The sequence below is a fragment of the Streptomyces sp. NPDC029292 genome, assembly GCF_055569295.1.
This window is the reverse complement of the sequence record NZ_JBVHXR010000004.1, coordinates 383,115-496,564: the sequence shown is the minus strand read 5'-3', so window position 1 is coordinate 496,564 and position 113,450 is coordinate 383,115. Positions and strand designations below refer to the sequence as shown.

The window sequence follows — 113,450 nt, the reverse complement described above, 5'->3', positions numbered from 1 at the left end:
CGGCCTCCGTGAACGCCGGTCACAGCCGCTGGCCGCTGTGAGCGGCGGTCATCGCCGTCGCGCCAGCGTCACCCCGTCCGCCACCGACAGCATCACGCTGTCCACCCGGTCGTCCGCCCTCACGTGATCATTGAAGTCCTTGATCGCCGCGGCGAGACCCGTGGCGGTGGGGTCGGTGACGCCGCCGTGGTAGAAGACGTTGTCGACGACTAGCAGCCCGCCGGGGCGCGTCCGGGGCACCAACTCGTCCCAGTACGCGATGTAGTTGTCCTTGTCCGCGTCGATGAACGCCATGTCGAGGTGCGGCTCGTCCGGCAGCCCGCGCAGCGTGTCCAGCGCGGGCGCGATCCGCAGCTCGATGCGGTCGGCGACGCCCGCCTTTGCCCAGGCCTTCCGCGCGTGCTCCGTCCACTCCTCGGAGATGTCGCAGGTCAGCAGCGTCCCGTCGGGCGGCAGCGCCTGGGCCATGGACAGCGCGGACAGACCGGTGAACGTACCGACCTCGACGATCCGGCGCGCCCCCGTCAGCCGCACGAGGAACGCGAGCAGCGCCCCCTGCTCCTCGGCGACCTGTTTGCCCGCCACCAGCGGGAGTTGGGTGTGGGTGACCTCGACCAGCATCCGCTGCACGGGGTCGAGCGGCGGATTGTGGCCGAGCATGTACGTGTAGAGGTCGTCCGTCAGTCGAGTGCTGTTGCCGTGGGCCACGGGCCTCTCCTCACCTCGGGTCTCCCGCCCACGGTAGCTTTCGGCGTCAGGCCGGCCCCGGGCCGTCGCAGGCGCTCAGGAACTCCCGCAGGATCCGCTCCCCCGCCGCGACACCCCGCTCCGGGAGCGCGGTGATGGCGGGCGCCGTCCAGTCGGCTTCGGCCAGTTCGCCGTGGCCGGGGCGCCAGCCGCGGTCGGCGGCGAGCAGGAGGTCGGCGTCGAGGAGGGAGTCGCCGGCCGCGAGGGTGAGCTCGGCGCCGGTGCGGCGGGCGACCTCGCGCATGGCCGCGCTCTTGGTGAGCGGCTTCGGCACGGCGTAGATCTTGCGGCCCTGCAACGACACCGTCCAGCCGCGGTTCTCCGCCCACACGGCCAGTTCCTTCACCCACTCCTCGGGGAGCAGCTCGCGCTCCACCACCAGATACGCGAACAGGTCCTCGGCGACCCGGTGTTTGCGGACCCAGGCCGGGTCGGCGGTGGCGGCCAGGTGCTCGCGCACCTCGGCCAGCGGAGCGCACTCGGTGGCCAGCCGCGACGTCACGCGCGCGTGCCAGTCGGCGTCGGACACGCCGTCGACGAGCAGGTGCCCGCCGTTGGCGCAGATCGCGTACCTCGGGGCGGGGCCCGGCAGGCTGATGCGCTGGTACTGCTTGCGGGTGCGGGTCGTGGTGGGCACGAAGACCGCCTTGTCGCCGAGTTCGGCGAGGAGGGCGGCGGCCGTCTCGGTCAGGTACGACAGCGGCTTGCTCTCGTGCACCTCGACGCAGAGCAGCCGGGGTGCCCGCGCGTCGGGCATGGTGAGGGCGAGGGCGGCCGAGGAGTAGATGAGCGTGCGGTCAAGGTCGCTGGCGACGAGTACGGGCATCAGACGTTCACCGTCTTGCCGTCGGCGCCCGTGGCGCCCCGCGTGTACTTCGGGTGGATCAACCCCACGCAGGTGTACGGGAGTTCGTCGACCTCCTCGACAGGGACCCCGCGCTGCTGCGCGAGCAGGCGTACGTGGTCGAGGTCGGCGCCCGCTCCGGCGCGGGCGAGGATCTTCCAGGGGACGCGGCGCAGCAGCACGCGGGTGGTCTCGCCGACGCCCGGCTTGACGAGGTTCACGTCGTGGATCTCGTACTCCTCGCTGATCCGCTCGACCGCCGCCCAGCCCTCCCAGGTGGGGGTGCGGTCGGCGGCGAGGAGCTCCTTGGCCTGGGCGCAGGCCGTGTCGGCGAAGTCGGCGAAGTGGGCGGCGACGGCGTCCAGGAAGTCGACGGAGACGTCGGATCCGGCGAGTTCGCGGTAGAACTTCGCGCCGTGGAAGTCGTGCTCGCCGACCAGGTCGGAGCGCAGCACCGTACGCGAAATCAGGCCGGATACCGTCGAGTTGAGGCACGCGGAGGGGATGAGGAAGTCCTCGCGGGTGCCGTACGTCCGTACGCAGGAGCCCGGGTCGGCGAGGACCGCGATCTCCGGGTCGAAGCCGGTGATGCCCTCGGTCTCCTCGAACTCCCGTATCGCCTCGGCCAGTTCGCGGGCGATCGCGCCCTTGCCGGTCCAGCCGTCGACGAACACGACGTCGGCCGGGTCGTGGTGGGCGGCGAGCCAGCGCAGCGCGTTGGCGTCGATGCCCCGGCCGCGGACGATGGAGACGGCGTAGTGCGGCAGGTCGAGGTCGTGGCGGTGCTTGGCCCAGCGGCGCATCAGGACGCCGACGGGCGTGCCCGCGCGGGCCAGGGACACCAGCACCGGGCGCGGTGAGCGCTCGGCGAGGACGAGCTCGGTGACGGCGCCGACGGCCTGGGCGATGCGGGCGGCCGAGGTGCCGAGGGCCGCGTGGAAGAGGTCCTGGTACTGGGCGCTCGGCTGGTACTCGACCGGCAGCGACTCCGCGTAGTGGGCGCCGCCGCTCTGGATCGCCTCCTCGCGCTCCTCGGTGGGCGCCTCCAGCGTCACGTCCGAGAGGTCCTGGAGCAGCCAGCCGACCTCTTCGGGCGCGTACGAGGAGAAGGCGGGGCCACGGAGGGGCTCAGGCAGCATGGAGGGCCTTTCGGTGGACGGCCGTGCGGGGACGTACGAGGGGACGACGGCGAGCAGGACGCTCGGGGTGTGCGCGGCGAGCTGGGCCAACAGGCCGTCGGGGGCGTGCAGTTCGGGGGTGTCGGCGGCGGAGTCGACGACGGCGACGACGGCGTCGAAGCCGGCGCCCGCGACGTTGTAGGCGTAGCGCTCGCCGGGGCCGTCGTCCGGGTCGTCGTGGGCCGGGAAAACGATTCGGCTGCGGATCGCGTAGCCGGGGTCGTCGACGGCGAGGACCGGCGAGCGGGTGGTCGTGGAGTACCGCACCTCGGCGGCCACGACCTGCTCCAGCTCCCGAGCCAGCCGCAGCGGCGCGTACATCAGCTCCTCGAAGCCGAGCACGAGCACGCGCCGGGCGCCGTACGGCAGCGCGTCGGCGACGCGGGCGGCCATGGCGGGCAGGGCACCGTCCAGCCGTATTCGGTGCCCGGGCGCGAAGCCGTGCCGCCCGCCGTCGGGGACACCGCGGGGCCAGCCGAGCTCGACGCGGGTGGCCGCGGGGCGGCACGGGGCGGGCGCGGGGCCCGGGGCAGGCGTACGACCCCGGGCAGGCGCATCGCCCGACGCAGGCGCGGCACCCGACGTGGACGCAGCTCCCGGCACGGGCATGTGGCCCGGCGCAGCCGCGTCGCCCGGCGTGGGCATGGCGCTCGACGTGGGCATGCCGCCCGGCGTGGACATGCCGCCCGGCGTGGACAGCTGGCCCAGCGTGGACAGCTGACCCGGCGTGGACAGGTCGCCCGGCGTGGACGCGGCGGTGCGCCGGGCGGCGGCCTCGTGCTCTGCCACCAGCGCCTGTCCCTTCTCCAGCACCCCCTCGGGAAGCTTCACCGTCCCGGTCGCCGCGGCCACCAGGTCCACCCGCGCGCCGATCTCCGCCGCGAAGTCCTCCAGCCGCCCCATGTCGGCGGCGGACCGCATGTCGACCAGTGCCACGACCACGTACCGCTCGCGCGGGTAGCGGGCGTGCAGGTCGCGGATCGTGTTGAGGACCGTGTTGCCGGTGGAGAACTCGTCGTCGACGAGGACCAGGGGGCCCGAGCCCGCGAGCAGGCCGGGGTTCTCGGGGAGCAGGAGATGGGAGGTGGCGTGCGAGTGGGACTCCTCGAAGCCGCCCGCGCGGGCGACGCCGTCGACCGGGCGCCGGGTGGAGTGGAGGTAGGGCGCGAGGCCCACGCCGTCGGCGACACAGTGGCCGAGCCCGGTGGCCGTCTCGGCGTACCCGAGGACCACGGCCGCGCGGGCGTCGTCCGTGCCCAGCAGCTCCCGCACCCGCCGGCCCAGCGCGAACCCGTACCCGTACACCACGGACGGCGACTGCGGCACATGCTTGCCCAGCACGTTCGACACGAGCAGATGCGCGCGCTTGGGGTTGCGCCGCAGCGCGAGCCCCAGCAGCTCGCTCAGCTTCTCGTCACCGACGAGTTCGACGCCGAGCCGCTGAGCGACCCAGGTCCCGGTCCACACCACGTTGTTCATCAATTCCTTGTTGGTCGGTCGGCCGGTCGGGCCCGTCAGGCCGGAAGTCCGGCGGCGAGCAGGTCCACGAAGCCGATGTCCTCGTGCGCGACACCGAACACCTCGGCGCGCTGGAGGGTGCGCTCGGCCCAGGCGCGGTGCGGCTTCACCTCGTTCATCTTGTTCGTGTACGCCGACCGCAGCACGCCCCCGCCGCAGCGCTCGGGCTTCAGGATGTCCTGCGCGTCGCTGAACTCCTCGTGGCTGACGACGGACAGCGCGTGCACGGCGGGTACGTGCGAGGGGTGGATGCAGGTCTTGCCGAGCAGGCCGTTGGCCCGGTCGAGGGCGATCTCGCGCAGCAGCCCGTCCAGGTCGTGCTCGATCAGCGCGTCGCGCAGGTCCTCGGCCTCCGGGGTGAAGGGGCTGCGGCGCAGCTGCGGCTTGAACATGCGCTCCTGGACCCGGAAGTACTCCCACACGGGCCCCGTCACGGTGAAGCCGGTGCCGTCGGAGCGGCCCAGCATGTTCACCACGTCGGCGATCACGGAGGCGACGATCTGGACGTCGTACGCGGTCATGTCGGGCGCTCTGCGCAGCCCGTACGCCGAGCAGAAGTCGGTGACGCCGAGGCGCAGCGCCAGGACGCGGTCGCGGTACTTGGCGACCGTGCGGGAGATGCCCTCCAGGGTCTCCTTGCGGCTCTCCAGGTACAGCAGTCCGGGCGACTCGAGGACCGGCATGGCGAAAAGCCGCCGTCCGCTCGCGGACTCGGCCGCCGTGAGCGCCTCCAGGAAGGGAACGCCCCGCTCCTCGGTGAATTTCGGCAGGACGAATCCCGACAGCAGCCGCACGGCCGGGCCGAGCCGCTGGACGAGGTCCGGGATCTGCTCGGGCTCGCGGACCCGCACGAAGAGCAGCGGCAGCTCGGTGGTGTCCGGCCGTCCGGCGAGGTCGTTGAATTGCTGGACCAGGTTCTCCTCGGCGCCCACGACCTCCGCGTCGTCGATGGAGTCCTCCAGGCACAGCACCATGGAGACCACACCGCGCCCGGCCTGCTTGATGATGTCGTCGGCCAGCTGCGGCCTGGTCGCCGGGCTGTACAGCGTGGCCCCGAGGGCCGCGGCGAGCACCCGGGCCGGGGAGTCGGCGCTGAAGACGCTCGGCTCCCGGTAGAAGAGCCGTTGCCGCTCTTCAGGGGCGATATGACCAAAATGACGCACGAAACTCCCCCGTGGCGGCTAGGCGGCCCGACGTGATGTGGCCGGTAATAGTACGTATACATCCATGTCAGAGGTTCCCACCGGGCGTGAAGTTCAGGTAACTCGGCCGTGTCCAATACCCACCGGTTCTGGGGAGACCCCGCGTTGTCGTGACCAGGACCGAGAGGGCAGGATGACCGCATGACGCACGCGATGCTGAAGGGGTCGAACGTCCCGCTGGACGCCACAGCGGTGCGCGCGGTGCTGCGCTGGACACCCGGGCAGGGTGTCCCTGATGTCGATGCCTCGGCGCTGCTCCTAGGCCCCGACGGTCGTGTGCGATCCGACGAGGACTTCGTCTTCTACAACCAGCCCCGCCATCCGTCGGGCAAGGTCTGGCGGCTCGGCAAGAAACGCGTAGCCGAGGGCCTGACCGACACGATCCAGACGGATCTGGCGGGTGTCGAGTCCGGTGTCGGACAGATTCTCCTGGTCGCATCGGCGGACGACGTCACCTTCGACCGCGTACGCGCGCTGCGCATCCTGCTGTACGACGCCATGGTCGCAGACGGCGAACCGCTGGCGCATTTCGACATCAAGCCGGAGACCGGCGCGGAGACGGCGCTGATCTGCGGGGAGCTGTACCGGCGCGGTGAGGGCTGGAAGTTCCGGGCGCTCGGCGAGGGCTACTCCAACGGTCTGGAGGGGCTGGCGTCCGACTTCGGGATCACGGTGGACGAGTCGGAGGTCGCGGCGGCCGCCGCCGCGCCCGTGACCGGATCCGTACCCGAAGCGCCGGCCTGGGCGGCTCCTGCCGCCGCTCCCGAGGTCTCGGTGCCGCTGCCGCCCGAGCAGCCCGCCCCGGTGCCTCAGCAGCCCGCGTACGGCTATCCGCAGCCGCAGCCGGCACCCGCCGCGGCCCAGCCGTCCTACGGCTATCCGCAGCCGACCAGCCAGCCCTCCTACGGCTACCCGGGGCCACAGACGGCCCCGGCCGCGCAGCCCGCGTACGGCTTCCCGCAGCCGGTCGGCGCGCTGCCCGACCCGGACTTCAAACTGCCGCCGCAGGGGCCGCAGTTCATCGGCCGCTGAGCGCGGTTCCGGTTCAGCGGTCGACCTTCGACTTGTAGCCGCGGCCCCACTGGAGCCCCCAGCCGTAGAGGCGGTCGAGTTCGGCCTGGAAGCCGTACACGAACTTCACCTCGCGGCGTACCGTCACCTCGCCCTTGTTGCACTCGATCATCACGACCGCGCAGGAGCGGGCCTGCGGATGGCGTTCGTCGAGGCCGATCTCGATGCGCGGGCCGTTGCTCGGGTAGAGCGTGATGATGGCGTGCGTACGGTCGAAGGCGGGCGTCTGGTCGTAGATGTAGACGAAGACCAGGAGCCGCTTGATGTCGTCGCGGTGGTCGAGATTGACGTAGGCCGTCTCGCCCGACGCCGAGCCGAAGCGGTCGTCGCCGCTGAGCTTCACGTACGGCGCGCCGTTGAGTTCGCCGAAGAAGCTGCCGAGTGGCTGAACCACGCCCTTGGAGCCGTCCGCCAGCTCGTACATGACGCCCAGGTCGAGGTCGACGTTGACCATGCTCTGGGTGTGCGCCTGGACCACTTCCGGCTTGAAGGTGCGGAAGGGGTGGCGCAGCAGGCTGCCGCGCTCCGGGCCGCCGATGTCGGAGGTGCGCATCCGCCAGGACAGGTTGATGCGCAGATTGCCGGTGGCCGCGCCCTGTTTGGTGAGCGAGACCGTGTGGTTCCGTTTGGTCAGTTCTATGGAGTTGGTGGCCGCGCTGCCGGAGTCGAAGTCCGCCGAGCGTCCGCGCCACAGATTGTCCCAGAAGCCCATTCCCGCCCCCACGTTCCCTCGATATGCGGCGGGGCGGCCGCGAGGAATCGTCCTCGACGGCCGCCCCGCTCAGAGCGTTCCTCAACGGGAGGGGTGTCACACCCTCGAAACCGGTGGGGTGTCACACGCCGGAACCCGGTGGGGTCTCACCACCGGAACCCGGTGGGGTCTCACACCCCGGACGAGACCTCTGCCTTCTCGTCCGAGGCCTCACCTTTTCCCTCGGCCGCCGCGAGCGCCCTGTTGCGGCGCACGGACGACCAGAAGGACCAGGCGATCAGGATGACGCCGACGAGGCCGGTGATGACCTCGTGGATCTGGTACTGGATGGTGACCATGAGGATCATGGCGAGGGCGCCGATCGCGTAGTGCGCGCCGTGCTCCAGGTAGACGTAGTCGTCGAGGGTGCCCTGGCGGACCAGGTAGACCGTGAGCGACCGGACGTACATGGCGCCGATGCCGAGGCCGAGTGCCATCAGCACGATGTCGTTGGTGATGGCGAAGGCGCCGATGACGCCGTCGAAGGAGAAGGACGCGTCCAGCACTTCCAGGTAGAGGAACATGAAGAACGCGGCCTGGCCGGCGAGGACGACGGCCGGCTTCTTCTTGCCGGTCCGCTCGGCCTCCTCCTCTTCCTCGTGCTCGCGCTCCTCCTCTTCCTCGAGCTTGTCCTCGAAGTAGCCGGAGAGTCCGCCGACGACCATGTACGTGATCAGGCCCGCGATGCCGGCGAGCAGGACCGTCTGCGCCTTGTCGACGTGCGCGCCGCCGTGCTGGTGGGCGTGGGCCGCGAAGGTGAACGAGGTGATCAGCAGGACGATCAGGGCGATGCAGACCGCCAGCATGTCGACCTTGCCGAGCTTGGCCAGCGGCCGCTCGATCCAGCGCAGCCACTGGATGTCCCGGTCCTCGAAGATGAAGTCGAGGAAGATCATCAGCAGGAACATGCCACCGAAGGCGGCGATCGCCGGGTGGGCGTCGGTCACCAGTTCCTGGTAGTGATCCTTGTTGTTCAGCGCAAGGTCGACCGCGTCGATCGGGCCGATCTTGGCGCTGATGGCGACGATCACGACGGGGAAGACCAGTCGCATGCCGAAGACGGCGATCAGGACACCGACCGTGAGGAAGATCTTCTGCCAGAAGGCACTCATCTTCTTCAGGATTCCGGCGTTGACCACCGCGTTGTCGAAGGACAGCGAGATCTCCAGGACGGCCAGGATCGCCACGATGCCAAAGGCGGTCCACCCCCCGTAGAACGCCGCTGCGACCAAGCCGAGCGCGGTGACCGCAAACGACCAGCCGAAGGTTTTCAGAAGCACTGGCTACCCAATCGTGTATGTACGGGTCTCCCCCGCGCCGTACTCGGCTTTACCTAACGTTGACCACGAAGTGTAGAGGGCTGCCCCTTCGGCTGGCGTAGGTGGGCCCTTAAGAGACGTTGACACCGAAGTCGAGGGCGATGCCCCGCAGGCCGGACGCGTACCCCTGGCCGACCGCGCGGAACTTCCATTCCTGGTTGTAGCGGTAGACCTCGCCGAAAATCATCGCCGTTTCCGTGGAGGCGTCCTCGGAGAGGTCGTAGCGGGCGAGCTCCTGGCCGTCGGCCTGGTTGACGACGCGGATGAAGGCGTTGCTGACCTGTCCGAAGGTCTGGCCGCGGTTGTCGGCGTCGTGGATGGAGACCGGGAAGACGATCTTGTCCACGTTGGCCGGGACCTTGGAGAGGTCGATCAGGATCGACTCGTCGTCGCCCTCGCCCTCACCCGTGAGGTTGTCCCCGGTGTGCTCGACCGAGCCGTCCGGGCTCTTGAGCTGGTTGTAGAAGATGAACCACTCGTCCCCGAGCACCCGGCCTCCGTTGCACAGCAGTGCGCTGGCGTCCAGGTCGAAGTCGGCTCCGGTGGTGGAGCGCGCGTCCCAGCCGAGCCCGATCATCACCTGCGTGAGGTTCGGTGCGGCCTTGGAGAGGGAGACATTGCCTCCCTTGGCGAGCGTGACGCCCATGATGCTGGTCCTCCCCGAGGTCAAACTGTTGTGTTGTCGAGCGCTTCCGGCGCCACTGCCCGAGCGCGTCCGGCGCCGCACTTGAAGTGTGCGGCGCCGGACGGTTGAGCCAAAGGCCGCTGACTCAGACGTTCACGCCGAAGTCCTGCGCGATGCCGCGCAGGCCCGAGGCGTAGCCCTGGCCGATGGCGCGGAACTTCCACTCCGCGCCGTTGCGGTAGAGCTCACCGAAGACCATCGCGGTCTCCGTCGAGGCGTCCTCGGAGAGGTCGTAGCGCGCGATCTCCGCCTCGCCCGCCTGGTTCACCACGCGGATGAACGCGTTGCGGACCTGACCGAAGGACTGCTGGCGGTTCTCGGCGTCGTAGATCGAAACCGGGAACACGATCTTCTGTACGTCGGCCGGAACGGCGGCGAGATTGACCTTGATCTGCTCGTCGTCGCCCTCGCCCTCACCGGTGATGTTGTCCCCGGTGTGCTCGACCGAGCCCTCCGGGCTCTTCAGGTTGTTGAAGAACACGAAGTTGGCGTCACTGCTGACCTTGCCGTCCGCGTTCGTCAGGATGGCGCTGGCGTCGAGGTCGAAGTCGACGCCGGTGGTGGTACGGGCGTCCCATCCCAGACCGACGATGACCGCGGTCAGTCCCGGGGCCTCCTTGGTCAGCGATACGTTGCCGCCCTTGCTGAGGCTGACTCCCACGAGTCCTCCATTGGTGTCCAGGGGCGGGGCGCCCCGTCGTGCGTTGGTATCGGATCAACGATTCGATCCTAGTGACGGGTTCCCGCCCCCTGCAGGCCCTGCGACCGAAGAATCACAGGGTGTCGGGCTCACAGGGTGTCGAGCGCCTTCACGTACTCATTCAGGTCACGCGCGTCCGGCAGGGCGTTGACGACAGTCCAGCGGACAACGCCCTCCTTGTCGATGATGAAGGTGCCGCGCACGGCACAACCCTTGTCCTCGTCGAAGACGCCGTACGCGCGCGAAGTGTTGCCGTGCGGCCAGAAGTCGGAGAGCAGCGGGTACTCCAGGCCCTCCTGCTCGGCGAAGACGCGCAGGGTGTGGATGGAGTCGTTGGAGACCGCCAGCAGCTGGGTGTCACGGTCGGTGAACTGCGGCAGGTTGTCGCGCAGGGAGCACAGCTCGCCGGTGCACACGCCCGTGAAAGCGAACGGGTAGAAGAGCAGCACCACGTTCTTCTCACCGCGGAAGTCGGACAGCTTCACGGTGGCGCCGTGGTTGTCCTTGAGCTCGAAGTCCGGGGCCTTGCTGCCGACCTCGATCGCCATAGTCACACGCTTTCCTTCCAAGGGGCTGTTCGGGTGACGACCAGCCTACGCAGTGATCGACGCCCGCCCGGGTGCGACCCGTCCGTGCGGACCCGCGCAAACGCCCACGCGTCGATCGTCCCCACGTCGCTCACGCATGCGCGAGGCCCCCGCCGACGGCTTGTCGACGGGGGCCTCACACTGCCTACGGCAGACGGAACGAAAACTCAGCGCTTCGACTTCGGTGTGGCCAGGCGCGTGCCCGACCACTCCTTACCCACGGTGATGCTCTTCGTCTGGGAGAGGCCGGCGGTCTGCCCGGCCTCGGCGATGTCGCTGGGCTCGACGTAACCGTCCCGGCCTGTCTTCGGGGTCAGCAGCCAGATCATGCCGCCGTCCTCAAGGAGACCGATGGCGTCCACCAGTGCGTCCGTGAGATCGCCGTCCTCGTCCCGGAACCACAGCAGCACGACGTCGGCGACGTCGTCGTAGTCCTCGTCGACCAGATCCTGGCCGATCAGCGATTCGATGCTTTCACGGAGCTCGTGGTCAACGTCGTCGTCGAAGCCGATCTCCTGGACCACCTGTCCGGGCTCGAACCCCAGCCTGGCGGCCGGGTTGGTCCGCTCCTCCGCGTGGTCCGCGGTCGCGCTCACGGCTTGCCTCCTGATTGTGTTGCGGAATTGGGGTCTCCCCGTCCCGGGCGAAGCCGAGAGCTGGGGAAGTCAGCCACGCGCGTGCGCGCAGCGTTGGCCGTAGTCCACACGGGCGGGGCGGATCGCGCAAGTACCCGGCCGTCGAGACCGCCGAAACGGTGACGATCCTGGCGGTCTCGCCGCAACTCCAGGCAGCGAATCGCGGTGCCATGTGACGCACACCACACCCTTCTGCCCCATTTATGAATTTCGGAACCCTTGGAGCGTACGAGACCCGAACGACTTTGCGGAACGCGTCACGTACTGAGCGTATCGTTGCGTTTTGGCCGGGCCCGTCCCAACGGTCTGTGCGAACGTCACGGTTACCTCTCAGTAGAGATGACGTTTACGTTCCCGAGGTACACGATGGGGAACGGCGCAGATACGCAGAAAATCTGCCCCAAACAGCCCTCTGACAGCGAAGGAACAGCGTGGCTTCCGGATCCGATCGCAACCCGATCATCATTGGCGGCCTTCCCAGCCAGGTCCCGGACTTCGACCCTGAGGAGACTCAGGAGTGGCTCGACTCCCTCGACGCCGCCATCGACGAGCGCGGCCGTGAGCGCGCCCGCTACCTGATGCTGCGGCTCATCGAGAGGGCCCGCGAGAAGCGCGTGGCCGTGCCCGAGATGCGCAGCACGGACTACGTCAACACCATCGCGACCAAGGACGAGCCGTTCTTCCCGGGCAACGAGGAGATCGAGCGCAGGGTCCTGAACGCGACCCGCTGGAACGCGGCCGTGATGGTGTCCAGGGCCCAGCGCCCGGGCATCGGGGTCGGCGGCCACATCGCGACCTTCGCCTCCTCCGCCTCGCTCTACGACGTGGGCTTCAACCACTTCTTCCGGGGCAAGGACGAGGGCGACGGCGGCGACCAGATCTTCTTCCAGGGGCACGCGTCCCCCGGTATCTACGCCCGCGCCTTCCTGCTCGACCGGCTGAGCGAGCAGCAGCTCGACGCGTTCCGCCAGGAGAAGTCGAAAGCGCCGTACGGGCTGTCCTCGTACCCGCACCCGCGGCTGATGCCGGACTTCTGGGAGTTCCCGACCGTCTCGATGGGCCTCGGCCCGCTCGGCGCGATCTTCCAGGCGCGGATGAACCGCTACATGGAGGCCCGCGGTATCGCGGACACCTCCAAGTCGCACGTGTGGGCGTTCCTCGGCGACGGCGAGATGGACGAGCCGGAGTCGCTCGGCCAGCTGTCGATCGCGGCGCGCGAGGGCCTGGACAACCTGACCTTCGTCGTCAACTGCAACCTCCAGCGGCTCGACGGCCCGGTACGCGGCAACGGCAAGATCATCCAGGAGCTGGAGTCGCAGTTCCGGGGCGCCGGATGGAACGTCATCAAGCTGGTCTGGGACCGGACTTGGGACCCGCTGCTCGCCCAGGACCGCGACGGCGTGCTCGTCAACAAGCTGAACACCACGCCGGACGGCCAGTTCCAGACGTACGCCACCGAGACCGGCGCGTACATCCGCCAGCACTTCTTCGGTGACGACCACCGGCTGCGCGCGATGGTCGAGAACATGACCGACGACCAGGTCCTGCACCTGGGCCGCGGCGGTCACGACCACAGGAAGGTCTACGCGGCCTTCGCCGCGGCCAAGGCGCACAAGGGCCAGCCGACCGTGGTCCTCGCCCAGACCGTCAAGGGCTGGACGCTCGGCCCCAACTTCGAGGGCCGCAACGCGACGCACCAGATGAAGAAGCTGACGGTCGCCGACCTCAAGGGCTTCCGCGACCGCCTGCACCTGCCGATCACCGACAAGCAGCTCGAGGACGGCCTGCCGCCGTACTACCACCCGGGCCGCGACTCGGAGGAGATCCAGTACATGCACGACCGCCGCAAGGGCCTGGGCGGATACGTCCCGACCCGTGTCGTGCGGTCGAAGCCGCTCCAGCTTCCCGAGGACAAGACCTACGCGAGCGTGCGCAAGGGCTCGGGTCAGCAGTCGATCGCCACGACCATGGCCTTCGTACGACTGCTCAAGGACCTCATGCGGGACAAGGAGATCGGCAGGCGCTTCGTGCTGATCGCGCCCGACGAGTACCGCACCTTCGGCATGGACTCGTTCTTCCCGAGCGCGAAGATCTACAACCCGCTCGGCCAGCAGTACGAGTCGGTCGACCGCGAACTGCTCCTCGCCTACAAGGAGTCGCCGACGGGCCAGATGCTGCACGACGGCATCTCGGAGGCGGGCTGCACGGCCTCCCTGATCGCCGCGGGCTCGGCGTACGCGACGCACGGCGAGCCGCTCATCCCGGTGTACGTCTTCTACTCGATGTTCGGTTTCCAGCGCACCGGCGACCAGTTCTGGCAGATGGCCGACCAGTTGGCGCGCGGTTTCGTCCTGGGCGCGACCGCCGGTCGTACGACGCTGACCGGTGAGGGTCTCCAGCACGCGGACGGCCACTCGCAGCTGCTCGCCTCGACGAACCCGGGCTGTGTCGCCTACGACCCGGCGTTCGGCTTCGAGATCGCGCACATCGTGAAGGACGGTCTGCGCCGGATGTACGGCCCGGACTCGGAGAACGTCTTCTACTACCTCACCGTCTACAACGAGCCGATCCAGCACCCGGCGGAGCCTTCGGACGTCGACGTGGACGGCATCCTGAAGGGTCTCTACCGCTTCGGCGAGGGCACGGCAGGCACCATCCCGGCGCAGATCCTGGCGTCCGGTGTCGCCGTGCCGTGGGCGGTGGAGGCGCAGAAGATCCTCGCCGAGGAGTGGAACGTCAAGGCGGACGTCTGGTCGGCGACCTCCTGGAACGAGCTGCGGCGCGAGGCCGTCGAGGTGGAGCGGCACAACCTTCTCCACCCCGAGGAGGAACAGCGCGTCCCGTATGTGACGCAGAAGCTGTCCGCCGTCCAGGGTCCGTTCGTGGCCGTCTCCGACTGGATGCGATCGGTTCCGGACCAGATCTCGCGGTGGGTGCCGGGCACGTACCAGTCCCTCGGCGCGGACGGCTTCGGCTTCGCGGACACGCGCGGGGCGGCGCGCCGCTTCTTCCACATCGACGCGCAGTCGATCGTGGTCGCGGTGCTGACCGAGCTGGCGCGCGAGGGCAAGGTCGACCGGTCGGTCCTGAAGCAGGCGATCGACCGCTACCAACTGCTCGACGTGGCGGCGGCCGACCCGGGGGCCGCGGGCGGCGACGCGTAAGGGCTGCCGCGTCAATCGCGTGAAGGGCGGCGGGGCCATGGGCTCCGCCGCCCTCCGTCTTTCTTTCCTACGATGCGGGCATGAAGCAGCAATCGGCACAAGCCCGTTGGGAGCAGCGCACGCAGCGGCCCCTGCTGGCGCTCGCGGTGGCGTTCGCCCTCGGGTACGCCGTGCCGATCGTGGACAGCGACGCGAGCCGTTCGCTGACGGTCACCTGCACGGCGGTGGAGTGGGTGGTGTGGGGGTCGTTCGCCACCGACTATCTCGTACGGCTCGTACTGGCCCGGCAGCGACGGGACTTCGTCCGCACCCACTGGCTGGACCTGTGCGCGGTGATCCTGCCGATCCTTCAGCCGCTGCGGCTGCTGCGGCTCGTCGCCACGCTGACGCTGGTGGGGCGGCGGGCGCGGATGGCCTCGCAGATCCAGCTGACGACGTATGTCGGGGGCGCGGTGATCGGGCTGCTGATGTTCGGGTCGCTCGCCGTGCTCTCCGTCGAGCGGGACTCGCCGAACGGGAACATCAAGACGCTGGGCGACGCGGTGTGGTGGTCGTTCACGACGATGACGACGGTGGGATACGGGGATCACGCGCCGACGACCGGCCTGGGCCGCATACTCGCGGTCGGGCTCATGCTCTCCGGGATCGCCCTGCTCGGTGTCGTCACCGCCAACATCGCCGCCTGGTTCATCTCCCGCTTCGAGAAGGACGACGTGGAGGAACGGCGCCAGACCGCCGCCATCCAGTCCCTCACGGAGGAGGTACGCGCGCTACGCGCGGAGGTCGCCGCGCTGTCGGGCGCGCCGGGGGCTGTGCCGCACCCTGTACCGGGGGCGGAGGAGGAGCACATGCGCTAGCGGGAGCGGTACCCGGCGCATCGCCCCGCCGACAGGACGGCAATGCGCCGGGTACCCCCGTTCCTCACCTTCGGACCTGCACGCGCTGCCCCCCTCCGGCAGCGCGCCGCAGCTCCGGTCCGTCCTTCAGGTCGTACGGAGGACTTGACCTACTGTGACCTGGGGCGTGCACCGAGCGGGAGGGATCTTTAGCGGAGTCACCCTGATAGGCGAAACCTGAACAAAAACAGGCCGGTCAGATGTGCCCGGCGCCCGCCCCCGCGGCCTCCGCGTTCTCGCCCCGCTTGGTGAGCAGCGCGACGAAGACCGCCACGACGGCGACCCCGGCGGCGACGAGGCAGGCCAGGCTCATGCCGGAGATGAACGTGTCGTGCGCGACGCCCGTGATCTTCTCGGCGAGCGCGGCCGGGGTGTCCTTGGTGACCGGCGCGGCACCGACCTGGACCGCCTCGGAGGCCTGGTCGAGCTGTACAGAGGTCAGCGGCGGGAGCTTGGCGTCCGCCCAGTTGCCCGCGAGGTCGCCATCGACCTTGGAGGCCATCACGGCGCCGAGAACGGCCGTACCGAGGCTGCCGCCGATCTGCATGGCGGCCTGCTGGAGACCACCGGCGACACCGGACAGCTCCATCGGCGCGTTGCCCACGATGACCTCGGTCGCGCCGACCATGACCGGCGCGAGGCCGAGGCCCAGGCCGGCGAACCAGATCGACATGACGGCGCTGCTGGTGCCCGTGTCCAGCGTGGACATGCCGTACATGGAGATCGCGGTGAGGGCCATGCCGCCCGCCAGCGGGATGCGCGGGCCCGTCTTGGTGATCAGGGCGCCGGCCAGCGGCGAGCCCACGATCATCATTCCGGTGAGGGGCAGCAGGTGCAGGCCCGCGTCGACCGGGCTCATGCCGTGCACGTTCTGCAGATAGAAGGTGACGAAGAACAGGCCGCCGAGGAAGGCGATGGCCATCAGGACCATGAGGACCACGCCCGCCGACAGCGGTACGGAGCGGAAGAGCGCGAGGGGGATCAGCGGTTCCCTGACCCGCTTCTCCCAGAAGGCGAAGAGCGCGAAGCCGAGCACCGAGGCGGCCAGGAAGGTCCACGTCAGGCCCGCCCCCCAGCCCCACGTCGGGGCCTTGATGAGCGCCCAGACCAGGCAGAACATGGCGCCGGACAGCAGCGCGATGCCGAGGATGTCGAAGGAGCGCGGCGCGTTCTCGGCGCGGTGGTCGGTCAGGATCAGCAGGCCCAGGACCAGCGCGATGACACCGACCGGCACATTGATGAAGAACACCGACTGCCAGCTGACGTGCTGCACCAGCAGACCGCCGAGGATCGGGCCCCCCGCGGTGGAGGCGCCGATGACCATGCCCCAGATGCCGATCGCCATGTTCAGCTTCTCGGCCGGGAAGGTGGCCCGCAGCAGGCCGAGCGCGGCCGGCATCAGCAGCGCGCCGAACAGACCCTGGAAGACGCGGAAGGTGACCACGAGGGCGATGCTGTCGGACAGGCCGATGGCTCCGGAGGCCGCGGCGAAGCCCACCACACCGATCAGGAAGGTCTGCCGGTGCCCGAAGCGGTCGCCGAGCTTGCCCGCGGTGATCAGGGTGACCGCGAGCGCGAGGAAGTAACCGTTGGTGATCCACTGGACGTCGGCGAAGCTCGCGCCCAGGTCTTTCTGGATGGCGGGGTTGGCGATGGCCACGATGGTGCCGTCCAGGGCGACCATCATCACGCCGATCGCCACGCTGATGAGCGTCAGCCAGGGGTGGCCGCGCAACCCCTTGGCGGAGGTCGGCCCGGAGGGGGCGACCGGGGCCTTGTCGGCCGGGCCCGTCGCGTCGACGGTGGTCTGACTAGTCATGCTTCCGAGGCTAGTGACAGTCACTGACAGTTGACAAACCGATTCACAAGTCGGTAACTGTCACGTCACTCACAGATAGGCTGATCCGGGCGAACGGCGCGGAGGAGACGGATCATGAACACGGCGCCACGGCTGGGGCTGCGCGAGCGCAAGAAGCAGCGCACCCGGGACGCGTTGCTGCGGGCCGCTCTCGAACTCTTCACCACCAAGGGGTACGAGCAGACGACCGTCGACGAGATCGCCGAGGCCGTCGACGTCTCGCAGCGCACCTTCTTCCGCTACTTCGCGGGCAAGGAGGACGCCGCCCTGTTCGCCCAGGAGATCGCGGAGTCGCACTTCATCGCCGCCGTGCGCGAACGCCCGCTCCACGAAGCCCCGTTGGAGGCGCTGCGCCGGGCCGTCCTGGAGGGCTGGGACACCATCGGCGAGGCGGTCGAGGCCGTCGTCCCGATCGAACTGCACATGCGCACCTATCAGTTGATCGAATCGACGCCCGCACTGCTCGCCGCCCACCTGCGCCGCTCCGCGGAGGTCGAGGAGGAGATCGCGCGCCTGATCGCCGAGCGCGAGGGCCTCGACGTGGACCTGGACCCACGGCCGCGCGTCGCGGTCGCCCTGTTCGGCGGGGTGATGCGGGTCACCGAGCGCCTGTGGGGCGCGGGCGAGGACATCAGCGTCGAGGCGATCCGCGCCCTGACCGCCTCGTATCTCGACCATGTGGGCCCCGCGTTGGCGGAGAAGTGGCGCACGGAGTGACGCACCGGTCACGCACCGGTGCCGTACCGCCGGGGTATCACAGCGCACCACTGACGTACCGATGCGCACCGCCGACGTACCGCCGCACGAGCGGACGAATCACCCGCACGCAGCGTCACATCCCGCACACATGTCGCAGGATTTCGCGCACAGAGTGTCACCATTTAACTCAAACTGAACCCGGTTTGCCCCAATTACCCCATCAGAAACGTGATCCCCCTCACTCGTTTAACGGGAGGCACCTCACTTCTCCTAGGGTGTCCTCTCAGTGACTTCCTTCGACACATCCCCCCAACTCAACGTCTGGCGCGCACTGCTCGCGCTGGCCGTGGTGTTCGTGATGCTGGCCACCAGTGGCTGGACCGCGCTCCACAGCCACCGGGGAGCATCTCCCCTCCAGGCTTCGCGCTCCGCGTGGGAGCACGGCCGTATCGCCGGACACCTGCTGCCGGACCCGGACTCCACGCCGAGCCGGCTGGCCCAGTTCTTCGCCTCGCTCGACTCCCACCAGCGCGCCCGTCTCGCCCACCGCTACCCGCTCGCGGTCGGCAACATGAACGGGGCGCCCGTCAAGCTGCGCTACGAGGCGAACCGCATCGCCATCGACCACCAGCGCAAGGTCGAGCGCAAGCGCATGCACGACAGCCGGCTCTCGTCGCTCGGCCACAACGAGGCGGGGCGCCGTATGCACCGCTACGAGGCGCTGCTGCACAAGGGCCGCAAGATCCTCGCCTTCGACCCCCTGGGCTCGGGGCGGATCGCGGAGGTCTTCGGCAACCTCGACAAGGCCGAGCGCGTCTCGGTCGTGGTGCCCGGCGTCGACACCGATCTGCTCTCCTTCCAGCGCACCTACAAGAAGTACTCGGCACCCGTCGGCATGGCGCGTTCCCTGTACAAGGCGGAGCGCGCGGCGAGTCCCGGCACGCGTACGGCCGTGATCGCGTGGGCCGACTACACGGCGCCCAGCGGGCTCGGCATGGACGCGGCCACCGCCATGCGCGCGCAGGACGGCGCGGTACGGCTGAACGCGCTGCTGCGGGCGCTGCCGGGGAGCACGCCGGTGGCGCTGTACTGCCACAGCTACGGCTCCGTGCTGTGCGGGGTCGCCGCCCATGAACTGCCCCAGCGGGTCTCCGACATAGCGGTGGCGGGCAGCCCCGGGATGCGGGCCGAGAAGGCGGCGAACCTGCACACCTCGGCCCGGGTCTGGGCGATGCGGGACTCCGACGACTGGATCCAGGACGTGCCGTACATGGAAGTCGGCGGGCTCGGACACGGCAACGACCCGGTGTCGAAGGGGTTCGGGGCGCGAGTCCTGTCGGCACAGGGCGCGAAGGGTCACACCGGCTATTTCGAGCCGGGCACGGAGAGTCTCCGCAACTTCGCGGAGATCGGCATTGGTGCGTACCGCGCCGTCCACTGCGCGCACGATGATGACGCGTGCCGGAAGGGTTTGTCCGACACCGTGTCGGCCTGACGCGCGTAGAGGACGAAAAACTGCGGTCTGCCCAGGGAGGCGACGGAGGCTTGCGTGCCGCATACGATGGCCCGCATGGGTGACGTACTGGCCGGATTTCATGCCGCCTGGGAGTTCGAGTCCGACTCCGTGCTCATCCGCTTCGAACGGGGGATCCGTACACCGAAGCTGTTCCAGGCACTCGGCGAACGCCGTATCCCCCTGGAGGCGATCGCGGCGGTGACGCTGACGCCCGGGAAGCGCGGCACGGTCGTTCTGCGTGCCGTGCCCAGAGCGGGCGCCGATCCGCTGATGGAGGCGGCCGCGGGACAGCTCAAGGAAGGGTGCGACCCCTACCGGCTGGTGCTGCCCGCCGAGCGGGAGACCCTCGCCGAGTACTACGCGGACGAGCTGCGCGGGCAGCTCACCGAGGACGAGGAACCGGCCGAGCGCTATCTCGTCGCGCCGCCCGAGTCGCCGCTGCAGTTCAAGGCGTACGACGGGAAGGCGACCTTCGACGGCAAGTCGGTGTCCTTCCGGTGGTTCTGGACGGGGGCCTCGTCGGCGAAGTGGAAGGCCGGCGACCAGACGTTCCCGGTCGCCGACCTGAGTGGGGTCGAGTGGCGCTCCCCCGAGGTCTTCGAGGGCCATCTGCGGCTGCTGCGCCGCGAGCCCGCTCCCGCGCAGCCCGCCCAGGCCGACCAGGATCCGGCGGCGGTCCTCTTCGGGCTCGGTTACGGTCCGGTCCACGAGTCGCTGCCGTTCGCTGCGTCCGTCCTGGCCGCGGTGCGTGCCCCGGGGCCGGGGCCGGCCGCTCTGCCCGCGGCCGCGGCGGCGCGCCGCGACCCCGCCGACATCGCCGAGCGCATCCGTCACCTCGGTGAGCTGTACGAGTCGGGGCTGGTGACGGACGAGGAGTTCACGACGAAGAAGGCGGAGCTGCTGGCTGAGCTGTGAGGGGGCGGGGGCGGCAGGGTTGGTGGGGGTGCACCGAAAACTGGATTCGCCCCCTCCGCCCCTGCCCTCCCCCATCGTCCCTGGGGGCTGCCGCCCCCCAGACCCCCGCTATCGGCCTGGACGGCCTCGTCCTCGAACGCCGGACGGGCTGAAAGATCTCACGCCGAACGGGCCGAAAGATCTCACGCCGAACGGGCTGAAAGATCTCTACTCGCGGCCTGCCGACGTGAACGTCATGTCCGCGTAGCGGTCGCCCGCGACCTTGGAGGCGAGGGGCTCCAGGAGGTCGAGCTCGTTCTCGGTGAGGACGATGCGGGTGGCGGCGGTGTTCTCCTCGACGCGGGTGCGCTTGGTGGTGCCGGGGATCGGGACGACGGTGATCCCGTGCACGGCGGCCCGCTGCTGGGACCAGGCCAGCGCGATCTGGCCGAGTGAGGCGTCATGGGCGTCGGCGACGGCGCGTACCGGCTCCAGGAGCGCGGCGTTGGCGGCCGCGTTGTCGCCGGTGAAGCGGGGCATCGTGCGCCGGAAGTCGTCCGACGTCAGATCGTCGTCGGCGTTCGCGAACGAACCCGTGAGGAAGCCGCGGCCGAGCGGCGAGTACGGCACCAGCGCCACGCCCAGTTCACCCGCGACCGGAACCACGCCCGCCTCGATGTCGCGGCTGAACAGCGACCACTCCGACTGCACGGCGGCGATCGGGTGCACGCCCTGCGCGGCCCGCAGCTCGCCGCCCGTGACCTCGCTCAGCCCGAGGTGCTTGACCTTGCCCGCGCGCACCAGTTCGGCCATGACGCCGACGGTCTCCTCGATGGGGACGTTCACATCGCGGCGGTGCATGTAGTAGAGGTCGATCACGTCGACGTCCAGGCGCTGCAGGCTCGCCTCGACGGCCTGGCGGATGTACGCCGGATCGTTCTTGATGATCCGCTTGAAGGGGTCGTCCGGCGCGCTGGAGAGCGCGAACTTCGTCGCGATGACGACCTCGTCGCGGTGCGCCTTGAAGAACGGCGACAGGAACTTCTCGTTCTCGCCGCGCCCGTACGCGTCAGCGGTGTCGTAGAGCGTGACACCGAGCTCCAGCGCCCGCTCCAGGGCGGCCCGGGACTCATCCGCGTCCGACGGGCCGTACGCCCAGCTCATCCCCATGCAGCCGAGGCCCTGTACGCCGACCTCGGGGCCCCCGGTACCGAGCTCCACCTTCGCGATCTTGCCGTCCGTCATCAGGACCTCTCCGACGCCAGGGCCTGCCCGGCGTCCGCATAGAAATTGATCTTGCGGTCGAGCACCGCGAGGGTGTCCTGGAGCTCGGCGATCCGGGCCTGCACGTCCCGGCGGGTCGCCTCCAGGAGTTCGTAGCGCTCGATGTAGGTGTGGTCGCCCTCGCGCACCATTTCCGCGTACCGCACCATGTCGGCGACCGGCATACCGGTGAGCCGGAGCTTGCCGACCAGGCCCAGCCAGTCCAGGTCGCGGTTGCAGTAGCGGCGCTGACCGGTGTGCGAGCGGTCGATGTGCGGCATCAGGCCGATCCGCTCGTACCAGCGGAGGGTGTGCGCGGTGAGGCCGGTGTAGGCGACGACCTCACTGATCGTGTAGTTGTCCTGCCCGTCCGGTCGCCGGTGCGGCTCGGGCGGCCCCGCGCAGCCCTCGGTCCCGGTACCGGTCTCGGCGGCCTCGGCCATGGTCTCCATCACCGTCATGACCACCACGCTAAAACCTTCGAGTGCACTCCAAGCAAGCGGAATCCGGCGAAATTCCGGAGACGTCGTCCGGTCGCGGTGGTTACCGTGCGGACCATGAGTCTCGTACGCCGTGCCGGACCCCTCGATGCGGCTTCAGCTCTGAGGCGCTTAGGCTCGTACGCATGTCCTTGCAGAGCTTGGCGTTGATCGAGAACTGGCCCGTTCCCACGGCCGCGGCGGCCGTCGTCCGTGCGGACGGGGAGGTACTGGGGACCCATGGTCCCGGCGGGCACCGGTTCGCGCTCGCCTCGGTCACCAAGCCGCTCGCCGCGTACGCCGCCCTCGTCGCGTACGAGGAGGGGGCGATCGAGCTCGACGAGCCGGCCGGGCCGACGGGTTCGACGGTCCGTCATCTCCTCGCACACACCTCGGGGCTCGCCTTCGACGAGCACCGGGCGACCTCCACGCCCGGGGAGCGGCGGCTGTACTCCAACGCCGGGTTCGAGATGCTCGGGGACCACATCGCGAAGGCGACGGACATTCCCTTCGGCGAGTATCTGCGCCAGGCGGTCCTCGAACCGCTGGGCATGACGTCGACCACGCTCGACGGGTCGCCCGCCAAGGACGGCGTCTCCACGGTGGACGACTTGGTGCGGTTCGCCGCCGAGGTGCAGGCGCCGCGGCTGCTCGACCCGCGGACGGTCGCCGAGGCGATGACCGTCCAGTACCCCGGTACGAAGGGCGTCCTGCCGGGATACGGCCACCAGAACCCCAACGACTGGGGACTCGGCTTCGAGATCCGCGACTCCAAGTCGCCGCACTGGACGGGCGGTTCGTCCTCGCCGCGGACCTTCGGGCACTTCGGGCAGTCGGGTACGTTCCTGTGGATCGACCCGGCCGCGGGCGTCGCCTGCGTCGCGCTGACCGACCGCGCGTTCGGCCCGTGGGCCGTCGAGGCCTGGCCGCCCTTGACCGACGCGGTGCTCGCGGAGCTCGCGTCCTGACGCCGGCTTACCGCGGGCGGAGGCCGAGCCGGTCCGCCCAGGCCGCTATCGCCGAGGCGATCAGCAGGGGCTGGTCCTCCGGGGTGTGATGCCCGGCGACGGCGTCGGAGTGTTCGATCTCCAGGCCGGCGATGTTCGCCGCGCACCACGCGATGATGCCCTCGTGCATCATCGCCCCCGGCCCGGGCGCGAACGTGAGCAGCAGCTTGGGCACGTCCGAACTGGCCTTCAGCCAGCGGTCGTACGCCTCGATCCTGGCCACGACATCGGCGGGCTCGCCGCCCAGCGGCATCGAGCGCGGCCACCGCAACAGCGGCATCCTGCTCTCGCGGGTCGGGTACGGCTTGCGGTAGACGTCGAGGTCGCCCGGGGTGAGTGCCGTGGCGGAGGTGCCGGGCAGGCCTTGCTCGATGAAGGCGTTGTCGTCGAGGATCATGGCCTCGCCGACGCCGTCCGTCTTGATAGCCCGGAACAGCTCTCGGCCGCCTTCGGGGAACTCCTCCCAGGCCATCGGCTTGACGATGGCCTCGGTGAACGCGATGCCACGCACCCGGTGCGGATGGCGCGCGGCCCAGTCGAAGGCCAGGGCGCCGCCCCAGTCGTGCCCGACCAGGATGACGTCCTGAAGGTCGAGCGCGTCGAACCAGGCGTCCAGGTAGCGGGCGTGGTCGGCGAAGGCGTAGTCGATGGCGGGCTTGCCCGACTCGCCCATCCCGATGAGGTCGGGGGCCAGCAGCCGTCCCGGCCCGACGGCCGGCATGACCTTCCGCCACAGATACGAGGAGGTCGGATTGCCGTGCAGGAAGACGATCGGCAACCCGGTACCGGACTCCCGGTGGTGCAGGGTCGAGTCGAGGATGTGCTGAACAGGCATGGTCAGGGCTCCTGGCGGAGGTTGAGGTGGGTGATGCGGTCGACCGCGATCTCGATGACCACGCGGCCGGGCGGAGCGGGCGGCGGCGTCGCATAGCGCGCGGTGTAGCGGCGTACGCCTTCGGCCACCCGCCCGGGTGCGTCGTACACGGCGGCGGGTCCTTCGAGCGTCACCCACCGGAACCCCACCGCCTGGCAGAGCGCCGCACGCCCGCCCCGCCCGGTGATGAGGTTCCTGACCTTGCGTGTGGTGCCGACGGTCAGGACCCGGGCAAGGCCCGCCGGACCGTCCCAGGTGAAGCGCACCGCGACCACGTGCGGCGAACCGTCGGGACGCAGGGTCGTCAGGGTGGCCACATGCGGCCCGGCGAGGAAGTCCTCGACCGACGGCGTCACGACGGGCACGGTCACGGTCACCGGAAGGCCGCGGCGTTGCGTTCGGCCCAGGCGGCGAAGCTGCCCGGCGCACGGCCCAGGACGTGGGCGACGTCGGGGCTCACCCGCTGCTCGTCCTCGGTCGGTTCGCCCAGGATGGCCAGGGTGCCCTCGACCACCGGCAGCGGCATGAACCGTGCCATCAGCTCGTGGGCCTCGGCACGGGTCTGTTCGGTGAAGCGCACCGGTTCGCCGACCGCGGCCGCGATCGCCGCCGCACGCTCGCGCGGGGTGGTCGGTGCGGGGCCGGTCAGGGTGTAGGTGGCGCCCAGGTGAGCGTCCTGGCGCAGCGCGGCGGCGGCGACCGCGGCCACGTCGTCGGGGTCGACGAAGGGCAGACCTACGTCGCCGAACGGGGCCGCGGCCTCCCGGCCGGTCCGGATCGACTCGGCCCAGGCGAAGGCGTTGGTGGCCATGCCGCCCGAGCGCAGGACCGTCCAGTCGAGGCCGGACTGCTGTACGGCCGCCTCGAACAGGCCCGGGTGCCGGTACGCCTCCGGGCGGGTGCCCACGCCTTGCGTGGACAGCAGCACCACCTTGCGGATCCCGGCGGTCTTCGCCGCGTCCAGGATGCCGCGCGGGTTCTCGCCCGCCACCAGCAGGAACAGCGCCTCCGCTCCGTCGAACGCGGCCTCGAGCCCGGCCGGCTCGGCGAGATCGGCGGCCACCGCCCGCACGCCCGGCGGCACGTCGGCCTCGGTGATGTGCCGGGCCACGGCCGTCACCGGCAGCTGAGCCTCGGTGAGCATCCGCACCAGCGCCCGCCCGACGTTCCCGGTCGCACCAGTCACCACGAACATGTCGATCTCCTCGACTCGTCAGTGAGTTAGTTGACTGACTAACTCCGTGGAACGGGACGCTAGCACAGGCCGACCGGCGGCTGTCTATAGTTAGTCGGGTGACTGACTCAACGGATTCCCGGAGCCCTCGGGCGAAGGCGGGCGGCAAGCGGCAGCAGCTGACGGCCGCCGCGGCCCGGGTGCTGCACGAGCAGGGCGTGGAGCGCACGACCATCGCCGACATCGCCCGCGCCGCCGACGTCCCGGCGGGCAACGTGTACTACTACTTCAAGACCAAGGACGAGCTGGTCGAGGCCGCCCTCTCCGAGCACGCCACACATCTGGAGTCCCTCACCGGCCGACTCGACCAGCTCCCCGACCCGCGCGAACGCCTCAAGGGACTCATCGGCGCGTGGGTCGGCCAGCGCGACATCGCGGCCCGCTACGGCTGCCCGACGGGCACCCTCGCCGCCGAGCTCGACAAGCGGGCCAACGGCGGACTCGACCTCGCGGCGGGCCGTCTCATCCGGCAGCTGCTGGCGTGGGTGGAACAGCAGTACCGGCAGATCGGCGTGGCCGACCCCGAGGCCAGCGCACTGGCGCTCGTCGGCGCCTACCAGGGCATGTCCCTGCTCTCCAACGCCCTGCGCGACCCGGAGATCATGACTCGCGAGGGAGCCCGCCTCGCCCGCGAGCTCGACAGTCTGGTGTGACGCGGGGCTGATGTGACGCGGGCCGAGCGTGACGCGAGCCCGGCGGGACACGGGCCTGACGGGGCGCAGGCCCGACGGAACACGGACCTGACAGGGCGCAAGCCCGACGGAACACGGACCTGACAGGGCGCAAGCCCGACGGAACACGGACCTGACGGGGCGCAAGCCCGGACGACGTGCCGGTGCCTCAGCCCGTCGCCATCTCCCACAGCAGCAGCTCCGCCGGTGTCCCGGCCACCGCCTCCAAGTCCTTCGCCGCCGTGATGCGGGCCGCGTCGCCCGCGCCCAACTCCTCGCCGTCCAGGCGGACTTCACCCCGGACCACATGGGCGTACAGGAAAGGCGCGTCCGGAACCGCCGTGCGCTCCCCCGCCGCCAGGCGCCGTACATGGAGCATGGCGCCCGCCTCCGGGACCGCGTACGGCGTGGAGTCCGCGATGCCGTGGACGACCTCGTAGGACGGGTCGCCGCCCGGCTCCAGGGGGGCCAGCCACATCTGGACGAAGACCAGGGGGACGTCGGCGTCGTTGCGCTCCACGTGGCGGACGCCGCCCGCCGAGCTCAGGCGCTGGACGTCGCCGGGGCGGACCAGCGACTCGTACCCCGTCGAGTCCCGGTGAGTCAGCTCGCCCTCGACGACCCACGTGACGATCTCGGTGTGGCTGTGCGGATGCTCGTCGAAGCCGGCGCCGGGATCGAGCCGCTCCTCGTTGCAGGCGATCACCGCCCCGAAGCGAAGATTGTCCGGGTCGTAGTGCGGACCGAAGGAGAAGGCGTGGAAGGAGGAGATCCCCGTCGCCGGGTCCCCTCCGCTGTAGCGCTCGTCGGCGCGCCGTACGTCCATCACAGCCACCACCGTAGCCCCGCCCCGACGCCGTCCCCGCCCTTACTTGAGACCCGGCGCCGCACGCCTGAGTCCGGATAAGGCAGTCTTGTCCCGTGCCCGAACCCGAAGCCAGCAACACCGAGCGCCCAACGCACGACATCCACTCGCACTCAGCGACCCTGAAGCGCCTGGAGAAGTCGTCCGGAAGTCTCGCCGCTCAGGCCATCGCACGGATGGACGAGACGCTGCCGTGGTACCGGGCCATGCCCCCGGAGAACCGTTCCTGGATCGGGCTGGTCGCCCAGGCCGGTATCGCCGCTTTCACGGAGTGGTTCCGGCACCCCGACGCTCCGCAGGCCATCTCCACCGATGTGTTCGGGACCGCGCCGCGCGAGCTGACCAGGGCCATCACCCTGCGCCAGACCGTCGAGATGGTGCGCACCACCATCGAGGTCATGGAGAGCGCGATCGACGAGGTCGCCGCCCCCGGCGACGAGTCGGTGCTCCGAGAGGCTCTTCTCGTGTACGCCCGCGAGATCGCCTTCGCCACCGCCCAGGTGTACGCGCAGGCGGCGGAGGCACGGGGCGCCTGGGACGCCCGCCTCGAGTCGCTCGTCGTGAACGCCGTGCTGTCCGGCGAGGCCGACGAGGGCGCCGTCAGCCGGGCCGCCGCCCTCGGATGGAATTCCCCCGAACATGTCTGCGTAGTGCTGGGTACGGCGCCCGACGGTGACAGCGAGCTGACGGTGGAGGCGATCCGGCGGGCCGCGCGCCACGCCAAGCTGCAAGTACTGACCGGTGTGCTCGGAGACCGGCTGGTCGTCATCGCCGGCGGCAGCGACAACCCGCTCGCCGTCGCCAAGTCGTTGATCGGGCCGTATGCGGCGGGGGCCGTCGTCGCCGGGCCGATCGTGCCCGATCTGCTCGCCGCGACCCGCTCCGCGCAGGCCGCCGCCGCCGGACTGAAGGCGTGTTTCGCCTGGCAGGACGCCCCGCGGCCGGTTCTCGCGGACGATCTGCTGCCGGAGCGCGCGATCGCGGGGGACCCGTCCGCCCGCGAGCAACTGGTGGAGGAGATCTACAGACCGCTGGAGGAGGCCGGTTCCGCGCTCCTGGAGACGCTCAGCGTCTATCTGGAACAGGCGAGCAGCCTCGAAGGCGCGGCCCGGATGCTCTTCGTCCATCCCAACACCGTGCGCTACCGGCTCCGACGTGTGACTGACGTCACCGGCTGGTCGCCCTCGGATGTACGCTCCGCGTTCACGCTGCGGATCGCGCTGATCCTGGGGCGTCTGGCTGATGGAGATCCCCAGGCCTAACCCTTTGTCGGGGACCTACAATTCCCCTTCGTGTTCTTCGTCCCTGTCCCCACGGGCGGCCGTGGCCGTCCACAAGAGAGAGTGTGAGAGTGCTCGTACTCGTCGCTCCCGGCCAGGGCGCCCAGACGCCCGGCTTCCTGACTCCTTGGCTCGACCTCCCCGGCGCCACCGACCGCCTCGCCGCGTGGTCGGACGCCATCGGGCTCGACCTTGCCCACTACGGCACCCAGGCCGACGCGGACGCGATCCGCGACACCGCCGTGGCGCAGCCGCTCCTCGTCGCGGCCGGACTGCTGTCCGCCGCCGCGCTGGGCGAGGTGGCCCCGGGTGCCGTCGCGGGCCACAGCGTCGGTGAGATCACGGCCGCCGCGTTCGCCGGAGTGCTCGACGACACGGCCGCGCTGCGCCTCGTACGCAAGCGGGGTCTGGCGATGGCCGAGGCCGCCGCGATCACGCAGACCGGTATGTCCGCGCTGCTCGGCGGGGACCCCGAGACGACCGTGCCGCACCTGGAGAAGCTCGGTCTGACCCCGGCGAACGTGAACGGCGCGGGCCAGATCGTGGCCGCCGGCACGCTGGAGGAGCTGGCCGCCCTGGAGGCGGACAAGCCCGAGGGCGTACGCCGTGTCGTGGCCCTGAAGGTCGCGGGCGCGTTCCACACCCACCACATGACCCCGGCGGTCGACGCGCTGGCCGAGGCCGCCGCGGGCCTGGACCCGGCGGACCCGCGGATCACGTACGTGTCGAACAAGGACGGCCAGGCCGTCACGACCGGATCCGACGTCCTCGCGCGTCTGATCGGTCAGGTCGCCAACCCGGTGCGCTGGGACCTGTGCATGGAGACCTTCAAGGAGCTCGGTGTCACCGCGCTGCTCGAGGTGTGCCCCGGCGGCACCCTCACCGGTCTCGCCAAGCGCGCACTGCCCGGCGTCAAGACGCTGGCGCTGAAGACCCCCGACGACCTCGACGCGGCTCGCGAGCTCATCGCCGAGCACAGCGCGGCGTAAGGAGCCCATGAGCATGTCGAAGATCAAGGCACCCAAGGGCGCTCCCTTTGCACGCATCCTCGGCGTCGGCGGCTACCGCCCGGTCCGGGTCGTCCCGAACGAGGTGATCCTGGAGACGATCGACTCGTCCGACGAATGGATCCGCTCGCGCTCCGGCATCGAGACCCGGCACTGGGCGAACGACGAGGAGACCGTCGCCGCGATGTCGATCGAGGCGTCCGGCAAGGCCATCGCCGACGCCGGGATCAACGCCGACCAGATCGGCGCCGTGGTGGTCTCCACCGTCTCGCACTTCAGCCAGACCCCGGCCGTCGCCACCGAGATCGCCGACAAGCTCGGCACGAACAAGGCCGCCGCCTTCGACATCTCGGCCGGCTGCGCGGGTTTCGGCTACGGGCTGACCCTGGCCAAGGGCATGATCGTGGAAGGGTCCGCCGAGTACGTCCTCGTCATCGGCGTGGAGCGGCTCTCCGACCTCACCGACCTGGAGGACCGCGCGACGGCCTTCCTGTTCGGTGACGGCGCGGGCGCGGTCGTCGTGGGCCCCTCCGACGAGCCGCACATCGGCCCGACCGTCTGGGGTTCCGAGGGCGACAAGGCCGGCACGATCAAGCAGACCGTGCCGTGGGACCGTTTCCTCCCCCACTCTCGACTTCGCTCGAGCGGGGGGACCCCCACCGGCGACGTGTCCGAGCTGCCGCTCGACTCCAAGGGCGAGATCAAGTTCCCTGCGATCACGCAGGAGGGCCAGGCGGTGTTCCGCTGGGCCGTGTTCGAGATGGCGAAGGTCGCCCAGCAGGCGCTGGACGCGGCCGGAATCACCTCGGACGACCTGGATGTCTTCATTCCCCACCAGGCCAACGAGCGGATCATCGACTCGATGGTGAAGACGCTGAAACTGCCGGCGCACGTCACGGTCGCCCGCGATGTACGCACCACCGGCAACACGTCGGCCGCCTCGATTCCGCTCGCGATGGAGCGGCTTCTGGCGACCGGCGAGGCGAAGAGCGGCGACACCGCGCTCGTCATCGGCTTCGGGGCGGGTCTCGTGTACGCCGCGACGGTCGTTACCCTCCCCTAGGCACTCCGTGCCGGATCATCCGGTCCAGTACGGAACACCGCCAACCCTCTGGATACACACCGAAGGAGCGCCTGACATGGCCGCCACGCAGGAAGAGATCGTCGAAGGTCTCGCCGACATCGTGAACGAGATCGCCGGCATCCCGGTCGAGGACGTCCAGCTGGACAAGTCCTTCACCGATGACCTGGACGTCGACTCGCTGTCCATGGTCGAGGTCGTCGTCGCCGCCGAAGAGCGCTTCGACGTCAAGATCCCGGACGACGACGTCAAGAACCTCAAGACCGTCGGTGACGCGACGAGCTACATCCTCAAGCACCAGGCCTGATCTTCCGATCACCTGGGCTGAATGCCCGGGTTCGCCCGGGTCAACCGCCCGGGTTCGCCTGGGCTGATGCCCCGCCACCCGGCGGTGGCGCCGCTGAATCCTCGTATCCGTTGGAGAAAGAATTCCCGTGAGCCCGACCAATCGCACCGTGGTCGTCACCGGTATCGGCGCAACCACACCGCTGGGTGGCGACGCAGCCTCTACCTGGGAGGGCCTGATCGCCGGCAAGTCCGGTGTCCGCCCCCTCGAGCAGGAGTGGGCCGCCGACCAGGCGGTCCGCATCGCCGCGCAGATCGCCGTGGAGCCGGGAGAGGTCATCCCGCGCCCGCAGGCCCGCCGTCTGGACCGCTCGGCGCAGTTCGCGCTGATCGCCGCCAAGGAGGCATGGGCCGACGCGGGCTTCACCGACAAGGCCGGTGAGGACACGACCGTCGACCCCGACCGGCTCGGCGCCGTCATCGCCTCCGGCATCGGCGGCGTGACGACCCTGCTCGACCAGTACGACGTGCTGAAGGAGAAGGGCGTACGCCGTGTCTCCCCGCACACCGTGCCGATGCTGATGCCGAACGGCCCGTCCGCCAACGTGGGCCTCGCCGTGGGCGCCCGTGCCGGTGTGCACACCCCGGTCTCCGCCTGCGCTTCGGGCGCCGAGGCCATCGGCTACGCCATCGAGATGATCCGCACGGGCCGCGCCGACGTCGTCGTCGCCGGTGGCACCGAGGCGGCCATCCACCCGCTGCCCATCGCCGCGTTCGGCAACATGATGGCGATGTCCAAGAACAACGACGACCCGCAGGGTGCCTCGCGCCCCTACGACGTCGCCCGCGACGGCTTCGTCCTCGGTGAGGGCGCCGGCGTCCTCGTCCTGGAGTCGGCCGAGCACGCCGCGGCGCGCGGCGCCCGCGTCTACGCGGAGGCGGTCGGCCAGGGCATCTCGGCCGACGCCCACGACATCGTGCAGCCGGAGCCCGAGGGCCGCGGCATCTCGCAGGCCCTGCGGAACCTGCTCGACAACACCGACCTGAACCCGGCCGAGATCGTGCACGTCAACGCGCACGCCACCTCGACCCCGGCCGGTGACGTGGCCGAGCTGAAGGCGCTGCGCAAGGTCTTCGGCGACGACGCCGACCACATGGCGGTCTCCGCCACCAAGTCGATGACGGGTCACCTCCTCGGTGGCGCGGGCGGCGTGGAGTCGGTCGCGTCGGTCCTCGCCCTGTACCACCGCATCGCCCCGCCGACCATCAACGTCGAGAACCTCGACCCCGAGGCCGAGGCCAACGCCGACATCGTCCGCGGCGAGGCGCGCAAGCTGCCCGTCGAGGGGCGGATCGCCGCGCTGAACGACTCGTTCGGGTTCGGTGGGCACAACGTGGTGCTGGCGTTCCGTACGGTCTGATCCGGCCGTAGTCGTACTGAACGGCGTGTGGCCCGAACTCCGAGAGGGGTTCGGGCCACACGCCGTTTTTTGTTGTCGTTCGGGCCACACGCCGTTCGTTGTCGTCAGACCACCTGGTGGAGCCAGCGGACCGGGGCGCCCTCGCCCGCGTACCTGAAGGGCTCCAACTCGTCGTCCCAGGGCTTGCCCAGGAGCTTGGCGAGCTCGGCCTCCAGGTCGGTCTCGCCGCGCTGGGAGCGGAGCAGGGCGGCGCGCAGCCGGTCCTCGGGGATCAGGATGTCGCCGTGGATTCCGGTGACGGCGTGGTAGATGCCCAGTTCGGGGGTGCAGCTGTAGCGCTCGCCCTCGGCCGTGGGGCACGGCTCCGCGGTGACCTCGAAGCGCAGCATCTGCCAGCCGCGCAGCGCCGACGCCAGCTTGGAGGCGGTGCCCACCTCACCCTTCCAGGAGAACTCGGACCGCCAGGTGCCCGGCGCGGCGGGCTGCCGGATCCAGTCGAGACTGACGCGTGTGCCGAGCACCCCCGCGACCGCCCACTCGACATGCGGGCACAGCGCGCGGGGCGCGGAGTGCACGTAGAGAACTCCACGTGTCGTCACTGGGGCCTCCGGACAGAGCGAGACATCTTGTAACTTAGCGGAACGGCAGTGGCAGGGCGGCCACGGGGCGAGGCTACCGTGCGGCGGCGCAAGGAGTGTGACGTACCGTCGGTCCCAGCGCCGAGAAACACGGAGGTTTCACCCGGCGGGATGCGTTCCGGAGTCCCGGGCCGGGGGTCCGGGGGTTATCCCCCGGGAAAACACAGCCACCCGCAGGGACGCGGCACTGACCGACCGTGTCCGGCGGGATACGTCCGCGACTCCCGGCCGGGGTCCGGGGGTCGCCCCCGGAAAACACAGCCAACGAACGAGGGGACCAGGGGATGCGTAACCGCAGTCACCGTTCACGGGCCGTCCTCGCCATCGCGGCGGCGGCTCTTCTGTGCGTCGCCGGGTGCGACGCCTCCGGTGGCAATTCCCCCGCGCCACAGGGCACCACGGCGAAGGCGGGGCCCTCTCCGAAGCCCACGCCCACCTGGGACCGCAGCCCGGAGTCCGTGGCCGCGGTCGGCGACTCGATCACGCGCGGGTTCGACGCGTGTGCCGTGCTGTCCGACTGCCCCGAGGTGTCCTGGGCGACCGGCAGCGACACGAAGGTCCAAAGTCTCGCGGTACGGCTGCTCGGCAAAGCCGGGGCCGCGCAGCGCAGTTGGAACTACGCGGTGACCGGCGCGCGGATGGCGGACCTGCCCGGCCAGATGGCGCAGGCGGCGACCAAGAAGCCGGAGCTGGTGACGGTGATGGCGGGCGCCAACGACGCCTGCCGCTCCTCGGCGAAGGCGATGACCTCCGTCGACGACTTCCGCACCGAGTTCGAAGACGCGATGGACACGCTGCGCAGCGCCCTGCCCAAGACCCAGGTGTACGTGTCGAGCGTGCCGGACCTGAAGCGGCTCTGGTCCCAGGGGCGCACCAACCCGCTGGGCAAGCAGGTCTGGAAGCTGGGCATCTGCCCCTCGATGCTGGGCAACCCGGACGCCCTGGGCTCGGCGGCGACCCGGCGGCGCGCCAAGGTGCAGGACCGGGTGGAGGCGTACAACACGGTCCTGCAGGACGTGTGCGCCAAGGACCGGCGCTGCCGCTTCGACGGGGGCGCCGTCTTCGACTACCGCTTCGGGACGGATCAGCTGAGCCACTGGGACTGGTTCCACCCGAGCAAGGACGGTCAGGCCCGACTGGCTGAGATCGCGTACCGCACCGTCACGTCGAGCAAGCCCGTGACCTAGGGTTTCACGCATGAGCGAACTTTTCGGCACACTTTCCAACGGCACCCCCGTCCATCGCTGGACGCTGGAGAGAGCCGGAGTGCGGGTGCGTGTGCTCACCTACGGCGGGATCGTGCAGTCGGCCGAGGTCCCGGACCGGGCCGGGCGGGCCGTCGACGTGGTACTGGGGTTCCCGGACCTGGCGGGTTATCTCGCCCATCCGGAGCCGTTCTTCGGTGCGTTGGCCGGGCGGTACGCGAACCGGATCGCGGGCGGCCGCTTCCCGCTCGACGGTCTGACGTACCACCTCGCCCGGAACAACCCGCCCAACACCCTGCACGGCGGCGAGTTCGGCTTCGACAAGCGTGTGTGGGACGCGGAGCCGGTCGAGCACGGGGTGCGGCTCACCCGGGTCAGCCCGCACGGCGAGGAGGGCTTCCCGGGCCGCCTGGAGGTCTCGGCGACGTACACGCTCGACGAGCACGGCGCGCTGCGGATCGGGTACGAGGCGGTCACCGACGCGCCGACCGTGGTGAACCTGACGAACCACACGTACTGGAACCTGAGCGGTTCGGGGAACGCGGGCGGGCACGAACTCCGCCTCGCCGCCTCGCGGTTCACACCGGTGGACGCGGATCTCATCCCGACCGGGGAGTTCGCCCCCGTCGAGGGCACGCGCTTCGACTTCCGGCAGGCGCGGAAGGTCGGCGCCGGGTACGACCAGAACTTCGTGCTCGACAAGGGGCTGACGGCGACCGCGGTCGAGGTGGCCGAGCTGCACGACCCCGCCTCCGGACGCGTGCTGACCGTGGCCACCTCCGAACCCGGGCTCCAGCTCTACACCGCGGACCACCTCGACGCCTCGCTGCCCTTCGCCCCCGGCGACGGCATCGCGCTGGAGACCCAGCACTTCCCCGACTCCCCGAACCGGCCGGAGTTTCCGAGCACGGAGCTGCGGCCGGGCGGGGTGTACAAGTCGGAGACCGTGTACGGGTTCTCCGGCTAGGAGTTCTCGCCGCGCATCCGCTTGGTCGCCTTGCCCAGTACGGACATGGCGCCCAGGCAGATCGCGGTGACGCCGCCGCCGACGGCGATGGGGAGCGGGTCGAAGCCCTTGATCCCGTTGAACAGGATCAGGGCCCCGAGCCCCATGATGATCGAGTACAGACTCTGGCCGACCCTGGCGCCGGCCGGGATGACCTGGAGCAGCTGCGGGATGGTCGTCGCCGCGGCGATCCCCATGCCCAGCGGGATGAACGCGGCGAGCATCAGCCCGCCGAAGCCGAACGAGTTCCCGTACGCGCCCCAGTCGGCGCCCTTGACGAGCAGATAGCCGGCGGCGCCCAGGGACAGCAGGACGAGGACGCCGTTGACGTACGCGGCCTGCGTGGCCGCCTTGCGGGCGCTCGGCAGATGCGCGGCCGGGGAGCGCCAGGCGTCCGGGGTGAGCCGGCGCAGCTGCTCCTTGAGGCCCCTCGCCTTCATCATGGAGAGGACGCCGACGACCAGGCCGACGAGGCCGAGCGCGGTACCGGCGAAGCCGATCGGCTTCTCGGTGATGCCGTAGTGGGCGCCGCCGAAGGTCAGCGGGATACCCAGGACGAAGCCGAACGCATAGACCTTGCTGGCCTGCTGGATCTTCAGCACCAGCTCGCGCTGGCCCGCGCTCAGATTCGGGTCGAGCCTCATCTGGCCTTCGCCGAGGTGCTGTTGGGGGGCCATCGACTGCTGAGGCTGCTGAGGCTGCTGCTGCGGGAACGGCTGGTACGGCTGCTGGGGGTATCCCTGCTGGGGCGGGTACGGAGCCTGTTGTTGAGGCGGGTACGGAGCCTGCTGCTGGGGCGGGTACGGAGCCTGCTGCTGGGGCGGGTAATAGGGCTGCTGCCCCTGATACGGGCCCTGCTGGCCGCCGTACGCGCCCTGCTGCCCCTGGTACGGGCCGCCCTGCGGCGGCGGGTACTGACCTTGCTGCTGACCTGGATACATGCACTCTCCCCCGAACCGGCGTGTGTCGGCCCGCGAGTCTGCCATATGCGGCTGAGGCGGCGAGCCCCGGTCCGGATGTCAGGTTCCGGACCGGGGCTGGTTTTTGGGGTGCCTACCGCTGGCTATGCCTCGATGATCGTGCTCAGTCGGCGGTCCACAAGGGAACGACCTGCCTGAACCTCGTACGAACCCTTCACAAACGCCCACGCGTTCGCGTTCTCGTCCCAGACCTCGAAGGCGCGGCGCGGGAGTTCGACGACGGCCTCGGCACTCTCGCCCGGAGCCGCCTCGACCGCCGCGAAGCCCACGAGCCGGCGGGCGGGCCGCTCGGAGTCGGCCTCCACCGGGGCCAGATACACCTGGACGACCTCGCGCCCGGCGCGCTCACCGGAGTTGCGGACGCGGACCGTGACGGTCGTCCCGTCGGCCTCGATCGCCTCGTATGTCCAGTCGGTGTAGCCGAGGCCGTGCCCGAAGGGGTACGAGGGGGTGGCGCCCGCCCGCTCCCAGGCGCGGTAGCCGATGAACACGCCTTCGGTGTACAGAAGTTCGCCGTCGGCCGGGACCACCCGGGTGACCGGGGCGGCCGTGAAGGAACCCCATGTCGTGGGCAGGCGCCCGCCCGGCTCGTACGCGCCCGTGAGGACGTCGGCGAGGGCGGCGCCGCCCTCCTGGCCGGGGAACCAGCTCAGCAGCACGGCCGCGACCTCGTCGCGCCACGGCAGTTCCACCGGGGAGCCGGAGTTGACGACCACGACGGTGTTCGGGTTGGCGGCGGCGACGGCGTGGACCAACTCGTCCTGGCGGCCGGGGAGTCGGAGGTCCTTGCGGTCGAAGCCCTCGGACTCCACACGGTCGGTGGTGGCGACCACGACGACGGCGGTGTCGGCGGCGCGGGCCGCCTCGACGGCCTCGGCGATCAGCTCGTCGGGGTCGCGCTGCGGGCCTTGGTGGGCGAGCGCGAAGCCGATGACCTTCAGCGGGATGCCCCCGGGGAGGGTGACGACGTGGCTGAGGGAGACGTCCACCGGCTCGCCCACGGCCAGTTCGGCCTCGGCGCGGGACACCGGGGCGCCGAAGAACGTCGCGAAGGGGTCGTCCTTGTCGGTGCGCTGGACGTCGTCGAAGTACGTCGTGCCGTCGATAGTGAGGGTGAACGCGCCGAGGCCCTTGATGCCGAAGGTGTGCGGGCCGCTCTCGCGCGGGGTGAAGGTGCCGGTCAGCTCGACGGTGTGGAGGGTGTCGTGAGTGACCCCCTCGGGGAGGTCGTCGCCCATCCACTGGATCTGCCCGTTGGGCGCCGAGCCGCTGCCGATGACCTCGCCGTTCGCGTCGCGGCACACGGCGCGCAGCTCGAACCCCTTGTCGGCGACGGCGAGTTCCTCGTTCGGGTCGGCGCCGACGGCGTACGTCAGGCTGCCCTCGGGGAGGGCGGCGCCGAGGCCGTCGAGGGGCGAGACGACGCGGGAGGGGAAGACGGTGGCGGAGCCGCCGCCGAGGACGCGGGCGTCGCGGGCGGCGGCGCCGATGAGGGCGACCGTTCCGGGCTTGAGGGGGAGCGCGCCGTTCTCGTTGCGCACGAGGACGAAGGAGCGGCGGGCGATCTCGCGGGCCAGGGCCTCGCCGTCCACCGTCTCCGGCAGCTCGGTCACGACCGGTTCGGCGCCCTCCAGGATGCCGACGCGGGCGGCGAGGCGCAGCACGTTGCGTACGGCCTCGTCGACCGTGGCCTCCGCGACCCTGCCGTCCCGGACGGCTGCCGCGAGCGCCTCGCCGTACACGGTGAGCGGGCCGGGCATGGCGACGTCGAGGCCGCCCTCGATGGCGCCGACGGTCGAGCGGGCGGCCGTCCAGTCGGAGACGTTGAAGCCGTCGAAGCCCCATTCGCCGCGCAGGATCTCGTTCACCAGGTAGCGGTGCTCGGTCATCGTGATGCCGTTGACCGTGTTGTAGGCGGTCATGATGCCCCACGGGTGGGCGTTCTCGACGATGGCTTCGAAGGGCGCCAAGTAGATCTCGCGCAGGGTGCGTTCGGAGACCAGGTTGTTCACCGTGAAGCGGTCGGTCTCGGCGTCGTTGGCGACGAAGTGCTTGACGGTGGTGCCGACGCCGCCGGACTGCACGCCCTGTACATAGCCGGTACCGATCTCGCCGGTCAGGTACGGGTCCTCGCTGTACGCCTCGAAGTGGCGGCCGCCGAGCGGGGAGCGGTGCAGGTTGACGGTGGGCGCGAGCAGCACGTGCACGTTCTTGCGGCGGGCCTCCTGGGCGAGGAGGGCGCCGGCGCGGCGGGCGAGGGCCGGGTCCCAGGTGGCGGCGAGCGCGGTCGGGGACGGGAGCGCGATGGAGGGGTCGTCGGCGGTCCAGTGCACGCCGCGGACGCCGATCGGGCCGTCGGACATGACCAGGGACTTCAGCCCGATCTCGGGGAGCGCCGGCAGCGACCACATGCCCTGGCCCGACAGCAGCCGCGCCTTCGCGTCCAGGCCGAGCTTGCCGAGGGCCGCCTCGACGACCGCCTCGCGGGCAAGGTCGGCCGGGGTGGAATGGGTTCCCGCCATCGCGGTGCCTCCTCATTGAAGTCCGTGGTGTTCCTCCATCCTGCACCTGGTACCTGTAGAGCGGTAGGTTTCGTCATCTTGCCGTGACATTACGAGTGATCGAACGCCCTGCGGCTGTCGTACGGTGACGCCATGAGCACCAGGGCCAGAAGCGAGGAACGGCGCGCCGAGATCGTCCGGGCGGCCCTGGAGGTGATCGCCGAGCGCGGTTACCGGGGCGCGAGCCTGGCCGCGGTCGCGGAGCGGGTCGGACTGACCCAGCAGGGGCTACTGCACTACTTCCCCACCAAGGACGCGCTGCTCGTCGCCGTGCTCAAGGAGCGCGACCAGTGGGACGCGGTGCCGGACAGCCAGTGGCGGCTGGACCTGCTCGGCTCGCTGGTGGAGTACAACGCCATGCGGCCCGGCATCGTGCAGACCTTCTCCGCACTGCTCGGCGAGAGCGTCACCGAGGGGCACCCGGCGCGCGAGTTCTTCACCCAGCGGTACGTCGCCGTGCGCGCGAGCATGGCGCAGGTGCTGCGCGCCGAGTACGGGGAACGACTGCCGAGCGGCCTCACTCCGGAGCGCGCCGCCCCCCTGCTCGTGGCGGTGATGGACGGACTCCAGTACCAGTGGCTGCTGGACCCGGAGTCGGTGGACATGCCCGGGGCGTTCCGGGACTTTCTTACGCTGCTGGGCGAGAACCCACCGCCTGGCGAGGGCTGAGGGTCACTTCCCCGGAACCGCGGCCACGGCCTCGATCTCGACGAGGGCGTCCGGCTTGAAGAGACGCGAGGCCTCGAAGGTCATACTGGTGGGGGCGGTTCCGGTGAGGAACTCCCGGCGTACAGCGCCGTATTCGGCGAGCTTGTCGATGTCCGTCAGGTACGTACGGATGTTGATGATGTCGGCGAGGGTCGCGCCGTGCGCCTTGAGCAGGGCATCGATGGCCTCGAAGACGCCGCGGCTCTGAGCGGCGAGGTCCGCTCCGTCGGCCACCTGGCCGGAGAGGTACAACAGGGCGCCTCCGCCGGGGAGTTCGACGCGGGCGACCTGGGAGTAGTAGGCGTTGGCGGGCTGGGGCGCGGAGGGTGGGTTGTCGAGCGTGATCTGCATGGGGTTCCTTCGGCCGCCTCAGGCCGAGCGGCGGATGTGGTCGACGGCCTTCGCGATGTCCGCGTGCACGACGTCCGGGTCCTCGGCGGCCCGCCTGAAGTGCTCCAACACCGCTTCCATGGCCGGGAGTCGGGCCGCCTTCGTGGCCAGGTCGGCGTCCTTCACGGCGAGCGAGGTGTCGAAGTGCACGCCTTCGGCGAAGGCGCGGCCGACGGCGCCGCCGAGCGGGCCGTTCGCGAGGGTCCTGCGCGCGGTGTCCTCGTCGATGCCGAGCGCGTCGGCCAGCCGCAGCGTCTCGGCGACGAGGGCGACCCCACCGAGTACGGAGGTGTTGACGACGAGCTTGAGGGCGGCGCCCGAGCCCAGTGGCCCGGTGCGGGTGACGGTGCCGAAGTGCGCCAGTACGTGCTCGACACCGGCCACGTCGCCGCCCGCGAGGATGCCGAGCTGACCCGCGGCGGCCCTGTCGGTGCTGCCCGCCACCGGCGCGTCGACGAGGGTCACGCCCTCTCCCAGCCGGGCGGCCAGCTCCTTGACCACGTCGGGGCCGACCGTCGACATCTCCACCCAGTAGGTGCCCGGACGCAGCTCCGGCACGATGGCGTCCGCGACCGCGTCGAGGGCGGCCGGGTCGGCGAGCATCGTGATCACCACGTCAGCGTCCCGCACCGCCTCGGCCGGGGAGGCGGCGAGCGCGGCACCCTCGGCGACGAACGGCTGCGCCTTCGCGGCGGTGCGGTTCCATACGGTCAACGGGTGCTCGGTGCCCAGCAGTTGGCGGGCCATCGCGGCGCCCATGTGACCGAGCCCGAGGAAGGCGACCTTCTCTGTACCAGTCTTTTCGCCGATCTTGTCCATGCCCTCGACGCTAGGCGCGCCTGGCCAATGCGGCAAGCGAATGTCTAGCATGGGAGCCATGCTGAACCCGCATGCCGTAAGCCCGCACGACATACCCGACCTCTCCACCACCTGGCTGCGGGTGTTCCTGGAAGTCGCCCGGCACGGTTCGTTCACCGTGGCCGCGCGGACGCTCGGATGGACGCAGTCCGCGGTGTCGCGGCAGATCGCCTCGCTGGAGTCGGCGCTCGGCGGGGCCCCGCTCTTCGACCGGCTGCCCCGGGGTGTCCGGCTGACGGAGGCCGGGCGGGTCCTGGTGCCACACGCGGAGGCGGTGGTCGAGCGGCTGCACGGCGCCGGGCGCGAACTGGCGGCGCTGGGCGAGGTGGCGGGCGGGCGGCTGCGGGTGGGCGCCTTCGCCACGGCGGACGCGGCACTCGTACCGCGGGCCATCGCGGCGTTCCGCGCCCGCCACCCCGGGGTCCGGCTCAGCCGCGAGGAAGGGCTCACGCCCGCGCTCCTGGACCGGCTGGCCTCCGACCACCTCGATCTGGCGGTCGTCTCGACGACGGGCCGGGCACCGCTGGACACCTGCACCCTGCACCACCTCCTCGACGAGTCCCTGTACGTCGCCGTCCCCGCCGACCACCCGCTCGCCGCCGAGCCGTCGGTACGACTCCCCCAACTCGCCGACGCCGACTGGATATCCGGCGGCGCCCGCCCCGAGGGCACGCTCCTCGACGCGGCCCTGCGGCACGGGTTCCGCCCGCGCGTCGCGCATGTCGTGGCCGAGTGGACCGCCAAGCAGGGGTACGTCGCCGCCGGTCTCGGCGTGACCCTGGTCCCGGCGCTCGCCGCGGAGTCCGTACGTCCCGACATCGCGCTGCTCCCGGTGCGCGACGAGGGAGCGCCGGCCCGGGCGGTGTACGCGGCGACGGCGCTCGGGCGGTCCCTGGCACCGGCGGCCAAGGCGTTCCTGGCGGCGCTGCGGGAGTCGGCGGCGAAGATCCCGGCCTGAGGGGTCCCTCGGGTCACGCGGCATGGCGTACGCCCCATCCGTCACGGGATACTGCCGCCGTCCGGCAGCACCCCACAGCTACGGAAGGCTCGAACTCCCTTGACTCATATACGCGTTCGGATCGGCGTACTCGGACTGGCCCTGGCAGCGGGGCTGGCCACGGCGCCCGCCGCGTCCGCCACCTCGTCGGCCGCCGGGACCCCCACCGTGGAGGAGCAGCGGCTCGACAGGGCCGCACCCCAGGAGATCCTGCGGCGCTCCGGATTCGCCACCGTGGCACCGGAGTTCGCGCGGGCGCTGGACAGAGCGGATTCGTACGCGCAGGCCGAGCGCGTCGTCGTACAGCAGGGTGCGCGGCTGTGGCGGCGGGCCGTGGACCGGGCGCAGGGCCGGGGCCCCGCGGGCGGGGACCTCAGCCGGGACGACGACCGGCCGCTGTACTGGGCCCGGCTCGGGATGACGCGTGAAGTACGCCAGTGGGAGCCCGAGTTCGCCGTCACGGACGCCCAACGCGCCAGGCTGCTCGACTCCTTGGAGCAGAACTCACGCGGCCAGAACGCCATCCGCTACCCGCACGCCAAGGGCGTGAAGCGGATCCTGGTCACCGGGTTCGACCCGTTCACGCTCGACCGTGACATCCGGATCTCCAACCCGTCCGGGGCCACCGCCCTCGCCCTCGACGGCACGACGATCCAGACCGCGGACGGTCCGGCGCGCGTCGAGACCGCCGTGTTTCCGGTCCGCTGGCAGGACTTCACTGGGGGCACCTCCCAGGCATTCGGCTCTGGGGGAGGCATGGTGGAGCGGACGCTGCGGCCGTACCTCCCCCACGTGGACCTGTTCACGACGATCAGCCAGGGGCGCGTCGGCCGCTTCGACGTGGAGCGGACCAACGGGGCCTGGCGGGGCGGCTACCCGGACAACCAGAACCTCTCGGTGACGGAGACCGTCCCGGTCACCGATCCGGCCTCGCAGCCGCAGTGGACGTCGACGACCTTGCCGTACAAGGAGATCGTGGCCGCGAACACGGGCCGCTTCCCCGTGTACGACAACACGTCGGTGACCGAGATTCCGGCGGGAGGCACGGATCCCGTCGTACGCCCCGACGGCCCGACCCCCGGCTCGACGGCCCGTTCCGGGGGCGGCGGCAACTATCTCTCCAACGAGATCGCCTACCGCGCGACGCTCCTGCGCGACCGGCTCGGGCTGCACTCCTCGCTGCCCGGAGGGCATGTCCACACACCGGTGCTCCAGTTCGGCACGGACAACACTGACCCGGCGACCGGGACGGTCACCGACCCCGAGTTCGTGCGGAACCGGCTGGACATCATCGCCCAGGTGCGGGCGATCCTGACGGTGGCGGCCAGTGGCTAATGGCAGCTGATGGCTGATGGCTAATGCGACGGGGCGAACGCCAAGGTGATGCCCAGCCCGCCCAGGACCGAGCCGATGACCTTGTTCAGCACCTTCTGGCCGCGCAGCATCAGCGTGCGCATCCGGTCGTGCGAGAAGAACACGGCGACGACGCCGAACCACAGCAGGTGGGCGAAGGACATGAACAGGCCGTAGCCCACCTGCTGGTAGACCGGGGTGCCTGGGCTGACGACCTGGGCGAAGGTCGAGACGACGAAGAGGGTGGTCTTCGGGTTGAGGACGTTCGTCAGGAAGCCCGTGCGCAGGGCGGCGAACGGCGTCAGGGCCGACTTGTTCTCCAGGTCGACCTCGACCTCGCCGCGGGTGCGGAAGGTGCGTACGCCGATGTAGACGAGGTAGGCCGCGCCGATCAGCTTGATCACGGTGAACAGGGAGGTGGAGGAGGCGATCAGGAGGCCCACGCCGAGCATCGTGTACGTGACGTGGACGAGGACGCCGGCGGCGACGCCGGTGGCGGCGAGCAGGCCGGTCCTGCGGCCGTAGAGATAGCTGTTGCGGACGACCATGGCGAAGTCGGCGCCGGGGGCGATGACGGCCAGGACGGTGATGACGGCGACGGCGAGTATCTCGGTCATGCGTCGGCTTCCTCTTCCTCTCGCCGGTTCTCGTCTTCTTCTCCGGTGTCCTCGCGGGTGTCCTCGCGGGTCTCCTCGCCCAGCAGGTCGCGGGCCATCAGCGTGGCGCCCGCGACCGCGCCGGGCATCAGGAAGACGGCGACGAAGGGGACGAGGTAGGCGAGGCCCAGGGGGGTGCCGAAGCCCCAGACCAGGGTCTTGCGGGAGCGGAGCAGGCTGAGGCGGTCGCGCAGTTGCACGCCACGGCGTTGCAGGGCCACCGCCGTCAGCTCCTCCGTCAGGAAGAAGCCGGTGACGAAGAAGCCGATCACCGGGACGACCGTCTGGCCGACGAACGGGACGAAGCCGAGGGCGAAGAGCAGGATGCCCCAGATCACCGCCCGTACGACGATGCGGAGGCTGTCGCGTGCCGAGATCCACAGCTCCCGCCAGAGGGGGAGGCCGGACTCGGGGGCCGTGCCGTCCGGGGAGACGTCCCGGTCCACCTTCTCCGAAAGGGACTCGTAGAACGGCTGGCCTATGAGGAGGGTGACCGCCGTGAAGGTGAGGACGGCGAGGAGGAGGGCGAGGGCGAAGAGTACGGCGGTGAGGAAGCCGCGGAAGAGGCCCTGCCAGGGGCTGGTCCAGTCGTCCGCGAACGGGGTCGCCCAGCTGACGAAGTCCTCGCCGTAGAGGGCGAGGGCGACGAGCGCTGCCGCGTACAGCACGAGGGCGATCAGGCCCGGTACCAGTCCGAAGCCGTACTGCTTCCCGTGCCGTGCCACCCATCGCTGGCCCTGCACCAGGTAGCTGAAGCCCACCCCAAGATCGCGCATGGGGGAACTTTATCGCCCCGCCGCCCCTGCCCGTCCCGGCCTGGGGCTTCCGCCCCAGACCCCGCTCCTCAAACGCCGGAGGGGCTGATTTCAGCCCCTCCGGCGGGGGCGAACTACACAGGTGTGACCGCAACCACCACCCCCCGCTCCGCCGCGGGCGACACCGCCGCCGAGACACGGACGGCCGCCTCCCGGGCCACACGCCCCGCCCGGGAGGCCGCGGCCAGCAGCACCGGCTGGAGGTGTTCGAGGCCGGAGACCACGAGCTCCTCGCTCGCGATGAGGAGCGGACGGGCCGCCTTCATGGCGGCGGCCGCCGCCTCCGTGAGGTCGGCGAGCGGCGGAAGCCCGGCCCGCACAACACCCGCACCGGCGGTAGCCGCCCGCTCCGCCAGAGCCACCTGGAGCGGCAGAAGAGGAGCGAGCGCCGCCGTCAACGCATCGGCGATACGCCGCAGTTCGGGCGACGAGCTGCGCAGGACTTCCGCGGCGGCCCGCACCACCGGCGTCAGCGCGAGCAGCGCCCCCGCCGCGACCCCCGCCGTCGCGGGCAGCAGCGGCGAGGTCGCCTCGACCAACTCCCCCAGCGCGACCGCCGCCTCCTGCACCGCGGGTTCCACCGCGTCGAGGACGGGCAGCAGGCTGTCGCCGAGCGCGGCGAGCAACGCCTGGGCCGGTTCACTCACGGGATGCACCGCCAATGGCGCCCCACTGGTGCCGAGCCGGGTCAGCGTGTCCACGATCCGGTAGAACGCCTCCTGCGCCTGGGGCGAGGCGCTCGCCTCGGCCAGCTCGGCCGTGGTCTCCCGCAGGACCCGCAGCACCTCCGCCCCCGACCCGTCCCGGGGGTCGAACGTGTTGATGGCGATTCTGGTGATGTTCCCGGCCGTGTCGAGGAGCTGGCCGGTGATGTCGGTCGTGTTGCGCGCCATGCGCACCACGTCCTCCCTGCTGGGGAGCGACGGAATCGGGGACATGGGGGCCTCCTCGCCACGCGCCTTGCCGCCAGGACCTGTCCCGGATCGGGCCGGGGGTCGCTCTCAGCATGCCCGTTCGGACCCGTCGGGGATGCGCCATCCGGGGCATCCATGACGACAGCCGTGACGGCAACGCCCTCTTGTTGCGGGAGAGTCGAACAGGTACACCTCCCCGTACCGACCTGTACCGATCACAGGAACTCCTCAGGAGGTACGACGCGTGCGCCTACCGAGACCTGTCCTGATCGTCGCCGCCACCGCCGCCGGTTCGCTCCTGTTCGCCCCGCCCAGCGCCACCGCGGACCGCAAACCACCGGTCCGCGAAGGTTCCGTCGCGGCCGACAGCGCCGCCGAGAACCCCGCGAGCGCCGCCCGCAGCGCCCTCGCCGCCCCCGTCACCGACCTCTCCGCCGACACGCGCGGATACCCCCGTGAACAGGTCCTCACCCCGGACCCGGAGAACCCCGCGGACAAGTCCATCAAGCTCGGCCTCACCCCGTACCACGCCATCGCCCCGAAGCTGAACGCCCTGCAACAGCTCGGCGACCGCGTCAGCGTGGAGGTCACGGGCAGCTCGGCCGGCGGACACCGTCTCTACCTCGTGACCGTCACCGCACCCGAGTCCGCCCGCCAGACCCTCGCCCAGGAGCGGATGCGCGAGCTCATCGAGAACGCGCCCCGGGCGGCGGCCAAGGATCCGGCGATCAAGACCTCGTACAAGACTCCCGTCTTCTTCAACAGCAACATCCACGGCAACGAGTGGGAGGGCACGGACGCCACCCTCGGGCTCATCGAGCAGCTCGCCACCGCGAAGGACGCCAAGACCACCGACCTCCTCGCCCACAACCGCCTCTACTTCAACATCACCGCGAACCCGGACGGCCGTATCGCGGGTACCCGGACCAACGCCAACGGCTTCGACCTGAACCGGGACTTCATCACCGCCTCGCAGCCCGAGGTGCGCGCGATGCGGCAGATCGCGATCGACAAGCAGCCGGCCGTCATGCTCGACCTGCACGGCTATGCCAACGGCACCCTCATCGAGCCGACGACCCCGCCGCACGGCGAGAACTACGAGTACGACCTCTTCCTCAAGAACACCTACGCCAACGCCCTCGGCATGGAGGCCGCCGTCAACGGCCTCGGCTACACGCCCGCGAAGGACGGTGTCGAGCCCGTCCAGATCCCGTTCCGCGACCAGCAGGAGGGCTGGGACGACTGGCCGCCGATCTTCACACCCCAGTACGCGGCGTTCCACGGCACGGTCGCCGCGCACACCGTCGAGATCCCGATGACGGTGAACAACTCGGCGTACAACACCCTGCCGGTGGACGAGCTCAGACGCCGCTCGGCCATCAACGTCGATGTCGCGGGCGCGGCCATGCGCGCGACCCTCGACTTCGCCCGGTCCCACCGGACTTCGCTCATCGCGGACCAGATCGAGGTCTTCCGGCGCGGCGCGGAAGGAGCCGCCCAGGTACCCGTCTCCGCGGAGACGGTCCCCGGGGTCCCGGGCATCGGCCCCGAGGACGTCTACACGACCGACTTCCCCCGCGCGTACGTCATTCCGGCGGGCGCCACGCAGCGCTCCGCGACCGCCGCCGCCCGCCTCGTCGACCATCTCCTCGCCAATGACGTACGCGTCACCCGCGCGACCCGCGACTTCCGGCTCGCGGGAGGGTCGTACACGAAGGGCTCGTACGTCGTCGACCTGCGTCAGCCCAAACGCGGGCTGGCCAATGTCATGTTGGCGGACGGGCGGGACATCAGCGACAAGGTGTCGACGATGTACGACATCTCGGGCTGGAGCCTGGGCCGCCTGTGGGGCGCGACGGTCGAGCGTGTGGAGAGCGGGGGTCTTTCCGCCGTTCCGCTGCGCGCGGTCGACGCCGCCACGCAGGTCGGATACGTCGCTCCGCGCGGCGACCTCCGCCTCCGGCTCGACGCTCCGCAGGAGATCGCGGCACTCAACTCCCTTCTCCAGCAGGGTGTTTCGGTACGTCAGGACACCGACGGCAGCGCGCTGGTGCCGTCCTCGGCCCGTACGGAGGCGGTCGCGCTCGCCCGCGAGTACGACGTCGCCTTCGACGCGACGAAGGCCTCACAAGGGACCGCCCTGCATCGCGTACGCGTCGCCGCCGCCGTCACCCCCGGCGAGCTCTTCGCGCTGCGCGAGATGAACTTCGACGTGGTCCCGGTGTCGACGGCGATCCTCAACGCGGGCTTCGACTGGTCCACGGCGGACGTCCTGTTCGTGTCGTCGGGGCTGGACCACTCGGCCCTCACCCCGGCCGCGCGGACGGCCCTCGACGCCTTCCTGGCAACCCACGGCCTGGTCGGACGAGGAGCCACGGGTGCCGCGCTCAACGCCGCCGCCGGACTGCTCGCGGTGAAGCCGGTGGAGGGCAACGGGGACGCCAACGGCGTGGTGCGGGTGGTGAATTCGGGGACCGACACCACCGGCGCCCCGGACCACAGCTTCGTGTACGCGCCCGTCTGGTTCACCGATCTCGGGCCCGGGGTCCGCGTCGAGCAGTCGTACGCGACCGGCAATCCGCTCGTCTCCGGGCACTGGCGGCCGCTGGGCGACGGCACCGGTGGGCCCACGGCGGCAGCCGGTCAGGCGGCGGTCGTCAGCGGCCAGCACGCGGTGCTGTTCGGCACGGAACCGCTCTTCCGCGACCATCCGAAGGGGGAGTTCCCGCAGGTGGGGAGGGCACTGCTGACGGTGTCCCGATCCTGAGCAAGGCTCCGTACGACGGAGGCCGCACCCCACGTCCTAGGGTGCGGCCTCTGCCGTATGCAACGAGTGCTGTCAGGCAAGCGTCACGGTGATGTTGCCACGGGTCGCCTTCGAGTACGGGCACACCTGGTGGGCCTTCTCGATGAGCGCGCGGGCGGTGGCGGCATCGGCGTTCGGGATGGCGGCGGAGATCTCGACGATGATCCCGAAGCCGTCCTCGTTCTTGCCGATGCCGACCTTCGCGGTGACGGTCGAGCCGGAGATGTCGGCGTTCTCCTGGCGGGCGACGACGCCGAGGGCGCCCTGGAAGCAGGCGCTGTACCCGGCGGCGAAGAGTTGCTCCGGGTTGGTGCCGGCGCCGCTGCCGCCCATCTCCTTGGGCGGATTGACGACGACGTCGAGCTTGCCGTCATCGGTGGCGACCCGGCCGTCGCGACCGTTCTCGGCGGTGGCGACGGCGGTGTACAGGACGTCAGACTGCTGGATGGACATACGGTGCGTTCCTCCTTGGTCCGCCGCGACTCGCGCCCACGATCGCGACGACTTCGGAAAGAAGTTACCGTATGCCGGAAGTCCAGCAACAGCCTGCCCGGGATCCGGGTGGACTCAGAACTTGACGATCATCTTGCCGATGTTGTCGCCGCGCAGGACGCCGAAGAACGCCTCCAGGTTGTTCTCGACGCCCTCGACGACGGTCTCGCGGTACTTGAGCTCGCCGGAACGGATCCAGGCGCCGACCTCCTGGACGAACTGCTGCTGCAGGTCGTAGTGGTCGCCGACGAGGAAGCCCTGGATGCGGCCGCGGGTCTGGATCAGACGGGCGAGGTTCTTCGGGCCGGGGACGGGCTCGGTGCTGTTGTAGACGGAGATCATGCCGCAGACGGCGATACGGCCGTCCTGGTTGAGGGAGCCGATGGCCGCCTCCAGGTGGTCCCCGCCCACGTTGTCGAAGTAGACGTCGACGCCGTCCGGGGCGGCCGCGCGCAGCTGCTCGCCCACCGGGCCGTTCTTGTAGTTGAACGCGGCGTCGAAGCCGTACTCCTCGACGAGCAGCTTGACCTTCTCGTCGGACCCGGCGGAGCCGATGACCCGCGAGGCGCCCTTGAGCTTGGCGATCTGGCCGACCTGGCTGCCGACGGCACCGGCGGCGCCGGACACGAAGACGGAGTCGCCCTCCTTGAAGGAGGCGGTGCGCAGGAGACCCGCGTAGGCGGTGAGGCCGGTCATGCCGAGGACACCGAGGTACGCGGACAGCGGCGCGGCCTCGGCGTCCACCTTGACGGCCTGCTTGGCGTCCACGACGGCGTACTCGCGCCAGCCGAGGAAGTGCAGGATGTGGTCGCCGACCTCGATCCCCTCGGCGTTGGAGGCGACGACCTCGCCTACCGCGCCGCCCTGCATGGCCTTGCCCAGCTCGAAGGGGGCGACGTACGACTTGGCGGCGCTCATCCGGCCGCGCATGTACGGGTCGACGGAGACGTACTTGTTCCGGACCAGGATCTGCCCCTCCCCCGGCTGCCGGACCTCGGCCTCGACCAGGGCGAAGTCCTCGGGCTTCGGCCAGCCGACCGGGCGGCTGACCAGGTGCCATTCGCGGCTGACGGTGGGGAGCTGGGGGGTGTCGGACATGAGGGTGCGCCTTTCCTGCGTGGTTCCTGGGTGCGGCTCTAATACTTCAGTACCTGAAACAACCATGCGCCTAAATATTTCATGATGTCAAGTAACCGGGTACGCTGGAGTCCATGGCCACACAGAAGACACCCCGTTTCGACCCCCTGACACTGGAGGTCGTCGACCTCATCGGCTCGGTCGTGGCCCGCTATCACGAGGAGTACGAGGACGCTGCCGCCCAGCATGCACTGACCGGGGCGCAGGCGCGGTTGCTGAGCCTGCTGTCGCTGGAGCCGCTGCCGATGCGGCGGCTGGCGCAGGAGCTGAAGTGTGAGCCGTCGAATGTCACGGGGATCGTGGATCGGCTGGAGGCGCGGGGGCTGGTGGAGCGGCGGCCGGATCCGACGGACCGGCGTGTGAAGCTGGCCGCGGCGACGGAGGAGGGGCGGCGGGTCGCCCGTAGCCTGCGTGACTCCCTCGACTTCGCCCGCGAGCCGCTGGCGGGGCTCTCCCGCGAGGAGCGGCTGTCCCTCCGGGACCTGCTCCAGCGGATGCTCGGGGTCTAGGTTTTTCTCAAACGCCGGACGGGCCAAGAATCAGCCCCTCCGGCGTTTGAGGAGCGGGGTCTGGAGCGGAGCCCCAGGGACGGGCGCCCTACGTGCACCACCACAAGAACCGGTTGCACTGCGAAGGCGTGGGGTCCGGGGTGGGGGCGGACGTGGTCGGGGAGGTTGTCGCGGGTGCGGACGTCTCGGGGGCAGACGTGGACGTGGGGGCCGACGTGGAGGTGCCCGGAGTGCTCCCCGCGGTCGCCGACTGCTCGTCCTTCGACTTCTTCTTGTCCTTCTCGGACTTGTCGCCGGAGGCGGACGCGGAGACGGACGCCGACGCGGAGGCACCCGGAGAGCCGGTGGCAGAGGTGCCGCCGGTCCCCGCCGTGTCACCGAGTGGCTGAGCGGTCTCGGCGGAAGAAGTCGAACCGTCGTCCACCGCATCGTCGGCGCTCGCGGCCTGCGGACTCGACCCCGGCGCCTCGATCCCGAGCTCGGCGAGGCTCAGCCCGCCCGCGGCGAGCAGCAGCCCGGCCGACACCAACAGCACACGCCGCCGCCGGCGCCGGTGCGCGGCGGCCTTCCGGTCGCGCCGGCTAGCACCGCCCGCGGGACCCCGGCGCCGCGCGCCGCGCCCACGGGCCCGCCCGGGACGCTCCGCGTCGTCCTCGTCCGGCTCGTCGACGTCGTCCGTCGTATCCGTGCGCGCGTCCAGTTCGTCCGCGTACGCGCGCACCTCTTCGACTGAGGTGCCGCACCCCGGGCATGCAAGGGCGCCATTGAGGTGCCTTCGGCACGGGTGGCAGTAGTCCATGACGCGGGAAGACTAAGTTCCTCACAGGTAACGTTCATAGTCCCGAGTGTGAAAGTTGTGTAGGGAACTTCCCGTTCCGGCGTGCCGAGTTGAGGACACCCCCGACCATTCCCCGCCATCTCGCGCGCATCGCGTCGAAACCGTTATGCGTTCGACCCATTGACACCCCCGGGGCCACGTCCTTACTGTCACGCCAGCATTTCGAACGTGTGACGAAATTTCGAACAGAGCCGAAGAGCACAGGGGGCAACTGCCGTGCGCATCACGGGAATCAGCACACACGTGGTCGGGACGCCCTGGCGGAACCTGACGTACGTCCAGGTGCACACCGACGAGGGCATCACCGGAGTCGGCGAGACCCGCATGCTGGGCCATACCGACGCGCTGATCGGCTATCTGCGGGAGGCGGAGGCCAATCACATTCTCGGCTCCGACCCGTTCGCTGTCGAGGACCTCGTCCGCCGCATGAAGTACGGCGACTACGGACGGGCCGGCGAGATCGTCATGTCCGGCATCGCGGTCATCGAGATGGCCTGCTGGGACATCAAGGGCAAGGCGCTGGGCGTGCCGGTCTGGCAGCTGCTCGGCGGCAAGGTCACCGACAAGGTCAAGGCGTACGCCAACGGGTGGTACACGACGGAGCGGACTCCCGAGGCGTACCACAAGGCCGCGCAGGAGGTCGTCGCCCGGGGCTACAAGGCCCTCAAGATCGACCCCTTCGGCACCGGGCACTTCGAGCTCGACCACGAGGCCACTCTCTACTCCGTCTCGCTCATCGAGGCCGTGCGCGACGCGATCGGTCCCGAGGCCGAGCTGATGCTGGAGATGCACGGCCGGTTCTCGCCCGCCACCGCTGTCCGCCTGGCCCGCGAGCTCGCGCCCTTCAAGCCCGCCTGGCTGGAGGAGCCGGTCCCGCCGGAGAACCTCAAGGCGCTGGAGAAGGTCGCGGCCAAGGTCGACATCCCGGTCGCCACCGGTGAGCGCATCCACGACCGCATCGAGTTCCGCGAGCTCTTCGAGAGCCAGGCCGTCGACATCATCCAGCCCGACGTCGGTCACATCGGGGGGATCTGGGAGACGCGGAAGCTCGCAGCGACCGCCGAGGCGCATTACGTCCTCGTCGCTCCTCACAATGTCGGCGGTCCCGTCCTCACCGCCGCCTCCCTCCAGGTCGGGTTCACCTCCCCCAACTTCAAGATCCTCGAACACTTCAACGACTTCGCGGACGCGGAGATCAAGAAGGTCGTGAAGGGGGCGCCGCAGGTCGTCGACGGCTACTTCCAGCTGTCGGACGCACCCGGTCTCGGTGTGGAGCTGGACGTCGACGCGGCGGCCGAGTTCCCGCAGCAGCAGGCCCGGTTCGACCTCTGGGCGGACGGCTGGGAGCAGCGCAAGCCGAAGGGGGCGCGGTGAGCACCGCGGTCGTCATCGAGGCGCCGGGCGAGCACCGGCTGATCTCGCACGAGCCCCGGCAGCCGGCGGCGGGCGAGGCGCTGGTCCGCGTCCACGCCGTCGGCATCTGCGGCAGCGACCGCGAGGTCTACCAAGGCAACCGGCCCGACGGGTATGTCCGCTACCCCCTCACGCCCGGCCACGAGTGGTCCGGGACCGTCGAGGCGGTCGGCGCCGGGGTCCCGGAGTCGGTCGTCGGCCGCAAGGTCGTCGGTGAGGGCTTCCGCAACTGCCAGGTCTGCGACCGCTGCCACGCGGGCGAGACAACGTTGTGCACGGCGGGATACGAGGAGACCGGCTTCACCCAGCCCGGCGCGATGGCCACCACGCTGACGCTCCCGGCCCGCCTCCTCCATGTCCTGCCGGACGACGCCGACTTGACGGCGGCGGCCCTGCTGGAGCCCGCCGCCTGCATCGCGGCCGCCGCGCTCAAGGCCAACGCCCTGCCCGGCGAGCGGGTCGCGGTCGTGGGCACGGGGACGCTCGGGATGTTCGCCGTGCAGTTCCTGAAGGCGGGCTCCCCCTCCGAGCTGCTCGTCGTCGGCACCCGCCCGGACCGGGCCGCGCTGTCGAAGGACTTCGGCGCCACCGATTTCCGTACGAGGGACCAGGCACTCCCCGACGACTTCGACGTCGTGATCGAGACCGCCGGGTCGGCGTCCGCCGCGCGCACCGCCGCCTCCCTGCTCAGGCGCGGCGGGCGTCTTGTCCTCACGGGGATCCCGGCGCCGGGCGCCGAGGGACTGGACCCCACCGATCTCGTCGTACGGCAGCTGGAGGTGCACACCGTCTTCGGGGCGCCGCCGGAGGCCTGGGCACACGCGGTGCGGGTGTTCGGCGCGGGGCTGCTGAACCCGTTGCCGCTGGTCACGCACGAGTTGGCGCTCGCCGAGTTCCCCCAGGCCATCGAGCTGGTGGGGTCCGGCGATCCCAAGGTCGGAAAGGTCCTGCTGCGCCCCTGAGCCGTACGCCGGTACGGAGATCCTGACGCTGCGTACCGGCGTACACCCATCGACACGAACCATGTCCGAAATATCGAACGAGCACTCCACGAACGCGAAGGACAGCTTGTGACCGACGCCTCCACTACGGCAGCCCGTCGACCCGGTGAGCAGGCGCTCGCCGCGCTCGGCCTGGGCGCGCCCGACCTCTCCCCCGCCGACGCCTCGCCGCACACGTTCCCGGGAGGCGGCCGCTGGCGCACCGAGGTTCCCTCCGTGGAGGGGCCCGAGGCGCTCGCGATCGTCCTCAAGGAGTCCTCGCGGCTCGATGTGCCGATCCACCGGATCAGCCAGGGCAGCGGCGTCTGGATGCTGACCGACGCCGAGATCACCGAGATGGTCGAGGCCACCGCTGAACGCGACATCGAGCTCTGCCTCTTCACCGGGCCGCGCGGCACCTGGGACATCGGCGCCTCCGTCCGCACCGACTCGCGCGGCGCCGGGCTGCGCGCCCGCGGCCACGACGCGGTCGCCGGCTGTGTCGAAGATGCCGTCCGGGCCACCGAGCTGGGCGTCAAGTGCCTGCTCGTCGCCGACGAGGGCGTGCTGTGGACGCTGCACCGGGCGCGCGTCGCCGGGATCATCCCGGCCGACACGACCCTCAAGGTCTCGGCGCTGATCGGACCGGTCAACCCGGCCGCGTACGCCGTGTACGAGCACCTCGGCGCCGACTCCGTCAACGTGCCGAGCGATCTGACGCTCGATCACCTCACCGAGATCCGGCGGGTTTCCGCCGCTCCCATGGACATGTACATCGAGGCCCCCGACGACCTCGGCGGGTACGTGCGGATGTACGAGGTCGCCGAGCTGATCCGGCGCGGCGCACCGCTCTATCTGAAGTTCGGTCTGTCCAAGACGCCCGGGATCTACCCGTACGGGCACCATCTGCGGGACCTGACCCTGAACACGGCCCGGGAAAGGGTGCGGCGCGGCCGGCTCGCCCTGGACCTGCTCGCGCGGCACGGAGCGGACGGGGACATGGCGCCGCTCGGCACCCGGCTGCCCGGCACGCTCACGCGGTTCGACACTCCCTCATAACGTTCGGACAAACCCCCTTCACATAAGACGACACAGCCGCGCACAATCCCACACACCTCTTCTCGGTCTTTTCTCGCACCGCCCTTCGGAGCCCCGCAACGCGAGACCGAGCCCGGTCCACGACATCAAGGAAGATGATCATGCGCAACCGCAGAGCTGCCCTCGCCTCCATAGCCGGAGCCGCCTCCCTCGCCCTCACCCTGTCCGCCTGCGGCCAGAGCGGCGACGGCGGCAGCAAGGACGACAACAAGAGCACCAAGGGCTCCACGGTCGGCATCTCCATGCCGACCAAGTCCTCGGAACGCTGGATCAACGACGGCAACAACGTGGTCAAGGACCTTGAGTCGAAGGGCTACAAGACGAAGCTCGCCTATGGCGAGGACGACCCGGACCAGCAGGTCTCGCAGATCGAGAACATGATCACCCAGGGCGTGTCCGCGCTGATCATCGCGGCCATCGACAACAAGTCGATGAACAACGTGCTCCAGCAGGCCGCCGACGCCAACATCCCGGTGATCTCCTACGACCGCCTGATCCTCGGCACCAAGAACGTCGACTACTACGCGTCGTTCGACAACACGAAGGTCGGCGAGCTGCAGGGCGGCTACATCGTCGACAAGCTCGGGCTGAAGGACGGCAGCAAGAAGGGCCCCTTCAACATCGAGCTGTTCGCGGGCTCGAACGACGACAACAACACGAAGTACTTCTTCCAGGGCGCCATGAACGTCCTGCAGCCGTACATCGACAAGAAGCAGCTCGTCGTCAAGTCCGGCCAGACCGCGCTGAACCAGGTCACCACCCTGCGCTGGGACGGCGGCACCGCCCAGAAGCGCATGGACGACATCCTGACCTCGTCGTACAAGAGCGACCGGGTCGACGCGGTGCTCTCGCCCTACGACGGCATCTCCATCGGCATCCTCTCCTCCCTGAAGTCGGACGACTACGGCTCCAAGAGCAAGCCGCTGCCGATCGTCACCGGTCAGGACGCGGAGCTCGCCTCCGTGAAGTCGATCATCGCGGGTGAGCAGACGCAGACCGTCTACAAGGACACCCGCCAGCTGGCGAAGGTCGCCTCCAACATGGTCGACGCGGCCCTCAACAAGAAGAAGCCCGAGCTCAACGACACCAAGACGTACGACAACGGCACCAAGGTCGTCCCCGCCTACCTGCTCCAGCCGGTGAGCGTCGACAAGACCAACTACGAGAAGGAACTCGTCACCACCGGCTACTACAAGGCAAGCGACCTCAAGTAACCGCCGGATCCTACTGATTGGAAGGCACGACCATGGCGGGACCCGTCCTGGAAATGCGCTCGATCGTCAAGACCTTTCCCGGCGTCAAGGCGCTGTCGGACGTCACACTGACCGTCCAGCAGGGCGAGGTCCATGCCATTTGCGGGGAGAACGGCGCCGGCAAGTCGACCTTGATGAAGGTCCTCTCCGGCGTTCACCCGCACGGGAGTTACGAAGGAGACATCCTCTTCGAGTCAGAGGTCTGCACGTTCAAGGACATCAGGGCCAGTGAGCACCACGGCATCGTGATCATCCACCAGGAGCTGGCCCTGGTGCCGTACCTCTCCATCGCGGAGAACATCTTCCTCGGCAACGAGCACGCCACCCGCGGGCTCATCAGCTGGACCGACACGCTGCGACACGCCTCCGAGCTGCTGCGGCGGGTCGGGCTCGACGAGAACCCGCAGACCCGCGTCGCCGACATCGGCGTGGGAAAGCAGCAGCTCGTGGAGATCGCCAAGGCGCTGTCGAAGAAGGTGAAGCTGCTCATCCTGGATGAGCCGACGGCCGCCCTGAACGACGAGGACAGCGGCAAACTCCTCGATCTCATCCTGGAGTTGAAGAGGCAGGGCATCACCTCGATCATCATCTCCCACAAGCTGAACGAGATCGAGCGGGTCGCTGACTCGGTGACGATTCTGCGCGACGGGCGCTCCATCGAGACGCTCGACGTGAAGGCTCCGGAGACCACCGAGGACCGGATCATCAGCGGCATGGTCGGCCGCGACCTCGAACACCGCTTCCCGGAGCGGACACCGCACGAGCCGGAGGTAGGCTCCGCGCCCGCCCTGGAGGTCCGCGACTGGACCGTGTTCCACCCGATCGACCAGCAGCGCAAGGTAGTTGACGATGTGTCGATTTCCGTGCGGCGCGGGGAGATCGTCGGTATCGCGGGGCTCATGGGCGCCGGCCGCACCGAGCTGGCGATGAGCGTCTTCGGGCGTACGTACGGCCGGTACGCGGGCGGCACGGTGCTCAGGGACGGCAAGGAGATCCGTACGAAGACCGTGCCCGAGGCCATCGGACACGGGATCGCGTACGTCACCGAGGACCGCAAGCACTACGGCCTCAACCTCATCGACACCATCAACCGCAACGTCACGCTCAGCGCCCTGGGGAAGGTCGCCAAGCGCGGTGTCGTCGATGAGCACGAGGAGCGGAAGGTCTCCGAGGGCTTCCGCAAGTCCATGAACATCAAGGCGCCGACCGTCTTCGAGCCGGTGGGCAAGCTGTCGGGCGGCAACCAGCAGAAGGTCGTCCTCAGCAAGTGGATCTTCGCGGGGCCGGAGGTACTGATCCTGGACGAGCCGACCCGCGGGATCGATGTGGGCGCCAAGTTCGAGATCTACACGGTCATCGACAGGCTGGCGGCCGAGGGCAAGGCGGTCGTCTTCATCTCCTCCGAGCTGCCGGAACTGCTCGGCATGTGCGACCGCATCTACACGATGGCCGCGGGGCGGCTCACCGGTGAGTTCTCGCGGGCCGAGGCCTCACAGGAATCACTGATGCGTCAGATGACGAAGGACAAAGAGGTAGCGCGATGAGCACGGATGTGACCGCCAAGACGCCGGCCCCCGCGCCGCCGGGCAAGACCGGATCGGCCGCCACCGATGGTCTGCTCCATCTGATCCTTGACGGCATGCGCCGCAACATGCGGCAGTACGGCATGCTGTTCGCCCTCGGCCTGATCGTGGTGCTGTTCGCCGTGTGGACCGACGGCGACCTGCTGCTGCCGCGCAACGTCTCCAACCTGGTGCTGCAGAACAGCTACATCCTGATCCTCGCGATCGGCATGATGCTCGTCATCATCGCGGGCCACATCGACTTGTCGGTCGGCTCGTTGACGGCGTTCGTGGGCGCGATGGGCGCCGTACTGATGGTCAACCACGACATCTCCTGGCCGATCGCCCTGGTGATGTGCCTGGCCATCGGCGCGGCCGCGGGCGCCGCGCAAGGGTTCCTCATCGCGTATCTCGGCATACCGTCGTTCATCGTGACCCTGGCGGGCATGCTGACCTTCCGCGGTCTGACCGAGATCTTCCTCAAGGGCCAGACGATCGGCCCGTTCCCGGACGGTCTGCAGAAGGTCGCCAACGGCTTCCTGCCCGAGGTCGGCCCGACCACCAACTACCACAACCTCACGCTGCTGCTCGGCATCGGTCTGATCGCGTTCGTGGTGTTCCAGGAGGTCCGCGACCGCAAGCGGCAGCAGGAGTTCTCGCTCGACGTCCTGCCCACGAACCTCTTCCTCCTCAAGCTCGTCGCGCTGATCGCCGCCGTGCTCACCGTCACCATGCTGCTCGCCAGCTACAAGGGTGCCCCGGTGGTCCTGCTGATCCTCGGCGTGCTGGTCGCCGGCTTCGGCTACCTGATGCGCAACGCGGTGATCGGCCGCCACATCTACGCGATCGGCGGCAACCTCCCGGCGGCCAAGCTGTCGGGTGTGAAGGACAAGAAGGTCACCTTCCTGGTCTTCCTGAACATGGGCATGCTCGCGGCCCTGGCGGGCCTGGTCTTCGCGGCCCGCTTCAACGCGGCCTCGCCCAAGGCCGGTCTGAACTTCGAGCTGGAGGCGATCGCCGCCTCGTTCATCGGCGGCGCGTCGATGAGCGGCGGCGTGGGCACCGTCCTCGGCGCGATCATCGGTGGTCTCGTCCTGGGCGTGCTGAACAACGGCATGAACCTCGTCGGCATCGGCACCGACTGGCAGCAGGTCATCAAGGGCCTGGTCCTGCTGGCGGCGGTCGGCTTCGACGTGTGGAACAAACGCAAGGTCGGTTCGTAAAACAGCTGGGCCCCGCCTCGTGCGGGGCCCCTCCATTGCAGGAGCCGCACATGGAAACGAGCAGACGTACCGTCATCGCCGCGGCGGCGGCAGCGGGCATCACCGCCGCCACGGTCGGCACGGCCCACGCCACGGGAGGCAGGAAGCCGGTGAAGGAGCTCTTCGGCAAGCTCGCCGACGGAACGAAGGTCTACCGCTGGTCGCTGGAGAACGGCGGCACGCGCCTGAAGGTCCTGTCGTGGGGCGGCGTCGTCCAGTCCCTGGAGATCCCTGACCGGCACGGCCGCTACAAGAACGTCTCCCTGGGCTTCGACAACATCGAGGACTACGTCGCGAAGACCCCGTACTTCGGCGCGCTGATCGGCCGCTACGGAAACCGCATAGCCAAGGGCCAGTTCACCCTCGACGGCAAGAGCTACCAGCTGTCCGTCAACGACGGCGTGAACAGCCTGCACGGCGGTTCCCAGGGCTTCGACAAGCACGTCTGGGACGTGGAGGGCTTCACCTCCGGCTCCGACGTGGGCCTGGTCCTGCACTACACCAGCGTCGACGGCGAGATGGGCTACCCCGGCACGCTCAAGGCGAAGGTCACCTACACCCTCACCAAACACGGCGACTGGCGCATCGACTACGAGGCCACCACCGACAAGGCCACCGTCGTCAACCTCACCAGCCACGTCTACTGGAACCTGGCCGGCGAGGGCAGCGGCTCGATCTACGACCACGAGCTGAAGATCGCCGCCTCCCGCTACACCCCTGTCGACTCGGGCCTGATCCCCACCGGTGAGCTGGCCACGGTCGCGGGCACACCCTTCGACTTCCAGCACACCAAGAGCGTCGGCGCGGACATCCGGGTCGCCAACCAGCAGCTGCTCTACGGCAAGGGCATCGACCACAACTGGGTGCTGGACAAGGGCATCACGGCGAAGCCCGAGCACATCGCGACCCTGCACGACCCGTCCTCCGGCCGCACCCTGAAGATCGCGACGACCGAGCCGGGCCTGCAGTTCTACTCCGGCAACTTCCTGGACGGCACGCTCGTCGGCACCGGCGGCCACATCTACCGGCAGGGCGACGCGCTGTGCCTGGAGACGCAGCACTTCCCGGACTCGCCGAACCATGCGTCGTTCCCGTCGACGGTGCTGCGCCCCGGTCAGACGTACCGGACGACGACGGTGCACTCGTTCAGCGCCTGAAACCCTTACCCAATTCACACGAGTTGAACAGCGCCACGTCCGTATCCGTATGAGAGGGCGGCCCGTGCTCCCCCGCACGGGCCACCCAAAGACGGAGGGCCCGTCCGCCCCAGCGGGTCCGCCCCATACGGAGGTTCCATGGCCGACAACGTCACCTCGCTGTTCCGCAGCACGGCGGCGCACAGCCCCTCGATGGCCGCGCTGACGCGGGAGAGCGACGGGGCCGGTCCGGTGGACTTCTGTATTCCGTGCAACCCGTACTTCCCCACACCCGCGATGTTCGACGAACTGGCGGGCCGGTTGCGCGAGATCATCACGTACTACCCGAGCAGCGCCGACACCATCACGGGCGAGCTGTGCTCACTGCTCCAACTCCCGCCGCAGTGCGTCGCGATGGGCAACGGTTCCACCGAACTCATCACCTGGATCGACCACTTGCTGGTGCGCGAGTCCCTCGCGATACCCGTCCCGACCTTCGGCCGCTGGACCGACCAGCCGATGGAGACCGGCAAGCGCGTCGACATGTTCCCGCTCCAGGAGTCCGCGGGATTCGCCCTCGACCTCGCCCAGTACGCCGAGTTCATCCGCGCCCGCGGCACGCGCGTCGCCGTCATCTGCAACCCGAACAACCCCGACGGCGGTTTCATCCCCCGCCACTCGCTGATCCAGTTCATGGACGCGATGGCGGATCTCGACCTGATCATCATCGACGAGTCGTTCCTGGAGTTCGCCGACGCCGAGTCCGAGCCGAGCGTCGTCGAGGACGCGGTGATGCGGCCCAACGTCATCGTGTTGCGCAGCCTCGGCAAGAACTTCGGGCTGCACGGCATCCGCTTCGGCTACCTCGTCGCCAACCCGGCCCTCGCGGGCAAGGTCCGCTCCATGCTGCCCAAGTGGAACCTCAACTCCTTCGCGGAGTACGTGGTGTTCATGCTCAGAGAGCACGGTCAGGAGTACATGCAGAGCCTGCACATGGTCCGCCGCGACCGGCTCGACATGGCCCAACAGCTCTCCACGCTGCCCGGTCTGACCGTCTACCCGTCGCAGGGCAACTTCCTCTTCGTGCGCCTCCCCGTGGGCGCCGAGGGCACCGTGGTCCGGGACCGGCTGCTCACCGAGCACCGGATCCTGGTCCGCGAGTGCGGCAACAAGATCGGCTCGTCCAGTCGCTTCCTGAGACTCGTGGTGCGCCCCCAGGTGGACGTGCGTCGCCTGGTGTCCGGCCTGGAACAGGTGCTCTACGGGACCAGGAGGGGAGCCGCCGTACCCGAGCTGAGCACCGGGACCAGCTACAGCTCGGGTACGGCGGCGGTGGACCGTCTGGTCAGCGCCACGAACGGGGCGGGGTTGCAGGGGCTGGCCGCCCAGGCGGGCGCGTGGCCGGGGCCTGCCGCGGCGCAGCCGATGCCGGGCCTCCCGGCCCCGCAGCCCGCCGCGGTGTCGAACTTCCCCGCCGCGCAGCCCACCGGGGGGCCGAACTTCCCCCAGCCGCAGCCCACCGCCTGGCCCGCACCGGCCGCTGCGCAGGCTCCCGGAGCGATGCCGGGCCTGGCACCGGCACCCGCACCCGCACCCGCACCCGCACCCGCTACGGCCATGCCCGCCGCGGCCCCGGCCATCGGACTGCAGCCCGTCGCCCAGACCGGCATGCGCGGGATGGCCGGGATGACCGCCGCCTCACAGGGCGCGCAGGGAGGGCTGACCGCCGCCCAGGTCCGGGGCCGGACCCAGCCGGAACCGCAGCCCCAGCCGCAGCCCCAGGTCCAGGCCCAGCCCCAGCAGCCGCGCCAGCAGCCCACCGGCTGGCCGGCCGTCGGCGCCATGCTGTACAACCAGGCGGGCTAGTAGGCGACGGGCCACCCGCTGCTCCAGTTCAGGAGGTTGATCCCGAGCTTGGGCGTCCCGCTGTCGTTGCCGTCGTAGTAGTGGTAGACGATCAGGTCGCCGTCCGAGTCGGCCATGATGGACTGACCGCCGGGCCCGATGACGCTGCCGTGCGACTCCAGGACGGGCGTGCCGCCGTTGTTGAGCATGGCGACCCCGCTCTGGTCGTAGTACGGCCCGGTGACGCTCGTCGCCCGGCCGACCTTGACCTTGTACGTGGAGCTGGTGCCCTGGCAGCAGACGTCGTACGAGGCGAACAGGTAGTAGTAGCCGTTCCGTTTGACGATGTACGGCGCCTCGACGGCCTTCGTCCCGGTCGGCCGTGCCGCGATCGAGTACCGCGTGGTGTTGGACGACAGCTGCTTCCCGGTCGACGGATCGATCTGGATCATCTTGATGCCGGTCCACCAACTGCCGAAGGACAGCCACCACTTGCCGTCGTCGTCCACGAAGAGATTCGGGTCGATGGCGTTGTAGTCGCTGGAGCTGGTGGAGGTGTAGACGATCCCGTAGTCGCTCCAGGAGCCCGGCAGTCCGGTCGTCGAACCGGCGAGACCGATGGCCGACGTGTTCGACCCGAAGGTCGAGACGGCGTAGTACATCAGGTACTTGCCGCCGTGGTACGAGATGTCGGGCGCCCAGGCCTCCGTCGCGTACGTCGACCACCAGCTGGGCTTGGTGGTGAACGCGTCGCTGCCGGCGGTGAACGCGATCCGGTTGGTGGAGGTCTTGTAGCTCAGGCCGCCGCCGGTGGCGTACAGCAGGTACTGCCCCGACGAGGTGCGGATCATCGTCGGGTCGTGGACGACGACGGAGCCGGTGACGGTGCCGGGGTTCGGATACGCGGACGCGCTGCTCGGGACGAGAGCGAGCAGGATCGCCGCGGGGACGGCGAGAAGCGCGGTTCTGCGGGAGGTGCGGCTCACGCGGGACCCTCCTTGGGGAGTGGCGGGACACAGGGGAAGCGCGGTCGATGGGTTCACGGCACTACATGTTCGAAGTTCCGAACACCGATCAGCACTTCGAACGGGACCGTAGAGTCGAAGCGCTTGCGCGTCAACGCTTCTGACACGCCGAACTCCCTTCACACGCCTGCGATTTCAGGCTCCGCGCGTCACACCACCGGAACCAAAACGCAACCGTCACGGCCCTGCGCGGGGCCTGCCGCCCGGCCTACGATCGACGCGCTTCGTCTACGCGCGTCACGAATGGCTGGAACAGGGGTGATGACCGTGCGCCGCAGAGCCCGGATCATGGTGACGATGACGGCCGCGCTGGGCCTCACGGTGGGGGCGAGCGGCTGCGGCATGGGCACGGGGGCTGAGGCGGAGAGCGTCACCCTGACCGTCGTCGCGAGCAACTACGGCGACAGCGTCCACAAGAACTCCCTGGGCTACTGGGACCGGGTCGGACTCGCCTTCCAGGCCTCCCACCCGGGTGTCCGCGTGGTGGCGAAGGTCTACCCCGCCGACACCGTCGACGCGAAGGTCGCCGAACTGGTGAAGCAGGGCAAGGCACCCGACATCGTGCAGACCGGCAGCTACGCCGAGTACGCGTCGAAGGGCCTGCTCTACTCCGCGGACGAACTGCTCTCGATCGCCGTCCAGGCCGGGTTCGTCACGAGCCTCGCCGAGGCCGGTCAGGTGGAGCGCACCCAGTACGGCCTGCCGTTCACCGCGAGCACCCGGCTGCTCTACTACAACAAGGACCTGTTCCGGAACGCGGGCCTCGAACCGCCCACCAGCTGGCAGGACCTCCTCCTCGACGCAAGGGCGTTGAAGGCGACGGGCGTGAAGTACCCGATCGCGGTTCCACTCGGCCCCGAGGAGGCGGAGGCCGAGACGCTGATGTGGCTGCTGGCCGGGGACGGCGGTTACACCGAGGGCGCCGGTGGCTACGCGCTCGCCTCCGACGCCAACGTGTCGACACTCGACTGGATCAGGTCGAACCTCGTCGCCGAAGGGCTCACGGGCCCGGTCCCGCCGGGCAAGCTGAATCGCAGCGAGGCCCTGGAGGCCTTCCTGGACGGCGACGCGGGGATGGTCAACGCCCCGCTCTCCCTGATGCGGCAGATCGAGGACTCGACGCTGAACGTCCCCTACGGCACGGTTCCGCTGCCGAGCCGCACCGGCAGCGCCGTACCGGCCATGGGCACCGCCGACTGGACGATCGCCTTCAAACAGCGCGGACACCGCGAGCAGATCGGCCAGTTCCTCGACTTCCTGTACAGCGACAAGTACGTCACCGAGCAGGCCGCCGAGTACCAACTGCTGCCCGTCACCACATCCGTGAGCAACGCCATGCGCGCCGACAAGCGCTACCGCAGCCTGTGGAACGGCCTGGACACGCTGGGAAACATGGACCTCTACCCACTCTCCGAGACCAGCTGGTCGCGGGTGTCGGCGGCGATCAGGACGAAGATCGGCGCCTCCGTGGCACCGGGCGGCGATCCGGAGGCGGTCCTGACGTCGATCGCGAAGTCGGCGAGCTGAGGCTGCCCTGCCCACGGTGGGGTCAGTGGTCGTTCTCCAGGTGCAGCTTGAGCAGGTCCACGCCGTAGTCGCCGCCGTTGGGGGTGCGGATGATGGTGTGGATGTGCTCCTGGGACGGCTCCCCGCCACCCATACCCATGCCGCCGCCCGGGCCTCCGCCGTTGGAACCGGAGCTGGCGCTGGCGCTGGCGCTGGGGCTGGGGCTGGCGGAGGAGTCCCCCTTGTAGAAAAGCGGGGCCTGCGCGTCGTACTCGATGAGCACGACCGGGCTGTGCACCCGGTAGTAGAAGGCGGAGCCGTCCGTCGTCTCGCCCATCCAGTAGAAGTACGTGTCGTCCAGGTGCTTCTCCACCTCGGTCATCTTGACCTCGGCGTGCCCCTCGTTGATGTAGCCGACGTACACACGGACCAGGTCCAGCAGCTTCTCCTGCTGCGCGGAGGTGAGGTCGGAGCCGGACACACCCTCGTAGGCGAGCTTCAGGTTGTCCTGGCCGGCACCGGCCTTCATGTCCTCGTTGCCGTTCCCCTGCGAGGAGACCGCCTTGGCCCGCTGCGTCTTGGTGAGGGAGCGGATCATGGCCAGGCCGGCAGTGGTCTCCGGCCGGAAGAGGGTGATCTTCTCGCCCTTGTACGTGCCCGTCGTGGGCTCCGAGCCCATGAAGGTCGGCGTCATCACGACCTGGTCGCCCAGGACGAAGTAGTTGATGGCGACGTGGTGGCCCTCGTACTGGAACCCCCACGGCTTCGTGGTCGACGGGGTGCCCATGAAGGTGAAGAAGTAGTGACCCTCAGTGAGGGTCTTCTGGTTGCCACCGTTGGAGTCGCCCAGGAACGCGTTGAGCTTCATGATGCCGCGGGTCTGGGTGAGACCGTCGGCGGACAGGGCCTTGCCGAGCAGCGCGTAGCCGAGGTTGCGCTGCTTCTCCGTCAGGTCGCCCATGCGGGCGCCCTTGCGGTCGTAGCCGTCGACGTTGCTCCAGGCCGTCCACTCGTCGGCATCGACGTCGAACGTGCAGGACTTGCGCTCCTTCGTGGAGAGCCCGTCCAGGAACGCCTGCGCCGCCTTGACCAGCGCGTCCGTGGAGACGTCCGTGGAGTGGATCGAGTACAGGTCCTCGACGACGTTGCCGTCGGTGGTGACGCCCTTGACGTTCTTGTACTTGACCTGGGAGACCCCGGGGCCCATGCCGCCCCCGCCGCCGGCACCCGGGCCGCCGGAGGGCATGCCGCTGGGGGCGCCGCCAGGGGCGCCGGAGGACGAGGCGGAACTCGCCGTGTCGGAGGAGTTCGAGGAGCACCCGGTCATGGTCGCCACCGCGGCGACGCCACCGGTGAGCAGCGCCTTGTTCATGAACCAGCGGCGGCTGCGCTCGGCTTCGGGGGTACGTGGTCGGTGTTCATGCATGCGGAGCAGACTCCATGACGTACCTGAAGCATCCCTGGGCGAAACCTGTGAACCGGTGACTCAGGGCCCGTCCGCCCGCTTGACGGCCCGTAGATCCGATGGGGCAACAGGCCAGCCCAGCCATGCAGGCCACACCAGCCACACCACCCCCAGGGCTCACGCCTCAGGAGGTAATTGGCAGATTTGTGCCACTGACGGGCCGCCGAATTGGGGGTTTCCTGGGACGGTCTGGCACAGATCTGCCAATTGCTGCTCCATGACCCCCGGCCGCTGGCCCCGCTCACCCCACCAAGAAGCGGGCGGCCCCACGGCCACTTCGCAGCCAAGGTCAGGCATCCGCACCGAACTCCGCGCTCGGCTCGTTCCACAGCGCGGTGACCGCCTGTGCCGCCGCCCGGCCCTGGGCGAAACCGGCGTGACCGGCAGGGGTCCTGCTGGCGGGGGACAGCGGGTCGGTGCCGAACGCGGCGAGAGCGGCCTCGTCGGGGGTGATGACCTCGATGAGGCCGCCGCGCTCGGCGATCGAGGCCGCGTCGGCTTCGAGCACCGGGTCGGGCATCGGAGCGATGACGAGGGTGCGGGCGTAGCCTGCCGCGAGATCGAGGTTGGTGAAGGAACGGACGCCGCCGTCGATGTAGCGGGCGTCACCGATCGTCACGGCGGGCCAGACACCAGGGATGGCGCAACTCGCGCTCACGGCGTCCACCAGGCCGACGCCGGAGGCACGGTCGAAGACCCGGGTCTCACCGGTGACGGCGTGCACGGCGACCACGGACAGATTGCGCTCCGGCCAACTGTGGGACGGCAGCCGGGCCTCGATGACAGGCCGCCGCTCGGCCTCGGTCACGGTCTCGGCGGCCAGTGCCATCTCGCCCACCCGACGCAGGCGTTCCACCGGGTCGGTGACCTCGGCGTCCACCTTCGCGCCGAACTCGAAGACCTCGGCGAGCGCGCCTTCTCGTGGCTTCAGCTCCTCCCGCTGGAGCGCGGGGTCCACCTGGGCCTGGAACAGCACCGGCAGCTCCACGCCGCTGGTGATCTGGGCGGCCACCGCCGACCCGGCCGAGGTGCCCAACAGGAAGTCCGCGTCGGTGACATCGGCCCCGGCGTCGGCGAGACCGGCCAGCACGCCCGTCGCCCAGGCGATACCGGCGACTCCGCCACCGCCGATGACCAGCGCGCGTTCGTTCTTCATCGCTACTCCCCCAGCTGGATTCCGGTTCCACGTCACGGTTCGCCGTCACGGTCCAACATCACTGCGAAGTCCCTGGCGGGCAGGAGATATTCCCACGTACGCCTCAACAAGCTGTCTCACAACGAACTTGACGTTCCGTCGCTTTGCCAAACTGACAGCTGGCCGACAGCACCCACTCTTACGGTGCCGTGTCCATGACAGACACTTCAGAAGCAGCAAACCCGATCGGGCGCCGCACCGTACTGATCGCCACGGGCGCCACGGCCGCAGCACTGGCCGTGGGCGCCGCAGCGCCTGAAGCCCCCACAGCCGACGCGGCGGACGCGACCCCCGCCGCCGCCGCGGCCGTCTGCACCCTCACCAAGGAGATGACCGAAGGCCCCTACTACCTCGACGGACAGCTCGTCCGCGCCGACGTCACCGAGAGCAAGCCGGGCGTCCCCCTCAAACTCACGCTCACCGTCGTCGACGACGACACCTGCGCCCCGCTCGGCAACGCCCTCGTGGAGATCTGGCACTGCGACGCCCTCGGCGAGTACTCCGGCTTCGTCGGCGGCAACGGCCACTCGGAACCCGACGACGGCACGTTCCTGCGCGGCGGCGTCCTGACGGGCACGGACGGCGTAGCGAAACTGACGACCATCTACCCCGGCTGGTACCGGGGCCGCTGCATCCACATCCACCTCAAGGTGCACACCGGAGTCACCCTCACCTCCGACGGCTCCTTCACCGGCGGCCAGGAACTCCACACCGGTCAGCTCTTCTTCAACGAGACGGTCACGACAGCGGTGGCCAAGGTCTCCCCGTACTCCACCAACACCGTCACCCGCACCACCCTCGCCCAGGACTCCATCTACGACGACGGAGGCGCCGCGTCCGGCCTCCTGACCCTGACGGCCCTGGGCAGCACGGCAGCCTCCGGTTACACCGGCACCCTCACAGTCGGCGTCGAAACGAGCTGACCTGCCCCCGCACCTCCCCCCACGGAGACAGGGGTGGGCCCACCGCCCGCCCGGCCCGGTGGGGCCACCCCGCCTCCGGCATCGCCGGATCAGGCCCGCAAGAACGCGCACTAAACCGCTACGGGCTGCGGCTCCTCGACCGCCGACTCCGCCGCCTTCTCCTTGCGGTAGGCGCGGATCGAGTACGTCAGGGCGGCAGCCCACAGCGCGTACAGCAGGACGTACACCGGGGCGCTGACCGCCCCGGACGCACCGACCCAGTCGCTCTTCAGGAGCGTACGGACGTTGGTGACGATGATGACGCCGCCGACCGCGGAGCCCAGGACGCGCGGCGGGACCAGGCGGACCAGCCAGGCGGCGACGGGCGCGGCCACCAGGCCGCCGAGCAGGAACGCGAGGACCCAGCCCCAGTCCAGGCCCTGCGAGCCCAGCGAGAAGAGGAATCCGAGGCTCGCGGCGATGGCGACCAGGAACTCGCTCGTGTCGATCGAGCCGATCACCTTGCGCGGCTCCATCCGGCCGCTGGCCAGCAGGGCCGGGGTGCCGACCGGACCCCAGCCGCCTCCGCCCGTCGCGTCCAGGAACCCGGCGACCAGGCCGAGCGGCGCGAGGAACCGCTTGCGCAGCGGCTTGCCGAGGTTGCCCTTGGGCATGCCGCGGAAGGTGAAGCGGGACATGACGTACAGGCCGAGGCCCAGCAGGATCAGCGACATGGCCGGTTCGGCCACCTCGGTCGACAGGTTGGAGAGGACCGTCGCACCGAGGAACGAGCCGATCGCCCCGGGTACGCCGATCTTGGCGACGACCTTCCAGTCCACGTTCCCGAAGCGCCAGTGCGAGGCGCCGGACATCAGCGTGGTGCCGATCTCGGAGAGATGGACCGTGGCCGAGGCCAGGGCCGGGTTGGTGCCCATGGCGAGCAGCAAGGTGGTCGAGGTCACGCCGTAGGCCATGCCCAGGCTGCCGTCCACCAGCTGGGCACCAAGGCCCGCGAGGGCGAGCAGGATGAGCGTGCGCATGCGGTCGGTCCCGTCTTTTCCTGGTTTTCCTATCGGTTCGATAGGGATGAACGGGACGTGACGCTAAGGGCTGAAACTGAGGACAGTCTGAGCGCGAAATGAGGACGCTTCACAGACGGAGCCCGATCTTCCGCAGGAAGTTCTAAGGGTTCTCCCAGGACGCCGGCTCCGCCGCCAGCTCCCGCACCGGCTCCGGCAGCGCGTCCGCCGCGATGTCCGCGAGCGTGACGCCCTCGAGGATCTTCCGCACATTGGCGCGGACCGCGACCCACAGCGGCAGCAGGGGTTCGGCGGGCCCGGTGTACGCCAGTTGGGTGGGCCGTTCGCCGCGTACGGAGACGATGGGGCCGTCGACCGCACGGATGACATCGGCGACGGTGATCGCGTCGGCGGCACGGGCGAGCCGGTAGCCGCCGTTGCCGCCGCGCTGGCTGGTGACGAGGCCGCCACGCCGGAGATCGCCCAGGATCCCCTCGAGAAATTTATGCGGAATGTCCTGCGCGGTGGCGATGGCCTCGGCCTTCACCGGGCCGTCGCCCTGCCGGATGACGAGCTCCAGTGCCGCCCGTACCGCGTAATCCGCCCGTGCCGAGATCCTCATATGACCATTTTGGGACGTATAGCTGTGGACAATGGCCGCACCCTCCCCCAGTTCTCGGCTTCGCTCGAACCGGGGGGACCCCCATCGCTGTCCTCGGGAGGACCCCGCATGGTGTTGAGCAGACGTACCTTCAGCGCACTCGCCGGCACTACCGCGCTCGGCTTCTCGCTGAGCGGAAGCGGCGGCAGCGGGGCGTACGCCGCCGGGCGGGCGCCCAGCGTTCCCACCGGGCCCGCGCCCGGACCGCCCGCGGCCGACGGCAAGGCGCACACCGTCGGCTTCGACCGGTACTCGATGCTGATCGACGGCAAGCGTGTCGTGCTCTGGTCCGGCGAGGTCCATCCCTTCCGCCTGCCGAGCCCGTCGCTGTGGCGGGACGTCCTGCAGAAGCTGCGCGCCCACGGCTACAACACGATCAGCATCTACGTCTCCTGGAACTACCACTCCCCCGCGCCGGGCACGTACGACTTCACCGGCGTCCGCGACCTCGACCTGTTCCTGCGGACGGCCGCCGAGACCGGCCTGTACGTCATCCTGCGTCCGGGCCCGTACATCAACGCCGAGGTCGACGGGGGCGGCTTCCCCGGCTGGCTGACCGTCACCCGGGGCACGGCCCGGACCTCCGATCCGACCTACCTGAAGTACGTCGACCAGTGGCTGACCGCGGTCGACCGGATCGCCGCCCAGCACCTCTACACCAAGGGCGGCGGCACGGTCGTCCTCTACCAGCTGGAGAACGAGTACGCGAACAACGTCACCAGCTCCCTCGGCCGCGACTACATGGCCCATCTGTACGCCAAGGTCCGCGAAGACGGCATCGACGTGCCGCTCTTCCACAACGACAAGGGCAGGAACGGCCATTGGGCCCCGGGGACGTTCAACACGGGTGGTGAGAGCGGGCGTTACCTGTACGGCTTCGACGGCTATCCGTCACCCTCCGCGACCCCACCCGACTGGGGCTACTTCGGCACCGGCGGTACGAAGGGAGGCTCGACCGCGAGTCCCGACACCCCGGGCCTCCTGGCCGAGTTCGGGGGCGGCTGGTTCGATCCATGGGGTGGCGCGGAGTTCGACGGGAAGGGGTACGCGGAGTCGCGCCGGACCCGGGACGCGGCGTACGAGCGGCGCTTCTACCTCACCAACCTCGCCAACGGCATCAAGGTCCACAACGTCTACATGACCTTCGGCGGCACCTCCTGGGGCTGGCTGCCCGCGCCGGTCGTCTACACGTCGTACGACTACGGTGCCGCCCTCGACGAGGCCCGGCAGCCGACCTCGAAGCTGATCCCGATGCACCAGATCGGGCAGCTCCTGCACTCCGTGCCCGACCTGGCGAAACTGGACCGCGCCGAAGACATCGCGGTCAGCGACACCGGGATCAAGGCGTACCACCTCATCAACCCGGACACGCACGCCCACTTCTACGTACTGCGCAATGACACGTCCGCCGAGGTCACCGCCTCCGTCCCGCTCGCGGGGAAGACCGTTCCCGTGCCGGTGCCCGGTCACGACGCCCGGCTGCTGGCCACCGGAATCGCCCTCGGGCGACGGAAGCTGAGGTACTCCACCGCCCAGCCCATGCTGTGGCTCACCGCCGGGCGGCAGGACATCGCCGTACTCACCGGCCGCTCGGGGGAGTCGACACAGACCGGGCTGGAGTGCGCGAGCGCGCCGACGGTCACCGTGCTGGAGGGGAGCGCCCGGCATCAGTACGCGGACGGCGTCCTGCGGGTTGACGCCCAACTGGTCGGGCTCACAAGGGTGTTGGTGGAAGGCGGCGGCACCTCGGCACCGCTCCTGCTGCTGCTCGCCGACGACGAGACCTCCGCGCGGCTGTGGCGGTACGACACCCCGTCGGGGCCTGTGCTGGTGCGCGGCCCCGCACTCCTGCGCACCGCCGCCCTGCGCGACACGACCGTCCACCTCACCGGGGACACGGTCCAGGCGGCGGACCTGGAGGTCTGGGGACCGCGCGGAGTGAGCGAAGTCGTCTGGAACCAGGGCACCCTGAAAGCGCGCGCCACCACCTCCGGGAGCCTGCGGGCCGAGCAGCGGCTACCCGGAGTACCGGACGTCCAGCTCCCCGCGCTGACCAACTGGCGCCGGTCCGCCGAAAACCCCGAGTCCGCCGCCGACTTCGACGACTTGGCGTGGAAGGTGGCGAACAGGACGTCCTCGTACAGCACCACCCCCGTACCCGCCGGGCAGCCCGTGCTGTTCGCCGACGACTACGGATTCCACTACGGAGACGTCTGGTACCGGGGGCACCTCACCGACGCGGGCGCCGCGGACTCGGTGTCCCTCGCCTACATCGCGGGCGCGCAGGGACTGCTCATGGCATGGCTGGACGGGAAACCGCTGGGTACGCACCGGATGCCGGTGCCCGACAAGAAGACGGTCAGGCAAGGGTCCTGGAGCGCCACGGCGACGTTCCCCCTTCCGGACGACGCCGAGCAGCGGGTCCTCTCCGTCCTCGTCCGCCGGATGCAGCACGACCAGGACCTGGCGGCGCGGGACACCCACAAGGTGGCGCGTGGACTGACCGCCGTGACCTTCAAAGGGGCTTCTCCGGCGGTCACTTGGCGAATTCAGGGCGAGGCGGCCGCCGACCCGGTGCGCGGACCGCTCAACAACGGCGGGCTGTACGGGGAGCGCCACGGATGGCATCTGCCGGAGTTCGCGGACGGCCTGTGGAAGGTCGTCGACTTCCCGCGCGCCGAGCGGCAGCAGGGCGTCGCCTGGTACCGCACCGACTTCCGGCTCACCGTCGACCCCGGCGTGGACGCGTCGATTGGCCTCACGCTCACCGACGACCCGGCTCGCGCCTATCGCGTCCAGATCTTCCTGAACGGCTGGAACATGGGCCAGTACATCAACGACGTAGGCCCCCAGCACACCTTCGTCCTGCCAAACGGGGTGCTGCTCACACGTGGGCGCAACACACTGGCCCTCGCCGTCCTGTCCGACGGCACCACACCCGCGGGCCCCGGTCAGGTGAAGCTGACCCTGCTGGGCAGCGCGGCCGGCGGAGTGCCGGTGACACCGGTGGACTCCCCCGGCCGCGCGCTCGGCATGAGCTAGGCCAGCCGGATCACATTCCACGACAGCGGCTCCAGGACGGCGCTGAGCGTGCCGTCCTGGAGGGTGGTCCCCTCGACGGGGTGCGGGGTGACCCGCTCCTGGTCGTCGAGGGTGTTGACGGCGTCCGGATCGGCGTCGGCGAGCGCGCTGTGCTCGACGACCGTCGTCAACCCCAGTCGGCTCAGGGCGACTTCGAGCGGAAGCGGCTCGGTCTGGCTGCGGTTGACGGCGAACACGGTGACCGAGCCGTCGTCGGCGCGCACGGCGGTGGCGTGCAGCAGGTCCGCCTCGCCGTACTTCTTCGTCTCGTACGTCGGCGAGTCCACGCGTACGTCGAGGACCTGGCCGCGCCCGTACTTCGCGGCCTGCGCGAAGGGGAAGAACGTGGTCTGCCGCCACGCCGGACCGCCCGGTTCCGTCATGATCGGCGCGATGACGTTGACCAGCTGGGCCAGGCAGGCGACGGTGACGCGGTCCGCGTGCCGCAGCAGCGCGATGAGCAGGGAGCCGAAGACGACCGCGTCGGTGACGGAGTAGACGTCCTCGAGGAGGCGCGGGGCCTCCTGCCAGTCCTCCACCGGGTGCGGGTTGGGCCGCTGCTGGTACCAGACGTTCCACTCGTCGAAGGAGAGGTTGATCTTCTTCTTGGACTTCAGCCGGGCGCCCACGTGGTCGCAGGTCGCCACGACGTTCTCGATGAAGGACTCCGTGTCGACGGCGGAGGCGAGGAACGAGTCCCGGTCGCCGTCGAACTCCTCGTAGTAGGCGTGCAGGGAGACGTAGTCGACGAGGTCGTACGTTTCCTGGAGCACGGTCGCCTCCCACTCGGCGAAGGTCTCCATGCCCTGCCCGGAGGAGCCGCACGCGACGAGTTCGAGGTCCGGGTCGATCTGCCGCATCGCGCGGGCGGTCTCGGCGGCGAGACGGCCGTACTCCTCGGCGGTCTTGTGGCCGGTCTGCCAGGGCCCGTCCATTTCGTTGCCGAGGCACCACAGCCTGATGCCGAACGGGTCCTTGTCGCCGTGCGCCACCCGCAGGTCCGAACGGGCGGTTCCGGCAGGGTGGTTGGCGTACTCCTGGAGCTCCAGGGCCTCGGCGACACCGCGCGTGCCGAGGTTGACGGCCATCATCGGCTCGGCCTGCGGGCCGATCTTCTTCAGGAAGGCGATGTATTCGCTCAGCCCGAAGCGGTTGGACTCGGTGGAGCGCCAGGCGAGGTCGAGACGGCGGGGCCGCTCCTCGACGGGGCCCACCGAGTCCTCCCAGTTGTAGCCGGAGACGAAGTTGCCGCCGGGGTAGCGGATCGCGGTCACGCCGAGCTCGCGGACCAGTTCCAGCACGTCCGTGCGCAGGCCCGCCTCGTCGGCCGAGGGGTGACCCGGCTCGAAGATGCCGGTGTAGACGCAGCGGCCGAGGTGCTCGACGAAGGAACCGAAGAGACGTGGGTCGACCTGACCGACGGTGAAGGCGGGGTCGAGGGCGAAGCGGGCGGTAGTGCTGGACATGGGGTCCTTTCAGGGTCTTGCCGAATCCGGGTGTCCGGGGTGCCTATCGAACGGTGGGCCAGCCGTCATGGCCCCAACTCAGCTTGTTCAGGCCGAGCTTGGGTGTGCCGTTGTCGTCGGCGTCGTAGTAGTGGTAGACGAGCCAGTCGTGTCCGCGGTCGTGCATCACCGACTGGCCGCCCGTGCCGATGTACCGGCCGTGCCCGGCCAGGAGCAGGTCGCCGCCGCCGTCCAGCATCGGGGTGCCGTCGCTGTCGACGTACGGGCCGGTGACGGACGTGGACCGGCCGACCTTGATCTTGTAGGTGGAGTTCACGCCCGCGCAGCAGGCGTCGTACGAGGCGAAGAGGTAGTAGTAGCGGCCGTGCTTGACGATGCCGGGGCCCTCGACGGCGTAGGGCAGGTCGGGGCGGGTGGCGAGGTGGTACACGGTGGTGTCGTCGGTGGCTGCCTTGCCGGTGCGGCGGTCGAGCTTCACCATCCGGATGCCGGTCCAGTACGAGCCGAAGTCCAGCCAGAGGCCGTCCTTGCCGCTGTCGATCACGTTCGGGTCGATGGCGTTGTGGTCGTCGGCCGTCGTGGAGGCGTAGACGACGCCCTGGTCGTCCCAGGTGCCGGGCATGCCGGTCGCGGAGGTGGCCACGCCGATCGCGGAGTGGTTGGTGCCCCAGGAGGAGACCGCGTAGTACAGCCAGTACTTGCCGGCGCGGTAGGAGATGTCGGGCGCCCAGGGGTCGCCGGTGGAGTTGTAGTCGTACCACCAGGACGGCGGCTCGGCGAAGGCGTTGCCCGCGTCGTCCCAGTGGCGCAGGTCCGTGGACAGGCGGGCTCCGATGATCCCGCCCGTCGAATAGGCCACGTACAGGCCGTTCTTGAGGTGGATGGCGGTGGGGTCGTGGATGATCTCCTGGCCGGTGAGGGGGAGGGGATCGGGGTAGTCGGCGGCGTGCGCGGTGGTCGGCAGGAAGGCGAGGAGGGCGGCGGAGAGGATCGCCGCGAGTCTGAGGCGCTTCACCTGTATGTCTCCTAAGGGGAGTTACTGGCCCGCGAGGCCGGTGTGGGCGACGCCCGCGACGATCTGGCGCTGGAAGAAGACGAAGACGATGATCAGCGGCAGGCCCGCCATCAGGCCGCCGGCCATGAGCTGGGCCCACTGGATGCCGTAGGAGTTCATGACGGTCGCGATGCCGTTCGGCATGGTCATCAGGTCGGGGTTGTTGGTCACCATGTACGGCCACAGGAAGTTGTTCCAGGACGCGATGAAGGTGAAGATCCCGACGGCCGAGAGGGACGGGCGCGACAGCGGCACGATGATGGTGAAGAAGACCCGCCAGCGGCCCGCGCCGTCGATGAACGCGGCCTCCTCCAGCTCCCTGGGAATGCCCTGGAAGAACTTGTAGAGGATGTAGACCATGGCGGCCGGCGCGCACTGCGGCAGGATCATGCCCCAGTAGGTGTCGACCATCCCCATCTGCTGGACCGTGGTGAACAGGGGGACGCCGAGGACGGCGGGCGACACCATGAGCCCGGCCATCACGAGGCCCATCAGGGCGCCCTTGAAACGGAACTCGGTGCGCGCGAAACCGTAGCCCGCGAGCGCGCTGACCAGCAGCACGATGGCCGTGACGCAGACCGAGACGACGAACGAGTTCACGAACCAGTTGGTGATGTTGCCGGTCTCGAAGATGGCCTTCCACGCCTGGGCCGTCCATACCTTCGGCAGCCAGTGCGGCGGCACCTCTACGGCCTCGGTCTCCGACTTGAGGGAGGTGAACAGGGCCCAGGCCAGGGGCGCCACCCACACCGCGGAGACGGCGGCACCGAGCACGGTGAGGATGATCTGGCTGGGGGTCCAGGGCTTCCGGGTCCTGGCCTTGACCTTGGCCTCGACCTCGGCCTTGACCGGAACTTGCGTGGCGGTCATCGCACGCCCTCCTCACGCTTGCGCAGCAGCCACATCCGGCCGAGGGCGACGGACGCGATGATCACGAAGAAGATGATGGAGATCGCGGAGGCGTAGCCCACGCGGTAGCTGGTGAAGCCCTCTTCGAGGGTGTACTGGACGAAGGTGCGCGTCGATTCCTCCGGACCGGGACCGAAGTCGTAGATCACGACGGCCTGGTCGAAGATCTGGAGCGAAGCGAGGATCTGCAGGGCGATGACGAGGCCGGTGATGTTGCGCAGCATCGGCAGGGTGATGTGCACCATGCGGTGCCAGGCGTTGGCGCCGTCCAGCTTGGCGGCCTCGTACAGGTGGTCCGGGATGGACTGGAGGGCGGCGAGGTAGAGCAGGAAGCTGAAGCCGACGGTCCACCACAGGGTGGTGATGACGACGGCGAGCATGGCGTACGACTTGTCGGTGAGCCAGGGCGTGTCGATGCCGAGGACGTAGTTGACCATGCCCGTGCCGGGGTTGAACAGCCACTGCCACAGGTTGCCCGCGACCGTGGACGGCAGCAGGAACGGGGCGAAGAAGCACAGCCGCCACAGCCACTTGGCGTGCTCGATGTGGTGGGCGAGCATCGCCATCAGGAAGGCGAGGACGGTGATGCAGGGCACGACCAGGAGAGTGAAGTACGCGCTGTGACCGAGGGAGTCCCACACCAGCGGGTCGTGGAAGGCCTCGCGGTAGTTGTCCCAGCCGACGAAGTTCTCGCCGACGCCGGACACGTTGGCGTCGGTGAAGCTCAGGTACACGCCCCGCAGGACCGGCCAGATCACGAACAGGGCGAACAGCACGAGGAACGGCGCGACGAACCAGCCGCCGTGCTGGAGCCTGCGTCCCATCCGGGCCCGGAGGCTGTCGGTGTCCCCGGCGCTGGTGGAACGTATCTGCTTCGAGGCGGGCGCGAGAGCGGCCTCGGCGCTGGTCGTCGTCATGCGGCACCTCCCTGCGTCTGCGCGGCGGTCTTGCCGTCCATCGGGTTCTTCATGGCCAACAGCTGTTCCAGCACGTTCTTCATGCGGTGGGCGGTCGCGGCCGGCTTGGCCGAGCCCAGGTTGGAGGAGGCGACGACGGGCCCGATGCGGGCGGCGAGCGTGCCGGTGGAGCCCGCGAACCACGCCTTCGGCTCGGTCGCCTGGTGGAACATGGCCGAGACGTACTCGTTCTGCGGGGTGAGCTTCTTGTACGCGGCGGACTCGAGGGTCGGCGTGTAGGCGGGGATGTGGCCGCCCGCCGCCCAGGCGAGGGCGTTCTTGACGACGTACGCGGCCAGCCGGTGCGCGCCCTCGTTGGCGGAGCCGCCCCGGCTCGACTGGTGCGGCAGGACGAAGGAGTGCGACTCGGCGTGGGTCGCCTGCTTGCCGAAGACCGGGGGCAGCGGGGTCGCGCCGTACTCGATCTTCGCGCCCGAGTAGACGGGCACGGACCAGTTGCCCTCCCACACGAACGGCGAGCCGTTGATGAACTGCTCGGCGTCGGCCGCACCGGCGATGGCGTACCCGTCGGTGATGTGCTGGCGCAGGAACTCCAGGACCTGGGTGGCCTTGTCCTCGTCGAAGACGACGTCCGTCATCGCGGAGTTGAAGTAGGTACCGCCGAGCTGGGTGTAGAAGGCGACGAAGAACCACCAGGAGAAGTTCGGGTCGTTGGCGTGGATGCCGACGGTCTGCAGGCCCTTCTTGGTGGCCTTCTTGGCGGCCTTGAGGGCGTCGAACCACTCCTTGGTGGAGGTGATCGGCACGATGAGGCCGTCGTCACCGAGGAGGCCCGCCTTCTTCAGGACGTCCTTGCGGTAGAACGACAGCTGGGCGTGGATGTCGAGGGGCAGCGCGTAGAGCTTCCCGTCGATGACGGCGCGCTTCCACAGCGCCGGGTTGAAGTCCTGTTCGCGGATGCCGTACTTGGCGAGCAGGTCCATGTCCCAGGGGTCCAGGAGCCGCCCCGGCGCGAAGCCGGCGACGCGCCCCAGGTGCATGACACCGAGGTCGGGCGCGCGGCTGCCGGCGGCCGCCATGGCGAGTTTGGTGTAGTACGGATTGCCCCACGCGAGGGTCGAATCCTTCACGTCGATGTCCGGGTTCGCCTTACGGAAGGCGTCCAGCATCGCGATCATGTTGTAGCCGTCGCCGCCGCTGAAGAGGTTCCAGTAGCGGACGCGCGTGCTCGCACTGGACGCAAGCGCGTCCGCACCGGTGCCGAGCGCGGCGAAGCCGAGGCTGCCCGCGACTGTCAACCCACCCAGTCCAGCCAGGATTTGCCTGCGATTCAGGCCAGGTCGTCCCATGCCCTGCCCTTACTGTTCGAGATTTCGATAGGTGATCGCAACTTCGAACGGGACCGTAGATAGGAAGCGGTTTCCCGTCAATGGTTTGCGCAAAATCAGACGTCCCCGCCCAACAACTGGGCGGGGACGTCCGGGGAGTTGCTATCCCGCGAAGGCGGGCTGCGGCAGGCCCTTCCCCGCGCCGGGCACCACCAGCACCGAGCCGGAGAGCGGGTGCGGCGCGTCCAGGCCCGTACGGGCCGTGGTGATGTACAGGTCGGTCAGGTCGGCGCCGCCGAACGTGCAGGCGGTGGGGCGTCGGACGGGGAGCTCGACCACGCGGTCGAGCTCCCCGTCCGGCGTGTAGCGGCGGACGGCTCCGCCGTCCCACAGGGCCACCCATACGCAGCCGTCGGCGTCGACGGTGAGTCCGTCGGGGAAGCCGGCATCGTCTTCGATTGCCGCCAACTGCCGTCTATTGAGCGGCAGTTGGCGCTCGCCCACGTCGAACACGTCGATCCGTCGCGTCGGCGAGTCGATGTAGTACATCAATCGCCCGTCGGGGCTCCAGCCCGTGCCGTTGCTGACGGCGACGTCGTCGAGGACGGTCTGTGCGGTGCCGTCGGGGGCGATCCGGGACAGCGTGCCGCCGCCCGGTGCCTCGTCGTAGCGCATGGTGCCGGCCCACAGGGTGCCGTCGGGAGCGACGGCGGCGTCGTTGGCGCGGCGGCCGGGCACGACCTCGCGACGCAGCCACCGGAATCCGTCGGGATCGCGGTCGTAAAGACCGACGCCGTCACGGAGGTTGACGACCAGCCCCCCGCCCACACGTGGCTTCGCGGCGCCCACGTGCTGCTCGGTGGCCATGACCGTGCGGCGTCCGGAGCCGGGATCGTACGTATGGACCCGGGAGCCGAGGATGTCGACCCAGATCAGCCGCTGTTCATGGGGGTCCCAGGTCGGCCCCTCCCCCAGCGCCGCGTACGCGCGGACCGCGACCTCGATGCCCGTCATCCCACGCTCCGGTGGCCGAGGCGCTCGGACAGCTCGGCGGCGCCCTTCGCGGCGAGCTGCTCCAGTTCGACGCGGCGCTCGTCGCTCCAGCGAATCATCGGGACGGAAATGGAGAGCGCGGCGACGACCCGTCCCGTGCGGTCGCGCACCGGGGCGGCGACGCAGCTGACGTCCGGGTTGGACTCGCGGCTCTCCACGGCGATGCCGCGGCGGCGGATCTCGGCGAGGGCCTCGCGCAGGGCGGTCGGCTCGGTGATGCTGTTGGGCGTCATCGCGACCAGCTCGACGTCGTCCGGGATGCGTGACGCCAGCTCCGGGCCGGGGAGCGAGGCGAGCAGCATCTTGCCGACGGAGGTGCAGTGCGCGGGGAGGCGACGGCCCGCCGCCGACACCATGCGCACGGCGTGCGTGGAGTCCACCTTGGCGATGTAGATGACGTCGGTGCCTTCGAGGATCGCCACGTGGACGGTCTCGTCGCAGGTCTCGGCGACCGAGCGGGCGACCTGCTGGCCCTCGGCGGCGAGGTCCAGCTGCTCGGCGTACCGGCTGCCGAGCTGGTACGGCCGCACGCCGAGCCGGTAGCGTCCCGGCTGGGCCGGCACCTGGACGATGTACGAACGGGCGGCGAGCGTGGTGACCAGCTCGTGCACCGTCGTGCGCGGCAGCTGTAGCTTGCGCACGATGTCGGGGGCGGAGAGCGTCCCGTCCCCGTCGAGGAAGAGCTCCAGTATGTCCAGAGCTCGGGTCACGGCAGGTACAAGGCGTCCCACAACCGGCCCCCTCCCTTGTGTTCGAAATTTCAACAGACGATCGGGATGACGAACACAGGCTAGTCATAGTGGGCTCGGACGGGCAATGGGTGGGGAGAGGATGGGGCGGAGGGAGCTCTTGCCGGGGCCTGACTGGTCTCTCGACGGAACTGTCCGACGGAGCGAGACGGGCGAGTGGACGGGAAGGCATGTGAGGGCAGCGCCGGGCGCGGCCTCGGCCGGGGTCAGGGGACTCTCGACGGAGCCGTCCGACCGGCCGAGGCGGCCGGGTGGGCGGGAAAGACCCGGTCAGCGCCGCCCGCGCGGACCCCCCAGCTCACCCCGCAACCGCTGCGCCCGTAGCACCAGCTCCAGCTCGAACCGCCGGTCCGGATCATCGATCTCGTCGCCCCAGAGTTCCCGTATCTGCCGAAGGCGGTAGCGGACCGTCTGCGGATGGACACCGAGCCGCGCCGCGACCTCGGGGGCACCACCACGCGTCTCCAGCCACGCCAGTAACGTCTCGGCAAGGCGCCGCCCATGCGTGGGACCGCAGTGCGCCAGCGGCGCCAGACACCGCAGCGCGAGATCGTCGATCAGCTCCTCGGGCTGGAGCAGCACCAGGGCCTCCGTGTGCTCCGTACAGTGCAGGACCTCCCCGGAGGGAAGCAGTCCCCGCTCCATGAGCCGTACCGCCGCCTCGGCCCAGCGCAGCGACTTCGCCGCGTCGGCCAGCGGCACCGGCGGTCCGATCGCCCCGGCCCACCCGGTCAGCGCCCGGTGCAGCAGCTCCGGGCGCCCCGCGGCGTCCGGCTCGGGCACGACCATACGGGGCTGCTCGTACTCCATGTCGAGCAGCACGCCCTGCCCCACGGCCGGCGCGACGGCCTCCCGGGCCGGACGCAGCAGCACCCCGACGGCGACCTTGTCGGGCAGCGGCCAGCCGATCCGGGCGGCGCGTTCGACGAGCGCCTCGGCGGGGTCGCCCCGGTGGTGGTGCTCGGAGAGCAGTAACTCCATCAGGCGGCGCTGGAGGCGCAGGCGCTCCCCGGCCTGCCGGGCGGCGGCCTCGGCGTAGCCCCGTACGGACTGATCCACCAGACCGTCCAGATACTCGTAGCCCGCGTCGACGAGCTCGTACATCGCCGGTGGCGGGATGTCGACCCGCTGCCCGATCTCGGCGAACCGCCGCCAGGCGAGCCGCACCCCGAGCCGGTAGATCGCCTGGAGCGAGTCGAGGCTGCGGCCGTGCAGACCCTCGCCCCGGCCGAACTCCTGGAAGACCTCGGGATGGACCCGCGGGCGCCCCTCGGCGGTCTCCAGGTGCTGCACGAAGACCTCGATCGCCCGGCGGATGCCGATCAGGGCCATCGGCTCGCCGGAGTCGTCGAGGACGACCGGCAGATGCGGGTACTCGCGGCGGATCTCGCGCAGGATCTCCTCGGCGAGCGCCGGCGCCTCGGCCATGGCGATCGCCGCGAACTGCCGCACCTGGAGGCGGGGAACGTCATGCCAGGCCGAGCGCACGCCGACGGTTCCCGTGCGGGAGCCCATGATCAGCGCTCCTGGGCGGCATGCTCGTAGGTGATCAGTGGGGTGTTCGGCTGATCCGGGGTCGCGTCGAGCAACGCGACGATGCCGAGCGCGGCACCCACGGCGAGTGCGGCGGCGGCCGCGACGGTGATGGCGGCGGCGAGCAGTCTGGACATCGCAGGGTCAGCCTCTCTGTCGGAGGTCGTCCCCACCCCGGTCGCCCGCACCATCAGGCCCGTGCGGTCGTGCCCACCACCGGCCCCGCCCGGCAGGAGCCAGTCTCGACAATGCATTGACACTCCGTCAAGGGTGCGCCTACGGTTCCCGGCCCATACCGCACGTGCACTTTCCCTCCTGGTGTCGACGCACCCGTATCACCTCGTACCACCGCATATCACCCGTGCGTCGAGCCTCCTCACGCCCCTGGAGTGCCCGGATGCGCCGGAAAGCGTCACCCTTCGCACTGACCCTGCTGGGCCTCGGCACCTTCCTGCTCGTACTGGCCCCGCTGCTCGCGTGGTACGTGAAACCGCGTGCCGCCGTGAACCCCATCGACATCGACACCACCGCCGTCTACACCGGCACGGGCAGCGTCTTCGACGTCGACAAGGTCGAGACCGTGCCCGGCCAGAAGATCACCGTCACCCAGCGGGTGCGCGGCGACGTCACCGACAGCGAGCGCAGCGGCGAGGCGGTCTGGGACGTGACGACCACGGTCGACACGGACAAGTCGCTGCCCGCGGCCGACCCGCACGACGCCCTGGAGTTCACGCCGGGCCGCTGGGTCACCGACCGCAGGACCAACACACCGGTGCACTGCTGCCAGGAGAACCCGCACTTCGAGGGCGAGGCCTACCTCAAGTTCCCCTTCGACGTGCAGAAACGCGCGTACCGCTGGTGGGACAACTCCCTTGGCGCGACGGTCACTCTGAACTACCGGGGGACCAAGAAAATCCGCGGGTACGAGGGGTACCGGTTCACCGGAACCGTCCCCGCCACCAGGACCGGGACCCGTCTGGTGCCGGGCGCGCTCGTCGGGCAGCCGAAGCGCAGCCAGGTGCTCGCCGAGGAGTGGTACGCCAACCACCTCATCGAGCTGGTCGTCGACCAGCGCACCGGCCGGGTGATCTACGCGCAGGTCGGCCCGCGCAGGACGCTGCGCGCCCCGGGCGGCAAGAAGGACGCCGCGGTGCTCCTGGACAGCCAGAAGCTGGCCTTCACAGCCGCCACGCAGCAGGACCAGGTGAAGCAGGCCAAGGCCGAGAGCGGCCAACTGCGCATGGTGGGGCAGACGTTGCCGATCGGTGCCGGTGTGCTGGGATTCGTCCTCGCCGCGGCGGGTGTCGTTTTGGTGGTACGCGGGCGGCCGGATCCCGATACGTCCGAGTCGTCCCAGCCTCCGCTCACGATGTGATGTGGCGTCAGCTCCACAAACCCCGGAAATTGTCACCTCGGTGAGTAGCCGCATCGAACCGCCGGGCGAAAACTGTCCAACCCCACCCGAGCACAGCCCACCCACACCCCCGTAACAGCGAACGCCTAAAACCCCCACAGTTCGGCAGATTCCCAGCGCCACCGAAAGATTCCCAGCGCTACCGAAGAATTCCCAGCGCCACCGAACGAAAAGTTCCCTACGCCCCACCCCCCACGCTGAGTTCCGCACCCTGAGACGAGTTGGAGCACCCATGCCCCAGCACGTGCCTTCCTCGCTGCGCGCCGCGTTCCCGCGCTCCGCGCAGCACCTCCCGGCGCTCCCCCCACAGCCGCGCCGTATCGTTTTTCTCGCCCGCCGCGATCTCGGTAATCCGGCGGCGGGCGGCTCCGAACTCCTGGTCGACCGACTGGCCGAAGGACTGACCCAGCTCGGCCACCAGGTCACGCTGCTGTGCGGCGGCCCCGCGGCCTACCGCGACTACCGGGTCGTCTCCGCGGGCGGCGACCTGGGCCACTTTCTGCGCGCCCGCCCCGCGCTCCACCGCCAGGTCGGTGACTGCGACCTGCTGGTCGAGGTGTGCAACGGCCTGCCGTATCTGGCGCCGCTGTGGCACCACGGCCCCACGCTCTGCCTGGTCAACCACGTCCACACGGATCTGTGGAAGATGCGGTTCGGCGGACCGCTGGCGCCCGCCGCCCGGATCGGCCGAAGACTCGAACACTGGGCACTGGCCGGCGCACAGCGCCACAATCTGCTGGTCGCCGTCTCTCCGTCGACGGCACACGCCCTGCGCGCGATCGGGGTCGAGCGGGACCGCATCCGGGTCGTGCACAACGGGGTCGAGGAGCCGGGGCCGCGGGTCCCGCGCTCGCCGGAGCCGCTCTTCGTGGCGATGGGGCGGCTCGTCGAGTACAAGCGGATCGATCTGCTGCTGCGGCTGTGGGAGCGGGTCCGCCCGGTCACCGGCGGCCGGCTGGTGATCGTTGGAGACGGCCCGGAGCGGGAGCGGCTCGAACAACTCGCGGGCCCGGGCGTCGAGTTCACCGGTCATGTCTCCGAGGCCGAGAAGCACCGCCTGCTGTGCGCCGCGTGGCTGCTGCTGCACCCGTCCGCCGTCGAGGGCTGGGGCCTGGTGGTCACGGAGGCGGCCGCGCGGGAGACCCCGGCCGTCGCCTTCGACGTACCCGGTCTGCGCGACTCCGTGGTGGACGGCGAGACGGGCGTACTGGCCCGCGGCGAGTCCTCCTTCGCGGCGGCCTGGTGCACCCTCGCCCTGTCCACCCACCGCCGCACCCTGATGGGCAAGGCGGCCCGCGAGCGCGCCGCCCGGTACCGCTGGAACCACACGGTCCGCCAGTTCAGAGCCGTGGCCATGGAGGCGGTGAGGGGCTGGACGCCATGACGGCCCCGACGGGCGCGGGCAAAGGCCCAGAGTCGGGCACGGGCGCGGGCAAAGACTCACGGTCGGGCACGGGTACGGGCCTCAAGGACCCCTCCATACGTCGCTCCCTCGCCCTCTTCCGTGCCTTCCTGCACGAGCAGGACGACCCCGAGTCCTGCTACTCCCTCCTCGCCCGGGACGCCGCCGACCAGGTCGAGGCGTACGGCGCCGTCGAAGGCCGTACGGTCGTGGACGTCGGCGGCGGCAGCGGGTACTTCACCGAGGAGTTCCGGCGGCGCGGGGCGCACGCGTACCTCTTCGAGCCGGACGTCGGGGAGTTGGGGCCGAAGCCGCCCGACTCGGCGGTCGTCGCGGACGGGTATCTGCTGCCCCTGGCGGACGGGGTCGCCGACGTCTGCTTCTCCTCCAACGTCCTTGAGCACGTGGCCGATCCGCAGACCTTCCTCAGTGAAATGGTGCGGGTGACCCGGCCCGACGGGCTGATCTATGTGTCGTTCACCAACTGGCTGTCCCCGTGGGGCGGTCACGAGTGGGCACCCTGGCACTACCTCGGCGCCGAACGGGCCCGCGCCCGCTACCGCCGCCGTACCGGAAAGGCCGCCAAGCACACCCTCGGCGAGAACCTCTTCGCCGTGCACATCGGCACCACCCTGCGGCAGGTGCGCGCCCGCGACGACGTCAGCGTCGTCGCGGCGCGCTCCCGCTACTGGCCATTCCTCGCGTCAGCCGTCGCGAAGGCGCCGGGGCTGCGCGAGTTCGCCACCTGGAACCTCCTCCTCATCCTCCGGCGGTGTCCACCATGACCAGCACGGTCCAGGCTCCTCCCCCGGCAGCCGTCCGCCCCGCCGCGACCACCTCGGGCCCCCCGGAGGGGCCCCGCTCGCGGCGGTGGCTGCTGGGTTTCTGGGCCGTGGTGTTCGTGCTGTTCCTGGCCGTGCACCCCGGGCGGATGACCTTCGACACCAAGCTCGGCGTCGCCCTCGACCCATGGCAGTTCCTCTCCGATCTGGGCCAGTTGTGGCACGACCGGGGCGGATTCGGCGGCATCCAGGACCAGTACGTCGGTTACGTCTGGCCGATGCTGCCGTTCTACGGCCTGTGCAAGCTGATCGACCTCCCGGTGTGGCTGGCGGAGCGGCTGTGGCTGTCGCTCGTCGTGTCCGTCGCCTTCTGGGGGGCGCTGCGGCTGGCCGAGCGGCTGCGGATCGGCAGCTCCGCGTCGCGGCTTCTCGCCGCCGTGGCGTACGCGCTGTGGCCGGTGTTCACCGTGGTCGTCGGCTCGACCTCGGCCGCCGCGCTCCCCGGCGCCTTCCTCCCCTGGGTCCTGCTGCCGCTCACCAACGAGCGGTACACCGCGCGGATCGCGGCCCTCCGGTCGGCCCTGATCGTCCCTTTCATGGGCGGCGTGAACGCGGCCGCGACCCTGGCGTCCCTGCTCCCGGTCGGGCTGTATCTCCTCTCCCGGCCGCGCGGACCCCGGCAGCGCAAGCTGATCGCCTGGTGGGTGCCGGGCGTGATCCTGGCGACGGCCTGGTGGTGGGTTCCGCTGCTGGTGCTCGGCATCTACGGCGAGAACTTCCTTCCTTACGTGGAGACTTCAGGGACCACGACGGCCACCATGTCGGCCACCGAGAGCCTGCGCGGCGCCGGTAACTGGGTCGCCTATCTGCACTTCGGCGAGGCCTGGCTGCCGGCCGGCTGGACCGTCGCGTCCGCGGTGATCGTGATCGTCTGCTCGGCGCTCGCGGCCGGTCTGGGCCTCGCCGGTCTGGCGAGACGGGACATGCCCGAGCGGCGCTGGCTCGTGCTGACCGTGCTGTCGGTCGCGCTCATCACCCTGGCCGGGTACGGCGGTTCGTTCGGCGCGCCCTTCCACGGGGTCGTCCAGGACTGGCTGAACGGCTGGCTGGTCCCCTTCCGGAACATCTACAAGTTCCAGACGGGGCTCGCTCTGGCGCTCGTGTTCGGGCTGGCCCATCTGGTGGGCGTCGCCTCCTCGGAACGCGGCGCCCGCCGGGTCCGCGGCCGCCGTCTCGCCCCGCTGATCGCGGCGATCCTGGTGATCCCCGGACTCGCCTGGCCGTATCTCAACGGGTCGATCCTGCAACCGGGTTCGTTCCAGGAACTCCCCAAGTACTGGCAGACCACGGCCAACTGGCTGGAGAAATACTCCCCCGACTCCCGCGCCCTCGTCGTCCCCGCCACCGCGCACGGCATCTACACCTGGGGCTCCCCCATCGACCAGCCCCTCGACGTGCTCGCCGACTCCCGCTGGGCGCAACGGGATTACGTCCCCTTCGGCACCGCGGGCAACCGGCGCGCCCTGGACGCGGTCGAGCAGTCACTGATGACGGGCGACGAAGTGCCGGGCCTGGCCGACTACTTGAGCCGCGCGGGCCTCTACTACGTCGTCGTACGCAATGACCTGGACCCCGACCAGCTCGGCTATGTCCCGACCGCGACCGTGAAGCGGACCCTGGAGCAGTCGGGCTACCAGCGCGTGACGGGCTTCGGCCCGGTCATGACGGGGGGCCGGATCGCGAACGACACGCCCCTGCGGGTCGAGGGCCTCTACCCGCGCCAGCGCGCGGTGGAGATCTACGAGCCGGTGAGCAAGGACGTACCGAGGCCCGGACAGGCCGGACTCAAGCCGATCGCCGACACCGCCGTCGTCTCCGGCGGCCCCGAGGCGCTGCTCCCGCTGTCCGCCGACCCCACGATGCGCGGCCGTGCCGCCGTCCTCACCGGCGACAACCATCCCGGCCTCGGCACCTCGGAGGTGCAGGTGGTGGGCGACGGGCTGCGGCGCGCCGACACCCGCTTCGGGCTGGTCAACTCCAACACCTCGTACACGTACACGCGTGACCAGCGCAACGACAGCGACAGTGCGCAGGATCCCGGCGCGAAGCCTCACCAGATCCTGCCGACGAAGGGCACCCAGCACCAGACGGTCGCCGAACTGCGCGGCGCCCGCTCGGTGACCGCCTCATCGACCGGCAACTGGCTGTTCTACCTGCCGCAGTACGACCCCGTGAACGCCTTCGACGGCAACCCGGACACCGCGTGGGCGGAGGGCGCGGCGGGCTCGGCGAACGGGCAGTGGCTGCGGATCCGGTTCGACGGGTCCGTGGACGTGCCTTCGTCGTTCAAGGTGACGCCGCTGCCGCAGGACGGGGTCCGTTCGGCGGCGACGCGGGTGCGGGTGGAGACGGAGAAGGGCTCCGTCACCAGCTATCTCCAGCCGAACGGCATGACCCAGTCGATCAAGGCCCGTGCCGGGTCGACGAGCTGGCTGAAGATCACGATCGTCGGCTCCACGGAGCAGCACGCCGGTCTCACCGGCGCGGGCTTCTCCGAGATCGACCTGCCGGACGTCCAGGTGACCCGTCTGCTGCGGCTCCCGACGGACGCCGCCGGCTCGGACGCCTCCTCCGAGATCGTCTCGCTGCACCGCACCGCCGACCCCACCGGGCTGTCCCCGACGGGCACCGAGGCGGGCCTGCACCGCAGCTTCTCGACGTCGACGGCGGGGACGTACGAGATGAAGGCGAGCGCGGTCCCGATCCCGGGCGAGGAGCTCGACAAGCTGCTGTACGAGGTCGCGCCCGACCAGCAGAGCCGGATCACCGCGACGGCGGACTCGACGGCGAAGCTCGGCGCCGGTCTCTCGGCGCGCAATCTCACGGACGGCGACCTGACCACCGCGTGGATCGCCGGGGACAACCCGACCATCCACCTCAGCTGGCCCGACAAACAGCCGGTCTCGTCCATCGTGCTGGCCCCGGCCGGCGGCCTGTCGACCCGGCCGACAAAGGTGAACATCAGCTCCCCGGACGGGGCGGCGATCGTCGGCGTCGACGAGAACGGCTGGGCCCGCTTCGACCCCATCACCACCGACCACCTCGACATCACCGTCACCGAGACCGCACCGCTCACCGTCCACAACCCGGTCGCGGACGACGACCTGCAACTGCCGGTCGGACTGACCGAGGCCTACATCCCGGCGCTCGATCAGTACCGCACCCCGCAGCCGTCCGGCACCCGCAGGTTCTCGCTCCCCTGCGGGAAGGGGCCGGTGGTCGCGGTCGACGGAAAGCTGTACGAGACGAGCGCGAAGGGGACGGTACGGGACCTGGTGGAGCGCCGCGCGGTCGATCTGACGCTCTGTCAAGAAGGCCGCGCGGACACGGCCTTGGAGCTGACCGACGGCTCGCACCGGGTGGAGGCGGGCGACACCGGACCGCTCGCCGTCACGGACGTGACGCTGACGCGCGGGACGGTCGCGGCGGCGACGACCGCCGGGCGTGGTCTTCAGATACGGGACTGGCTGGGCGACCGTCGTGAGGTGACGGTCGGCTCGGGCGCGGCCTCGTACCTGACGACGTACGAGAACTACAACGACGGCTGGAAGGCCACCCTCAACGGCAAGGAACTCACCCCGGTACGGCTCGACGGCTGGCAGCAGGGCTGGCAGATCCCGTCCGGCGCGGGCGGCACGGTCAAGCTGTCGTACGAGCCCTCGACGACGTACGAGGCCGGGCTGATCGGCGGCGGCGTCGCCGTGGCGGCTCTCGCGGGCCTCGTCATCTGGCGCCGCCGCGAGCCCAACCCCGACGAGCCGCAGCCGGTGCCGGCGCTGCCCGGGCCGTGGCTGGGCCTGGTCGCGCTCACCCTGGCCGGGGTCGTGATCGCCGGGTTCTTCGCCCTGCTGGTTCCGGCGCTGGCCCTGCTCGCGTGGAAACGGCACGCGCTGCTCGTACCGATCGCGTTCCTCGCGCTCGCGGGGGCGGGGGTCGCTGCCGCGACGGGGGCGGGGTCGCCGGTGTCGGCGGACGAGGGGGCCTTCGGGGCCACTGCCCAACTGCTGGCGCTGATCGGGTTGTTCGCGGGGCTGGTGAGTGTGCGGGAGCCGGACACCGCCGGGTCGGCCGCGCGGTGGGAGGCGCCACCGGGGTCCGAGGCGCCGACGGCGCCCTTGCCGCGCAGGCGGCGGGGGGAGAGCGGGGGGCCGGGGGCCTTTGAGGCCTCCACCGCCTCCGAAGCCTCCGCCGCCTCCACCGCCTCCGCGGAGAAGCCCGGCGCGGGGGCCAAGCAGGCCGGGGAGAAGCCCGGCGCTCCGGAACCCGGGGCGGAGCTCGCGTCCGGTCCGACCATCTCCGCGCGCGGCCCCGGCTCCGCCCAGCGCGAGCCCGACCCGCCGACGGTGCGGATCCCGTTCCGGAAGCCGAGGTTCAGGACGACAGCGCCGGACGCCGCACGGCAGCCCGACGACGCGGTGAAGGGCGACGACGCAGGGAAGGGCGACAACGCGGGGAGGGGCGAGGTCACATGACCGCGGTGGAACACCCGGCGCGGGACGGCACGGACGGTCCGTCCCGGCCCCCCGTACGCGTGCCGTTCCCCGTCGTCGACGAGGTCGCCCGGCACTGCCTCCAGGAAGAGGAACCGGAAACCGTCCACATCGAGGTCCACCTGCCGGGCCGCCTCGACCCGGCCCGGCTGCGGACCGCGTTCACGGAGGCCCTCCAGCGCCACCCCCGGATCCTCATGCGCGAGGCGCCGGGCCCCTGGTACCGACGCCGCTACGAGTGGGAGCTGGCTCCCGGGCCGGACGTGGACGTGGTGACGTTCCCGCCCCGCAGTCGGGATGCCCTCAGAGACGCCAGAACCAGGGCCCTGCTGGAGGCCCCACCACTGTCGGCCGCACCGCCGATACGCCTGGAGGTGGTCGAGGGGGCGGGCCGGGCGGTGGGCAGCGAGGCCGGCGACGCCGTGGACGTAGCTACGGGCAATCGTGCCGCTGGGGCGGCACCCGTCCCAAGGAGAGCGGCACCCCGTGAGCGCCGGGCTGCGCGACCCACCCCCCATGGCCGCCCCAACCCCGAGCACCCCGAACCCAAGGGCACAGTCCTCTTCCTCACCATCAACCACACCGCACTGGACGGCCCCGCCTGCCTGCGCATCCTGGCCACCGCAGCGGAGCTGTACGGCGGCAGGGACAACTCCCCCGCCGCACCCCCGGTGCGTACCCCCGACGACGGAGGAGCCGACCAGGTGGAGGCCCCCTCCACCTGGACCCCACCCGCCAGGGTCGCCCCCGGCTCCCCCGAACCCTCCCCCGGCAACGGCATGCTCGTCACCGAGCTCAGCGTCCCGCGCCGCCCCAAGGGCTCCCCGTACACGGTGAACGACCAGCTCATGGCCACCACGGCCCTGATGGTCGCCCACTGGAACAGGGAACACGGCGCCCACCCCCGCCCCCTGCGCATCACAATGCCGGTGGACGACCGCCCCCGGGACGCGGACATGCCCATAGGGAACGGAACCAGACTCGTCGAAGTCACCTTCGCCCCACAGGAGCTGGACCCGGACCGGATGGGCGAGCTGCTGCGCCGCACGGCGAACCGCACGCGCGCCCTGAAGTCCCTCGACCGCCCCCAACTCGGCCACGGGGCCGCCCTGTTGACCGCTCCGGTGGTCCCCGTGGCGTGGCGCGCGGCCGTCACCAGGGGCCTGCGCAGGGCGGCCGCCCCCTGGACGTCGACCACGCTGCTCAGCAACATCGGCCGCATCCCGTACTCCCTCGACTTCGGCGAGGCGGCGGGCCGCGCCCACGCGGTCTGGTTCTCCGCCCCCGCCCGCATGCCCCGCGGCCTGACCGTCACGACCGCGTCCACCGCGGGCCGCCTGCACGTCGCCCTGCGCTGGTCGCGCACCCTGCTCAGCCACGGCGACGGCGCCCACCTCCGCGACCTCTTCGAGCACTATCTGCACGCGACGGAGGAGACCGGCGCATGACGACAACAGCATCAGCCCGCAGGGGACTTCGCGATTTCTACGAGGATCCCGCCGTCCCCGTCGCCTCCGGCACCCCCCGCAGCCTGCGCCAGGCCCGCCTGCTGGCCGCCGCGCTCGGCCCGGCCACGGCGGGCGCGAAGACCGTCCTGGACATCGGCTGCGGCGACGGCACCGCCGCCGAGACCGCCGCGCCTCTCCTCGCCGGACACCGTCTCGTCGGCGTCGACTGGTCACAGGACGCCCTCAGACGCGCCCACGCCCATATGCCGTACGCGATCCGCGGCGAACTCACCGACGGAGGACTGCCGTTCGCGACCGGTGCCGCCGACGCGGTGCTCTTCAGCGAGGTCGTGGAACACCTGGTGGACCCGGACAGCGCGCTCGACGAGATCCGTCGAGTTCTGCGCCCCGGCGGCCATTTGATGCTCTCCACCCCGAACCTCGCCGCCTGGTACAACCGCGCCCTGCTGCTCGCCGGGGTCCAGCCCGTCTTCTCGGAGGTGAGCCTGCGCGCGATCCACGGCCGTCCGGGCAGAGAGGTCGTCGGGCATCTGCGGCTCTACACCGCCCGTGCGCTACGGGAGTTCGTGGCGGCGTCGGGCTTCGAGGTCGTCCAGCTGAGAGGCGCGCCCTTCCACTGCGTACCGCGACCACTGCGGCCGCTGGACCGGCTGGCCTGCGCCGCCCCCTCCCTGGCCTCCATCCTGCTCCTGCACGCGCGAAGGACGTAGACCATGTGGTGGGGAGTGGCCGCGGCCCTGCTGGCGAACGTCCTGTACAGCACCGGATTCGTCCTGGAGAAACGGGCGTTGGCGGCCCTGCCCGAGGTGAACATCCGCCGCCCGGCCCGGCTGCTGCGCCTGGTCCTCGGCAGCCCCCTGTGGATCGGCGGCTCGGTGGCCCTCGCCGCCGGGTTCGGGGCCCAGCTCGCCGTCTACCGCACGCTGCCGATCGCCGCGGCCCAGGGCATCTTCGTGTCCGGGCTCGTCCTCCTGGTGCTGCTCTCCGCGCGCCTGCTCGGCGAGGAGACGACCGGCCGCGAGCGATACGCCCTCGGGGCGATCCTGGCCGCCCTGCTCATGGTCGTCCTGTCCCTGCGCGAGGGCTCGGACTCGGTCAGTCACAGCGCCCCGGCACCGCTGATCCTCACCGTGTGTCTGCCGTCGCTCGCGCTGGGCGTGTGGCTGTACGGGTCCGCCGAGCGCCGTTCCCGGCACCGGCACCGGATGCCGACCACCGGCGTCGAGTACGGCGTGGCGGTGGGCCTGCTGTACGGGGTGAGCTCGCTCGCCATCAAGGGAGTGTCGAGCTATCTGACGACAAGTGGGCTGGGCGGGGCGGCGGTCGGCCTCCTGCGCTCTCCGTACCCCTATCTCCTGCTCTTCACCGGCGCGTTCGGTCTGGTCATGTCGCAGGCCGCGCTCCAGCGCTGCCGGGCCTCACTGATCGTGCCCGTCTGCACGACGGTGACCTGTCTGTTCACAGCGGTGCTCGGCACGCTCGCGTTCGGCGAGGCACTGCCGCACGATCCGGTGCGGCTGGCACTCCGGCTGGCGGGCACCGCGCTCGCGGTCTCGGTGCTGCTCGCCATGCCCAAGCACGACACCGCACCCCAACCCCCCATCGTGGCCAAGGAGTTGACTCCACCATGAAGCCCGACGACCCACTGTTGAAGATCCTGGCCTGCCCGCTCGACAAGGGCCCGCTCCACCTGCTCGTGCCGGACGAGTCGGTGGCGTCGGAGGAGGCCCTCTACAACCCGCGCCTGCACCGCCGTTACCCGATCGTCGACGGCATCCCGCAGTTACTGCCGTCCTCCGGGGAGCAGGTGACGGAGAACGAACACGAGGAGTTGCTGAAACGGATTGCTCCATGACGACCCTGCCCGCCCGTCTCGCCCCCCTGCTCCCCACCCGCCTGGTCGCCGCCACCGCCCGGGTCCTCTACCCGCGCTTCGAGCCCGAGCTGGCCCGGCTCGGCGACCTCTGCCCGCCCGACTGCGGCACGGCGGTGGACGTGGGCGGCTGGTACGGCCCCTGGACGCACCGCCTGTCCGCCCGCGCCCACCGCGTGGTGACCGTCGAACCGGTCCCCCACCTGGCCCGACTGCTGTCCTCCACCGCCCCGTCCAACGTCCGCGTGATCAGAGCCGCCGCCTCCGACCACCGGGGCACGGCCCCTCTCTGGCTGCCGCCGGACGACGCGGGCGACCGGGGCGTGTCCTCGCTCGTCCGCAGGGACATCCACGCCCGCGCCCTGGAGGTCCCCTGTCTCACCCTCGACAGCCTGGGCCTCCGCGACGTCGCCTTCATCAAGATCGACGTGGACGGCAACGAGCTGGCGGTCCTGCGCGGCGCGCGAGCCCTGCTGGCCCGCGACCGCCCGGCCCTCTTCATCGAACTGGAGTCCCGTATCCAGCCGATCGCCCCGGTCGTCGCGCACCTCGGCGAGCAGGGTTACGCGGGCTGGGTGCTGCCCGGCACCACCTGGCTGCCCCTCGCGTCCTTCCCCCTGGAGACCCACCAGGCCCTGACGTCGCACGTCGTCTCCCAGGGCCTGCTGCGCCGGGTGCTGCCACCGCGCGGCCCGCGTTACGTCAACTCGGTCCTGTTCCTGCCGGACGGCCGCCGTCCGGGCGAGCGCCGCGTACGCGACCATGGACCCCATGCCCGCCAAGCGACCCGCTAGCCCGTTCACCCCGCTCGACTTCCAACTGGTCCTGCTGCGCCGCATGGCCGACCACAACCCCGGCCTCGTCGAGGACGCCCGCCACGAGCTGGGCGTCTCCATCGCCGACATGCGCGAGGCCAACCGCCGCTGGCAGGCGATGCTGCACGCCCCGCGCTCCCGGGCGGCCACGTCCCTCCCCCATAGCCTCAAGGGCATGGGAGGTGCCCCCATCCGCTCGATCCTCGGCACCCCGGAGTCCGTGACCCCCCGCCAGATCGGCGATCTCGCCTGCGAGGCCCTCCTCTGGCCCGTCCCTCTCTGGCCCGACCTCCGCTTCGAGGTCCTCGTCGCCCCGAACGGCGTCGCCTGGAACGAGTGGCTGGTGCGGGCCCCCGGTGCCCCGGGCCCGATGCTGGAGACCCTCGACGACCTCACTCCCTGGTCCTGCACGGTCGACGAGGCCGCCCGCGCCTTCGCCCCCGCCCGGCCGCTGGAGGGCACGGCCCCGACGCGCTGGGGGCTGGCGTTCACGGCCCCCGACGCGTCCGGCGTACGACGGGAGTGCGCGGCGGAGTTCACCTGGGGGCTGCTGCAACGGGTGGCCGTCAACGAGCGGCCTTGACGATCGCCTCCACGACCACGGGCAGCGACTCCGGATGCAGCCAGAGGAAGAGATTCGGCTCGATCAGCTCCAGCTCCATCACGCGCGGCTGCCCGTCGTCGCCGTCGACGAGATCGACGCGGGCGTAGAGCAGCTCGGGCGCATCCGGTACAGCCGCCAACGCCCGCTCGGCGACAGACAGTTCGGCCGGGGTCGGCTCCCACGGCTCCAGCCGGGGATGCGGAACCTTGTCCGCGTCGTACGCCGTCCCGGGCTCCAGCACCGCACCCTTCCGGCTGGCATGCAGGAAGCGCCCGCCGAAGAACTGCAGCGCCCGCTCGCCGGAGGCGTCGATGCTCGACAGGTAGGGCTGCACCATCGCGGTCAGCCCCTGCGCGTGCATCCGCTCGAGCTGTCGTACCGCGGTCTCCCGCTCCTCGGGCGTGTACCGCGCGGCGAGGCGGGCGCCCGCGCCGGACGTGGGCTTCACGACGTACTCGTGGTCGTCGGGAAGACCGACGGGATCGCCCGGCGCGAGATACCGGGTCTCCACCGCCGGAACCCCCGCCTCCGCCAGATCACCGAGGTACCGCTTGTCGGTGTTCCACCGCACGACCCCCGCCGGGTTCGCGAGCCGCGTGACCTTCCCGCACCGCTCGGCCCACGCCACGAACTCCGCCACCCGCCAGCTGTAGTCCCAGGTCGACCGGATCACGACGAGGTCGAAGCCCGCCCAGTCGACCGCCGGGTCGTCCCAGTGGGCGACGGCGACCTCCGCCCCGGCGTCTTCCAGGGCTCGCCTCAGCACCGGCAGATCCCGGTCCGCGCTGGGCTCCTCCCCCGGGTTGTAGGTGACGAGTGCGACTCGGACCACGGCAGACTCCATATTCGTACGACGTCCAGGGCGATCTACGACGTCTCGGGCAATCCCGTCGCAGGCTAACAACCGCCTGGCGGGGGAGTCACCCAGCCCGTCCGGCGTTTGAGGACGAGCCCTTCGGGCGAACGGGGGTCTGGGGGCGAAGCCCCCAGGAACGGGAAGGGCAGGGGCGGCGGGGGCGAAACAAGCTCACACTCCCGCGACCGCAACGGCAACCGCAACCACGACAAGCCATTTGACCTTCACCTTTGGTGAAGCCGCAGCATGGGTGGCGGAACGAGGAGCGACCGGACCACGGGGTGGGCGCATGGAGATGCTGACGATCGGGGCCTTCGCGAAGGCGTGCCGGCTGTCGCCGAAGGCGCTGCGGCTGTACGACGAGCTGGAGTTGCTGCGGCCCGCCCGGGTCGATCCGGAGACCGGTTACCGGTACTACGCGGCCGGGCAGCTGGAGCAGGCGCGGCTGGTGGCGTGGCTGCGCCGGCTCGGCATGCCGCTGGCCCGTATTCGGCGGGTGTGCGGCATGGCGCCCGGCCCGGCCGCCCAGGACATCCGCGCGTACTGGGCCCAGGTCGAGGCCGACACCGCCGCCCGCCGGGACCTCGCGGCGTTCCTCGTGGACCATCTCTCTCCGCCATCGAGGAAGGACACCAGCATGCTGGAGCTCCGTTACTCCGCTCTCTCCGACACCGGTCTGGTCCGGACCGCCAATCAGGACACCGCGTACGCGGGCGCCCGCGTCCTCGCCGTGGCCGACGGCTTCGGGCCCGGTGGGGCGCCCGCCAGTACGGCGGCGGTGGAGGCCCTGAAGTTCCTGGACGACGAGCCGCTCCCGGCCGGGAGTGTGCTCAATCTGCTGGAGGACGCGGTCCAGGGGGCCACCCGGGCCGTCCAGGACCTCGCGCCGGCCCGGGAGGACGCCGGGACCACCCTCACCGCGCTGGTGTGGACCGGCTCCCAGCTCGCGCTGGTCCACATCGGGGACTCCCGCGCGTATCTGCTGCGCGACGGCGGGCTGTTCCGGATCACCCACGACCACACCGTGGTCCAGTCGATGATCGACGAGGGCCGTCTCACTCCGGAGGAGGCCATCACCCATCCCCAACGGTCCCTGCTCCTCAAGGCATTGACCGGCGGCAGCACCGCCCCCGTACCGGATCTGCGGCTGCACGACGCCCGGCCGGGAGACCGTTACCTGCTCTGCTCGGACGGCCTCTGCGGGGTCGTGGCGGACGAGGAGATCCAGCGGCTGCTCTCCTCGATTCCCGCTCCGGAGGCGGCAGTTCGCGCCCTCGTCGGCGCGGCGAACGACTCCGGCGGTCCTGACAACGTGAGTTGTGTGGTGGCGGACGTGGTGGAGACCGGGGGCGACGGCGGTTTCCGGCCCAGCTGAAGCGGGCGGCGGCCTGGGCGAGTGTCCCGGCGAGGCTGCCGCCGAGGACGACGGCGTTCCTCAGGGGCCGGGCGGTGGGTCTCAAGGGCCGGGCGACGGAGGATCCCTGGCTTATGCGGCTTGCGCTCAGGAGGCTTGCCCTCAGGAGGCGGGCACGCTCTCTGCCGCGGCGGCCGCGCGCTCACGGACCGCCCTGATGTCGTCGGTGTGGCGAAGGACCCGGGACACGTCCTCGATCCCTTCCAGCAGACCTTCGATGTCGGGACTGTGGAGGGGGGCGGTGACGTCGTCCTCCCGGGACCGTCGCTTGGTGTCGATGGCGTCCTGGATGGTCACGGCGTGGGCGAGCGGCCTCGCCCACGCGTCCTCGCGCCCCAGGTCCAGCGCCGCGTCGTACGCCCGTCGGTCCAGGTCCCCGTCGATGTACCGGGCGAGGTGCAGCAGCGCGTCCCGGATGAACGTCTCGCGGCGCGTGAGGCGCAGTTCGGGGGTGGCCCTCAGCTTGAAGGGGACGCGGCCGCCGGTGACGGTGCGCGTCAGCAGGTACAGGGGGCGCAGGTGCCAGTGGCTGAGCCGGGTGCGGGTCCGTCGGTGCAGGTACTGGCCGGCGTGCGGCAGGATGAACCCCACCGCGATCAGGATGGCGGAGACGCAGGCGACGGGCGGCGACAGGTCGGTGCTCAGCCAGTCCAGGTCGTGGCCGGTCCACCGGGCGACGACCGCCGTGGCCTTGGCACTGTCGTAGATCAGGTTCACCGCGTAGCCGACGCCGAGGAACTTCAGGCCGCTGCGCAGCCACACGTCGAGTCCGTCGGTGCGGATCCAGTTGCGGATCAGCCCGTACGTGATCACACAGGCCACGGTGTGCGCGAGCAGGTAGAGCACGATCTCTTCACGCATGAAGGCGGTGGTGGCGTAGTACGTGTCGAGGTCGCGCACCCGCTCCTGGCGGGTGCGGGCGAGCGCGAACAGCACCCACAGCGCGACGATCACACCCGAGTAGACGGTGACAACCCACCGCGTGGCACTGCGGGTTGTCGCGGACCGGCCGGATATGCCGTTTCTCCACGCGGTGATCAGCAGCAGGCAGGACCCGCAGAACGCGGTGATGAGGCTGTAGACCAGGGGCGCCGCGAAGTTCGGTACGCCGGTGACCCGGTTGGCCCAGGCGATGGTCGGCGGCGCGCCGACGACGAAGACGGCGCAGGCGAGGACGAGAAGGCCGCCGACGGCTCTGAGCAGCGGGTCCTTCCAGAGCTTGATGATGCTGGGCAGTTTGATCGCGAGGGCGACCGTCAGGACCGCCATCGCCGGTATCCAGAAGGAGATGTAGAGGCCGTTGATGAAGCGGGAAGGATTCATCGCCGGTCAGTCCTGGGGTCCGCGGTAACCCAGTGACGCCTGGATGGCCTGTCCGACCGGGTCGACCGGCCCCTGTCTTGTACGGGACCCGGTCACCCAGGAGCGGAAGAGGCTGGCGAGGTGCAGGCCGAAGTCCTCGGCCTCGGCCTCGTCGGCTTCGTGCGAGCCGTTGCGGGCGGCGACGGTGAGCGCGATCTCCTGCCAGCCGGGGTCGTCCGACAGGGCGCGGGCGGCGGCGGCCGCGCGGCCCACATGGTGAGGGGAGTGGGAGTGCCCCGCCATCAAGTGCCACAACTCATGGCCGAGGATGACGAGTTGCTGCACCGTCTCGGCGCGCTCCTCGACGATGACGAGGTCGAAGTCGTGGAACTCCATCCAGAGACCGGTGACTTCGATCTCGTCCGGGAACCGTTCGAAGCGCAGCTGGATGGGACGGCCGTCGCGTCGCCTGCTCATCTCCTCGCACAGGGCCCCGGCCAACTCCCCTACGTCGACGGGGGCATCGAGCCGCTTCTTGAGCACGCGGGTGAGCTCGACCGCCAGGCCGCGCATCTCGGAGTCGGCCCTGCGAGAGAACAGCGCCGCCGCGCGCTTCCACACGTCACGGGCGAGGCCCGTCACCCTCCGCGTCGCCCTGCGCGTCGCCCACCGCGTCCCCTTCCGCGTCTGCCGCACGCTGCCGGAACGCTTCATCGCACCGCTCCTCGCACCGCCCCTCGCACGGCTCCTCGCACCGCTCATCGCTCCGCCTCCTCGCTGCTCAGCAGACCTTCGAGCATGAGCGCGAGCGCCTCCTGCTTGCGGGGCGTCAGCCGCTTGCCCCGCAGGGCGAGTGTGACGACTCCGTGCTTGATCGTGAACTTGAGCAGCGGGCCGTCCTCCGCGCTGCCTTCGAGGTCCTGAAGGGTGCGCTGAAGCGCCTCGTTCAGGGCGACGGCCGCCGGGTCCGTGAAGAACTTCGTGCCCTGGTCGATGCGGAAGAACTCCGCGAGCCTGGTGAGGTCGGGCACGTTCGGCATCTTGTCGCCGTTGAGGAGGGAGCGCGCCCACTTGTCGCTGATCCCGAGGTGGGCGGCCACTTCCCGGCACACATCGGCGGGCCGCTTCCCGCTCTCGGCGAGGTACGCCTCGTACAGCGCGCGGACCCGGCTCCTGATCCGGTCGTCGACCTTGTCGTCGCGCGGCGCCCCGCCGTCGAGCAGGGCCTGGATCTCCCCCTCGGACAGGGCCGTCCTGCCCGAGAGGGCACGCGGGTCCAGGACTTCACCGCGGTCCAGGCTCTTCTCCTCGATCTGCGCGTCGAGGCGGGCGAGCGTCTCGGGAAGAGGCGGCGGGGACTTACTCAAGGGACTCACTCAAAGGGACTCACTCACCAAGGGGCTCCCGGCAGTTGACTCATCAAGTTGTCGCACTGTGGGCCGAGACTACGTGGCCGAGTCTGTCCGCGCCACGCTTTCGGAACGATCGTTCCCGCTCCAAGAACGATCGTTGCCCAAGGGGCGGGCGGAGCCGGGTCCCGCGTCCCGTCCCCCTATGGCCGCTCGGTTTTCAGCCCGCCGGCCGGCCGTCGACCTGCTTGCCGCTGGGCCCGTAGACGAAGTCGGCCGTGGTGTCGAGGATGAATTCCATGGGGAAGCCCAGGTCGATCGCGCTGGCCTTGTCCAGACGGCTGACCGCTTCCTCGGGCAGTTCCAGGTCGATCGCGGCGAGGTTGTCCGTCAGCTGGTCCAGATTGCGGGCGCCGAGGATCGGGTGGATCCAGCCGTCCATGGTCAGCGTGTACTTCGTGGACAGCACGAAGCGGTCGCGGTCGGAACCGAGCAGCTCTCCGACGATCCGCTCGCTGCTGGTGCGGCCGGGCAGTCGGTAACGCATCACTTGCTCCCGTCGGAGGAGACGGAGGCGTCGGAGACGGAGGCGTCGAAGAAGGAAACGGCCCGGTCGACGGCCGGCAGTACGTAGGTGTCGTCGTCGTACAGGTCGATGTGGTTGCCGGTGTCCAGCAGGAGGAGTTCCTTGGGCTCGGGCGCCGCAGCGAAGGCGGCTTCCGCGTCGGCCACGGGAATGGCCTGGTCGCCGCGCCCGTGCACGATCAGCAGGGGGGCGGTCACCAGCGGCAGGAAGGCGTCGACGTCCAATGTCAGCTCCTGGAGCACCGACAGCGCGGTGCAGCGGTTCTCCCAGCCGGGGCGGGCCCCACGCTCCGTCCCGTAGTACGCGAACGGTTCCGGACCGGGGTTCCCCGCAGGCATGCCCTCGGGGTTCACGGCGGGCCAGTACTCGATCTCGCCGGTGTCGGACTCCCGTTGGGCGATCTGCGCGAACTGGGCGGTCAGCGCCGCGAAGTTCTCCGCGCCGAACCGGTTCCGGATCAGTTCGGGGTTGTTGTAGGCGGCCGCGATCAGGGCCACCGCCTTGACCCGGGGGTCGTACGCGGCGAGCTGCACCGAGTAGATCCCACCCAGGCACACCCCGGCGAGCGCGATCTCCTCGGCGTCGACCTCCGGCCGGGCGGCCAGGAAGCTCACCGCGTTGCGCAGGTCGGACACCTTCGCGGTGGCGTCCTCGTGCTGGCGCGGCTGTCCTTCGCTGTCGCCCCAGTTGCGGTGGTCGAAGGCCAGCGCCACGTACCCGCGCCGCGCGAACCGTTCCGCGTAGAAACCGGTGACCTGCTCCTTCACCCCCGAGAACGGGCCGGTCAGCACCACCGCACCCCGTTCGGTCCCGGGCTCGGGCAGATGGAGGTGACCGGCCAGCCGATACCCGTCACTGCTGAACTCGATCTTCTCGATCGACATCACGAATCCCCTTGCGCTCGTTGCGAGTTGGCGACGAAGAGGAAACTAGCCAGCGAGCCCGCCCGTCGTATTGCACGTTCTTGCCCCACCCGGATCGTCGGAGCAGCCCGGATCAACCGGGATCAACCGGGACGGGACCGGTCCAGGCCATGCCCCGGTACGTCGACTGATACACGGCGGGGGTCGCCCCGTAGGTTCGGGCGAACACACGGGTCAGATGGGACTGGTCGTGGAATCCGGTCTCGTACGCGACCTCGGAGATCCCTGTGCCGCGCCGCAGTAACTCCCTGGCCCGGTCGAGCCGGAGCCGCAGATGCAGCTTGTGCGGCGGCAGCCCGAACCACGCGGTACAGGCGCGGACGAGCCGGTACTTGCTCAGCTCCGCCACCACGCTGAGCTCGTCCAGCGTCACATTGCGGGCCAGGTTCGCCCGCAGGTACTCGCGCACGATCTCCGGGACGCGCCGCGCCGTGTCCCGACCGCCCTCCGCCCCGTACGAGTGCCGGCTCAGCGCGGAGACGAACTCCAGCACCCCCGTCTCCTGCCGCAGCGCGGACCCGGGTAACCCGGAGGGCTCGTACAACGCGCCGTGCACGGATCGGAAGCGCTCCGCCAGCCCGCTGTCCCGGATCACCGGATCCCCGTACCGCACACCTTCGGGCGCGGTGACCTCGGCGATCAGGGACGGCGACACGCACATGATGAGCCAGCGCGCCGAGTCGCGGTCGTCCGGCGTCCCGGAATGCGCGTCGTCCGGATGGAGTGCGACCAACTGCCCCGGAGCTGCCCGAAAGGTCGTACCGCGTCTGCGCACCATGAAGCCGGAGCCCATCACGAGCACGACTTTCAGCTCTTCATGAACATTGCCGCTGTACGACTGCGCCCGCCCGTCCACCACCACGACGTCCGGCACATCGACGGACACCCGTGGAATCCCTGCGTGATCCGCCCCCGGCATGTCCACCACACTAGGGTCTGTCCGGCCGATCACGTGGCGACGGCGGCGATGCCGATGTCCGGGTTGAGTGGTGCAGTTGGAAGACCGGATGCCTGTGACCCAATCCGAACTTGCCGCTCGTATCCAGGCCGCCGCTCATCTGACTCGTCAGTTCACGCTCCGCTCCGGTCGCACCGCGACGGAGCATTTCGACAAGTACCGGTTCGAAGCCGACCCGGTTCTACTCGATGAGATTGCGCAGCAGATGGCTGCGCTGGTGCCCGTCGGCACGGAGGTGCTGGCCGGCTTGGAGATGGGCGGCGAAGGCCGGATCGTGCCGTTCACGCCGCTCACCGCGCGGGCTGATGGGCTGGACCGACCGGTCCATGCTCGACCTGTACGGCGAGGACCTCCAGGTCGAGCGCGCCATCAAGGCCAAGCGTCGCCGCGGCAACATCTACTGATTCCGGCGGGTCAGCCCCTTTGCGGCGTTCTCGCGCACGATGGTTCAGGCTACGAGCAGGCGGAGGCCGAGCTCTGCTGCGTCGAGGGCGACGAGGTCGCGGTTGCGCTCGGCCCACCGGCCTGAGGAAAGGTCGTCGCGGAGTCTGTTTACTGCCCGCTGCTCGGCCTCCGGCCCGACTCTGGTCCATACCGATACCGCGCGGCGCACATGTTCGTCCAGGTACGCCTCGGGCCGGCGCCAGTAGGCCTCGAAGAAGCCGTCAGCGCAGTCCCACGGGATGAGCACCGGCTCCGCGCGGCCCCCGATCGCGCGGGTCAGGTCGGCCAGTGAAGGCCAGTCGACGAGAAGGTCAGCGAATTCAGGCAGGTAGTCGCGGGTGAGCCAGAACCTCTGACGCCAGCCGGTATCACTGGCGTCGTACGTGAACACCACCACGCGGCGAGCCACGCGCCGCATCTCGCGCAGGCCCGCAATCGGGTCCTGCCAGTGATGAACGGTGCTGAAGGCCATCGCGGCGTCGAAGGACTGGTCCTCGAACGGGAGGCTCTCCGCAGCGGCGGCCACGCACGGCGCCGCGCCCGCGGGACGCTGCGCCCGCATGACCGCCGACGGTTCCACCGCGGTGACGTCGCGGTCGGGGGGCTCGTAGGAGCCGGTGCCGGCCCCGACGTTCAGTACCGTCCGTGCGTCCCCGAGCGCATCCCAGATCCTCGCGGCGATCCGCGGCTCGGTGCGCCGCGTCGCTGGGTAAGCGGACCCGATGGCGTCGTACAACTGCGCGCCGAACACTTTCAGTTGTTCCTCTGGCGTTGTCCTGATCCCCATTGCCCGTGCCTCCAGTTCCCTGTCTATCGCCGTCACCATGGCAGCAGAGCGGTCGCGCTGTTCCAGCAGCAGGCCGCGCAGTCGGCGCAGGTGCGCGACCGCGTCGGTGGCCGGGTCGTCAACCAGGTCCGCGATCTCGCGCAATCCGAAGCCCAGCCGCCGGTAGACGAGCACCTCCCGCAGTCGCTCCACGTCGCCCGCCGAGTAGGCCCGGTACCCGGCCGTGGTCCGCGCAGACGGCTGCACGAGGCCAATCTCGTCATAGTGATGCAGCGTGCGGACGCTCACGCCGGCCAGTTCGGCCACACGTCCCACGGTCAGGTGCTCCTCCACGCCACCGACTATGTGGCATGACGCCACGTGAGGGTCAAGCGCTTCGCTCCAGCCTGAGCAACGAAACGGGCGACCTGCTGTGCCTGTGGGTCGAGCCGCGGGGTACGGATCACTGGATGCGCCCGGCGAGGCGTTCACGGTGGTCACAGTGGCGGAGCCGGAGGACTCGCCGTTCAACGTGGTGGTCCATGGCCAGGGCATCTCGGTGTGGGTGAATGCCGGGTTCGACGCCGAGGTCTTCGACGCTGACGAGCGCCTGGTGCCCTGCGGATACCAGCGGCCGGCCGCCGAGAGCCAGGTCGGGTAGTCGCGTTCAGGTGCGCAGCCAGACGGCCAGCGCGGCATCCGTCAGATCACCCGCCCCACGTCCGGAATAACGAGCACCCCAAGCCGACGTCACTTGATCGACCGGACAGGCTCTGGCGCCGCGCCCTGGCCCGGACGCGGTCAACTACGGAGAGCCCTCGGACCCTCGAGGAACTCCGCCAGAACCCCGGCCAGCGCGTCCAGGGCCGCCGGATAGGCCCGTTCGGACGGGGCGGCGAAGCCGATGAGGAGTCCCTGGGGGTGGTCGGCGTCGGGGTGGTGGTGGAGTTCGGTGAGGCCGCGCAGGGCCAGGCCCCGGTCGGCGCAGGTGGTCAGGAGGTCGGTCTCGGTGGGGCCTTGGGGCGGCAGGGTGACCAGGGTGTGCAGGCCCGCGGGGACGCCGTGGACGGTGAGGCCGGGGAACGCGGACAGCCGGTCGACGAGGAGTTCACGGCGTCTGCGGTAGCGCAGGCGGGCGGCGCGGATGTGGCGGTCGTACGCGTGCGTGGCGATGAAGTCGGCGAGGACCAGCTGGCCCAGTGTCTCGGTGTACAGGTCGGCCTCCTCCTTCGCCCGCACGACCGGCGCCACCAGGTCCGGCGGCAGGACCGTCCACGCCAGGCGGAGGGCCGGGCCGAGCGTCTTGGACGTCGTACCGCAGTACACGACGTGGTCGGGCGCCAGGCTCTGGAGCGCGCCGACGGGCCGGCGGTCGTAGCGGAACTCGCCGTCGTAGTCGTCCTCGACGATCAGCCCGTCCGTGGAGCGCGCCCAGGCGCAGACCGCCTGGCGGCGGCTCGGGTGCAGGGGCACTCCGGTCGGATAGTGGTGCGAGGGGGTGAGGAAGACAGCATCCGTGCGTGCGGTCAGGGTCGAGACGTCCGCGCCGTGCGCGTCGACCGGCAGCGCGTACGTGGTGAGGCCCGCGCGGCGGACGGTCTCCCGGTAGAAGTCGTGGCCGGGGTCCTCAAGGGCGGCCGACTCACGGCCTTCGGCCGGCAGGACCCGGCACAGCAGCTGGACCGTCTGGTAGTAGCCCGACGTGATCACGATCCGGTCCGGGGTGGTGAGCACGCCCCGGGTGCGGCCGAGGTGGTCGGCGAGTGCGGTGCGCAGTTCGATACGGCCCTGGGGGTCGCCGGGGCCGAAGATCTCGGGGCGGCTCCGGTCCAGGACGCGACGGGTGGCGGCGAGCCAGGCGCGGGCGGGGAAGGCGCCGAGGTCGGGGCGGCCGGGGCGCAGGTCGTGCGGTGGGGGTGCGGGACGGGCGTCCGGCGGGATTTCGGGCCGTGTCCCGAGCGACACGTCGGCGACCCTGGTCGCGGCCCCGGGCCGGGTGGTCACGTACCCCTGCTCGGCGAGTTGGTCGTACGCGGCGCTGACGGTTCCGCGCGACAGGCCCAGCTCCTGCGCGAGCCCCCGCGTCGAGGGCAACGGCGTCCCCGCCGTCAGCCGTCCGACGCGGATCGCCTTGCGCAGCGTGGCCTCCAGGCGGGCACGGCGACCGCCCTCCGCTTCCAGGTCGAGGTGCAGGTCGAGCCGCGAACTGGACCAGTTTTCGGGCATGGGACTGGATCTTATTCGTGATCCAGAAGGTGTCTACGTTCGTGGCACGGACAACCGGATCCCGAAAGGACTCCCACAGTGATCGTCATCGCCCACATCAGCGACCTCCATATCGACCTCGACCTCGGCAGCGGCAGCGGCAGCGGGCAACGCAGTGTCGAGCGCGCCCGCGCCGTCATGGCCTACCTCGAAGACCTCCCCCACGATCTGGACGCCGTCCTCGTCACGGGGGACATCGCCGACCACGGCCTGTCGTCCGAGTACGAGCGGGCCCGCCACCTGCTCACCTCCCGGCACCCGGTCCTGGTCTGCCCCGGCAACCACGACGACCGCACCGCGTTCCGCGAGCACCTGCTCGGCCGCCCAGCCGCGCCGGAACCGGTCAACCAGGTCCACCACGCGCCCGGTTTCACCCTCGCCCTGTGCGACTCGTCCGTGCCGGGGAAGGACCACGGCCATCTGGACGAGGAGACACTGACCTGGCTGGACGACGTACTGACGAAGGCGACGACCCCGGTCCTGGTCGCCTTCCACCACCCCCCGGCCACCCTCAACACCCCCTATGTGGACGGCATCCGCCTCTTGGGCGAGCGTCCCCTCGCCGAACTGGCCGCCCGCCACCCCCACCTCATTGCCTTCCTGACCGGCCACGCCCACACCCCGGCGGCCACCACCTTCGCCGGCCGCCCCCTCCTGGTGGCCCCCGGCGTCGTCTCCACCATCCGCCTCCCCTGGGAACACCACGCCCACCCGCGGGACTACGTCCATCTGGACCTGCCGCCCGCGCTGGCGTTCCACGTCCTGGACGAGGAGGGAAGGCTCACCACGCACTTCAGGAGCGTCATCGTGTAGGAACGTTCTGGCGGTTCCCCGCAGCACGTCCCTTACTGGCAAGGAGTACGCGTGTCCTCCCTCTTTCCGGCCCTGGTGGGCGGCTCGATCGCGGAGCGGTCCGCGCTGCGCTTCGGTGATCGGTCCCTGACGTACGCGGAACTCGCCACCTCGGCGGGTGAACTGGCCGGACGACTCGGTGGTGCCGGGCGGGTCGCCGTGTGGGCGACGCCGACGCTGGAGACGGCCGTCGGTGTGGTGGCCGCGCTGCTCGCCGGGGTGCCCGCCGTGCCGCTGAACCCGAAGTCGGGGGAGAGCGAGTTGGGGCACATTCTCACCGACAGTGCGCCGTCGGTGGTGCTCGCCGGTCCGGGCGATGAACTGCCCGAGGCCGTACGGGGGTTGGAGCGGCTCGATGTCGAGGTGCACGGAGTGTACGGAGCGCACGGAGCGCACGGAGCCTCCGGCACCGGCGTGACCCTACCGCCCGCCGAGCCGGACCCCGCGGCCCCCGCCCTCGTCGTCTACACCTCCGGCACCACCGGCCCGCCCAAGGGCGCCGTCATCCCACGCCGCGCGATCGCCGCGACCCTGGACGCGCTGGCGGACGCCTGGCAGTGGACGGGCGACGACGTACTCGTGCACGGGCTGCCGCTGTTCCATGTGCACGGGCTGATCCTGGGCATTCTGGGGCCGTTGCGGCGCGGCGGTTCGGTGCGGCATCTGGGGCGGTTCAGCGCGGAAGGGGTGGCGCGGGAGCTGAACGACGGCGCGACGATGCTGTTCGGGGTGCCGACGATGTACCACCGGCTCGCCGAGGGGCTCACCGAGGACGCGGAACTGGCCAAGGCGCTCGGGCGGGCGCGGCTCCTCGTGTCGGGTTCCGCCGCGCTGCCCGTGCACGACCACGAGCGGATCACGGCCGCGACCGGGCGCCGGGTCGTCGAGCGGTACGGCATGACGGAGACCCTCATGAACACGAGCGTCCGGGTGGGCGGGGAGCCGCGGCCCGGCACCGTCGGGGTACCGCTGCCGGGCGTCGACCTGCGGCTCGTCGAGGAGGACGGCTCGACGATCGCCGCGTACGACACCGACGGCACCCCCACCGGCTCGCACGACGGCGAGAGCGTGGGAGAGATCCAGGTCCGCGGGCCGAACCTGTTCACCGAGTACCTGAACCGGCCCGACGCGACCGCCGCCGCGTTCACCGACGACGGCTGGTTCCGCACCGGCGACATGGCGGTCCTCGACGCCGACGGCTCCGTACGCATCGTCGGCCGCAAGGCCACCGACCTGATCAAGAGCGGCGGCTACAAGATCGGCGCGGGTGAGATCGAGAACGCGCTCCTCGAACACCCGGGGGTGCGTGAGGCCGCCGTCACCGGGGAGCCCGACGCCGACCTGGGGGAGCGCATCGTCGCCTGGATCGTGCCCGCCGATCCCCGGACACCGCCCTCCACCGATGAGTTGGCCGACCACGTGGCGCGCCGCCTCGCCCCGCACAAACGGCCGCGCGTCGTGCACTTCCTGGAGTCCCTGCCCCGCAACGACATGGGCAAGATCCTCAAGCGGGCGCTGAAGCATGACTGAACGCCCCCCGGCCCGCTTCTCGGCCCGCGAGGTCATCGCCCTGGTCACGGACTGGTTCACTGAACTCGCCGTTCCCATAAGGCAGTTCCAGCGCGACGGTCCACTGTCCTGGCAGGGATACGACGCCTCACGCTCCCGCGCCGCCGCCCGCACCGGCGAGGAGGAGTCCGTCGTCTGCGGCACCGCGACCATCGGCGCCACCCCCGCCGTACTGATCGCCTTCGAGTTCGGCTTCCTCGGCGGCTCGCTCGGCGAACGCACCGGCGACCGCCTGGAAGCGGCGTACGTGTACGCGCGCAAGCACCGTCTGCCCGTCGTCCCGCTCGTCGCGACGGGCGGCAGCCGAATGCAGGAGGGCATGCTCGCGCTCACCCAACTCCAGCGCGTGGCCCGGCAGTCGGCACTCACGCGCGAGGCCGGGCTGGCGCAGATCGCCGTACTGCGGGACCCGACGACGGGCGGCGGCTGGGCCACCCTGGGCGCGGGCGCCGACGTGACCCTGGCGCTGCCCGGCGCCCAGGTGGGCTTCGCGGGCTCCCGGGTCCGCCCGCCGGACGCCGACCCGGCGGCCTACACGGCGGAGGCCCAGCTGGCGGCGGGCGCGGTGGACGCCGTCGTACGGCCCGAGGAACTGCGGGAGACGCTGGCGCTGTGGCTGACCTTGCTCACCAGGCCGTCGGCAGGGGTCAGCACCTCGACCGGGGCCGCCACCCCGACACCGGCCGGCCCCTCGGCCGAGGCCGCCACCCCGGCCTCGGTCGGCCCCTCGGCCGAGGTCGCCGCTCCCCCGGCCGAGACCGCACCTCCCCCGCCCGCCCTGGGCGCCCTCGCCCTCCCCGCCACCGGCTGGGACGCCGTCCAGCACGCCCGCTCCCCCCAACGCCCACGCGCCGAGGCCTACTTGGACGCCTATTTCACGCGCCGCGCCCCGATCAGCGGCGACCGCTGCGGAGGCACCGACGGCGGTGTGATGTGCGGTTTCGGGCTCGCCCACGACGGGCGGACGATCGCGTACGCCGCCCAGTGCGGGACGGCCACCCGCCCCGCCGGATACCGCACCGCCGCCCGCCTGATCCGTCTCGCGGACCGACTCGGCATCCCGGTCCTCACGCTGGTGGACACCCCGGGCGCCGCGAACGACGCCGACGCGGAGCGGCAGGGCGCGGGCTCGGCGATCGCGGACCTGTTCGCCGCGGTGGCCACGGCCCGTACACCGGTCACCACGCTGGTGATCGGCGAAGGCGGCTCGGGCGGCGCCCTCGCGCTCGCCGCGCACGGCAACACCTGGGCCACGCCGGACAGTTACTTCTCGGTCATCGCCCCGGAGCTCGCGGCCGCGATCCTGAAGCGGCCCGCGGGCGAGGTCGAGGCCACGGCCGACCAACTCCGCATCCGCCCCCAGGACTTGGTGGAGCTGGGCGTGATCCGGGGCATCGTCGGCGAACAGAACTCGGAAGCCTCCTGAGGCGCACAACGGCGCCGTCTCCCCTCCCAAGGAGACGGCGCCGCGTATGAAGGGACGGCCTACTTCACCCCCACCGCCCGGATGATCTCCTGCTGCACCGAACCGCCCCGGTCGTCGCTCGCGGAGGCCCGCAGCGAGATGAACGCGGCGTCCCGCGGCACGGTCAACGTCCCCTTCCAGGACGCCTTCTCACCGGTGAGCGGCACGGCCTTCCACGTGTTCCCGTCGTCGTACGACACCTCCAGCTTCCCGCCCCCGATGGTCCCGGTGTCCGGCGCGCCCTTCACGTACTCGGCGTAGATCCCCACCGGCACCCGGCTGCCGCCGCGCACGTCGCCCGCGAGGTCGGTGTCCACGTCGTAGCCGAGGTTGAGGAGCGGCAGGAAGGTCCAGCGGTCGTCGGGCGTGGCCGCCGACTTGAAGGACCACTCGGAGTGACCCTTGGTGGACAGCTTCCAGCGGTCCGCGTCCAGCGTCGTGTCCGTGACGACCTTGTACGTGTGCTCGTCGGCGGGCGCGTTCCAGACATACGCGCCCGAGCTCATACGCCGGTCGACCAGGGTTCCGTCCTGGTACACCTCCGTGAACTGGGTCATGCCGTTGTCCACGCTCCACACATCGCCGAAGCCGGTGTGGTCGGGCCCCGAGTCGCCCCAGCCGGGTGTGTTGAACTGGATCTGGTTGCCCGCGCGCTGCTGGCCCCAGCCGAGCCCGGTACCCAGCCACGGGTGCAGGACCGGCTTGAACCAGTCGAGCGTCGGGTGCGTACCCCCGCGGTACTGGACGAGTCCGCTGCGCTCCTCGAGCGCGCTCTCCCCGAGGTTCACGGACTCGTGCCACAGCTGCCCGGCGCTCGTGGAGACATAGTCGGTCCGCTCGGCCGGGTAGTCGATCCGCTCGTAGAAGCCGAGCCCGATGGGGAAGGCGTCGGTCAGCGAGTAGCGGAACTCGCTGCCCGACACGGGCTTCGCCGCATGGAACTTGGTGTCCAGCACGGCGAGTTCACGACTGCTGGGCTCGTAGGTGAGGTCCCCGCGCGGGACGGCGCCCTGGTGCCCTTGGGAAAGGTCGTACACGTACGGGGTGTTGCGCGTCCCCGTCATGTCGACGAGCCCTGCCGCCCGCAACCGTGCCGCGTCCGCCGCGTTCACCGTGGCGATCTGCAGCGGCCGGTCGCCGTCGTCCGTCCCGAACCAGGCGTTGAGCCGCCCGGCCGTGTCGTCCGTCACGAACAGCGCCTCGACTCCCGCGTCCTGCGCGGCCTGGGCGAGCGCGGCGGGTTCGACGCCGTCGCCGAGCCGTGCGAGAACGGCCTTGCCCTCCACCCCGGTGAAGGGACCCTCCCCGACATCGACCAGCGGCAGCCTGCTGCGCCCCTCGATCAGCGTGGAGCCCGGCTGGACGACCGCCTCGCCGACGCCCTTGACCTCCAGCAACGGCTTCCCGAGCCGCCACACGGTCCGGTATTCGAAGGTGCCCTTGGTGACCTTCGCGGTCGGCGCGGCGAAAATGCTGTCGTACTTCACGGGCACCTGGACCGCACCGAACATGTCGGAGCCGCCCGCGTTCCGGTCGTACTCCATGAGCAGCTGCCGGGTCTCGGTCCGCCGGTCGACCTTCGCCTGGATTTCCCTCAACTGCCGTCCGCCCAGGGTGACTTCGCGGTCCTGGTCGAGGGTGATCTCGGGCGCCGCGAGGAAGCCGAGTCCGAGTGAGTCCGCGCCGTGGCTGCCGTGCACGTCGAGGAAGGACGTCAGGCTGTACGTGCCCGGCTTCAGCCGGAGCTCGAGGGTGCCGGAGTCGTCGACCGAGGCCGAGTACGGGTCGGTGTCCGCCGCGAACTGCTGCACGGCGAGGTAGGCCGCGGTCGGCTCGCCCGAACGGTCCTTGACGTGGACGGTGAGCGTGTACCGCTCCTCCTCCTTGACCAGCCCGAACACGGTGTGCGCGACGGGGGTGCCGCCCACGGACGCGACGATCTGCCCGGAGGTGTTTCCCACCGGCGCCTTGGAGCCGTCCCCGGTCACGGTGGTGGACGCGGTCCCGTGCGCGGGCACGGTGAGCGTGGAGTCGCCGAGGGTCGCGACCCCGTCGGCGCCCCCTTGCACGGCGAGGCTCAACTCGACTGCCGCATCGGAGGAGTTGGAGTAGGTCACCGTCCTCGTGACCGGCTTGTTCGCGTCGTATGGCCAGCCGTAGAAACCGAGGTCGGCGCTGCCGGTGGCGGTGACCTTCGCCTCCACGGCATCCGGCACACTCACCCGCCCGGTGCCCAGCACGTAGGCCGACGCGTCGAGTTGCTTCGACGTCGACATCAGCGCGTCCTTGAGCTGGGCGCCGGTCCAGTCGGGGTGCTTCTCGGCGATCAGCGCGGCCACGCCCGCGACATGCGGCGTCGCCATCGACGTACCGCTCATGGTGGTGTAGTACCCGCTGCCGCTGACGAGTTGGGAACGCGCGGCGAGGATGTCGACGCCCGGCGCGGAGAGGTCGGGCTTGAGCGCGTTGTCCCCGTACCGCGGTCCCGCGCTGGTGAAGTACGCGGCCTCGTCGGCGGAGTCCACGGCGCCGACGGTCAGCGCGGAGTCGGCGGCGCCGGGCGAGCCGATCGAGGACGGGGCGCCGGAGTTGCCGGCGGCGACGACGAAGAGGGCGCCGGTCTCCTGGGACAGCGTGTTCACCGCCTGCGCCATGGGATCCGTACCGTCACTCGCCTCGCTCGAACCGAGGCTCATGGAGATCACCTTGGCGTGCACCTCGCGCGCGGCCCACTCCATACCGGCGATGATCTGCGAATCGCTCCCCGAGCCCGCGTCGCTGAGCACCTTGCCGACGGCGAGGGTCGCCCCGGGCGCGACGCCCTTCTCCGCCCCGTCGGAGGCGGCACCGCTGCCGCCGACGGTCGACGTCACGTGGGTGCCGTGCCCGTTGCGGTCGGCGACCTCCTGCCCGTCGATGAAGCTCTTGGTCGCGGAGACCCGTCCGGCCAGGTCGGGGTGGCTGGTGTCGACGCCCGTGTCGAGGACGGCGACCGTGACACCCTTCCCCGTGAGCCCGGCCTCCCAGGCCTCGGGCGTGCCGATCTGCGCGTTGCTTTCGGCCATGTCGGCCTTGACGCGCCCGTCGAGCCAGACCTTGTCCACACCGTCCTGCCGGGTCGCGGCCTGCCAGAACGTCCGTCCCTTGTCCGCGTCGACGGCGGCTCCGCGGATGCTGGGCAGCGCGCGGGTCCGCTCGGCACCTCGCGGAGTGGCGGTGCGTGCCTTCTTCTCGTACGTGACGATCAGCGGCAGCTCGTCCGTCTTCTGGTCGGTGAGCCCCTGCCGTATCAGCTCGCTCACGTCGAACAGCCGCCGGTCGAGGGTGCCCGCCCGCAGATACGGCAGCGCCTCGTCCGGTATGACGGTGACGGCGCCGTTCGCCACCTGCGTGCGCACGGCCCCGGTGGCGCCCTCGGGGCGCTCGACGGTGACCGTCTTCTTCCCGCCGCCCAGGTCGGTGACGGTCACCTTGTCCCCGGTGACGAGGGTGACGGTGCGGGCGGCGGAGGTGGCCCGCGTCGGCGCCGGGTCTCCGGTGTCCCCCGCGTCCGCCCGCCCCATGGGCAGCAGGGCGATCACGAGCCCGGCCGACAACAGCGCGGCCCCGCGTCTGACTGGTCCTCTGCTCATGCACGCCTCTCTTCGTCGAGTGCTGCGAAGAGTGTCGGGGGGCTTGTGTTGCGGGGGAGTTGACGGAGCCTGGCGGGAAGGCGCCCTGGCGGGTTCCCGCCAAGGCGGCCGGGCGCGGTCGCCGGAACCCGGGACATCTCCAAGCACCGTCCGCAACAATGGAGTTCGTCGAGGTCACACACAACGGGGAAGCTGGCGGCGCCATGGACGGGTTGACGGAGTTCAAGACCGAAGACGGCGCCCTGGTCGTCGTGGAGGGCATCGACGACGAGTCCGGTGCCCGTCTCGTCTCGCGCGGCGACGGACCGGCTCAGGCGGCGCGTACCTTCGAGGGCGCCCTGGAAGGGGTGCGCGCGGCGGCCCAGTCCGCGCTCCGGGTCTTCCGGGACGGTGCGCTCAAGCCCGACTCCGTGGAACTCGAGTTCGGGGTGAAGCTGAGCGCGGAGGCCGGCGCGGTCATCGCCAAGGGGTCGGCGGAGGGTCACTTGGTGGTCAAGCTCAGCTGGTCGCCGGGCCAGGCGTCGGGGGCCCCGTCGGGTCCGGAGGCCGCCGACGCATCATGAGCAACGCTGCCTGGCACGCCCGGATCAGCTGCGGGAACGAGGTCGGGGCGGGCTTCCTGGTCTCCGAACGCCGGGTGCTCACCTGCGCCCATGTCGTCAAGTGGAGCGGCACGTCGTCGGTGACCGTGGCCTTCCCGCACCGCAAGGAGCTCGGCGAGATGTCCGCCACCGTGGTGGTCCACGGCGGCTGGGCGGGCGTCGCCGCCGACCCCGGCGACCTGGCCGTACTCGAACTGGACCGTGCGGTGCCGCTGACCCCGGCCGTCTTCGCGCCGCCCGGCGCCGAGCAGGGCGACCCCTCCCCCACCCTGGTCGCGTACGGCTTCCCGAGGGGGTACGACGAGGGCATGCTCGCCCAGTACCGGGCCATATCCAGCACGTTGATCGCCGACGAGTGGGTTCAGCTGGAAGCCTCCACGGCGCACGGGCAGCCACTGGCGGCCGGGTTCAGCGGGGCGGCGGTGACCCTCGCGGACGGCAGGGTGGTCGGCATGGTCTCGGCGGTCGCGGGCGCGAAGGACGTACGGGTCGGCCGGATGCTGCCCAGCCAGGTCATGGCCCGCTACTGGCCCGGGCTCGGCGAGCTGATCC

The 113,450-nt window shown here is 70.4% G+C and carries 101 protein-coding genes (1 of these 101 only partly in view); 48 read left to right on the top strand and 53 right to left on the bottom strand.

The genetic code is table 11. The features are described from left to right. Positions 1 to 48: 48 nt before the first annotated feature. Genes ACZ4WS_RS13325 through ACZ4WS_RS13310 form a run of 4 tightly spaced genes read right to left on the bottom strand, consistent with a single transcriptional unit; the run spans position 49 to position 5,450 of the window. Positions 49 to 708, bottom strand: a complete 660-nt coding sequence (locus ACZ4WS_RS13325; protein ID WP_467979951.1) for an O-methyltransferase — start codon at positions 706 to 708, stop codon at positions 49 to 51. Between the two features lie 46 nt (positions 709 to 754). Beyond that, complete coding sequence (locus ACZ4WS_RS13320; protein WP_467979949.1) at positions 755 to 1,573, bottom strand: HAD family hydrolase; 819 nt, start codon at positions 1,571 to 1,573, stop codon at positions 755 to 757. After that, positions 1,573 to 4,248: a phosphoribosyltransferase gene (locus ACZ4WS_RS13315; RefSeq protein WP_467979948.1), complete on the bottom strand. Its 2,676-nt coding sequence runs from the start codon at positions 4,246 to 4,248 to the stop codon at positions 1,573 to 1,575. The genes ACZ4WS_RS13320 and ACZ4WS_RS13315 overlap by 1 nt, the downstream gene beginning before the upstream one ends. Before the next feature lie 35 nt (positions 4,249 to 4,283). Then, positions 4,284 to 5,450 (bottom strand): HpcH/HpaI aldolase/citrate lyase family protein, encoded by a 1,167-nt coding sequence (locus tag ACZ4WS_RS13310; protein WP_467979946.1) that lies wholly within the window; start codon positions 5,448 to 5,450, stop codon positions 4,284 to 4,286. A 180-nt stretch (positions 5,451 to 5,630) separates the two neighbouring features. On the opposite strand from ACZ4WS_RS13310, the gene ACZ4WS_RS13305 reads away from it, so the two are divergent. Beyond that, on the top strand, positions 5,631 to 6,521 hold the full coding sequence (locus ACZ4WS_RS13305; protein WP_467979944.1) for a TerD family protein: 891 nt from the start codon (positions 5,631 to 5,633) through the stop codon (positions 6,519 to 6,521). Positions 6,522 to 6,534: 13 nt separating this feature from the next. Here ACZ4WS_RS13305 and ACZ4WS_RS13300 read toward each other — a convergent pair whose 3' ends face one another. From ACZ4WS_RS13300 to ACZ4WS_RS13275, 6 genes are all read right to left on the bottom strand, one after another. Next, a complete protein-coding gene (locus ACZ4WS_RS13300) occupies positions 6,535 to 7,272 on the bottom strand; it encodes a TerD family protein (RefSeq protein ID WP_467980004.1) in 738 nt (245 codons plus the stop codon). A gap of 170 nt (positions 7,273 to 7,442) precedes the next feature. Beyond that, positions 7,443 to 8,591 carry a DUF475 domain-containing protein gene (locus ACZ4WS_RS13295; protein ID WP_467979942.1) on the bottom strand — a complete coding sequence of 383 codons (1,149 nt, stop codon included), beginning with the start codon at positions 8,589 to 8,591 and terminating at the stop codon, positions 7,443 to 7,445. Between the two features lie 109 nt (positions 8,592 to 8,700). Next, on the bottom strand, positions 8,701 to 9,276 hold the full coding sequence (locus ACZ4WS_RS13290; RefSeq protein ID WP_327428387.1) for a TerD family protein: 576 nt from the start codon (positions 9,274 to 9,276) through the stop codon (positions 8,701 to 8,703). A gap of 124 nt (positions 9,277 to 9,400) precedes the next feature. Next, positions 9,401 to 9,976, bottom strand: a complete 576-nt coding sequence (locus tag ACZ4WS_RS13285; protein ID WP_467979940.1) for a TerD family protein — start codon at positions 9,974 to 9,976, stop codon at positions 9,401 to 9,403. 128 nt (positions 9,977 to 10,104) lie between these two features. After that, positions 10,105 to 10,563, bottom strand: coding sequence for a peroxiredoxin (locus ACZ4WS_RS13280; protein WP_467980002.1), 459 nt, complete (start codon positions 10,561 to 10,563; stop codon positions 10,105 to 10,107). Positions 10,564 to 10,769: 206 nt separating this feature from the next. Continuing rightward, complete coding sequence (locus ACZ4WS_RS13275; protein WP_467979938.1) at positions 10,770 to 11,198, bottom strand: DUF3052 domain-containing protein; 429 nt, start codon at positions 11,196 to 11,198, stop codon at positions 10,770 to 10,772. Between the two features lie 470 nt (positions 11,199 to 11,668). Here ACZ4WS_RS13275 and aceE point away from each other — a divergent pair, with 470 nt between their 5' ends. After that, complete coding sequence (gene aceE / locus ACZ4WS_RS13270; protein WP_467979937.1) at positions 11,669 to 14,401, top strand: pyruvate dehydrogenase (acetyl-transferring), homodimeric type; 2,733 nt, start codon at positions 11,669 to 11,671, stop codon at positions 14,399 to 14,401. An 80-nt stretch (positions 14,402 to 14,481) separates the two neighbouring features. Beyond that, entirely contained in the window at positions 14,482 to 15,258 is a 777-nt protein-coding gene (locus ACZ4WS_RS13265) for a potassium channel family protein (RefSeq protein WP_467979935.1), read from the top strand. A gap of 235 nt (positions 15,259 to 15,493) precedes the next feature. Here the strand turns inward: ACZ4WS_RS13265 and ACZ4WS_RS13260 are convergent, their stop codons facing one another. Next, positions 15,494 to 17,116 carry an MFS transporter gene (locus ACZ4WS_RS13260; protein ID WP_467979934.1) on the bottom strand — a complete coding sequence of 541 codons (1,623 nt, stop codon included), beginning with the start codon at positions 17,114 to 17,116 and terminating at the stop codon, positions 15,494 to 15,496. A 114-nt stretch (positions 17,117 to 17,230) separates the two neighbouring features. Here ACZ4WS_RS13260 and ACZ4WS_RS13255 point away from each other — a divergent pair, with 114 nt between their 5' ends. The 3 genes from ACZ4WS_RS13255 to ACZ4WS_RS13245 all read left to right on the top strand — a co-directional run bounded on the left by ACZ4WS_RS13255 (position 17,231) and on the right by ACZ4WS_RS13245 (position 20,285). Continuing rightward, a complete protein-coding gene (locus tag ACZ4WS_RS13255; protein ID WP_467979932.1) occupies positions 17,231 to 17,872 on the top strand; it encodes a TetR family transcriptional regulator in 642 nt (213 codons plus the stop codon). 268 nt (positions 17,873 to 18,140) lie between these two features. Further along, complete coding sequence (locus ACZ4WS_RS13250; RefSeq protein WP_467979930.1) at positions 18,141 to 19,349, top strand: alpha/beta hydrolase family protein; 1,209 nt, start codon at positions 18,141 to 18,143, stop codon at positions 19,347 to 19,349. A 75-nt stretch (positions 19,350 to 19,424) separates the two neighbouring features. Further along, the gene (locus tag ACZ4WS_RS13245; RefSeq protein ID WP_467979929.1) at positions 19,425 to 20,285 is read left to right on the top strand and encodes a DUF4429 domain-containing protein; all 861 of its coding nucleotides are present in this window, start codon (positions 19,425 to 19,427) and stop codon (positions 20,283 to 20,285) included. Positions 20,286 to 20,492: 207 nt separating this feature from the next. Here the strand turns inward: ACZ4WS_RS13245 and ACZ4WS_RS13240 are convergent, their stop codons facing one another. Both ACZ4WS_RS13240 and ACZ4WS_RS13235 read right to left on the bottom strand, forming a co-directional pair. Then, positions 20,493 to 21,509 (bottom strand): aldo/keto reductase, encoded by a 1,017-nt coding sequence (locus ACZ4WS_RS13240; protein WP_467979928.1) that lies wholly within the window; start codon positions 21,507 to 21,509, stop codon positions 20,493 to 20,495. Beyond that, a complete protein-coding gene (locus tag ACZ4WS_RS13235) occupies positions 21,509 to 21,988 on the bottom strand; it encodes a MerR family transcriptional regulator (protein WP_467979926.1) in 480 nt (159 codons plus the stop codon). The genes ACZ4WS_RS13240 and ACZ4WS_RS13235 overlap by 1 nt, the downstream gene beginning before the upstream one ends. A 164-nt stretch (positions 21,989 to 22,152) precedes the next feature. Here ACZ4WS_RS13235 and ACZ4WS_RS13230 point away from each other — a divergent pair, with 164 nt between their 5' ends. Beyond that, positions 22,153 to 22,974 (top strand): serine hydrolase domain-containing protein, encoded by an 822-nt coding sequence (locus ACZ4WS_RS13230; RefSeq protein WP_467979924.1) that lies wholly within the window; start codon positions 22,153 to 22,155, stop codon positions 22,972 to 22,974. Positions 22,975 to 22,981: 7 nt separating this feature from the next. On the opposite strand, the gene ACZ4WS_RS13225 is transcribed toward ACZ4WS_RS13230, so the two are convergent. Genes ACZ4WS_RS13225 through ACZ4WS_RS13215 form a run of 3 tightly spaced genes read right to left on the bottom strand, consistent with a single transcriptional unit; the run spans position 22,982 to position 25,082 of the window. Beyond that, the gene (locus ACZ4WS_RS13225) at positions 22,982 to 23,848 is read right to left on the bottom strand and encodes a haloalkane dehalogenase (protein ID WP_467979922.1); all 867 of its coding nucleotides are present in this window, start codon (positions 23,846 to 23,848) and stop codon (positions 22,982 to 22,984) included. A 2-nt stretch (positions 23,849 to 23,850) separates the two neighbouring features. Then, positions 23,851 to 24,243, bottom strand: coding sequence for a pyridoxamine 5'-phosphate oxidase family protein (locus ACZ4WS_RS13220; RefSeq protein WP_467979920.1), 393 nt, complete (start codon positions 24,241 to 24,243; stop codon positions 23,851 to 23,853). Between the two features lie 17 nt (positions 24,244 to 24,260). Further along, on the bottom strand, positions 24,261 to 25,082 hold the full coding sequence (locus ACZ4WS_RS13215; protein WP_467979918.1) for an SDR family oxidoreductase: 822 nt from the start codon (positions 25,080 to 25,082) through the stop codon (positions 24,261 to 24,263). A gap of 98 nt (positions 25,083 to 25,180) precedes the next feature. Between ACZ4WS_RS13215 and ACZ4WS_RS13210 the strand changes: the two genes are divergently transcribed. After that, entirely contained in the window at positions 25,181 to 25,774 is a 594-nt protein-coding gene (locus ACZ4WS_RS13210) for a TetR/AcrR family transcriptional regulator (protein ID WP_467979916.1), read from the top strand. Between the two features lie 187 nt (positions 25,775 to 25,961). Here ACZ4WS_RS13210 and ACZ4WS_RS13205 read toward each other — a convergent pair whose 3' ends face one another. Beyond that, positions 25,962 to 26,618, bottom strand: a complete 657-nt coding sequence (locus tag ACZ4WS_RS13205) for a pirin family protein (RefSeq protein ID WP_467980001.1) — start codon at positions 26,616 to 26,618, stop codon at positions 25,962 to 25,964. 95 nt (positions 26,619 to 26,713) lie between these two features. On the opposite strand from ACZ4WS_RS13205, the gene fasR reads away from it, so the two are divergent. The 5 genes from fasR (at position 26,714) to fabF (ending at position 31,731) form a co-directional block, all read left to right on the top strand. Beyond that, positions 26,714 to 27,919, top strand: a complete 1,206-nt coding sequence (gene fasR, locus ACZ4WS_RS13200) for a fatty acid biosynthesis transcriptional regulator FasR (protein ID WP_467979914.1) — start codon at positions 26,714 to 26,716, stop codon at positions 27,917 to 27,919. 89 nt (positions 27,920 to 28,008) lie between these two features. Continuing rightward, positions 28,009 to 28,926, top strand: a complete 918-nt coding sequence (locus ACZ4WS_RS13195) for an ACP S-malonyltransferase (RefSeq protein WP_467979913.1) — start codon at positions 28,009 to 28,011, stop codon at positions 28,924 to 28,926. A 13-nt stretch (positions 28,927 to 28,939) separates the two neighbouring features. After that, positions 28,940 to 30,007: a beta-ketoacyl-ACP synthase 3 gene (locus ACZ4WS_RS13190; protein WP_467979999.1), complete on the top strand. Its 1,068-nt coding sequence runs from the start codon at positions 28,940 to 28,942 to the stop codon at positions 30,005 to 30,007. 76 nt (positions 30,008 to 30,083) lie between these two features. Next, positions 30,084 to 30,332 carry an acyl carrier protein gene (locus ACZ4WS_RS13185; RefSeq protein WP_327428406.1) on the top strand — a complete coding sequence of 83 codons (249 nt, stop codon included), beginning with the start codon at positions 30,084 to 30,086 and terminating at the stop codon, positions 30,330 to 30,332. Between the two features lie 127 nt (positions 30,333 to 30,459). Continuing rightward, the gene (fabF, locus tag ACZ4WS_RS13180) at positions 30,460 to 31,731 is read left to right on the top strand and encodes a beta-ketoacyl-ACP synthase II (RefSeq protein ID WP_467979911.1); all 1,272 of its coding nucleotides are present in this window, start codon (positions 30,460 to 30,462) and stop codon (positions 31,729 to 31,731) included. A gap of 104 nt (positions 31,732 to 31,835) precedes the next feature. On the opposite strand, the gene ACZ4WS_RS13175 is transcribed toward fabF, so the two are convergent. Continuing rightward, positions 31,836 to 32,330 (bottom strand): DUF3145 domain-containing protein, encoded by a 495-nt coding sequence (locus tag ACZ4WS_RS13175; RefSeq protein ID WP_467979909.1) that lies wholly within the window; start codon positions 32,328 to 32,330, stop codon positions 31,836 to 31,838. Positions 32,331 to 32,653: 323 nt separating this feature from the next. On the opposite strand from ACZ4WS_RS13175, the gene ACZ4WS_RS13170 reads away from it, so the two are divergent. Then, positions 32,654 to 33,556 (top strand): SGNH/GDSL hydrolase family protein, encoded by a 903-nt coding sequence (locus ACZ4WS_RS13170; RefSeq protein ID WP_467979907.1) that lies wholly within the window; start codon positions 32,654 to 32,656, stop codon positions 33,554 to 33,556. Between the two features lie 10 nt (positions 33,557 to 33,566). Beyond that, the gene (locus ACZ4WS_RS13165) at positions 33,567 to 34,541 is read left to right on the top strand and encodes an aldose epimerase family protein (RefSeq protein ID WP_467979906.1); all 975 of its coding nucleotides are present in this window, start codon (positions 33,567 to 33,569) and stop codon (positions 34,539 to 34,541) included. Here the strand turns inward: ACZ4WS_RS13165 and ACZ4WS_RS13160 are convergent. Together ACZ4WS_RS13160 and ACZ4WS_RS13155 are read right to left on the bottom strand one after the other, a co-directional pair. Further along, on the bottom strand, positions 34,538 to 35,521 hold the full coding sequence (locus ACZ4WS_RS13160) for a hypothetical protein (protein WP_467979904.1): 984 nt from the start codon (positions 35,519 to 35,521) through the stop codon (positions 34,538 to 34,540). The two genes, ACZ4WS_RS13165 and ACZ4WS_RS13160, sit on opposite strands and share 4 nt — an antisense overlap. Positions 35,522 to 35,643: 122 nt before the next feature. Beyond that, complete coding sequence (locus tag ACZ4WS_RS13155; RefSeq protein ID WP_467979902.1) at positions 35,644 to 38,082, bottom strand: beta-glucosidase; 2,439 nt, start codon at positions 38,080 to 38,082, stop codon at positions 35,644 to 35,646. 114 nt (positions 38,083 to 38,196) lie between these two features. On the opposite strand from ACZ4WS_RS13155, the gene ACZ4WS_RS13150 reads away from it, so the two are divergent. Further along, positions 38,197 to 38,790: a TetR/AcrR family transcriptional regulator gene (locus ACZ4WS_RS13150; protein WP_467979997.1), complete on the top strand. Its 594-nt coding sequence runs from the start codon at positions 38,197 to 38,199 to the stop codon at positions 38,788 to 38,790. Between the two features lie 3 nt (positions 38,791 to 38,793). On the opposite strand, the gene ACZ4WS_RS13145 is transcribed toward ACZ4WS_RS13150, so the two are convergent. Then, positions 38,794 to 39,180 (bottom strand): RidA family protein, encoded by a 387-nt coding sequence (locus ACZ4WS_RS13145; protein WP_467979901.1) that lies wholly within the window; start codon positions 39,178 to 39,180, stop codon positions 38,794 to 38,796. A gap of 18 nt (positions 39,181 to 39,198) precedes the next feature. Then, positions 39,199 to 40,038 (bottom strand): NAD(P)-dependent oxidoreductase, encoded by an 840-nt coding sequence (locus ACZ4WS_RS13140; RefSeq protein ID WP_467979900.1) that lies wholly within the window; start codon positions 40,036 to 40,038, stop codon positions 39,199 to 39,201. A gap of 49 nt (positions 40,039 to 40,087) precedes the next feature. On the opposite strand from ACZ4WS_RS13140, the gene ACZ4WS_RS13135 reads away from it, so the two are divergent. Further along, positions 40,088 to 41,035 carry a LysR family transcriptional regulator gene (locus ACZ4WS_RS13135; protein ID WP_467979898.1) on the top strand — a complete coding sequence of 316 codons (948 nt, stop codon included), beginning with the start codon at positions 40,088 to 40,090 and terminating at the stop codon, positions 41,033 to 41,035. A gap of 99 nt (positions 41,036 to 41,134) precedes the next feature. Next, complete coding sequence (locus ACZ4WS_RS13130; RefSeq protein ID WP_467979897.1) at positions 41,135 to 42,409, top strand: pyroglutamyl-peptidase I; 1,275 nt, start codon at positions 41,135 to 41,137, stop codon at positions 42,407 to 42,409. Positions 42,410 to 42,429: 20 nt separating this feature from the next. Here the strand turns inward: ACZ4WS_RS13130 and ACZ4WS_RS13125 are convergent, their stop codons facing one another. The 3 genes from ACZ4WS_RS13125 to ACZ4WS_RS13115 all read right to left on the bottom strand — a co-directional run bounded on the left by ACZ4WS_RS13125 (position 42,430) and on the right by ACZ4WS_RS13115 (position 44,836). Continuing rightward, positions 42,430 to 43,044, bottom strand: coding sequence for a LysE family translocator (locus ACZ4WS_RS13125; protein WP_467979895.1), 615 nt, complete (start codon positions 43,042 to 43,044; stop codon positions 42,430 to 42,432). After that, entirely contained in the window at positions 43,041 to 43,859 is an 819-nt protein-coding gene (locus ACZ4WS_RS13120; RefSeq protein ID WP_467979893.1) for an EI24 domain-containing protein, read from the bottom strand. Before ACZ4WS_RS13120 ends, ACZ4WS_RS13125 begins: the two co-directional genes overlap by 4 nt. Positions 43,860 to 43,972: 113 nt before the next feature. Further along, on the bottom strand, positions 43,973 to 44,836 hold the full coding sequence (locus ACZ4WS_RS13115) for a hypothetical protein (RefSeq protein WP_467979891.1): 864 nt from the start codon (positions 44,834 to 44,836) through the stop codon (positions 43,973 to 43,975). 220 nt (positions 44,837 to 45,056) lie between these two features. On the opposite strand from ACZ4WS_RS13115, the gene ACZ4WS_RS13110 reads away from it, so the two are divergent. Beyond that, complete coding sequence (locus ACZ4WS_RS13110) at positions 45,057 to 47,579, top strand: M14 family zinc carboxypeptidase (RefSeq protein WP_467979889.1); 2,523 nt, start codon at positions 45,057 to 45,059, stop codon at positions 47,577 to 47,579. Positions 47,580 to 47,651: 72 nt separating this feature from the next. Here ACZ4WS_RS13110 and ACZ4WS_RS13105 read toward each other — a convergent pair whose 3' ends face one another. Together ACZ4WS_RS13105 and ACZ4WS_RS13100 are read right to left on the bottom strand one after the other, a co-directional pair. Further along, a complete protein-coding gene (locus ACZ4WS_RS13105; RefSeq protein WP_467979887.1) occupies positions 47,652 to 48,071 on the bottom strand; it encodes an organic hydroperoxide resistance protein in 420 nt (139 codons plus the stop codon). 114 nt (positions 48,072 to 48,185) lie between these two features. After that, positions 48,186 to 49,208: an NADP-dependent oxidoreductase gene (locus tag ACZ4WS_RS13100; protein ID WP_467979886.1), complete on the bottom strand. Its 1,023-nt coding sequence runs from the start codon at positions 49,206 to 49,208 to the stop codon at positions 48,186 to 48,188. Between the two features lie 113 nt (positions 49,209 to 49,321). Between ACZ4WS_RS13100 and ACZ4WS_RS13095 the strand changes: the two genes are divergently transcribed. Further along, positions 49,322 to 49,756: a MarR family winged helix-turn-helix transcriptional regulator gene (locus ACZ4WS_RS13095; RefSeq protein WP_467979885.1), complete on the top strand. Its 435-nt coding sequence runs from the start codon at positions 49,322 to 49,324 to the stop codon at positions 49,754 to 49,756. Positions 49,757 to 49,844: 88 nt separating this feature from the next. Here ACZ4WS_RS13095 and ACZ4WS_RS13090 read toward each other — a convergent pair whose 3' ends face one another. Continuing rightward, on the bottom strand, positions 49,845 to 50,555 hold the full coding sequence (locus ACZ4WS_RS13090; RefSeq protein WP_467979883.1) for an SCO2400 family protein: 711 nt from the start codon (positions 50,553 to 50,555) through the stop codon (positions 49,845 to 49,847). Between the two features lie 255 nt (positions 50,556 to 50,810). Here ACZ4WS_RS13090 and ACZ4WS_RS13085 point away from each other — a divergent pair, with 255 nt between their 5' ends. The 8 genes from ACZ4WS_RS13085 (at position 50,811) to ACZ4WS_RS13050 (ending at position 61,164) form a co-directional block, all read left to right on the top strand. After that, positions 50,811 to 51,968, top strand: coding sequence for a mandelate racemase/muconate lactonizing enzyme family protein (locus ACZ4WS_RS13085; RefSeq protein ID WP_467979882.1), 1,158 nt, complete (start codon positions 50,811 to 50,813; stop codon positions 51,966 to 51,968). Further along, complete coding sequence (locus tag ACZ4WS_RS13080) at positions 51,965 to 52,969, top strand: zinc-dependent alcohol dehydrogenase (protein ID WP_467979881.1); 1,005 nt, start codon at positions 51,965 to 51,967, stop codon at positions 52,967 to 52,969. The genes ACZ4WS_RS13085 and ACZ4WS_RS13080 overlap by 4 nt, the downstream gene beginning before the upstream one ends. Positions 52,970 to 53,077: 108 nt before the next feature. After that, a complete protein-coding gene (locus ACZ4WS_RS13075; RefSeq protein ID WP_467979878.1) occupies positions 53,078 to 54,046 on the top strand; it encodes a hypothetical protein in 969 nt (322 codons plus the stop codon). Positions 54,047 to 54,186: 140 nt separating this feature from the next. After that, a complete protein-coding gene (chvE, locus tag ACZ4WS_RS13070) occupies positions 54,187 to 55,299 on the top strand; it encodes a multiple monosaccharide ABC transporter substrate-binding protein (RefSeq protein WP_467979876.1) in 1,113 nt (370 codons plus the stop codon). A 32-nt stretch (positions 55,300 to 55,331) separates the two neighbouring features. Further along, a complete protein-coding gene (gene mmsA / locus ACZ4WS_RS13065; protein ID WP_467979874.1) occupies positions 55,332 to 56,882 on the top strand; it encodes a multiple monosaccharide ABC transporter ATP-binding protein in 1,551 nt (516 codons plus the stop codon). Next, the gene (gene mmsB, locus ACZ4WS_RS13060) at positions 56,879 to 58,123 is read left to right on the top strand and encodes a multiple monosaccharide ABC transporter permease (protein ID WP_467979872.1); all 1,245 of its coding nucleotides are present in this window, start codon (positions 56,879 to 56,881) and stop codon (positions 58,121 to 58,123) included. Before mmsA ends, mmsB begins: the two co-directional genes overlap by 4 nt. A 50-nt stretch (positions 58,124 to 58,173) precedes the next feature. Then, positions 58,174 to 59,319, top strand: coding sequence for an aldose epimerase family protein (locus ACZ4WS_RS13055; RefSeq protein WP_467979871.1), 1,146 nt, complete (start codon positions 58,174 to 58,176; stop codon positions 59,317 to 59,319). A 138-nt stretch (positions 59,320 to 59,457) separates the two neighbouring features. Next, positions 59,458 to 61,164, top strand: a complete 1,707-nt coding sequence (locus ACZ4WS_RS13050) for a pyridoxal phosphate-dependent aminotransferase (protein ID WP_467979869.1) — start codon at positions 59,458 to 59,460, stop codon at positions 61,162 to 61,164. Here the strand turns inward: ACZ4WS_RS13050 and ACZ4WS_RS13045 are convergent. After that, the gene (locus ACZ4WS_RS13045; protein ID WP_467979867.1) at positions 61,161 to 62,129 is read right to left on the bottom strand and encodes an arabinan endo-1,5-alpha-L-arabinosidase; all 969 of its coding nucleotides are present in this window, start codon (positions 62,127 to 62,129) and stop codon (positions 61,161 to 61,163) included. The genes ACZ4WS_RS13050 and ACZ4WS_RS13045 overlap by 4 nt on opposite strands. A gap of 300 nt (positions 62,130 to 62,429) precedes the next feature. Between ACZ4WS_RS13045 and ACZ4WS_RS13040 the strand changes: the two genes are divergently transcribed. Next, a complete protein-coding gene (locus ACZ4WS_RS13040) occupies positions 62,430 to 63,695 on the top strand; it encodes an ABC transporter substrate-binding protein (protein ID WP_467979865.1) in 1,266 nt (421 codons plus the stop codon). Between the two features lie 22 nt (positions 63,696 to 63,717). On the opposite strand, the gene ACZ4WS_RS13035 is transcribed toward ACZ4WS_RS13040, so the two are convergent. Both ACZ4WS_RS13035 and ACZ4WS_RS13030 read right to left on the bottom strand, forming a co-directional pair. Next, positions 63,718 to 65,100, bottom strand: a complete 1,383-nt coding sequence (locus ACZ4WS_RS13035; RefSeq protein WP_467979863.1) for a DUF3500 domain-containing protein — start codon at positions 65,098 to 65,100, stop codon at positions 63,718 to 63,720. Positions 65,101 to 65,428: 328 nt separating this feature from the next. Next, positions 65,429 to 66,295 (bottom strand): patatin-like phospholipase family protein, encoded by an 867-nt coding sequence (locus tag ACZ4WS_RS13030; RefSeq protein ID WP_467979861.1) that lies wholly within the window; start codon positions 66,293 to 66,295, stop codon positions 65,429 to 65,431. Positions 66,296 to 66,489: 194 nt separating this feature from the next. Here ACZ4WS_RS13030 and ACZ4WS_RS13025 point away from each other — a divergent pair, with 194 nt between their 5' ends. Beyond that, positions 66,490 to 67,257, top strand: a complete 768-nt coding sequence (locus ACZ4WS_RS13025) for an intradiol ring-cleavage dioxygenase (protein WP_467979860.1) — start codon at positions 66,490 to 66,492, stop codon at positions 67,255 to 67,257. A gap of 110 nt (positions 67,258 to 67,367) precedes the next feature. On the opposite strand, the gene ACZ4WS_RS13020 is transcribed toward ACZ4WS_RS13025, so the two are convergent. Both ACZ4WS_RS13020 and ACZ4WS_RS13015 read right to left on the bottom strand, forming a co-directional pair. After that, positions 67,368 to 68,276 (bottom strand): sulfite exporter TauE/SafE family protein, encoded by a 909-nt coding sequence (locus ACZ4WS_RS13020; protein WP_467979858.1) that lies wholly within the window; start codon positions 68,274 to 68,276, stop codon positions 67,368 to 67,370. A 142-nt stretch (positions 68,277 to 68,418) separates the two neighbouring features. Then, on the bottom strand, positions 68,419 to 68,877 hold the full coding sequence (locus tag ACZ4WS_RS13015; protein ID WP_467979857.1) for an RrF2 family transcriptional regulator: 459 nt from the start codon (positions 68,875 to 68,877) through the stop codon (positions 68,419 to 68,421). A 108-nt stretch (positions 68,878 to 68,985) separates the two neighbouring features. Between ACZ4WS_RS13015 and ACZ4WS_RS13010 the strand changes: the two genes are divergently transcribed. Continuing rightward, positions 68,986 to 71,958 carry a beta-galactosidase gene (locus tag ACZ4WS_RS13010; protein ID WP_467979855.1) on the top strand — a complete coding sequence of 991 codons (2,973 nt, stop codon included), beginning with the start codon at positions 68,986 to 68,988 and terminating at the stop codon, positions 71,956 to 71,958. Here the strand turns inward: ACZ4WS_RS13010 and arfA are convergent. From arfA to ACZ4WS_RS12965, 9 genes are all read right to left on the bottom strand, one after another. Next, complete coding sequence (arfA, locus tag ACZ4WS_RS13005) at positions 71,955 to 73,463, bottom strand: arabinosylfuranosidase ArfA (protein WP_467979854.1); 1,509 nt, start codon at positions 73,461 to 73,463, stop codon at positions 71,955 to 71,957. The genes ACZ4WS_RS13010 and arfA overlap by 4 nt on opposite strands. A 43-nt stretch (positions 73,464 to 73,506) precedes the next feature. After that, on the bottom strand, positions 73,507 to 74,478 hold the full coding sequence (locus ACZ4WS_RS13000; protein WP_467979852.1) for an arabinan endo-1,5-alpha-L-arabinosidase: 972 nt from the start codon (positions 74,476 to 74,478) through the stop codon (positions 73,507 to 73,509). A gap of 21 nt (positions 74,479 to 74,499) precedes the next feature. Then, complete coding sequence (locus ACZ4WS_RS12995) at positions 74,500 to 75,387, bottom strand: carbohydrate ABC transporter permease (RefSeq protein WP_467979850.1); 888 nt, start codon at positions 75,385 to 75,387, stop codon at positions 74,500 to 74,502. After that, positions 75,384 to 76,343, bottom strand: a complete 960-nt coding sequence (locus ACZ4WS_RS12990) for a carbohydrate ABC transporter permease (protein WP_467979848.1) — start codon at positions 76,341 to 76,343, stop codon at positions 75,384 to 75,386. The genes ACZ4WS_RS12995 and ACZ4WS_RS12990 overlap by 4 nt, the downstream gene beginning before the upstream one ends. Then, positions 76,340 to 77,692, bottom strand: coding sequence for an extracellular solute-binding protein (locus ACZ4WS_RS12985; protein ID WP_467979846.1), 1,353 nt, complete (start codon positions 77,690 to 77,692; stop codon positions 76,340 to 76,342). Before ACZ4WS_RS12985 ends, ACZ4WS_RS12990 begins: the two co-directional genes overlap by 4 nt. A 141-nt stretch (positions 77,693 to 77,833) precedes the next feature. Then, positions 77,834 to 78,685 (bottom strand): SMP-30/gluconolactonase/LRE family protein, encoded by an 852-nt coding sequence (locus tag ACZ4WS_RS12980; RefSeq protein WP_467979844.1) that lies wholly within the window; start codon positions 78,683 to 78,685, stop codon positions 77,834 to 77,836. After that, complete coding sequence (locus tag ACZ4WS_RS12975) at positions 78,682 to 79,455, bottom strand: IclR family transcriptional regulator (protein WP_467979842.1); 774 nt, start codon at positions 79,453 to 79,455, stop codon at positions 78,682 to 78,684. Before ACZ4WS_RS12975 ends, ACZ4WS_RS12980 begins: the two co-directional genes overlap by 4 nt. Before the next feature lie 288 nt (positions 79,456 to 79,743). Continuing rightward, on the bottom strand, positions 79,744 to 80,988 hold the full coding sequence (locus tag ACZ4WS_RS12970; protein ID WP_467979840.1) for a PucR family transcriptional regulator: 1,245 nt from the start codon (positions 80,986 to 80,988) through the stop codon (positions 79,744 to 79,746). 2 nt (positions 80,989 to 80,990) lie between these two features. Beyond that, positions 80,991 to 81,143: a hypothetical protein gene (locus ACZ4WS_RS12965; RefSeq protein WP_467979838.1), complete on the bottom strand. Its 153-nt coding sequence runs from the start codon at positions 81,141 to 81,143 to the stop codon at positions 80,991 to 80,993. Between the two features lie 260 nt (positions 81,144 to 81,403). On the opposite strand from ACZ4WS_RS12965, the gene pgfA reads away from it, so the two are divergent. The 10 genes from pgfA (at position 81,404) to ACZ4WS_RS12915 (ending at position 93,894) form a co-directional block, all read left to right on the top strand. Further along, positions 81,404 to 82,381 (top strand): cell envelope lipid trafficking protein PgfA, encoded by a 978-nt coding sequence (gene pgfA, locus ACZ4WS_RS12960; RefSeq protein ID WP_467979836.1) that lies wholly within the window; start codon positions 81,404 to 81,406, stop codon positions 82,379 to 82,381. A gap of 271 nt (positions 82,382 to 82,652) precedes the next feature. Next, entirely contained in the window at positions 82,653 to 83,804 is a 1,152-nt protein-coding gene (locus ACZ4WS_RS12955; protein ID WP_467979834.1) for a glycosyltransferase family 4 protein, read from the top strand. Then, complete coding sequence (locus ACZ4WS_RS12950; protein ID WP_467979832.1) at positions 83,801 to 84,607, top strand: class I SAM-dependent methyltransferase; 807 nt, start codon at positions 83,801 to 83,803, stop codon at positions 84,605 to 84,607. The genes ACZ4WS_RS12955 and ACZ4WS_RS12950 overlap by 4 nt, the downstream gene beginning before the upstream one ends. Continuing rightward, positions 84,604 to 89,136: an alpha-(1->3)-arabinofuranosyltransferase gene (locus ACZ4WS_RS12945; RefSeq protein ID WP_467979996.1), complete on the top strand. Its 4,533-nt coding sequence runs from the start codon at positions 84,604 to 84,606 to the stop codon at positions 89,134 to 89,136. The genes ACZ4WS_RS12950 and ACZ4WS_RS12945 overlap by 4 nt, the downstream gene beginning before the upstream one ends. Further along, positions 89,133 to 90,602: a condensation protein gene (locus tag ACZ4WS_RS12940; RefSeq protein WP_467979831.1), complete on the top strand. Its 1,470-nt coding sequence runs from the start codon at positions 89,133 to 89,135 to the stop codon at positions 90,600 to 90,602. The genes ACZ4WS_RS12945 and ACZ4WS_RS12940 overlap by 4 nt, the downstream gene beginning before the upstream one ends. Further along, positions 90,599 to 91,333, top strand: a complete 735-nt coding sequence (locus ACZ4WS_RS12935; RefSeq protein WP_467979829.1) for a class I SAM-dependent methyltransferase — start codon at positions 90,599 to 90,601, stop codon at positions 91,331 to 91,333. Before ACZ4WS_RS12940 ends, ACZ4WS_RS12935 begins: the two co-directional genes overlap by 4 nt. 15 nt (positions 91,334 to 91,348) lie before the next feature. After that, the gene (locus tag ACZ4WS_RS12930; RefSeq protein ID WP_467979994.1) at positions 91,349 to 92,254 is read left to right on the top strand and encodes a hypothetical protein; all 906 of its coding nucleotides are present in this window, start codon (positions 91,349 to 91,351) and stop codon (positions 92,252 to 92,254) included. Then, complete coding sequence (locus tag ACZ4WS_RS12925) at positions 92,251 to 92,478, top strand: Trm112 family protein (protein WP_467979827.1); 228 nt, start codon at positions 92,251 to 92,253, stop codon at positions 92,476 to 92,478. Before ACZ4WS_RS12930 ends, ACZ4WS_RS12925 begins: the two co-directional genes overlap by 4 nt. After that, positions 92,475 to 93,290, top strand: a complete 816-nt coding sequence (locus tag ACZ4WS_RS12920; protein ID WP_467979825.1) for an FkbM family methyltransferase — start codon at positions 92,475 to 92,477, stop codon at positions 93,288 to 93,290. Before ACZ4WS_RS12925 ends, ACZ4WS_RS12920 begins: the two co-directional genes overlap by 4 nt. Continuing rightward, positions 93,259 to 93,894 (top strand): hypothetical protein, encoded by a 636-nt coding sequence (locus ACZ4WS_RS12915; protein ID WP_467979823.1) that lies wholly within the window; start codon positions 93,259 to 93,261, stop codon positions 93,892 to 93,894. Before ACZ4WS_RS12920 ends, ACZ4WS_RS12915 begins: the two co-directional genes overlap by 32 nt. Here the strand turns inward: ACZ4WS_RS12915 and ACZ4WS_RS12910 are convergent. Then, complete coding sequence (locus tag ACZ4WS_RS12910; protein ID WP_467979821.1) at positions 93,878 to 94,747, bottom strand: ATP-grasp domain-containing protein; 870 nt, start codon at positions 94,745 to 94,747, stop codon at positions 93,878 to 93,880. The genes ACZ4WS_RS12915 and ACZ4WS_RS12910 overlap by 17 nt on opposite strands. 313 nt (positions 94,748 to 95,060) lie before the next feature. On the opposite strand from ACZ4WS_RS12910, the gene ACZ4WS_RS12905 reads away from it, so the two are divergent. Further along, on the top strand, positions 95,061 to 96,146 hold the full coding sequence (locus ACZ4WS_RS12905; protein WP_467979819.1) for a MerR family transcriptional regulator: 1,086 nt from the start codon (positions 95,061 to 95,063) through the stop codon (positions 96,144 to 96,146). Between the two features lie 141 nt (positions 96,147 to 96,287). On the opposite strand, the gene ACZ4WS_RS12900 is transcribed toward ACZ4WS_RS12905, so the two are convergent. From ACZ4WS_RS12900 to ACZ4WS_RS12865, 8 genes are all read right to left on the bottom strand, one after another. Next, the gene (locus ACZ4WS_RS12900) at positions 96,288 to 97,508 is read right to left on the bottom strand and encodes an MAB_1171c family putative transporter (RefSeq protein ID WP_467979818.1); all 1,221 of its coding nucleotides are present in this window, start codon (positions 97,506 to 97,508) and stop codon (positions 96,288 to 96,290) included. A gap of 6 nt (positions 97,509 to 97,514) precedes the next feature. Continuing rightward, positions 97,515 to 98,201, bottom strand: a complete 687-nt coding sequence (locus ACZ4WS_RS12895; protein ID WP_467979816.1) for a toxin-antitoxin system, toxin component — start codon at positions 98,199 to 98,201, stop codon at positions 97,515 to 97,517. A 44-nt stretch (positions 98,202 to 98,245) separates the two neighbouring features. Beyond that, complete coding sequence (locus ACZ4WS_RS12890; protein WP_467979814.1) at positions 98,246 to 98,863, bottom strand: transcriptional regulator; 618 nt, start codon at positions 98,861 to 98,863, stop codon at positions 98,246 to 98,248. A 193-nt stretch (positions 98,864 to 99,056) separates the two neighbouring features. Further along, entirely contained in the window at positions 99,057 to 99,383 is a 327-nt protein-coding gene (locus ACZ4WS_RS12885; RefSeq protein ID WP_467979812.1) for an aldo/keto reductase, read from the bottom strand. Further along, the gene (locus tag ACZ4WS_RS12880) at positions 99,383 to 100,309 is read right to left on the bottom strand and encodes an alpha/beta hydrolase (RefSeq protein WP_467979811.1); all 927 of its coding nucleotides are present in this window, start codon (positions 100,307 to 100,309) and stop codon (positions 99,383 to 99,385) included. The genes ACZ4WS_RS12885 and ACZ4WS_RS12880 overlap by 1 nt, the downstream gene beginning before the upstream one ends. 109 nt (positions 100,310 to 100,418) lie before the next feature. Continuing rightward, positions 100,419 to 101,231, bottom strand: coding sequence for a helix-turn-helix domain-containing protein (locus ACZ4WS_RS12875; protein WP_467979809.1), 813 nt, complete (start codon positions 101,229 to 101,231; stop codon positions 100,419 to 100,421). 253 nt (positions 101,232 to 101,484) lie between these two features. Beyond that, positions 101,485 to 101,631, bottom strand: coding sequence for a hypothetical protein (locus tag ACZ4WS_RS12870; protein WP_467979807.1), 147 nt, complete (start codon positions 101,629 to 101,631; stop codon positions 101,485 to 101,487). Between the two features lie 120 nt (positions 101,632 to 101,751). Beyond that, on the bottom strand, positions 101,752 to 102,840 hold the full coding sequence (locus tag ACZ4WS_RS12865) for a MerR family transcriptional regulator (RefSeq protein ID WP_467979993.1): 1,089 nt from the start codon (positions 102,838 to 102,840) through the stop codon (positions 101,752 to 101,754). A gap of 166 nt (positions 102,841 to 103,006) precedes the next feature. On the opposite strand from ACZ4WS_RS12865, the gene ACZ4WS_RS12860 reads away from it, so the two are divergent. After that, entirely contained in the window at positions 103,007 to 103,174 is a 168-nt protein-coding gene (locus ACZ4WS_RS12860; RefSeq protein ID WP_467979805.1) for a hypothetical protein, read from the top strand. Between the two features lie 140 nt (positions 103,175 to 103,314). Here ACZ4WS_RS12860 and pdxR read toward each other — a convergent pair whose 3' ends face one another. Then, positions 103,315 to 104,739 (bottom strand): MocR-like pyridoxine biosynthesis transcription factor PdxR, encoded by a 1,425-nt coding sequence (gene pdxR / locus ACZ4WS_RS12855; protein ID WP_467979804.1) that lies wholly within the window; start codon positions 104,737 to 104,739, stop codon positions 103,315 to 103,317. A gap of 78 nt (positions 104,740 to 104,817) precedes the next feature. Here pdxR and ACZ4WS_RS12850 point away from each other — a divergent pair, with 78 nt between their 5' ends. From ACZ4WS_RS12850 to ACZ4WS_RS12840, 3 genes are read left to right on the top strand one after another with little or no spacing between them, the layout of a single operon-like run. Further along, positions 104,818 to 105,591, top strand: coding sequence for a metallophosphoesterase (locus ACZ4WS_RS12850; protein ID WP_467979802.1), 774 nt, complete (start codon positions 104,818 to 104,820; stop codon positions 105,589 to 105,591). Positions 105,592 to 105,642: 51 nt separating this feature from the next. Beyond that, complete coding sequence (locus tag ACZ4WS_RS12845; protein ID WP_467979800.1) at positions 105,643 to 107,160, top strand: acyl-CoA synthetase; 1,518 nt, start codon at positions 105,643 to 105,645, stop codon at positions 107,158 to 107,160. Further along, positions 107,153 to 108,625 carry a carboxyl transferase domain-containing protein gene (locus ACZ4WS_RS12840; RefSeq protein WP_467979798.1) on the top strand — a complete coding sequence of 491 codons (1,473 nt, stop codon included), beginning with the start codon at positions 107,153 to 107,155 and terminating at the stop codon, positions 108,623 to 108,625. The genes ACZ4WS_RS12845 and ACZ4WS_RS12840 overlap by 8 nt, the downstream gene beginning before the upstream one ends. 59 nt (positions 108,626 to 108,684) lie before the next feature. Here the strand turns inward: ACZ4WS_RS12840 and ACZ4WS_RS12835 are convergent, their stop codons facing one another. After that, entirely contained in the window at positions 108,685 to 112,296 is a 3,612-nt protein-coding gene (locus ACZ4WS_RS12835; protein WP_467979796.1) for a S8 family serine peptidase, read from the bottom strand. Positions 112,297 to 112,499: 203 nt separating this feature from the next. On the opposite strand from ACZ4WS_RS12835, the gene ACZ4WS_RS12830 reads away from it, so the two are divergent. Next, complete coding sequence (locus ACZ4WS_RS12830; protein WP_467979991.1) at positions 112,500 to 112,859, top strand: CU044_2847 family protein; 360 nt, start codon at positions 112,500 to 112,502, stop codon at positions 112,857 to 112,859. Then, positions 112,856 to 113,450: the start of a VMAP-C domain-containing protein gene (locus ACZ4WS_RS12825; protein ID WP_467979795.1), read on the top strand. The gene runs 1,058 nt beyond the window's last position; the window shows 595 of its 1,653 coding nt (coding positions 1-595); its start codon is at positions 112,856 to 112,858; its stop codon lies off the right edge, out of view. Before ACZ4WS_RS12830 ends, ACZ4WS_RS12825 begins: the two co-directional genes overlap by 4 nt.

Bases quoted from the DNA above. Each gene is read 5' to 3' on its own strand.
- ACZ4WS_RS13320 (WP_467979949.1), bottom strand. From the start codon at position 1,573: ATGCCCGTACTCGTCGCCAGCGACCTTGACCGCACGCTCATCTACTCC.
- ACZ4WS_RS13315 (WP_467979948.1), bottom strand. From the start codon at position 4,248: ATGAACAACGTGGTGTGGACCGGGACCTGGGTCGCTCAGCGGCTCGGC.
- ACZ4WS_RS13305 (WP_467979944.1), top strand. From the start codon at position 5,631: ATGACGCACGCGATGCTGAAGGGGTCGAACGTCCCGCTGGACGCCACA.
- ACZ4WS_RS13300 (WP_467980004.1), bottom strand. From the start codon at position 7,272: ATGGGCTTCTGGGACAATCTGTGGCGCGGACGCTCGGCGGACTTCGAC.
- ACZ4WS_RS13290 (WP_327428387.1), bottom strand. From the start codon at position 9,276: ATGGGCGTCACGCTCGCCAAGGGAGGCAATGTCTCCCTCTCCAAGGCC.
- ACZ4WS_RS13280 (WP_467980002.1), bottom strand. From the start codon at position 10,563: ATGGCGATCGAGGTCGGCAGCAAGGCCCCGGACTTCGAGCTCAAGGAC.
- ACZ4WS_RS13265 (WP_467979935.1), top strand. From the start codon at position 14,482: ATGAAGCAGCAATCGGCACAAGCCCGTTGGGAGCAGCGCACGCAGCGG.
- ACZ4WS_RS13260 (WP_467979934.1), bottom strand. From the start codon at position 17,116: ATGACTAGTCAGACCACCGTCGACGCGACGGGCCCGGCCGACAAGGCC.
- ACZ4WS_RS13255 (WP_467979932.1), top strand. From the start codon at position 17,231: ATGAACACGGCGCCACGGCTGGGGCTGCGCGAGCGCAAGAAGCAGCGC.
- ACZ4WS_RS13245 (WP_467979929.1), top strand. From the start codon at position 19,425: ATGGGTGACGTACTGGCCGGATTTCATGCCGCCTGGGAGTTCGAGTCC.
- ACZ4WS_RS13240 (WP_467979928.1), bottom strand. From the start codon at position 21,509: ATGACGGACGGCAAGATCGCGAAGGTGGAGCTCGGTACCGGGGGCCCC.
- ACZ4WS_RS13235 (WP_467979926.1), bottom strand. From the start codon at position 21,988: ATGACGGTGATGGAGACCATGGCCGAGGCCGCCGAGACCGGTACCGGG.
- ACZ4WS_RS13230 (WP_467979924.1), top strand. From the start codon at position 22,153: ATGTCCTTGCAGAGCTTGGCGTTGATCGAGAACTGGCCCGTTCCCACG.
- ACZ4WS_RS13225 (WP_467979922.1), bottom strand. From the start codon at position 23,848: ATGCCTGTTCAGCACATCCTCGACTCGACCCTGCACCACCGGGAGTCC.
- ACZ4WS_RS13215 (WP_467979918.1), bottom strand. From the start codon at position 25,082: ATGTTCGTGGTGACTGGTGCGACCGGGAACGTCGGGCGGGCGCTGGTG.
- ACZ4WS_RS13205 (WP_467980001.1), bottom strand. From the start codon at position 26,618: ATGGACGTACGGCGCGCCGACGAGCGCTACAGCGGAGGGGACCCGGCG.
- ACZ4WS_RS13190 (WP_467979999.1), top strand. From the start codon at position 28,940: ATGTCGAAGATCAAGGCACCCAAGGGCGCTCCCTTTGCACGCATCCTC.
- ACZ4WS_RS13185 (WP_327428406.1), top strand. From the start codon at position 30,084: ATGGCCGCCACGCAGGAAGAGATCGTCGAAGGTCTCGCCGACATCGTG.
- ACZ4WS_RS13170 (WP_467979907.1), top strand. From the start codon at position 32,654: ATGCGTAACCGCAGTCACCGTTCACGGGCCGTCCTCGCCATCGCGGCG.
- ACZ4WS_RS13165 (WP_467979906.1), top strand. From the start codon at position 33,567: ATGAGCGAACTTTTCGGCACACTTTCCAACGGCACCCCCGTCCATCGC.
- ACZ4WS_RS13160 (WP_467979904.1), bottom strand. From the start codon at position 35,521: ATGTATCCAGGTCAGCAGCAAGGTCAGTACCCGCCGCCGCAGGGCGGC.
- ACZ4WS_RS13155 (WP_467979902.1), bottom strand. From the start codon at position 38,082: ATGGCGGGAACCCATTCCACCCCGGCCGACCTTGCCCGCGAGGCGGTC.
- ACZ4WS_RS13145 (WP_467979901.1), bottom strand. From the start codon at position 39,180: ATGCAGATCACGCTCGACAACCCACCCTCCGCGCCCCAGCCCGCCAAC.
- ACZ4WS_RS13140 (WP_467979900.1), bottom strand. From the start codon at position 40,038: ATGGACAAGATCGGCGAAAAGACTGGTACAGAGAAGGTCGCCTTCCTC.
- ACZ4WS_RS13135 (WP_467979898.1), top strand. From the start codon at position 40,088: ATGGGAGCCATGCTGAACCCGCATGCCGTAAGCCCGCACGACATACCC.
- ACZ4WS_RS13125 (WP_467979895.1), bottom strand. From the start codon at position 43,044: ATGACCGAGATACTCGCCGTCGCCGTCATCACCGTCCTGGCCGTCATC.
- ACZ4WS_RS13120 (WP_467979893.1), bottom strand. From the start codon at position 43,859: ATGCGCGATCTTGGGGTGGGCTTCAGCTACCTGGTGCAGGGCCAGCGA.
- ACZ4WS_RS13115 (WP_467979891.1), bottom strand. From the start codon at position 44,836: ATGTCCCCGATTCCGTCGCTCCCCAGCAGGGAGGACGTGGTGCGCATG.
- ACZ4WS_RS13105 (WP_467979887.1), bottom strand. From the start codon at position 48,071: ATGTCCATCCAGCAGTCTGACGTCCTGTACACCGCCGTCGCCACCGCC.
- ACZ4WS_RS13100 (WP_467979886.1), bottom strand. From the start codon at position 49,208: ATGTCCGACACCCCCCAGCTCCCCACCGTCAGCCGCGAATGGCACCTG.
- ACZ4WS_RS13095 (WP_467979885.1), top strand. From the start codon at position 49,322: ATGGCCACACAGAAGACACCCCGTTTCGACCCCCTGACACTGGAGGTC.
- ACZ4WS_RS13090 (WP_467979883.1), bottom strand. From the start codon at position 50,555: ATGGACTACTGCCACCCGTGCCGAAGGCACCTCAATGGCGCCCTTGCA.
- chvE (WP_467979876.1), top strand. From the start codon at position 54,187: ATGCGCAACCGCAGAGCTGCCCTCGCCTCCATAGCCGGAGCCGCCTCC.
- mmsA (WP_467979874.1), top strand. From the start codon at position 55,332: ATGGCGGGACCCGTCCTGGAAATGCGCTCGATCGTCAAGACCTTTCCC.
- mmsB (WP_467979872.1), top strand. From the start codon at position 56,879: ATGAGCACGGATGTGACCGCCAAGACGCCGGCCCCCGCGCCGCCGGGC.
- ACZ4WS_RS13055 (WP_467979871.1), top strand. From the start codon at position 58,174: ATGGAAACGAGCAGACGTACCGTCATCGCCGCGGCGGCGGCAGCGGGC.
- ACZ4WS_RS13050 (WP_467979869.1), top strand. From the start codon at position 59,458: ATGGCCGACAACGTCACCTCGCTGTTCCGCAGCACGGCGGCGCACAGC.
- ACZ4WS_RS13040 (WP_467979865.1), top strand. From the start codon at position 62,430: ATGACCGTGCGCCGCAGAGCCCGGATCATGGTGACGATGACGGCCGCG.
- ACZ4WS_RS13035 (WP_467979863.1), bottom strand. From the start codon at position 65,100: ATGCATGAACACCGACCACGTACCCCCGAAGCCGAGCGCAGCCGCCGC.
- ACZ4WS_RS13030 (WP_467979861.1), bottom strand. From the start codon at position 66,295: ATGAAGAACGAACGCGCGCTGGTCATCGGCGGTGGCGGAGTCGCCGGT.
- ACZ4WS_RS13025 (WP_467979860.1), top strand. From the start codon at position 66,490: ATGACAGACACTTCAGAAGCAGCAAACCCGATCGGGCGCCGCACCGTA.
- ACZ4WS_RS13020 (WP_467979858.1), bottom strand. From the start codon at position 68,276: ATGCGCACGCTCATCCTGCTCGCCCTCGCGGGCCTTGGTGCCCAGCTG.
- ACZ4WS_RS13015 (WP_467979857.1), bottom strand. From the start codon at position 68,877: ATGAGGATCTCGGCACGGGCGGATTACGCGGTACGGGCGGCACTGGAG.
- ACZ4WS_RS13010 (WP_467979855.1), top strand. From the start codon at position 68,986: ATGGTGTTGAGCAGACGTACCTTCAGCGCACTCGCCGGCACTACCGCG.
- arfA (WP_467979854.1), bottom strand. From the start codon at position 73,463: ATGTCCAGCACTACCGCCCGCTTCGCCCTCGACCCCGCCTTCACCGTC.
- ACZ4WS_RS12995 (WP_467979850.1), bottom strand. From the start codon at position 75,387: ATGACCGCCACGCAAGTTCCGGTCAAGGCCGAGGTCGAGGCCAAGGTC.
- ACZ4WS_RS12990 (WP_467979848.1), bottom strand. From the start codon at position 76,343: ATGACGACGACCAGCGCCGAGGCCGCTCTCGCGCCCGCCTCGAAGCAG.
- ACZ4WS_RS12985 (WP_467979846.1), bottom strand. From the start codon at position 77,692: ATGGGACGACCTGGCCTGAATCGCAGGCAAATCCTGGCTGGACTGGGT.
- ACZ4WS_RS12980 (WP_467979844.1), bottom strand. From the start codon at position 78,685: ATGACGGGCATCGAGGTCGCGGTCCGCGCGTACGCGGCGCTGGGGGAG.
- ACZ4WS_RS12970 (WP_467979840.1), bottom strand. From the start codon at position 80,988: ATGGGCTCCCGCACGGGAACCGTCGGCGTGCGCTCGGCCTGGCATGAC.
- ACZ4WS_RS12965 (WP_467979838.1), bottom strand. From the start codon at position 81,143: ATGTCCAGACTGCTCGCCGCCGCCATCACCGTCGCGGCCGCCGCCGCA.
- pgfA (WP_467979836.1), top strand. From the start codon at position 81,404: ATGCGCCGGAAAGCGTCACCCTTCGCACTGACCCTGCTGGGCCTCGGC.
- ACZ4WS_RS12955 (WP_467979834.1), top strand. From the start codon at position 82,653: ATGCCCCAGCACGTGCCTTCCTCGCTGCGCGCCGCGTTCCCGCGCTCC.
- ACZ4WS_RS12950 (WP_467979832.1), top strand. From the start codon at position 83,801: ATGACGGCCCCGACGGGCGCGGGCAAAGGCCCAGAGTCGGGCACGGGC.
- ACZ4WS_RS12945 (WP_467979996.1), top strand. From the start codon at position 84,604: ATGACCAGCACGGTCCAGGCTCCTCCCCCGGCAGCCGTCCGCCCCGCC.
- ACZ4WS_RS12940 (WP_467979831.1), top strand. From the start codon at position 89,133: ATGACCGCGGTGGAACACCCGGCGCGGGACGGCACGGACGGTCCGTCC.
- ACZ4WS_RS12935 (WP_467979829.1), top strand. From the start codon at position 90,599: ATGACGACAACAGCATCAGCCCGCAGGGGACTTCGCGATTTCTACGAG.
- ACZ4WS_RS12925 (WP_467979827.1), top strand. From the start codon at position 92,251: ATGAAGCCCGACGACCCACTGTTGAAGATCCTGGCCTGCCCGCTCGAC.
- ACZ4WS_RS12920 (WP_467979825.1), top strand. From the start codon at position 92,475: ATGACGACCCTGCCCGCCCGTCTCGCCCCCCTGCTCCCCACCCGCCTG.
- ACZ4WS_RS12915 (WP_467979823.1), top strand. From the start codon at position 93,259: ATGGACCCCATGCCCGCCAAGCGACCCGCTAGCCCGTTCACCCCGCTC.
- ACZ4WS_RS12905 (WP_467979819.1), top strand. From the start codon at position 95,061: ATGGAGATGCTGACGATCGGGGCCTTCGCGAAGGCGTGCCGGCTGTCG.
- ACZ4WS_RS12900 (WP_467979818.1), bottom strand. From the start codon at position 97,508: ATGAATCCTTCCCGCTTCATCAACGGCCTCTACATCTCCTTCTGGATA.
- ACZ4WS_RS12895 (WP_467979816.1), bottom strand. From the start codon at position 98,201: ATGAAGCGTTCCGGCAGCGTGCGGCAGACGCGGAAGGGGACGCGGTGG.
- ACZ4WS_RS12885 (WP_467979812.1), bottom strand. From the start codon at position 99,383: ATGCGTTACCGACTGCCCGGCCGCACCAGCAGCGAGCGGATCGTCGGA.
- ACZ4WS_RS12870 (WP_467979807.1), bottom strand. From the start codon at position 101,631: ATGGACCGGTCGGTCCAGCCCATCAGCCCGCGCGGTGAGCGGCGTGAA.
- pdxR (WP_467979804.1), bottom strand. From the start codon at position 104,739: ATGCCCGAAAACTGGTCCAGTTCGCGGCTCGACCTGCACCTCGACCTG.
- ACZ4WS_RS12840 (WP_467979798.1), top strand. From the start codon at position 107,153: ATGACTGAACGCCCCCCGGCCCGCTTCTCGGCCCGCGAGGTCATCGCC.
- ACZ4WS_RS12835 (WP_467979796.1), bottom strand. From the start codon at position 112,296: ATGAGCAGAGGACCAGTCAGACGCGGGGCCGCGCTGTTGTCGGCCGGG.
- ACZ4WS_RS12830 (WP_467979991.1), top strand. From the start codon at position 112,500: ATGGACGGGTTGACGGAGTTCAAGACCGAAGACGGCGCCCTGGTCGTC.